This is a genomic window from Deltaproteobacteria bacterium, assembly GCA_005879535.1.
Lineage (GTDB): Bacteria > Myxococcota > Myxococcia > Myxococcales > 40CM-4-68-19 > 40CM-4-68-19.
The window spans coordinates 1-93,447 of record VBKI01000066.1 but is presented as its reverse complement, the minus strand read 5'-3'; the positions used below and the strand labels follow the sequence as shown (position 1 = coordinate 93,447).

The 93,447-nt window shown below is 68.1% G+C and carries 79 protein-coding genes, 1 tRNA gene, 1 other RNA gene and 1 pseudogene (1 of these 82 only partly in view); 42 read left to right on the top strand and 40 right to left on the bottom strand.

What is annotated here, in order from left to right; translation table 11 throughout:
* The 7 genes and pseudogenes from E6J58_13570 to E6J58_13540 form a co-directional block, all read right to left on the bottom strand.
* Positions 1 to 98, bottom strand: a pseudogene (locus tag E6J58_13570) (Fe-S assembly protein IscX); it reaches 88 nt to the left of the window's first position.
* A 9-nt stretch (positions 99 to 107) separates the two neighbouring features.
* Complete coding sequence (locus tag E6J58_13565) at positions 108 to 488, bottom strand: 2Fe-2S iron-sulfur cluster binding domain-containing protein (GenBank protein ID TMB36740.1); 381 nt, start codon at positions 486 to 488, stop codon at positions 108 to 110.
* The gene (gene hscA, locus E6J58_13560; GenBank protein TMB36739.1) at positions 488 to 2,407 is read right to left on the bottom strand and encodes a Fe-S protein assembly chaperone HscA; all 1,920 of its coding nucleotides are present in this window, start codon (positions 2,405 to 2,407) and stop codon (positions 488 to 490) included. The genes E6J58_13565 and hscA overlap by 1 nt, the downstream gene beginning before the upstream one ends.
* Positions 2,407 to 3,000 (bottom strand): Fe-S protein assembly co-chaperone HscB, encoded by a 594-nt coding sequence (gene hscB, locus E6J58_13555; GenBank protein ID TMB36738.1) that lies wholly within the window; start codon positions 2,998 to 3,000, stop codon positions 2,407 to 2,409. The genes hscA and hscB overlap by 1 nt, the downstream gene beginning before the upstream one ends.
* A 6-nt stretch (positions 3,001 to 3,006) precedes the next feature.
* Positions 3,007 to 3,348, bottom strand: a complete 342-nt coding sequence (locus E6J58_13550; GenBank protein ID TMB36737.1) for an iron-sulfur cluster assembly accessory protein — start codon at positions 3,346 to 3,348, stop codon at positions 3,007 to 3,009.
* Positions 3,341 to 3,772, bottom strand: a complete 432-nt coding sequence (iscU, locus tag E6J58_13545; GenBank protein ID TMB36736.1) for a Fe-S cluster assembly scaffold IscU — start codon at positions 3,770 to 3,772, stop codon at positions 3,341 to 3,343. The genes E6J58_13550 and iscU overlap by 8 nt, the downstream gene beginning before the upstream one ends.
* Positions 3,773 to 3,782: 10 nt before the next feature.
* A complete protein-coding gene (locus E6J58_13540) occupies positions 3,783 to 4,994 on the bottom strand; it encodes an IscS subfamily cysteine desulfurase (GenBank protein TMB36813.1) in 1,212 nt (403 codons plus the stop codon).
* 75 nt (positions 4,995 to 5,069) lie between these two features.
* On the opposite strand from E6J58_13540, the gene E6J58_13535 reads away from it, so the two are divergent.
* Entirely contained in the window at positions 5,070 to 6,440 is a 1,371-nt protein-coding gene (locus E6J58_13535) for a DUF255 domain-containing protein (GenBank protein TMB36735.1), read from the top strand.
* A 176-nt stretch (positions 6,441 to 6,616) separates the two neighbouring features.
* On the opposite strand, the gene E6J58_13530 is transcribed toward E6J58_13535, so the two are convergent.
* Both E6J58_13530 and E6J58_13525 read right to left on the bottom strand, forming a co-directional pair.
* Entirely contained in the window at positions 6,617 to 8,884 is a 2,268-nt protein-coding gene (locus E6J58_13530) for a hypothetical protein (GenBank protein TMB36734.1), read from the bottom strand.
* 87 nt (positions 8,885 to 8,971) lie between these two features.
* A complete protein-coding gene (locus E6J58_13525) occupies positions 8,972 to 11,077 on the bottom strand; it encodes a hybrid sensor histidine kinase/response regulator (protein TMB36733.1) in 2,106 nt (701 codons plus the stop codon).
* A gap of 9 nt (positions 11,078 to 11,086) precedes the next feature.
* Between E6J58_13525 and E6J58_13520 the strand changes: the two genes are divergently transcribed.
* The 5 genes from E6J58_13520 to ruvA are packed head-to-tail and all read left to right on the top strand — an operon-like array spanning position 11,087 to position 14,823.
* The gene (locus tag E6J58_13520) at positions 11,087 to 11,368 is read left to right on the top strand and encodes a hypothetical protein (protein TMB36732.1); all 282 of its coding nucleotides are present in this window, start codon (positions 11,087 to 11,089) and stop codon (positions 11,366 to 11,368) included.
* On the top strand, positions 11,365 to 12,885 hold the full coding sequence (locus tag E6J58_13515; GenBank protein TMB36731.1) for a hypothetical protein: 1,521 nt from the start codon (positions 11,365 to 11,367) through the stop codon (positions 12,883 to 12,885). Before E6J58_13520 ends, E6J58_13515 begins: the two co-directional genes overlap by 4 nt.
* A 41-nt stretch (positions 12,886 to 12,926) precedes the next feature.
* Entirely contained in the window at positions 12,927 to 13,682 is a 756-nt protein-coding gene (locus E6J58_13510) for a YebC/PmpR family DNA-binding transcriptional regulator (protein ID TMB36730.1), read from the top strand.
* Complete coding sequence (ruvC, locus tag E6J58_13505; protein ID TMB36729.1) at positions 13,679 to 14,218, top strand: crossover junction endodeoxyribonuclease RuvC; 540 nt, start codon at positions 13,679 to 13,681, stop codon at positions 14,216 to 14,218. Before E6J58_13510 ends, ruvC begins: the two co-directional genes overlap by 4 nt.
* Entirely contained in the window at positions 14,215 to 14,823 is a 609-nt protein-coding gene (gene ruvA, locus E6J58_13500) for a Holliday junction branch migration protein RuvA (protein ID TMB36728.1), read from the top strand. The genes ruvC and ruvA overlap by 4 nt, the downstream gene beginning before the upstream one ends.
* Positions 14,824 to 14,825: 2 nt before the next feature.
* On the opposite strand, the gene E6J58_13495 is transcribed toward ruvA, so the two are convergent.
* Positions 14,826 to 15,575 carry a DUF4142 domain-containing protein gene (locus E6J58_13495; GenBank protein TMB36727.1) on the bottom strand — a complete coding sequence of 250 codons (750 nt, stop codon included), beginning with the start codon at positions 15,573 to 15,575 and terminating at the stop codon, positions 14,826 to 14,828.
* A 107-nt stretch (positions 15,576 to 15,682) separates the two neighbouring features.
* Here E6J58_13495 and ruvB point away from each other — a divergent pair, with 107 nt between their 5' ends.
* From ruvB to E6J58_13475, 4 genes are all read left to right on the top strand, one after another.
* The gene (gene ruvB / locus E6J58_13490; protein ID TMB36726.1) at positions 15,683 to 16,717 is read left to right on the top strand and encodes a Holliday junction branch migration DNA helicase RuvB; all 1,035 of its coding nucleotides are present in this window, start codon (positions 15,683 to 15,685) and stop codon (positions 16,715 to 16,717) included.
* Positions 16,717 to 18,174, top strand: a complete 1,458-nt coding sequence (locus E6J58_13485) for a hypothetical protein (protein TMB36725.1) — start codon at positions 16,717 to 16,719, stop codon at positions 18,172 to 18,174. Before ruvB ends, E6J58_13485 begins: the two co-directional genes overlap by 1 nt.
* A gap of 209 nt (positions 18,175 to 18,383) precedes the next feature.
* On the top strand, positions 18,384 to 19,313 hold the full coding sequence (locus E6J58_13480; protein TMB36724.1) for a UDP-3-O-acyl-N-acetylglucosamine deacetylase: 930 nt from the start codon (positions 18,384 to 18,386) through the stop codon (positions 19,311 to 19,313).
* 6 nt (positions 19,314 to 19,319) lie between these two features.
* Positions 19,320 to 19,514: an EAL domain-containing protein gene (locus E6J58_13475; protein TMB36723.1), complete on the top strand. Its 195-nt coding sequence runs from the start codon at positions 19,320 to 19,322 to the stop codon at positions 19,512 to 19,514.
* Here E6J58_13475 and E6J58_13470 read toward each other — a convergent pair.
* Positions 19,483 to 20,676: a sodium:proton exchanger gene (locus E6J58_13470; GenBank protein ID TMB36722.1), complete on the bottom strand. Its 1,194-nt coding sequence runs from the start codon at positions 20,674 to 20,676 to the stop codon at positions 19,483 to 19,485. The genes E6J58_13475 and E6J58_13470 overlap by 32 nt on opposite strands.
* 3 nt (positions 20,677 to 20,679) lie before the next feature.
* On the bottom strand, positions 20,680 to 21,117 hold the full coding sequence (locus E6J58_13465; GenBank protein TMB36721.1) for a CoA-binding protein: 438 nt from the start codon (positions 21,115 to 21,117) through the stop codon (positions 20,680 to 20,682).
* A 72-nt stretch (positions 21,118 to 21,189) separates the two neighbouring features.
* Here E6J58_13465 and E6J58_13460 point away from each other — a divergent pair, with 72 nt between their 5' ends.
* Genes E6J58_13460 through pyrF form a run of 3 tightly spaced genes read left to right on the top strand, consistent with a single transcriptional unit; the run spans position 21,190 to position 24,675 of the window.
* Positions 21,190 to 22,254 (top strand): thioredoxin, encoded by a 1,065-nt coding sequence (locus E6J58_13460; protein ID TMB36720.1) that lies wholly within the window; start codon positions 21,190 to 21,192, stop codon positions 22,252 to 22,254.
* 7 nt (positions 22,255 to 22,261) lie between these two features.
* Entirely contained in the window at positions 22,262 to 24,004 is a 1,743-nt protein-coding gene (locus E6J58_13455) for a proline--tRNA ligase (protein ID TMB36719.1), read from the top strand.
* A complete protein-coding gene (gene pyrF, locus E6J58_13450; protein ID TMB36718.1) occupies positions 24,001 to 24,675 on the top strand; it encodes an orotidine-5'-phosphate decarboxylase in 675 nt (224 codons plus the stop codon). The genes E6J58_13455 and pyrF overlap by 4 nt, the downstream gene beginning before the upstream one ends.
* Before the next feature lie 2 nt (positions 24,676 to 24,677).
* Here the strand turns inward: pyrF and E6J58_13445 are convergent, their stop codons facing one another.
* The 17 genes from E6J58_13445 to E6J58_13365 all read right to left on the bottom strand — a co-directional run bounded on the left by E6J58_13445 (position 24,678) and on the right by E6J58_13365 (position 47,477).
* On the bottom strand, positions 24,678 to 25,229 hold the full coding sequence (locus tag E6J58_13445; protein TMB36717.1) for a hypothetical protein: 552 nt from the start codon (positions 25,227 to 25,229) through the stop codon (positions 24,678 to 24,680).
* A 47-nt stretch (positions 25,230 to 25,276) separates the two neighbouring features.
* On the bottom strand, positions 25,277 to 25,501 hold the full coding sequence (locus E6J58_13440) for a hypothetical protein (protein TMB36716.1): 225 nt from the start codon (positions 25,499 to 25,501) through the stop codon (positions 25,277 to 25,279).
* A gap of 2 nt (positions 25,502 to 25,503) precedes the next feature.
* The gene (gene gspN / locus E6J58_13435; protein TMB36715.1) at positions 25,504 to 26,421 is read right to left on the bottom strand and encodes a type II secretion system protein GspN; all 918 of its coding nucleotides are present in this window, start codon (positions 26,419 to 26,421) and stop codon (positions 25,504 to 25,506) included.
* Positions 26,421 to 28,481, bottom strand: coding sequence for a type II secretion system protein M (locus E6J58_13430; GenBank protein TMB36812.1), 2,061 nt, complete (start codon positions 28,479 to 28,481; stop codon positions 26,421 to 26,423). The genes gspN and E6J58_13430 overlap by 1 nt, the downstream gene beginning before the upstream one ends.
* On the bottom strand, positions 28,438 to 29,880 hold the full coding sequence (locus E6J58_13425; GenBank protein ID TMB36714.1) for a general secretion pathway protein GspK: 1,443 nt from the start codon (positions 29,878 to 29,880) through the stop codon (positions 28,438 to 28,440). The genes E6J58_13430 and E6J58_13425 overlap by 44 nt, the downstream gene beginning before the upstream one ends.
* Positions 29,744 to 31,111: a prepilin-type N-terminal cleavage/methylation domain-containing protein gene (locus tag E6J58_13420; GenBank protein TMB36811.1), complete on the bottom strand. Its 1,368-nt coding sequence runs from the start codon at positions 31,109 to 31,111 to the stop codon at positions 29,744 to 29,746. The genes E6J58_13425 and E6J58_13420 overlap by 137 nt, the downstream gene beginning before the upstream one ends.
* Positions 31,089 to 31,727 (bottom strand): type II secretion system protein, encoded by a 639-nt coding sequence (locus E6J58_13415; GenBank protein TMB36713.1) that lies wholly within the window; start codon positions 31,725 to 31,727, stop codon positions 31,089 to 31,091. The genes E6J58_13420 and E6J58_13415 overlap by 23 nt, the downstream gene beginning before the upstream one ends.
* Positions 31,728 to 31,735: 8 nt before the next feature.
* Positions 31,736 to 32,152: a prepilin-type N-terminal cleavage/methylation domain-containing protein gene (locus tag E6J58_13410; protein TMB36810.1), complete on the bottom strand. Its 417-nt coding sequence runs from the start codon at positions 32,150 to 32,152 to the stop codon at positions 31,736 to 31,738.
* Positions 32,153 to 32,161: 9 nt separating this feature from the next.
* Positions 32,162 to 33,412: a type II secretion system protein GspF gene (gspF, locus tag E6J58_13405; protein TMB36712.1), complete on the bottom strand. Its 1,251-nt coding sequence runs from the start codon at positions 33,410 to 33,412 to the stop codon at positions 32,162 to 32,164.
* Positions 33,413 to 33,418: 6 nt separating this feature from the next.
* On the bottom strand, positions 33,419 to 35,179 hold the full coding sequence (gspE, locus tag E6J58_13400; protein ID TMB36711.1) for a type II secretion system protein GspE: 1,761 nt from the start codon (positions 35,177 to 35,179) through the stop codon (positions 33,419 to 33,421).
* Between the two features lie 6 nt (positions 35,180 to 35,185).
* Positions 35,186 to 37,891 (bottom strand): type II secretion system protein GspD, encoded by a 2,706-nt coding sequence (gspD, locus tag E6J58_13395; protein ID TMB36710.1) that lies wholly within the window; start codon positions 37,889 to 37,891, stop codon positions 35,186 to 35,188.
* Positions 37,888 to 38,904 (bottom strand): general secretion pathway protein GspC, encoded by a 1,017-nt coding sequence (locus tag E6J58_13390; protein TMB36709.1) that lies wholly within the window; start codon positions 38,902 to 38,904, stop codon positions 37,888 to 37,890. The genes gspD and E6J58_13390 overlap by 4 nt, the downstream gene beginning before the upstream one ends.
* A 38-nt stretch (positions 38,905 to 38,942) precedes the next feature.
* Complete coding sequence (locus E6J58_13385; protein TMB36708.1) at positions 38,943 to 40,319, bottom strand: sigma-54-dependent Fis family transcriptional regulator; 1,377 nt, start codon at positions 40,317 to 40,319, stop codon at positions 38,943 to 38,945.
* A gap of 66 nt (positions 40,320 to 40,385) precedes the next feature.
* The gene (gene ftsY / locus E6J58_13380; protein ID TMB36809.1) at positions 40,386 to 41,792 is read right to left on the bottom strand and encodes a signal recognition particle-docking protein FtsY; all 1,407 of its coding nucleotides are present in this window, start codon (positions 41,790 to 41,792) and stop codon (positions 40,386 to 40,388) included.
* A gap of 84 nt (positions 41,793 to 41,876) precedes the next feature.
* The gene (locus E6J58_13375) at positions 41,877 to 43,094 is read right to left on the bottom strand and encodes a hypothetical protein (GenBank protein TMB36707.1); all 1,218 of its coding nucleotides are present in this window, start codon (positions 43,092 to 43,094) and stop codon (positions 41,877 to 41,879) included.
* A 113-nt stretch (positions 43,095 to 43,207) separates the two neighbouring features.
* A complete protein-coding gene (gene smc / locus E6J58_13370; protein TMB36706.1) occupies positions 43,208 to 46,792 on the bottom strand; it encodes a chromosome segregation protein SMC in 3,585 nt (1,194 codons plus the stop codon).
* Positions 46,793 to 46,898: 106 nt separating this feature from the next.
* On the bottom strand, positions 46,899 to 47,477 hold the full coding sequence (locus E6J58_13365; GenBank protein ID TMB36705.1) for a DNA-3-methyladenine glycosylase: 579 nt from the start codon (positions 47,475 to 47,477) through the stop codon (positions 46,899 to 46,901).
* Between the two features lie 23 nt (positions 47,478 to 47,500).
* On the opposite strand from E6J58_13365, the gene E6J58_13360 reads away from it, so the two are divergent.
* Positions 47,501 to 48,007 carry a PH domain-containing protein gene (locus tag E6J58_13360; protein TMB36704.1) on the top strand — a complete coding sequence of 169 codons (507 nt, stop codon included), beginning with the start codon at positions 47,501 to 47,503 and terminating at the stop codon, positions 48,005 to 48,007.
* Here E6J58_13360 and E6J58_13355 read toward each other — a convergent pair.
* From E6J58_13355 to E6J58_13345, 3 genes are all read right to left on the bottom strand, one after another.
* On the bottom strand, positions 47,871 to 49,295 hold the full coding sequence (locus E6J58_13355; protein ID TMB36703.1) for a hypothetical protein: 1,425 nt from the start codon (positions 49,293 to 49,295) through the stop codon (positions 47,871 to 47,873). The two genes, E6J58_13360 and E6J58_13355, sit on opposite strands and share 137 nt — an antisense overlap.
* Positions 49,296 to 49,435: 140 nt before the next feature.
* On the bottom strand, positions 49,436 to 50,269 hold the full coding sequence (locus E6J58_13350) for a tetratricopeptide repeat protein (protein ID TMB36702.1): 834 nt from the start codon (positions 50,267 to 50,269) through the stop codon (positions 49,436 to 49,438).
* A gap of 87 nt (positions 50,270 to 50,356) precedes the next feature.
* The gene (locus tag E6J58_13345) at positions 50,357 to 50,614 is read right to left on the bottom strand and encodes a hypothetical protein (GenBank protein TMB36701.1); all 258 of its coding nucleotides are present in this window, start codon (positions 50,612 to 50,614) and stop codon (positions 50,357 to 50,359) included.
* Between the two features lie 124 nt (positions 50,615 to 50,738).
* Between E6J58_13345 and E6J58_13340 the strand changes: the two genes are divergently transcribed.
* The 3 genes from E6J58_13340 (at position 50,739) to E6J58_13330 (ending at position 54,028) form a co-directional block, all read left to right on the top strand.
* Positions 50,739 to 51,767 carry a HAMP domain-containing histidine kinase gene (locus tag E6J58_13340; protein TMB36700.1) on the top strand — a complete coding sequence of 343 codons (1,029 nt, stop codon included), beginning with the start codon at positions 50,739 to 50,741 and terminating at the stop codon, positions 51,765 to 51,767.
* A gap of 7 nt (positions 51,768 to 51,774) precedes the next feature.
* Positions 51,775 to 53,139: a sigma-54-dependent Fis family transcriptional regulator gene (locus E6J58_13335; protein ID TMB36699.1), complete on the top strand. Its 1,365-nt coding sequence runs from the start codon at positions 51,775 to 51,777 to the stop codon at positions 53,137 to 53,139.
* Between the two features lie 178 nt (positions 53,140 to 53,317).
* The gene (locus tag E6J58_13330; GenBank protein ID TMB36698.1) at positions 53,318 to 54,028 is read left to right on the top strand and encodes a Crp/Fnr family transcriptional regulator; all 711 of its coding nucleotides are present in this window, start codon (positions 53,318 to 53,320) and stop codon (positions 54,026 to 54,028) included.
* A gap of 349 nt (positions 54,029 to 54,377) precedes the next feature.
* Here E6J58_13330 and rpmE read toward each other — a convergent pair whose 3' ends face one another.
* A complete protein-coding gene (gene rpmE, locus E6J58_13325; GenBank protein ID TMB36697.1) occupies positions 54,378 to 54,686 on the bottom strand; it encodes a 50S ribosomal protein L31 in 309 nt (102 codons plus the stop codon).
* Between the two features lie 96 nt (positions 54,687 to 54,782).
* On the opposite strand from rpmE, the gene E6J58_13320 reads away from it, so the two are divergent.
* Genes E6J58_13320 through E6J58_13310 form a run of 3 tightly spaced genes read left to right on the top strand, consistent with a single transcriptional unit; the run spans position 54,783 to position 57,291 of the window.
* Entirely contained in the window at positions 54,783 to 55,556 is a 774-nt protein-coding gene (locus tag E6J58_13320; protein TMB36696.1) for a glycosyltransferase family 2 protein, read from the top strand.
* Complete coding sequence (locus E6J58_13315; protein ID TMB36695.1) at positions 55,553 to 55,969, top strand: hypothetical protein; 417 nt, start codon at positions 55,553 to 55,555, stop codon at positions 55,967 to 55,969. The genes E6J58_13320 and E6J58_13315 overlap by 4 nt, the downstream gene beginning before the upstream one ends.
* The gene (locus E6J58_13310) at positions 55,966 to 57,291 is read left to right on the top strand and encodes a hypothetical protein (protein ID TMB36694.1); all 1,326 of its coding nucleotides are present in this window, start codon (positions 55,966 to 55,968) and stop codon (positions 57,289 to 57,291) included. The genes E6J58_13315 and E6J58_13310 overlap by 4 nt, the downstream gene beginning before the upstream one ends.
* On the opposite strand, the gene E6J58_13305 is transcribed toward E6J58_13310, so the two are convergent.
* Positions 57,218 to 58,411, bottom strand: coding sequence for a hypothetical protein (locus tag E6J58_13305; GenBank protein TMB36693.1), 1,194 nt, complete (start codon positions 58,409 to 58,411; stop codon positions 57,218 to 57,220). The two genes, E6J58_13310 and E6J58_13305, sit on opposite strands and share 74 nt — an antisense overlap.
* 29 nt (positions 58,412 to 58,440) lie before the next feature.
* Here E6J58_13305 and E6J58_13300 point away from each other — a divergent pair, with 29 nt between their 5' ends.
* Positions 58,441 to 59,562, top strand: a complete 1,122-nt coding sequence (locus E6J58_13300) for a YjgP/YjgQ family permease (protein ID TMB36692.1) — start codon at positions 58,441 to 58,443, stop codon at positions 59,560 to 59,562.
* The gene (locus tag E6J58_13295) at positions 59,559 to 60,260 is read left to right on the top strand and encodes a polysaccharide deacetylase family protein (protein ID TMB36691.1); all 702 of its coding nucleotides are present in this window, start codon (positions 59,559 to 59,561) and stop codon (positions 60,258 to 60,260) included. The genes E6J58_13300 and E6J58_13295 overlap by 4 nt, the downstream gene beginning before the upstream one ends.
* Here E6J58_13295 and E6J58_13290 read toward each other — a convergent pair.
* Both E6J58_13290 and rho read right to left on the bottom strand, forming a co-directional pair.
* Positions 60,232 to 61,554 carry a hypothetical protein gene (locus E6J58_13290; GenBank protein TMB36690.1) on the bottom strand — a complete coding sequence of 441 codons (1,323 nt, stop codon included), beginning with the start codon at positions 61,552 to 61,554 and terminating at the stop codon, positions 60,232 to 60,234. The two genes, E6J58_13295 and E6J58_13290, sit on opposite strands and share 29 nt — an antisense overlap.
* Positions 61,554 to 62,798, bottom strand: a complete 1,245-nt coding sequence (gene rho / locus E6J58_13285; protein TMB36689.1) for a transcription termination factor Rho — start codon at positions 62,796 to 62,798, stop codon at positions 61,554 to 61,556. Before rho ends, E6J58_13290 begins: the two co-directional genes overlap by 1 nt.
* Positions 62,799 to 62,915: 117 nt before the next feature.
* On the opposite strand from rho, the gene ligA reads away from it, so the two are divergent.
* The 5 genes from ligA (at position 62,916) to E6J58_13260 (ending at position 72,408) form a co-directional block, all read left to right on the top strand.
* A complete protein-coding gene (ligA, locus tag E6J58_13280; GenBank protein ID TMB36688.1) occupies positions 62,916 to 64,907 on the top strand; it encodes an NAD-dependent DNA ligase LigA in 1,992 nt (663 codons plus the stop codon).
* Positions 64,904 to 65,176 carry an acylphosphatase gene (locus E6J58_13275; protein TMB36687.1) on the top strand — a complete coding sequence of 91 codons (273 nt, stop codon included), beginning with the start codon at positions 64,904 to 64,906 and terminating at the stop codon, positions 65,174 to 65,176. The genes ligA and E6J58_13275 overlap by 4 nt, the downstream gene beginning before the upstream one ends.
* 92 nt (positions 65,177 to 65,268) lie before the next feature.
* The gene (locus E6J58_13270) at positions 65,269 to 67,488 is read left to right on the top strand and encodes a hypothetical protein (protein ID TMB36686.1); all 2,220 of its coding nucleotides are present in this window, start codon (positions 65,269 to 65,271) and stop codon (positions 67,486 to 67,488) included.
* 12 nt (positions 67,489 to 67,500) lie between these two features.
* On the top strand, positions 67,501 to 69,105 hold the full coding sequence (locus E6J58_13265; GenBank protein ID TMB36685.1) for a peptidoglycan-binding protein: 1,605 nt from the start codon (positions 67,501 to 67,503) through the stop codon (positions 69,103 to 69,105).
* Positions 69,106 to 69,111: 6 nt separating this feature from the next.
* Positions 69,112 to 72,408 carry a hypothetical protein gene (locus E6J58_13260; protein ID TMB36684.1) on the top strand — a complete coding sequence of 1,099 codons (3,297 nt, stop codon included), beginning with the start codon at positions 69,112 to 69,114 and terminating at the stop codon, positions 72,406 to 72,408.
* Between the two features lie 11 nt (positions 72,409 to 72,419).
* Here E6J58_13260 and E6J58_13255 read toward each other — a convergent pair whose 3' ends face one another.
* A complete protein-coding gene (locus tag E6J58_13255; GenBank protein ID TMB36683.1) occupies positions 72,420 to 73,454 on the bottom strand; it encodes a TPM domain-containing protein in 1,035 nt (344 codons plus the stop codon).
* Between the two features lie 71 nt (positions 73,455 to 73,525).
* On the opposite strand from E6J58_13255, the gene E6J58_13250 reads away from it, so the two are divergent.
* The 6 genes from E6J58_13250 (at position 73,526) to E6J58_13225 (ending at position 82,706) form a co-directional block, all read left to right on the top strand.
* Positions 73,526 to 76,096, top strand: a complete 2,571-nt coding sequence (locus E6J58_13250; protein ID TMB36682.1) for a TIGR03960 family B12-binding radical SAM protein — start codon at positions 73,526 to 73,528, stop codon at positions 76,094 to 76,096.
* The gene (locus E6J58_13245) at positions 76,093 to 76,821 is read left to right on the top strand and encodes a CPBP family intramembrane metalloprotease (GenBank protein ID TMB36681.1); all 729 of its coding nucleotides are present in this window, start codon (positions 76,093 to 76,095) and stop codon (positions 76,819 to 76,821) included. The genes E6J58_13250 and E6J58_13245 overlap by 4 nt, the downstream gene beginning before the upstream one ends.
* Before the next feature lie 55 nt (positions 76,822 to 76,876).
* The gene (locus E6J58_13240) at positions 76,877 to 78,250 is read left to right on the top strand and encodes an FHA domain-containing protein (protein TMB36680.1); all 1,374 of its coding nucleotides are present in this window, start codon (positions 76,877 to 76,879) and stop codon (positions 78,248 to 78,250) included.
* 379 nt (positions 78,251 to 78,629) lie between these two features.
* Positions 78,630 to 80,912 carry an Rne/Rng family ribonuclease gene (locus E6J58_13235; GenBank protein TMB36679.1) on the top strand — a complete coding sequence of 761 codons (2,283 nt, stop codon included), beginning with the start codon at positions 78,630 to 78,632 and terminating at the stop codon, positions 80,910 to 80,912.
* Positions 80,913 to 80,971: 59 nt separating this feature from the next.
* Positions 80,972 to 82,276: a YihY/virulence factor BrkB family protein gene (locus tag E6J58_13230; protein TMB36678.1), complete on the top strand. Its 1,305-nt coding sequence runs from the start codon at positions 80,972 to 80,974 to the stop codon at positions 82,274 to 82,276.
* 97 nt (positions 82,277 to 82,373) lie between these two features.
* On the top strand, positions 82,374 to 82,706 hold the full coding sequence (locus E6J58_13225; protein ID TMB36677.1) for an integration host factor subunit beta: 333 nt from the start codon (positions 82,374 to 82,376) through the stop codon (positions 82,704 to 82,706).
* A 3-nt stretch (positions 82,707 to 82,709) separates the two neighbouring features.
* Here the strand turns inward: E6J58_13225 and E6J58_13220 are convergent, their stop codons facing one another.
* Positions 82,710 to 84,425, bottom strand: a complete 1,716-nt coding sequence (locus E6J58_13220; protein ID TMB36676.1) for a HAMP domain-containing histidine kinase — start codon at positions 84,423 to 84,425, stop codon at positions 82,710 to 82,712.
* Between the two features lie 174 nt (positions 84,426 to 84,599).
* Between E6J58_13220 and E6J58_13215 the strand changes: the two genes are divergently transcribed.
* From E6J58_13215 to E6J58_13195, 5 genes are all read left to right on the top strand, one after another.
* Complete coding sequence (locus tag E6J58_13215; GenBank protein TMB36675.1) at positions 84,600 to 84,797, top strand: 30S ribosomal protein S21; 198 nt, start codon at positions 84,600 to 84,602, stop codon at positions 84,795 to 84,797.
* Positions 84,798 to 84,875: 78 nt separating this feature from the next.
* Complete coding sequence (locus E6J58_13210) at positions 84,876 to 85,328, top strand: GatB/YqeY domain-containing protein (protein ID TMB36674.1); 453 nt, start codon at positions 84,876 to 84,878, stop codon at positions 85,326 to 85,328.
* 68 nt (positions 85,329 to 85,396) lie between these two features.
* On the top strand, positions 85,397 to 87,112 hold the full coding sequence (gene dnaG, locus E6J58_13205) for a DNA primase (protein ID TMB36673.1): 1,716 nt from the start codon (positions 85,397 to 85,399) through the stop codon (positions 87,110 to 87,112).
* An 88-nt stretch (positions 87,113 to 87,200) separates the two neighbouring features.
* Positions 87,201 to 89,348, top strand: coding sequence for an RNA polymerase sigma factor RpoD (gene rpoD / locus E6J58_13200; GenBank protein TMB36672.1), 2,148 nt, complete (start codon positions 87,201 to 87,203; stop codon positions 89,346 to 89,348).
* A gap of 155 nt (positions 89,349 to 89,503) precedes the next feature.
* Complete coding sequence (locus E6J58_13195) at positions 89,504 to 89,857, top strand: energy transducer TonB (protein ID TMB36671.1); 354 nt, start codon at positions 89,504 to 89,506, stop codon at positions 89,855 to 89,857.
* Here the strand turns inward: E6J58_13195 and E6J58_13190 are convergent.
* On the bottom strand, positions 89,854 to 90,372 hold the full coding sequence (locus E6J58_13190) for a hypothetical protein (GenBank protein TMB36670.1): 519 nt from the start codon (positions 90,370 to 90,372) through the stop codon (positions 89,854 to 89,856). The two genes, E6J58_13195 and E6J58_13190, sit on opposite strands and share 4 nt — an antisense overlap.
* 63 nt (positions 90,373 to 90,435) lie before the next feature.
* Here E6J58_13190 and E6J58_13185 point away from each other — a divergent pair.
* The 3 genes from E6J58_13185 to E6J58_13175 all read left to right on the top strand — a co-directional run bounded on the left by E6J58_13185 (position 90,436) and on the right by E6J58_13175 (position 91,880).
* Positions 90,436 to 90,508: transfer RNA gene (locus tag E6J58_13185), tRNA-Met, on the top strand.
* A gap of 55 nt (positions 90,509 to 90,563) precedes the next feature.
* Positions 90,564 to 91,295, top strand: coding sequence for a hypothetical protein (locus tag E6J58_13180; GenBank protein TMB36669.1), 732 nt, complete (start codon positions 90,564 to 90,566; stop codon positions 91,293 to 91,295).
* Positions 91,296 to 91,880: a ribonuclease HI family protein gene (locus E6J58_13175; protein TMB36668.1), complete on the top strand. Its 585-nt coding sequence runs from the start codon at positions 91,296 to 91,298 to the stop codon at positions 91,878 to 91,880.
* On the opposite strand, the gene E6J58_13170 is transcribed toward E6J58_13175, so the two are convergent.
* On the bottom strand, positions 91,881 to 92,855 hold the full coding sequence (locus tag E6J58_13170; protein TMB36667.1) for a hypothetical protein: 975 nt from the start codon (positions 92,853 to 92,855) through the stop codon (positions 91,881 to 91,883). It lies immediately after the preceding gene.
* A gap of 50 nt (positions 92,856 to 92,905) precedes the next feature.
* On the opposite strand from E6J58_13170, the gene rnpB reads away from it, so the two are divergent.
* An RNA gene (gene rnpB / locus E6J58_13165) (RNase P RNA component class A) lies at positions 92,906 to 93,274 on the top strand.
* The last annotated feature ends 173 nt before the right edge of the window (positions 93,275 to 93,447 follow it).

The window sequence follows — 93,447 nt, the reverse complement described above, 5'->3', positions numbered from 1 at the left end:
TCGGTGAAGCGGATGGAGAGCGGATCCGTGTCCGGGAACTTCTCGTGCAGCGCGATGCCGATCTCCTGGACGTCGTGCCAGGTCAGCTTCTGGGCCATGTCAGATCGTCACTTGGGGGGCCAGGTTCCAGCGGCCTCCGCCTCGTGGCGCTCCTTGGGGTGCTCGTCGTACCACGTCTTCTCGGACTCTTCGGTGATCTGGTAGACGACGTCCTGGTGGTCGAGCTGCGCCTGGCAGCCGAGCCGCGAGTAGGGCTTCACGTCGTACGCCCGATCGAGCTGGTCGGCCTCGCCGTCCTCCATGTCGGAGAGCGACTCGAATCCCTTCTTCACCCAGACATGGCATGTGGAGCAGGCGCAGACCCCGCCGCAGGCGGAGCCGTGCCTGGCGCCGAGGTTCAGCGAGGCCTGGAGTAGCGACCTCCCTTCGGGGACTTCGCCTTCCGCTTCCAGCTTCCCGCGAGGGTTGTAGATCGTGACCTTCGGCATCAGTCCGTCGTTTCCTCCGCATCCCGCAGCGCGGAGTACGCCTTCTGCGCATGCGGCGAGAGCTCGCCCTGATCGAACTCGCCCACCGAATGCCCCTTCAGAGCGCGCTCGATCCCGCGATCCATCACGCGCTTGGCGAAGTCCGCGCTGACCTGATCGAGCTTCTCGACCTCGGAATGGATGGCGTTGTGATCCGTTCCCAGCGCCGCCTTCTGCACGGCCGCCATCTGCGCCTCGATCTGGCGGCGCTCCTCGGGTGCGAGCAGGTCGCCGTTCGATTCCAGCTGCTTCTCGGTGGCCTTGAGGATCCGCTGCGCCTCGACGCGGTTGTCGATCAAGAGGCGCGCCTGCACGTCCTGCTCGGCATGCTCGATGGAGGCCAGCAGCATCCGCTCGATCTCCTCGTCCGTCAGGCCGTGCGACGGCTTCACGGTGATGGTCTGCGAGACCCCGGTGAGCTGCTCGCGCGCGGTCACGGAGAGGATCCCGTCCGCATCCACCTGGAACGTGACGGCGACGCGGGCAAGGCCGGCGGGCAGGGGAGGAATGCCGGAAAGGGTGAACTTCGCCAGCGATCGGTTGTCCGGCACCAACTCGCGCTCCCCCTGCAGCACGTGGATGTCCATCCCGCTCTGGCCGTCGGCGAAGGTGGTGAATTCCTGCGTCGCGCGCACCGGGATGGTCGTGTTGCGCAGGATCAGCTTCTCCACCAGGCCGCCCATGGTCTCCAGACCGAGGGAGAGCGGAGTGACGTCGAGGAGCAGCACGTCGTGCTGCGGCGACTCCGCCGTCAACAGGTCGGCCTGCACCGCCGCGCCGAGCGCCACCACCTCGTCGGGATCGATGTCCGCCAGCGGCTCCATCCCGAACAGCTCGCGCACGTAGCGGCGCACGGCCGGCACCCGCGTGGATCCACCGACGAGGATGACGCCGTCGAGCCCCTTGCCTTCCGGCACGCCCGCGTCGCGCAATGCCCTGCGGGACGGCCCGCCGGTCTTCTCGATCAGCGGACGGATGGCGGACTCGAGCTGCGATTGGGTCACGCGCTTGCCCATGGCCTCGGTAACCTCGACCCGGGTGAGGTCTTCCTTCGCCTGCTTGGCGGCGTCGATGGCCTCGCGGATCTTGTGCGGAGTGCGCGGTTGATTGCCGAGCAGAATCTCCGCAAGCGCGCGATCGAAGTCGTCGCCGCCCAGCGCGGAATCGCCGCCCACCGCCTTGACCTCGAACACGCCCGCCTGCAGCTGGAGGATGGAGATGTCGAACGTGCCACCGCCGAGATCGTAGACGGCGAACTTTCCTTCGGAACGCTTGTCGAGGCCGTACGCGAGCGCGGCGGCGGTAGGCTCGTTGAGCAGCCGGAGCACTTCCAGCCCGGCGAGCCGCCCCGCCTCCTTCGTTGCCTGCCGCTGCGCGTCGTCGAAGTAGGCCGGAACGGTGATCACCGCCTGGTGGACCTTGATCCCGAGCCGCTCCTCGGCCCGGGTCCGCAGTGCCCGCAGGATCTCGGCGGAGACTTCGACGGGATTCACCACCCGGCCGCCGTCGACCACGAAGCGGACGACGCCGGACTCGCCTTCCGCGAACCGGTACGGGCTCAGGCGCCGCGTCTCCGGATCGGCCGACGATCGCCCCATGAACCGCTTCACGGAGACCACGGTGTCGCGCGGGAACTCCGCAGCCAGCCTCCGTGCAGCACCGCCCACGACCACGGAACCGGGACCGCCTCCCGATCCGTAATGGACCGCCGACGGCAACAGCGTGCTTCCTTCGTCGATGGCGAGCGCGTGCGGCTTCCCGTCGCCGAGCACGATGGCGATGAGGGAGTTGGTGGTGCCGAGATCGATCCCGACGGCGCCGGTGGTGCAGGCTTCCTTGGCGTGGCTTTCTCCCGGCTCGCTGATCTGGAAGAGGGCCATCAGAGCTCCACCGAGCGGCCCTCGACCTCGTCGAGATAGCGGGCGTAGTAGCGCATCCTCGCGAGGAGCTCCGCGGCGCGGGAAAGATCGCCGCCGTTCTCCACCAGCCGGCGGACGTCGAGCAGCGTCCGGTCGCGCTTCTCGCGGACGCCGGCCGCGAGCGCGTCGAGCGGCTCGCCGGACATCTTCGCCTCCAGCAGCTTCTCGCGGTCCTCCATCGTCTGCTCGAGAAACTCCGGGGACATCTTCGGGTCTCCCTGCACTCCCCGCAGAGAGAGCAGATGCTCGGCGCGGCGCACCGGGTCCTTCAGCGTCTTGTACGCTTCGTTCAAACGCGTCGTCTGCTCGAGCGAGTACCGGCGCTCTTGCGGCGTCGCGCGGGCAAACCGGTCGGGATGCAGCTTGCGGGAGAGTGCGCGGAACGTCTCGTCCAGCCCCGCGGGTTCGTCGAACGAGGGCTCGAAGCCGAGCGTCGCGAACCTGTCAGGTTGCGTTCCAGCGGCGGGAGCCGGCTGCACCTTGCCGCAGGCCGGACAAAGAGCATCCGACGCCGCGACCGCCCCGCCGCAGCTCCAGCATGTCCGGGCGCTCATGGGAACCTAGACCGTGAAGGACTCGCCGCACCCGCATTCGGACTTCACCTGCGGGTTCACGAACTTGAAGCCCTTCTGCTGGAAGGTGTCGACGAAGTCGAAAGTGGTGCCGTTCAGATAGACGAGGCTCTTCGGATCGACGTAGATCTTCGCGCCGTCCACCTCGAACAGCTGGTCCTTCGGCCGCGGCTGATCGCAGTACTCGATCACGTAGCTCATGCCCGAGCAGCCGCCGCCCTTTACGCCCAGGCGGACCCCGCTCTTGGGGTTCGTCTGCGTCCGGCGCGCCAGCTGCGCCTTGATCTGCTGAGCTGCGCGAGGCGTGACGTTGACGTGCAGCTCAGCCATCGATCCTCTTCTCCTCGGCCGGCTTCTGCTGCGGCTGCGCGGTCAAGCCCTTCTTCTTCTTCCAGTCGGCGATCGCCGCCTTGATCGCGTCCTCGGCCAGCACCGAGCAGTGGATCTTCACCGGCGGCAGCGCGAGCTCCTTGGCGATCTGCGTGTTCTTGATGGTCATCGCCTCGTCGACGGACTTGCCCTTCACCCACTCGGTGACGAGCGAGGAGGAAGCGATGGCCGAGCCGCAGCCGAAGGTCTTGAACTTGGCGTCCTCGATCTTGCCATCGTCGCTGATCTTCACCTGGAGCCGCATCACGTCGCCGCAGGCGGGCGCGCCGACGAGCCCCGTCCCCACGTTCGGGTCGTTCTTGTCCATCGTCCCGACGTTCCGCGGGTTCTCGTAGTGCTCCAAGACCTTGTCGCCGTATGCCATCAGTCTCTCCTCAGTGGGCGGCCCACTCGATCTTCGAAAGATCGATTCCTTCGTTGGCCATCTCGTAAAGGGGGCTCATCTCGCGGAGCCGCCGGACCTGCTCGACCACGTACTTGCCCACGTAGTCGACCTCGTCTTCCGTGTTGAATCTTCCGATGCCGAAGCGGATGGAAGTGTGCGCCAGATCCTCGCTCACGCCGCAGGCGCGCAGCACATAGCTTGGCTCCAGGCTGGCGCTCGTGCAGGCAGACCCCGACGAGACGGCTACGTTCTTGATCGCCATCATCAGCGCCTCGCCTTCCACGTACGCGAAGCTCACGTTGAGGTTGCCCGGCAGGCGCTCCGTCGGGTGGCCGTTCACCTCCAGGTGGTCCAGGTGGCTGAACAGGTAGTCCTGCAGCTTCTTGCGCAGCTGATAGGTGCGCTTCGTCTCCTCGGGCATGAGCTGCTGGGCGAGCTCTGCCGCCTTGCCGAAGCCGACGATGCCGGGGACGTTCAGCGTCCCGCTCCGCATGCCGCGCTCGTGGCCGCCGCCGTCGATGATCGGAGCGATGCGGACGCGCGGCTTGCGCCGCACCCAGAGCGCGCCGATGCCCTTGGGGCCGTAGATCTTGTGACCCGAGATCGAGGCCATGTCGACCTTCATCTTCTCCACGTCGAACGGCACCTTGCCGATGCCCTGCACTGCGTCGACGTGGAAGAGCACTCCCTTTTCCCTCGTGACCTCGCCGAGCTCGGCGATAGGCTGGACCGTGCCGATCTCGTTGTTCGCCAGCATCACGGAGACCAGGATGGTCTTGTCCGTGATCGCCTCGCGCAGCTGCTGCGCGGAGATCCGGCCGAACTTGTCCGTCGGCAGGTAGTTGACCTCGAAACCCTGCCGCTCGAGCCGCTTGGCGGTGTCCAGCGTCGCCTTGTGCTCGGTGCGGACGGTGATGATGTGATTGCCCTTTTCCTTGTAGAACTCAGCGGCACCCTTGAGGGCCAGGTTGATGCTCTCGGTAGCGCCCGAGGTGAAGACCAACTCCTTCTCGCTGCCGCCGATCAGCGCCGCGATCTGCTCGCGGGCCCGGTCCACCGCCTCTTCGGCCTTCCACCCGAACGAGTGGCTGCGCGAGGCCGCGTTGCCGAACTCGGTCGTGAGGTACGGCATCATCGCCTCCAGCACCCGCGGGTCGAGCGGCGTGGTGGCGTTGTTGTCCATGTAGATGGGGAGCTTGATCATGTGGTTCCTAATGTGGACTAGACTGGTCTATTATAACCCCGATCGCTGCAGGTCAAGGCAGCCACGGTTAGGATGGCGGCGATGCAGAAGTGGGTTCCCAGGCTGATTCTCGCCTTGGCGGTCGGTCTGGCGCTCCCGCTGCTGCCGGCCCTTTTGACGCACAGCGTCGGGCCGGGGGCAGACCTGTCGGGCAGGCTGGGGCTCGCTGGCGGCGTGTCGGCAATGACGTTCGCCGTGCTGTTCGTCGGCGGCGTCCTCACGAGCCTGACGCCGTGCGTCTATCCCTTGATCCCCATCACGGTGAGCATCTTCGGGGCGCGTCAGGCGGAGCACCGCGCTCGATCCGCCGCGCTGTCCGCCGCCTACGTCGCAGGAATCGCCGCGATGTTCTCGGCACTCGGCCTCTTCGCGGCGCTTTCCGGGAAGGCGTTCGGGACCGTGCTCTCTTCCCCCGCGGTGGTCGCGGTGCTGGCGGTTCTCCTGGTGGCGCTGGCGGCGAGCATGTTCGGGGCGTACGACATCGCGCTGCCCTCGGCGTTGCAGCAGAAACTCGCCGGCGTCCGGGGAACCGGCTTCGCGGGCGCCTTCGGAATGGGGCTCGTGGCAGGGATCATCGCTGCCCCGTGCACCGGTCCAGTCCTCGCTGGCGTGCTCGCTTACGTCGCGACGCAGAGAAATGCCCTGCTCGGCTTCTGGATGCTGTTCACCTATGCCATCGGCATGGGCCTGATTTTCTTCGTGCTGGGGGCGACTTCGCTGCGCCTGCCGCGATCGGGCCCTTGGATGGAGACGGTGAAGAGCGTGCTCGGCGTCGCGTTGATTGCGGCGGCGGTAGCGCTCGTGTTGCCGCTGCTACCCCGACCCGGAATGCTCCCCGCCAGCACGCGGTCCATCGCCGCCGTCGCCGGAACGCTGGCGTTCCTGGGCGTGCTCGCGGGGGCGCTCAGCTTGTCGTTTCACGGCGAATCCCGCGAGAAGGCGATGAAGCTCGGCGCGATGGTCGTCCTCCTCGGCGGCATCGGGCTGAGCTTCGGGTGGTTCGGCGAGCCTCGCAGCGAGAAGTCCTTCCGGATCCCTTGGCTGCACGACGAGAAGGTCGCGGTGCAGCAGTCACGCGCCAGCGGCAAGCCACTTCTGATCGACTTTTTCGCCGAGTGGTGCGCAGCCTGCAAGGAGCTCGACGTGCACACCTGGATGGACCCGGTAGTCGCGAAGGAGGTCGCCGAGAGGTTCGTGCCGCTGAAGATCGACGCGACCGAGGAGACCGAAGAGAACGACTCGCTGCAGAAGAAGTACGGCGTCCCGGGGCTGCCCACGGTGCTGATGATGGCATGCCGCGACGAGCGGCCGCCGGAATGTGCGGTCCCGGGAGAGGGGCCGACGCGCGTGACGGGGTTCTTGCCACCTCCCGAGATGCTCGAGCGCCTGAGGCGCGTGCAATGAGGATCGCCCTCGTTGGGCTGCTGTTCGCCGCGGCCTGCGGCCACGGCGATGCGGCGCTGCGGGAAGAGCAGGCGAAGGCGCGCCACTATCGCGACGCCTACGAGACGCAGGCGCAGCAGGTGGAACAGCTCCGCAAGCGCGTCGCCGAGCTGGAGCGGCAGGGCTGCCGCTGACCATCACGGCGGGCGCAGCCGGAAGAGGAAGATCCCCATCTGTTCGCGGACGGCGGGAAGCTCCGCGCCCAGCGCGGCGAACGAGACTCCGCACATCCTCGGCCATCGTTGCTGGACGACCGTCGCGGCATCGGCCCCGGTCTGGTCGCGGATGAGCACCCAGCGGGCGCCGGTGCGCGCGAAGAACGCCGCTCGCACTGCGGGATCCCCGCTGCAGAGGCCATCGTCGAGATCGCGCCAGGAGAGCGGATAACTCGCACCGAGGTAGACGTTGAAGAGATACCGGCGGCCGCCGTACGGAAGCAGCGCCGCCGTCTCGCCGAGCGGCAGGACCCAATGCTCCCATCCGTCGAACGTCGCGTGCTCGGCCGGGATGATCACTCCGTCCGCTTGCGGAATGGCCGCCTCGACGTGGCGCAGCGCGCGAAGGTCCACGAGGCCGATGCGCGTCCAGAAACCGCGATGCTGCAACGGCCGATGCAGGTTCAGCCGGGCGGCGAGCGGCAGCGCGACCCACAGGGCGAGTCCAACCACCGCGCAGGCAGGATGTCGCTGCACGCCTGCGCCGATCGCCTCCGCCGGATCGACAGGCCGCAGTACGGGTTTCGCGAGGATCAGTGCGGAGCTGACGAGGGGCAGCCAGAGGAATCCGATGGTGACGTGCGCGCCGGAGAACGCAAGGTATCCGGCGAGAATGAACGATTCGTGCTGCTGGTCGTTCAACGCCGACGCAAGGTTCGTGGCGAAGGCGAGGCCGATGCCAGCGCCGGCAAGGCCCACGAGCGATGCGATCAGCAGCTTCACCTCCGGGCTCGCGGCACGCCGCCGCAGCGATCGCCAGGCTCCAGCCGCCGCAGCCGTGACAATCCAGACGAAGACCGGCAGGCCGGCGTAGTCGGCGACGAGGGCCGGTTGCACGAGGAAGGCGCTCTTGAAAGCGTTCTTGAAGCTCGCCAGGGTTGGAGACCGGAGAATGCGAATCGCATCGGACACCGCCGCTGCCACGGAATTCCACGGAGCGGCGAGCGCACTCCAGGCGGCTTCGGCTGCCTTTGCCAGCACGCACCGCGCATCGCTGCAAGGCGGGGCCGCGGGCGGGTTGTGAACCGATTTCTCACGGGCCGTGGCGAGGCCCGCCGCGACGGCCTCGTCGAACGTGAGCAGGCCCTCCCGATGCACTAGAGCGCGGCAGGCGGCGATCCTCGGCGCAGCGAGGCTGAGCACCCAGGGATCCTGCACGAGCACGAGCGCGCCCAGCGCGCTGCAGGCGACGAAGACCGTGGGCCGCGCTCGTGAAGCGTGCGGCGGCCCTGGGCGGAACACCACCCAGAACGCGGCGGCGACGGGCGCGGTGGCCGCAAAGAGGAGCACGACGACGATCGGGTTCCAGGTCACCGCCCAGGCGGCGACGAGAGGTGTCGTAGCGAGCGTCGCCGCTGCGGCGCGGGGAGCGTTCCGCGCCCACGCCACGATCAGGAGGACGATCGGCAGCATCAGCAGGCCATCGCTGCTGAAGCGCGGCGTGCCGAACAGATCCTGTGTTGGATAGGCCAGCGGGACGGCGAGAAACGCGTAGGCGAAGAACGCGAGCCCGACGGCAATCTCCCACCTCCATCGGCGAGGGACATCGCGGTCCCCGACCCCGGCAACCAGTTGTTCTGCGATGGCCAGAAGCGGCAGTCCGTTCTGCAAGAACGGCATGACCTTCGCGAAAGGTCCGGCAGGCAACCCGAACCCGGCCGCGTCCCAGAGAGCGGCGACGACGTGGAACGTGCGGGGGTAGTCGCCGAGGATCCGCGTCCCCGGCTCGGCGAGGGGAACGAATCCGCGGGTGACGATCTGCCCGATCCAGGCGATGTGCTCGTGGAGGTCGAGGCCGAACGCAGAGATGTCGCGGGAGTAGATCGAGAAGACGAGGCTCATGCTGCCGAGGCCGAGAAAAAACACCGATGCCTGCACCGGCGGCGACGGAGGTCGGCGCCGGAACTGTACAAGGGCAAGCGCAACGGCAGGCGGGACGATCAGCGCTGCCAGTGGAAGCGAAATCCCCAGCCGGCGCGCGGACAGCCCGTTCAGCGGCATGACGAGGGCCGCTGCTGCGAGCAGACCAAACTGCCCAAGATAGACGGTGGTCCAGGGACCCAGGTTCTCGACGCCGAGCAGCCTTCTTGCGACAACCCTCCCGTAGACGCCGATTACGACGAGCGCCACCCCGAAGCTCGCCGCGTACAGCGCCTGCTGCAGGGACCAGGCGGGCAAGAACAGCGCCACCAACGCGAGCCCGAGTGACGGCGCGCCGCCGCGCGGCGGTTCAGCCGTCGGCGCCGGTGCCGGGCCTTCGAGCACATTGGGCGTTTATCACGGAACGAAGCCCGGACCGGCCGGTGCCTTCCCGTCCGCTCCCGCCGGTGCAATCGTGCGTCGCACCGCGTCGAGCAGCGATTCCGGCGCAAACGGCTTCTCCACGAACGCCTCGCATGCCAGCTCTTGCGCGGCGGCAGCAACTTCGCGGTCGGCGGAGAAGAGCACCACCCGGGGCGCGAGACCTTCCGCGCGCACGGCGACGAGCAGCGCCCTCCCGTCCATGTCGGGCATCCGGAGATCGAGGACGACGACGTCCGGCGGATCCGCCTTGATCTTCGCCAGCGCGGCGCGGCCTCCGCCGGCCCAGTCGGCTTCGAACCCGTGCTCCCCGAGGAACTCCGCCATCATCCGGGCGATGGGCTCGTCGTCGTCCACGACCAGAACGCGCCCTTCGCCCCCTCCGAATCTGCCGGCAGCGCCCGAACGCAGCGGCACCTCGAGCACCAGCGCGTGCGCCTCGGCGTGAAGCGTGCCCCCATGCAGCTCGGCGGCGTGACGGGCAATCATCAGGGCCATTCCCAGGCCCTGACGGTGCGCAGGGGGGGCTTCCCAAAGCGGCTCGAGCGCATGCTGCGGTTCGGGCAACGGATCGCCGTTCCACTGGACGCTGATCCGGGCGTGGCCTGCACGCCTGCGCGCATCGATGCTCACCGGACCGAGGGAACGGGCGCGCACGACCATCGCCGTCAAGGCGCGCTCGATGCGCTCGCGATCCGCAAGGAGCGGAAGGCCCGGCTCGATGTGCGCGTCGACGTCGGCATCGGCGCCGAGTCGGCGGAGCGAACGCCGCGCCGCCTCGACCAGCTCGATCACTTCGCAAGGCTCCTGGTGCAGCACGAAGCGGCCGGTCTCGATGCGAGAGACTTCCAGCATCTCTTCGAGAAGGGCGTGGAGGCGTTCCGCCTGCCGCTCCAGGACCTGGACGTGCCTCGGATCGCAGGGCTCGCCTTTCTCCAGCCGCCGCGCCAGCGAGTAGGAGAAGCCCTTGATGCTGGTGAGCGGCGTCTTCAGCTCATGCGCGGCGAGCGAGAGGAAACGGTCCTTGCGGGACTCGCGCTCGGCGGCGGCGAGCACCGCGGCGGCGCGGGTGAGGAGCGGTTGCAGCGGGCGCAGGTCGCGCAGCCCTCCGTCGAAGATGATGGAGAGGGCGCCGACGACCTGGTCGTGCACGAGCAGCGGCACCGCCGCCGCGCCTTCACCCCATTCGACGTTCCCGCTCTCCAGGCCGCGGCTCGCCAGCTCCGGGGTACAGGGCTCCCCGTCGCAGCCGAGCATCTGCAGCCCGGCGCCGGTTTTCAGGTGGACGGCGACGCCGGCGGCGCCCGAGAGCCGCCGGGCGATGCGCGCGATGCGCCGCGCGAGCTCGCGCGTGTTCTCGCCCTCGAGGGCCGCGTCGGCGAGCTGGGCCGCCGCTCCTGACGAGAGGAACGCGGTCTCGATCCGGCGTTGCAGCGAGAACACCGAGCGCAGGAATCGCAGCGATCGGATGTCCAGTGCCTTGCGCAGCGACCCCCGCACGATGCGCGCTCCGTCGCGGACGAGACCGAGCGCAGTGCCGGTCGGCGCATTGGCGACGCGTGCGCGCAAGCCGGCGCGCTGCGTCGGCCGCCGGAGCCATGCGGACCAGAACGGCTGTTGCTGCGCAGGACGTAGTTCGAGCACGCGCCGCAGGCTCCGGGGTGAGGGGTCCGGTTTTCGCACCCCCGGCGTGCCAATCTGGGCACGGCGGGACGGCCGCGAAACTGGGAAATCCGGCGACTTTCGTCGTGTTTGCTCCGGCACAAGCCCTGCAAAAACGCACGTGGGCGGTCGAGTTTCGGACTGCCGGGAGGGGGAGTGGCGGGACCGCTCGCACTGGCAGTGTGGCTTCTCGCCGCGCCTGCGGGAGAGTCGGAGCCTGGCTTGCTGCAGACGCAGGAAGCGGCCGCGAAGCTTGCCGGAGGGCAGTCTGCGGCGGACGATGGGCGGGTGGCACGAGCGCGCGCAGCGCGCTGGGCGCCACAACTGCGCGCACAGGCCTCCGGGCGCGAGGACGAGAAGACGCGTGCAGGCGAATTCAGGCTCGCGCCACTGCTCGAGCACGACTTCGCAGCTGGACATGCGTGGTTCGTGGCCCTCACCTGGGACTTCTCGCAGCTGGTCTTCGCCCGCGAGGAGACCCAGCTGGCCCTCGCGCACGCGCAACTCGCCCGCGCGCGGCGCGACGCTGCGGAACGGGCGGCGCAGCTCTGGATCGAGCGGCAGAAGGCGCGGGCGCTGTGGACGGCAGCCGGCACGCGGGAATCGTGCTTCGCACTGCTGCGGGCCACCGCGGCGCTGGTTGCCCTCACCGGCTTGTTCCGCGACGCCGTGGCCCGGGAAGAGGCCGCTTGCGCATCGGAGTCGCGATGAAATGGGCGTGCATCGCGATGGCCCTCATCGCTTGCGCGAAGCCGTCTGCCGTCGACGCTCTGCCCGACGCGGGGACGTCCCAGCCCACGGTGCAGGACGTGGAGCCGCATCCTGGACCCGTGCAGGCGGACGCGAGGTTCACGGTGCGCTTCTCGTCTTCGATGGACGAGGGCCAGCTCCTCGCCGCTTCCGGCCGGAGCGAGAGCGTGGTGCTGGCGCTGGAGGCCGACGTCGAGCGGGCGGCGGCGGCCATCGAGCATGCGCCGCTCTCCGCACACGAGCGGACGCTGCTGTTGCCGGCCGCCGCGGAGGTCGCAGCCGATCGACGATCGATCTCGCTCGTGCCGGACCAGGCCCTCGCTCCCGGAGGGTACTTCCTGCTCGTCTCGCCGCGGCTCAAGGACGAGCTCGGGCGCCGCCTGGCGGGAAACGGCGCCCGCTTCGCCTTCCATGCCGTCGCACCGCCGCCGACGGCAACGCTCCAGTTCCCGCCCGCCGGCGGCGAGGCGCCCTGGAACCTCCAGGTGGTCCGCGCCTCGGCGCAGAGCGGCCGGGCCGCGCTTCTCGGCCCGCGCGGCGAGGAGCTTGCGGCCGCCGACGCACACGGCCCGATCGAGTTGAAGCTGCCGGGCCCTCTCGCCGCAGGCGCGGAGTACTCGCTCACGCTCGACGGGTCCGCCGTGGCTGGGCAGACCTTCACCGCCGCGCCCTGCGCGCGCAACGCCGCTCCCGCTCTTCAGGGCGGCGCCGCGGAGCTCGTCGCGCGCGATACCGGAGTCACCGCCAGGCTCGTCCTGGACTGGCCGGCGCAGATCGGCATCACCATAGAAGATGGGCGCGGGGCCGCCGTCGCGGCCGCCAGCCAGATCCTCTGCGCGCCACCTGCGTGCGGCCCGCAGAGCTTTGCTTGCGCGGGATCGCTCCGGATCGACGGGCTCCAACCCGCATCCGACTATACGCTGTCCGTCACTGCGCGCGACGATTTCGGGTTCGTCTTGCGGGCGGCGCCGCAGGCGTTCAGCACCGTTGCCGCTTTGCCCCGCGCACTCGTTTCCGAAGTGATGGCTTCCGGCGTCGAGGGCGAGTACGTGGAGCTCGTCAATCTGGGGCCCGGCGCCGCCGACCTGGAGGCGCTGGCGCTCCAAGGCAGCGACGGGATCCTGAGGTCGCTGCTCGCGAGCCCACCACCTCTTCCGGCGATCCTGGCGCCGGGCTCGCGTGCGCTGGCCGTGGGTGCCTCGTTCGACCCCGCGTTGTACCCGGCGATGCCGGCGGGCACTCCCGTGCTGCGGGCATCGACTCAGCGACTGCTCGGTCGCGGGCTGTCAGACGATGCGCCGCCGCCCTTCCGGCTGGTCACATCCGCCGCAGTTCTTGTGGAGCTGGCGGAATTCCCTGGGTCCGACCGGCATTGTCTCGCCGGAGCCAGCCTGCAGCGCGACGAGGCGCCGCCGCCCGACGCACCGGCCACATGGAGCTGCGGCCGGGTCGGCGGCACTCCAGGGCGTGCGCCCTAGACCACATCCATGCTAGAGCCGCGCGTTGGAGGACCCTCGCGATGTCCGGCCACAACCGGTGGACGAAAATCAAGCGCAAGAAAGAAGCGATGGGCGCCAGCAAGGGGGCCCTGTTCACGAAGCTGATCCGCGAGGTGACGGTCGCTGCCCGCATCGGCGGAGGGGATCCGGACCACAACGCCCGGCTCCGCTCCGCGGTCCTCGCCGCGCGCGAAGCCAACATGCCCGCCGACAACATCACCCGCGCCATCAAGAAAGGCACCGGCGAGCTGGAAGGCGTGAGCTACGAGGAGCTGACGTACGAGGGTTACGGGCCCGGCGGCGTGGCGTTCGTCCTGGAGATCCTCACCGACAACAAGAACCGGACGGCCGGCGACGTGCGCGCCATCTTCACCAAGGGCGGCGGCAGCATGGCGGCCTCCGGCGCCGTCGCCTTCCAATTCGATCGCAAGGGAATCGTCCCCGTCAAGAAGGGGGCCGGCGAGGACCAGGTGATGGAGCTCGCGCTGGACGCCGGCGCCGAGGACGTGCTCCCGGACGGCGAGGGGGGATTCGAGGTCCGCACCGACACGGCGTCGCTCCTGCACGTGCACAAGGCGCTGGAGGGCAAGATCCCGGTGGGCGCGCCGAAGATGGCGTACCTGCCGAAGTCCACGGTGCAGGTCTCCGGAGAGACGGCGGAGAAGGTACTGCGGCTGGTCGAGAACCTCGAGGAGAACGACGACGTGCAGCACGTCTACGCAAACTTCGAGATTCCCGACGAGGAGATGGCCGCGATAGAGTCCCGGGTACAGTGAAGGTCTTCGGGATCGATCCCGGTTCGAGGTACTGCGGCTTCGGCGTCGTCGAGGACGCCGGCGGCACCAGCGTGCGCCACCTGGCGCACGGCGTCCTCGAGGTGGGCGCGGGCGGCGCGATCGAGGATCGGTTGTGCGCGCTCCATGAAGGCCTCTCGCGCGAATTGCTCCTTCACCGTCCGCAGATCGTTGCGCTCGAGGACGTCTTCCACGCGAAGAACGCGCGTTCCGCGCTGGTCCTCGGCCAGGCGCGAGGCGTTGCCATCCTCGCCGCCGCCCAGGCGCGCGTCCCGGTGCGCAGCTTCGCTCCCAGCGTCATCAAGCAGGCCGTGACCGGGACGGGGCGCGCGGAGAAGGAGCAGGTGGGCAGGATGGTCGCCATGGTGCTCGGAATCCCGATCCCCGCCCGATTCGACGCCAGCGATGCGCTCGCGGCAGCCATCTGCGGCGTGCTGCGCGCACGCGACCCGGAAGCGTCTGCACCGCGGCCGCGGACCGACTGGCGGTCGGCGCTTGCGCGGAGGTTCGCGAAGTGATCGCGCGGCTCTCCGGGACGGTGCTGGAGAAGCGCGGCGACGCCGCGATCCTCGACGTGCAGGGCGTGGGATATCTGGTCCATCTCTCGCTGCAGTCCATGGCCGGGCTGCCGCCCGAAGGCACACGCGCGCAGCTCCGCTGCTACACGCATGTTCGCGAGGACGCCCTGCAGCTCTTCGGTTTTCTCACGATGGAGGAAGAGGAGCTCTTCCACCTCTTGATCTCCGTCTCCGGCGTGGGACCGAAGCTCGGAATCAACATCCTCTCCGGAATGCCGGCGACGGAGCTCGCCTCCGCGATCCTTCACGGAGAGCTCGCTCGCCTGACGAAGATCCCGGGCGTCGGAAAGAAGACGGCGGAGCGTCTCGTGCTCGAGCTGAAAGACCGCCTCCGCACCAGCGGTCTCGTCAACGGCGCCCGCCCCTCGCGCCCGCCGCCGTCGACGTCTTCCGACGAGGTGCTCCTTTCGGCGCTGGTCAACCTCGGCTATCGGCCCGCGGCCGCCGAGCGCACGGCGGAGACGGTACGCCGGAACCTCGGCGCCGCCGCGCCACTCGAGGATCAGCTCCGGGAAGCGCTGCGCCTGATCGCCGGCGCGTCCTAGCGTTACTTCGACAGCGAGTCGACCAGCGCCTGCGCGTGATCGCGGTGCTCGGCGACCACCGAGCGCACGCTCTCCAGCAGCGACTTGAGGTCGGCGTTCTGTGCGTCGGAAATCAGTTTCTCGTCGAGCGTCGCGAGGACCTGTCGGTGGAAGGCGAGCTCGTGCTCGGCATACGCCTTCTCGAAATCCTTGCCCTTGAGAGGCTGCAGATTCGCGAGATCGTCGCCGGCGCGCCGCGTCAGCGAACGCGATGTCTCGTTCTCCTCCGGCATGAGCCCGAGCCTCTTCACCAGCGCCGCCGCCTGCTTGTCGGCTGCCGTGTGGTCGCGGATCATGTCGCTCGCGAATCGCTTGACCTGGGCATTCTTCGCCTTCTTCCTCGCCGCTTGCGCGGCATCGATCTCCACCTTGTTCGCCGCCGCGGCCACGGCAGCGATCTGCGCGTCGCTCAGGCGTCCGGTGGCGCCGCCGTCCATCGCCGACGAGGCGCCCGAGCTCGCGCCGCTGGCAGCCTCTCGCGCGGCCTCGGCTGCGGTGGATGCGGCGCCTGAAACCGCGCCGGCCGCGGCAGCGCCAGCGTCGGCGATGCCTTGCCCCGCGGACCGGACGCCCGATGCGACGTTACCGGCTGCGGTGCCTGCCCCTTCGCCGATGTCTTGCGCGATGCTTCCGCCGTCGTCTGCTGCGGCCACCGCCAACGAGACCGCGCAGATCGAGACCGCCAACCTCCCGAGAGACGCCGTGGAGCGCATGTGCGTGTTCCTCGCCAGGGATCGAGCTCCCGCGGCGCCCTCTAGAACGCTTCTCGCAGCATGTACAGCGTAAATCGTAGACGTCGGCTGTGGTACCTTGATTGGAGATGCGAGAGGAACCGCTCGAGGACCGCACGACCGCATCGGCCGCTGCCGGTGACGACGCGCGGTTCGACCTGACGCTGCGCCCGCGCGACTTTTCCGAAGTGGTCGGACAGCGCGCCCTGATCGAGAACCTGAAGGTATTCGTCAAGGCGGCCGCCGCTCGCAAGGAACCGCTCGATCACGTGCTGTTTTGCGGGCCTCCGGGGCTGGGGAAGACCTCGTTCGCGCACGTGATCGCCCACGAGCTCGGCTCGCAGATCCACGTCACCTCCGGCCCGGCGCTGGAGCGCAAGGGCGACCTGGCGGGAATCTTGACGAATCTGGCCGAGAATGACGTCCTGTTCATCGACGAGATCCACAGGATGAACCCGGCGATCGAGGAGAACCTCTACCCGGCGATGGAGAGCTTCACGTTCGACATCGTGATCGGGGATGGGGCGGGCGCCCGCGCACTGAAGCTGCCGCTGAAGAGATTCACGCTGATCGGCGCGACCACGCGCACGGGGTTGCTCACGGGCCCGCTGCGCGATCGGTTCGGCATCGTCAGCCGACTCGATTACTACCCGCCGGAGGACCTCCAGGAGATCGTCCGACGCTCGGCGCTCAAGCTCACCGTGCGCCTCGACGACGGCGGCGCGCGGGAAATTGCCCGGCGGGCACGTGGGACACCCAGGATCGCCAATCGGCTGCTGCGGAGGGTGCGCGATTTCGCCGAGGTCGAAGGAGACGGCGCCGTCAACCGGCCGGTCGCGGATCGGGCCCTGCAGCGGCTGGAGGTGGACGCCGCGGGGCTCGACGCCATGGATCGAAAGATCCTCGTATCGCTGATCGACAAGTTCGGCGGCGGTCCGGTGGGCTTGGAGACCCTGGCCACCGCCACCGGCGAACGATCCGACACGCTGGAGGACGTGTACGAGCCCTATCTGCTGATGGAGGGCTACCTGGCACGGACGCCGCGCGGACGCGTCGCCACCCAACGCGCCTTCGAGCACCTGGGCAAGAAAGCTCCGGCGGGGCCGCAGGGTTCGCTCCTCTGATGCCCGCAGCCTCGGAAAAGCGCGCCTTCGCGCAAGACTTCTTCTTCGAGCTGATGCGCGACTCGCAGCGAGTCCGCGCCGTCTACCTGGCGGAGCGCGAACGGTGGATCCGCAGCCTCGAGGTGAGCGGCCGCGAGGAGATCCTCTTCGAGCTGGAAGTGCTGCTGTCCGGCATCGACCGGTTCTTCAACCTCCGCAACCTCTTCGGCGAGGCGCAGCCTCCGCAGGAGCGCGACTGGAAGGAGGAGCTGAAGGCCACCCGCGACGCCGTGCACCGCAGCGTCCACCTCTCCCGAAAGCTCATCGAACAGCGCCAGGAACAGGCGCTGCTGTTTCGCAACTTCGTGGAAGGGTCCCTCGGAGACGACCGCGCGCGGGCGCGCCTCGGCTCGGAGCTGCGTGAGCAACGGACGCCGGAGGAATCGTTGTTCCTCCTCCGCAGCGGCCTCGTGGCGCACCAGGGCATCCTCGATCAGCTGCTGCGTCTCGACGGCGCGCCACAGTCCCTCTTCCTCGACGTCGGGCAGGCGCTGCAACACGAGCTGTTCGTCTCGCGTTACTTCTGTCCGCCGGCCGCGCTGGAGTTCCGCGCCGAGTACGACCGCATCGGCTCGGTTCTCCTGCTCGAGGCCCTCCGCCTGCTCGAGGACGAGAAGAAGCGCCGCGCGTTCGCGTTGGCCCTGCTCGCCTCGTTCCGCGCGCTCCGCTCGCTCCGCTACGTCCCCTCACCGCCGGTCCCCCACACCCGCCGGGTCCTGGTGATCCTCGCGCTCGTCCGCAGCGAGCTGCACGCGCTGGTGGGTTATCTGGAGGGTGATCTGCCGCGGCTCTCGCCCGCGGCTGGACTGGTGGCTGCGGCGGGCAAGGCCGCGGCGGAGAAGATCAGACAGGTGCTCGCCGCGATTCCGCCGCTGCTCGCGCAGCCCCTCACCGATCGCGCGCAGCTCGATCTGCAGCGTGACAAGCTCGCGGAGGCGACCAAGCTGTGCGTCGGCATTCTTGCCAACGCGCTGGATCCCGCCATGGGACACTACGCGCTCTTCGAAGACGACGCCGCGCGCACCGACCAGAGTGAGCGGCTGCGCATGGATCTCTGGATCTTCCGCGAGATGTGCCGGTACACGGCTCACGCATTGGAGCAGCCGGCAGCGACGCCGGAAGCGGCGGAGCCACTGCGGCGCTACGCCACCGAGTTCCGCGACGTCGGTTACCAGCTGTTGCGCCACTCCGATCGCGAGCTGTTCGACCGGTTCCTCGATCTGCTCGAGGGTTGGTCGGGCCGCCGGGGTGAAAGCACGCAAATCCGCATGCAGCGATTGCGCGACGATTGTCATCGGTTTGCCGAGATCCTCGAGCGCGCCCTCGACCTGGTCTCGAAGCGGTCAGAATTGCAGAAGATTCCCATCGACGAGTCGAGCTATCGGGAAGCGCTTGCCAAAGTGCAGAAGGGGCGATAAGGGAGGCGCCCCTTATCCAACACCGTGACAGCGGTGTCAGCATTTGGGCAGGCAGTGAACGGACGCCCGCAGCCTGCAGGGCACGAGTGCGGCGCGCCAACTCCGCATCGTCACTAGATTTCGTCACTCCGGGGCGTTCCCCGGCACAGTTGTTGCTGACTCGCCGCATTTGCTGCTGCCGCACCAACCCCGGAGGAGACGCACCAGGCATGGATCTCCATCCCTTTCGCCAGAGGACGTTGAAGCAGCGCGCAGCACTGTCAGGCGTCGGGCTTCACTCTGGCGCCAGCGTCGCCCTGACGCTGGCCCCGGCGCCGGTGGACAGCGGAATCGTGTTCGTCCGCGACGGTGTGGAAATCCCGGCGCTCTCCGAGTTCGTGGTCGATACCACGCTGAATACGTCGCTGGGACGCGGCAGGGTCCGCATCGGTACGGTGGAGCACGTACTCGCTGCGCTGGCCGGTTGCGGAATCGACAACGCCCGCGTCGAGGTGGAAGGCCCGGAGGTTCCCATCGCCGACGGCAGTGCGGATCCGTTCGTGGCGCTGTTACGCGAAGCGGGCGTCCACGAGCAGCGCGCCGCCCGCCGCTATCTGCTCGTGCGCAGAGGGGTGGCGGTGAGCGAAGGCGACAAGGCGGCGCGCCTCTCGCCGGCGCGCGGCCGACTGGTGGTCGACTACACCATCGACTTCTGCCACCCGCTCATCTCCGATCAGTGCTTCCGCCTCGAGGTGAACGAGAAGTCGTTCCAGAAGGAGATCGCCCGCGCCCGCACGTTCGGGTTCAAGCGCGACGTCGAACGGCTGCACACCGCCGGGCTCGCCCGCGGCGGCTCGCTGGAGAACGCCGTCGTGGTCGACGATTTCAACATCCTCAACCCCGAAGGGCTGCGCTATCCGGACGAGTTCGTCCGCCACAAGATTCTCGACGCGATGGGGGATCTCTCGCTGCTCGGCATGCCCGTCCTCGGGCGATTCACAGCGCTGAAGTCGGGGCACGCGCTGAACCAGCAGCTCGTGCGCAAGATCCTCGCCGAGCACGACGCCTGCGAGGTGGTTCAGCCGCGCGCGGCCGACGAGTTGCACGCGCTTCAGGAAAGCCTGCTTCCGGTGCTGGCGCTGGAAGAGCAGGTCGCATAGCCGGCCTTGGGCAAGAACCTCGGAGTCGACGTGATCGCCGAGGGAGTGGAAACGGCGCAGCAGGCGCAAGTGCTGAACCGCCTCGGCTGCAGCTACGTCCAGGGGCATCTTTTCAGCGAGGCGTTGGATGCAGATGCCGCCGGGCGACTGGTCGCCAGCGACGCTCCCTTCACGCCGGAGGCGGCGAGGGTGCCGGTGTGAGGGTGGCGCGCACGATGCGGGGGAGCTCGCGGCGGCGTTGGATGAGCAGGACGGCCGCGATCACCGCGTAAGCGGCCGCGAGCCCGACGCGGACGGTGGGCTGAGGAAACGGGAACTGCAGCGCGAAGAGGGCGAGCAAGGCGAGCGCCTCCCAGAGGTGAAGCTGGAGATCGGCAAGGACCGCGAATCCAAGCACGGTCTGCGCCGCGGTGAGGATGAACTCCTCGGTCTGACGCGTGTCCAGCCCGATGCCTTCGGCTCCGCCGCCTCCGATGGCGTAGGCGATGGGGAGGCTCCCCACGAGCAGCGTCCATTGATTCACCTTGGCGGAGAGCAGCATGCCCAGGGCCGGATCCTGCTCGCCTCGCAGGGCAAGGACCGCCGCTACCAGCAGCTCCGGCGACTCGGACGAGATCGGCGCGAGCCACTGCACCAGCAGGAACTCGTCGATCCCGAGCCGGCGTCCGCCTTCCACCAGCGCCGCGGCGAACGGCCCGGCGGCGATTGTGACGAACGCGGTGGCCCCGAGCATCAGGCCGATGACCGTCGCGCGGCGCGCGGGCGGAAGGAGGTCGCCGATCCGTTTCGCCACGCCGACGAGCCGCGGTTCGGCATGCTCTCCACCCGCTGCCCGCCACAGGTAGACGAAGAAGATGGCGAGCAGCACCACGGAGTCGTACCAGGCGATCCGGCGCGTGAACGGGACGACCAGCGAATACAAGCTGGCGGCAGCGAGAAAACCAAGCTCTACGCGGCGGTTGTTGCGCAGGGCGATCCCGCTCGGCCGCCGCCCGCCTTGCCGCCCGCCGAGGACGAAGAGGAGGACGACGAACGGCCATCCGAGGCCGAGCAAAAGCCGGTTGCTGCCCGTCATGTTCGCCGCGGCATAGTGCGCGTTTTGGGGGATGTGTCCGGCGCTCCAGGCGAAGTACAGGTCCACGGCGTACTCGGGGAGGACGGCGATCACCGCGAGGATTGCCGTGGCGAGGCTGCCGGAGATGTCGCGCTGCGCAGCCTCCGCTGCCCACACGAGGAGGAAGGCGGACGCCACGACGGCGGAACCGAAGACCGCGATCGCCGCCGGCGGCGGAAGGTGGACGCCGCTCAGCCGCAGCACGAGCGCGGGCAGCGCCACGGCGAGAGCGACCGCGATCCTGCGCATGGATCAGGCCGGCGGCGGTTTGGAGGAGAGACCGGCCTTGCGGTGCTCCTTCAGCATGCAGCGATCCATGACGACCACGAGCCCGGCAGCGCGCGCGCGAAGCGCTGCCTCCTCGTCGATGACGCCTTCCTGCATCCAGACGGCCGGCACGCGAAGCCGGATGGCCTCGTCGAGGTGCGCGCCCACTTCCGAGCTGCGGCGGAAGTGGTCGACGATATCGACGGCGAAGGGAACGTCCGAGAGCCGCTCGTACACCTTCTCGCCCAGGATTTCTCCACCACCCGGTCGCACCGGAACGATGCGGTAGCCGTTCCCCTGCAAGTACATCGACACGCTGTAGGAGGGGCGGTCCGGGTCCGGCGAGAGGCCCACCACGGCCACCGTCTTGACGCGCTGGAGCAGCGCCTTGATTTCGCCCGGGCTTGGGTTCTGGAACGACAAATGCCTCCCGATTGTTGACGTAGGCGCCGCGCCCGCCTAGGGTGCGCGGTTCGCCGCGTCTGGGAGAGTGTCATGAAGAGCCGTACTTTGCACGCCTTGGCGGTCGCTTGCGCCGCGTCCTTCGTCGCCTGCAGGACAGGAGGGGGAAAGAGCGCGTCCGGTGGCATCGCCGGAATGGACCCGACGACGAAGGTGGCGGAAGTCGACGGGCAGCCCGTCACGTACGGCGACCTCCAGAACGATCACGAGGTGGGCGCCAAGCTGCGGCAGGCCGAGGTGAAGGCGCTCACCGATCTGTACGACCAGCGCCGGGGCCTGCTCGACGAGATGATCAGCCGCCGGCTGCTCGAAGAAGAGGCGAAGGCGAAGGGCAAGACCGTCGAGCAGTGGTACCAGACGGAATACGTGACCTCGGTGCCCGAGCCGTCGGACGCTGAAGCGAAGGCGTTCTACGAGGAGCACAAGGCGCAGGTGCCCCAGGGTCAAACCTTCGACGACTTGAAGGACCGGATCAAGCAGGCGGTCCGGCAGCAGAAGCTCCGCGAAGGGATGGGGAAGGTGCTGGACGATCTCAAGTCCAGGCATCACGTGCAGGTCTCGCTCCAGGCGCCGGATCTGCCGCGGATCGACGTGGAGGCGAAGGGCCCGTCGCGCGGTCCGACCAACGCGCCCGTGACCATCGTGGAGTTCAGCGACTTCCAGTGCCCCTACTGCGGGCGCGAGTACCCGGTGATCGAGAGGCTGATGAAGGAGTACGACGGCAAGTTGCGGCTGGTGTTCCGCCACTATCCCCTCGACTTCCATCCCTTCGCGCAGAAGGCGGCGGAGGCGGGCGCGTGCGCGCAGGACCAGGGGAAGTTCTGGGAGCTGCACGACAAGATGTTCACCAACCAGGGCAAGCTCGCGGTTGCGGATCTCAAGGGATACGCCAAGTTGCTGGGGATGGACGCGCCGAAGTTCGACAAGTGCCTCGACAGCGGGGAAAAGAAGGCGCTGGTCGACGACGACCTGAAGGCGGGATCGGCCGCGGGCGTGAATGGAACGCCGGCGTTCTTCATCAACGGCATCTTCGTCAACGGCGCGCAGCCCTACGAGCACATGAAGCAGGCCGTCGATCGGGAGCTGAGGAAGGGATAGACGCGGCATGAGGATGAGCAAATCGTTCACGCCGACGCTCAAGGAGGTGCCGGCGGACGCGATCGTCGCCTCGCACCAGCTCCTCGTTCGCGCGGGCTACATCCGCCAGCTCGCCGCCGGCATCTACTCCATCCTCCCGCTCGGGCAACGCTCGATCCTCCGGATCACCGCCATCGTGCGCGAGGAGATGAATGCCATCGGGGCGCAGGAGTTCTACTTGCCCGCCTTGAACCCGCGCGAGGTCTGGGAGGAGTCGGGCCGCTGGGCGGTGATGGGCGAGAACATGTTCCGCCTGAAGGACCGGAAGGGCGCGGATCTCTGCCTGGCCATGACGCACGAGGAGATCTTCACCGTGCTGGCGCGGGCGGAGCTGCGCAGCTACCGGCAGCTGCCGCAGGGCTGGTACCAGATCCAGACCAAGTTCCGCGACGAGCCGCGGCCGAAGAGCGGGCTGTTGCGGGTGCGGCAGTTCACCATGAAGGACAGCTACTCGTTCGACCTCGATCCCGCCGGCCTGGACAAGTCGTTCGAGGACCACCGCGAGGCGTACGTCCGCATCTTCGGGCGCTGCGGCCTGAAGACCATCCAGGTGGAGGCCCATTCGGGCGCCATGGGTGGCTCGGGCTCGACCGAATTCATGGTGCCGACGGACGCGGGAGAGGATCTGATCGCCTCCTGCGAGAAATGCGGATACGCCGCGAACACCGAGAAGGCCGAGTCGCGGGTGGAGACGCCGGATCGGTACAAGGCGGCCGGCGCGTCGCCCGGGCTCGAGGAGTTTGCCACCCCTGGCGTGCTGACCATCGAGGCTCTCTCCGGAAGACCGTACAACGTGGCAGCGGACCAGCAGCTCAAGACGCTGATCTACGTCGCCGACGAGAAGCCCGTGGCCGCCATCGTGCGCGGCGACGACCAGCTGAACGAGGCCAAGCTGCAGACCGCAACCGGAGCGTCGGTATTGCGGCCGGCGCATCCCGAGGAAATCCAGCGGTGGATGGGCGCCAGGCCGGGCTCGCTCGGCGGCCTCGGTCTCGCGGAGAAGAGCTTGCGCGTCTTCATCGACCAGCGCCTCGTCGGCCTCAGCGGTCTCGTCACCGGAGCGAACAAGGACGGCTTCCACCTGCGCAACGTGTCGGTGCCCCGCGACCTCGCGCACGCGACGCCCGTGGACCTGCGAACGGTGAGCGCCGGCGAGGGTTGTCCCCGCTGCGGAAGTCCACTCACCGTCGGCAAGGCGCTGGAGGTCGGTCACATCTTCAAGCTGGGCACGCGCTACTCGGAGTCGATGGGGGCGCGGGTCCTCGACGAGAGCGGCAAGGAAGTTCCGATCATCATGGGCAGCTACGGAATCGGCATCGAACGGATCCTGGCCGGCGCCGTGGAGCTGCACCACGACGCCGACGGCATCCGCATGCCGATGAGCATCGCGCCGTTCCACGTCTCGCTGCTGCCGTTGCAGATGCAGGACGCCGCCGTCCGCGACGCGGCGGAGAAGCTGTACCGCGAGCTGACGGACGCGGGAGTGGACGTCCTCCTCGACGATCGGGACGAGCGCGCCGGCGTGAAGTTCAAGGATGCTGACCTGATCGGGCTGCCGCTACGCATCGCCGTGGGAAAGAAGGGGCTCGCCGACGGGAGGGTGGAGTGGAAAGCGCGAGGAGCAAAGGATCTGGAGCTGGTCGCGTTGCAGGAAGTCGTCGAGCGCACCCGGGCGGCGGTGCGCGACGGCGGAGGGAAACTCTCGCCGTGAACCGGATCTGCGCCGCCCTCGACGTCGGCGATCCGGGCGCTGCGGAGCGGCTCGCTTCCCGGCTGCTGGGTCACGTCGGCTTGTTCAAGGTTGGCCTCGAGCTGTTCGTCGCGCATGGACGAGCCGCGGTCGAAGCGGTTCGCCGATTCGGCCAGCCGATCTTCCTCGATCTGAAGCTGCACGATATCCCGCAGACCGTCGAGGGCGCCGCCCGCGGCGCCGCATCGCTCAGCGTCGACTACGTCACCGTACATGCCAGCGGCGGTGTGGAGATGATCCGCGCGGCGCGGCGGGCGCTGCCGCGCACGAAGCTGTTGGCCGTGACGGCGCTGACTTCCCTCGGCCCCGACGACCTGGACGCGGTAGGTCTGTCCCGCGACGCGGTTCCCCGGCTCGCGAAGTTGGCAATGGGCGCCGGCGCGGACGGAATCGTCTGCTCGCCGCAGGAAGTGGCGGCGCTGCGTGCGGCACTGGGTCCTGGACCCCTCCTGGTCGTGCCTGGAATCCGGCCGGCGGGTACGGGCAGCGGTGACCAGCGTCGGACGGGCACTCCCGCGGAGGCGGTTCGCGCCGGAGCGAACATCCTCGTGATCGGACGGGCCCTTCGCGATGCGCCGGATCCCGCGGCAGCCGCGGACGCGATCGCGCGGGAGATCGCCTCGCTGCCCTGAAGTCAACGCCTGTCGCGGTACTTCTGGTCGAGCCTCCGCCGCTGCGCCTCCGCCTGTTCGGCGCCGTCGCCGGCCTTGCGCGACAGCTCCGCGAGGAGTTTCTGTGCGGACGCGTCGGCGCCGGAAGCTTCGACGCGACCCTTCGCACGCCCAAGCTGGATGTCCCAGGCCACCTGGTAGCGCTGCGCCCATTCCTTCAGCTGCTGGACCGTGAACAGCGCGTCGGCGTAGGCCATCAACGCGTCATCCTTCGGATCGACCTCGCGGAACTTGCCCGGCTCCGTCTCGTACTCGCCGAGGTAGAGACGCGCCTCGCCGAAGAGGAACTTGTCGTTTCCATCGCCGAGCGGCCCGTCGACTGCGTGCACGTGGTTGGGCTCGCTCCACGCAGGCCTGCGGCGGGCATCGCCCACGGCCTCCGCCGCGATGTGGCGCGCGGCCGCATCGGTTACCTTGCTGCGGCTGCGGTACGCCAGCGCCTGAGGGTCGTCATGCAGCGCGGGCGGCCGCGAGGTGCAAGCTGCGACCGCGAGCAGAAGGACGGCGCTGCGCATGCGACAAGGCTCGCACGGGCGCCGCGTCCGGATCAAACGACCCTCCCTCATCGATGCTCGACGCGGGCGCCGCGGAGCGGAGGAAATGGCGCGTCGATGTTCCGCAGATGCTTGTCCCAGAACCACAGCGTGCAAGCCTCGACGTACCCGAGCCTGGAGCCGCCGACGCCGTGCGAGAAGACGATGACGGGAAGTGGTCCTCCCTCGGCGGGGTAGTGGACGCGGACGAGAAGCCCGTCGAGATCGCGATCCGCGACGCGCGGGCTCGCCATGGTCACCTGCCCGGCCGCGCCTGCAGCCGGGAGAGAGGACCCGTGAACGTGAAGACGTAGCTGCCGTCGCCCTGCCGCGCGTTCTGGATCAGGCCCATCATCCCTTTGATGGCCGCGTTCTCATTCAGCCAGCGATCGCCGGGGCGGAAGCGGAGATGAAGGTCGGCTTGCGAGAGCGAGAGCAGGGGCCGCAGGTTGACGTTGCCGTCCATGTCTGCCTCGACGTCGCCGCCCCGCGTCCCGGTCTTTTCGACGCGGGCGATGCCCTTTTCCACCGAGACCGAGCCGTCCAGCCGGCCGACGGCGGTCCGCGGGATCGCGAACCCCATCACGGCGCCGCCGGTCACCGTGCCATCGTCGAGCGAGAGAGTCAGCGCGCCGCGCGCCACTTCCACCGGCAGCAATGCGGGTAGATCTGCCTTCATCCGCAGCTTGCCGCTCGCGCTCACTCCCGCCATCTCGCGGAGCGGCAACGCCGCCAGATCGACGTCGGAAGCATCGAGCCGGAACGACGAGACGCCGGGCACGCGCGGGTCATTGCTGAGGGCGACGTGGCCCCGGGCGGTCCCTCCGTATCCCTGGACCGAGAAGCCGAACGACGTCCGGCGCAGGAGCATCGCGAAGAGATCGGGGCTGACCACGGCCCGATCGAATCGGAGCTCGGGCCAGGGCGCGGACCCGGCCGGCAGGATCCGCACCCGCACGTCGCGCGCCCGCACCGAGGCGAGACCGCCGGCGCCGACGCTGCCGAGAGTCAGCTCGGCGCCTGCCCGCTGCGCCTCGATCTCGATCCGACGCGCGAGGACGTCGTAGGGAAAGGTGAAGACGAGGAACAAGAGGAAGGCGAGGAATCCTCCGGCGGGCAGGAGCAGGCGGCGCAGCACCGGATAGCGCGCGAAGATCGCCAGCTCCGATGCCATCAGGACCCCTGCCAGGCGCTCACGCTCAGGGATACATCCAGCAGATCCTTGTTCTCGTACGCCTTTCGCATGCGCAAGCGGCGGACGCGCACGACGCCGGGGCTGTGCTCGATGTCGGTGATCAGCTTTACCAGCTTGTCCAGCGAGACCTTGCCGAGATTGACCTCGACCGACGTCTCGCGGGGCCTTCCGTTCTGGCCGCCGGAGATGACGCCACGGTCGCTCATCCCCCCGACCTCGACGCCGGCGTTGCGCGCGGTCGCGTCCACGAAGGTCATCAGCGCCGGCGGGCTCTGCCGCAGGCGCGCTTCCAGCAGCTGGCGCTCCTGTTCCTGGGCGCCGTAGCCGCCAGCGAGGCGGGAGATCTTCTCGAAGTCGGCGCGCTTGTCGTCCAGCGCAAACTCGGCGCGGCGGATGGCGGCGCTGAAGCTCGCCCAGGCAATCAGCACCACGAAGAGCAGGACGCCTCCGGCCGCCATCAGCACCAACCGGCGCTCCCGCGGAGAGGCAGCGGCGATCCAGGCCTGAGCGTCGGCCCACAGGGCGCGGATGCGGTCGAGCACGCGATGCATCACGCGCCTCCCGAGGTTTCGCCTGAGCACGTGTACGGGAAGTCCATCGCGAACGTCACCCTGTTCCCGCCAGGCGCCTTGTCTGTCTTGGGCGGCTTGATCTCCCCGAAGCAGCGATTCTTGCGCAGCGCCGCGGTGATCTCCTCGACCTTGCCAAAAGTCTCCGCCGTGCCCCTCAGCCGCACCGACGCCGTGGTCACCTCGACGTCCTCGAGCAGCGGCAACGATCCCTCGGGCATGTGCGCGACCAGCTCGGCGAGCACGTCGGCGGCGGACACGCGCGGAATTCCGGCTGCGCGCGAGCGGCCTCCGGAGAGCTGGGCCAGGGCCTGCCGATAATCCGTCAGGCATGTTCCGAGGATACGGCGGGTCGCGGTGCAGACGGCGTCGTCGTACTCGGCCATCTGCCCGTGCAGCGAGGTGACGCGGGCGATGCCGAGGACGAGGCCGAGCACGAGCAGCACCGCCGCGGCGATCCCGATCCGGACCAGCCTGCCGCGGACGTGGGACAGATCCTTCGTGAAGGCGAACTCGCCCTTTCGGAAGTTGACCCGTCCGCGCGGAAACTGCGCCCGCAGGGCGAGGCCCAGAGCCAATGCATCCCCGGGATCGCCCGCCGGGAGAGTGAGCGGCTCGGCCGGCACATGGGTCTCCGCGGAGAGTCGCTCGGTCGCTTCCGGCAGCGAGGCGACGGCGCCCGCCAACAGCAACCTCTGCGGCGCGGCGTTCCGTGAGCGCAGCGAGATCTTGAGGTCCCTGGCCAACAGCGAAAGGAGCCGCTCGCGGGCCGCGGGATCGGTGATGGCTGCCGTCCACGCCGCGGCGTTCGAGGCGGCCAGGGCGCGGGCGAGGACCGGCCGGCCCGCATCGAGCACCACCAGATCGGCCCGCTCCGGGCCGGCGTAGAGCAGCGCCGCCGTCAAGGGGGCCTCGCCCTCGGGGACGAGGACGGGACGCTCGCCGAGAGCGGCGAGCGCCAGCGGCGCCAACGTGATGACGCGAGGGTCGAGGCCTGCGGCGGCGAGAGCATCGAGGTGCTCGCGCAGGGCCGCCTTCTTGACCACGCCGACGAGCACTTCCGCCTTCCCGCCGACGAGTCCGAGCACCGCCGCGTCCCAGACCACCTCGGACAGGTCGAACGGGATCGCGCCCTCGACCTCGGCGGGAAGCACCTGCTCGATCCGCCTCGGGTCCGAGAAGGGCAGCGTGATCAGGTGCGTCGCGGCCAGCGAGCCGGGAAGGGCTACCGCCAGGGAGTCGTCCGGGCCGAGAGGTGGTGTCAGATCGAGCGCGGCGAGTCCCGCTCGCAGGCGCTCCGCCGGAGTGCCGTCGGCCAGCAGGAGCGCCGATCGCACGTCCTGCACGGCGAAGCCGCGGAAGCCGCTCTGCAGCGTCGCCACGCGCAGCGAGTCCTGCGCCCAATCGAGGCCCACGTTCCGGTGCATCAGTCTTCCTTCCAGTACAGCATCTTTCCCATTCCGTCGTCATATCGGACGACGGCGGTGAGCTGCTTCTCGATGCGGCCCACCCGCCCGGTCGCGCTGATGCGGAACGTGTCGCTCGTCGACCCGAACAGGTTGTTGGCGTTGCCGCGCTGCGCCGGGTCGATTTCCGGCCGCAGCCGGATGGCGTTCGCCTGCAGGATGGAAACGAAGTCCTGCGCGGAGAGCCCGAAGAAGGAGAACATCTTCCGGAGCTGGATCTCCTGCAGGATGGTCTGCAACAGCCGGGGATCGCGCAGCTTCGGATCGTTGGCGTTGGCCGCGGCGATCAGGATGTTGGTGAGCATCTGCTGCGGGTCGTCGGTGTTGACGTTGAGCTTGGAGTTGATGTCCGGCCAGATGGTGAGCCGATCCCCGAATGCCGCCATGAACCGGTCGTTGACGCCGCGGACCATGTACAGCTCCTCCAGGCTGTCGAACCTCCCGTTCTTCGCCTTGTACCGCGGCTCGTACCGGGAGTAGGCGGCGTTCTCGTCGCTGAACCCGTTGGCGAACGGGCGTTGCGGGTTCGCGGGATCGAGCGCGGTGGCGGTCTCGTCGATGTCGATCCAGTCCTTCAACGCCAGGATCACGTCGTCTCGGCGGACGCGGTCGCGGTTCGCATCCTCCTCGTCGAAGATGAAGTCGTATTTCGGATCGGCCATCATCGCGCGCAGCTGCGTCAGCACCGCCAGCGGCGTGTTGCCCAGGGCGTCGAGCGCCTGCACGTTGATCCGGCTGTTCTCGTCCACGATCTTCGCGTGGAAGCTGCCGTCGAAGGCACCGAAGGTGTGGCTCACCGCCCGCGTCTCTCGTGGAGGCGGAGGAAGCGTGCGCGCGTCGCTGCCTGGCGGCTGCTGGAGCCCGACGATGTTGCCGGACAGCAGCGCGCTGAACGCGTTGGAGTCGATGGGCACGACCTGCCAGAGCCGGATGCCGAGATTGTTCGTGCCGGCGGCAGCCGGAGTGCGCGGCTGTCCGGTAGTGGTCCCCCCGGCCGCTCCGCCGAGAATGGATCCGGCGATTCCGCCGGCGACCTGGCCGCCGAGCTGATCGACCTGCTTCTGGAAGTGGAGAAGCAGGCGGGAGAGGTTCACGGCCGACTTCGCCAGATACTCGGCTCGCGTCTCGTCGCGCAGGTTCTCCGCCAGCTTCAGCGAGACGCGCGAGCTGTAGCTGAAGTCCACCCCGATGGCCGCGAGGATGGCGATGGTGGTGAGGACCAGGATCAGCGCGATGCCGCGGTGCTGGACGGGAGCGGAGCGCATCTCAGAAGTCCAGCGGCGTGGAGAGAGGAATGCGGGCCTGCGTCGACCAGGTCCGCTCCTTTCCCTGCTCGTCGAGCACGGTGATGGCGATGCGCACGCGAGACGGCAGCACCGCGCCACCGGTGCGCGGGGGCGCATTCGATTGCCACTCGTCGCGCCATTCCCGGGCGGTTGCGTCCCAGGCCTGGACAGTGAAGCGGAGCACGTCCTCGGCCAGGACGGCCCTCTCACCGCCGCGGTCGGGCTCCTCGTCGATCTGCGACTTCACACGGCGAAAGAGCGACCTCTTCCCGTTGGAATCGCGATCGAGGCGGTAGTCGAACACCGCCTGGTCGGACTCTTTGGCGTCGACGTGCAGCCGCTGGTGGGCGAACGAGGTCAGCGTGAGGATGGCCTCGCTACGGCCGTCCTTGAGGGTGAAGAACGTGGGCCGCTCGCGGAAGCGCTTGCGATCGTAGTGCTCGGAGAGGAACGTCATCGAGACTTCCCGGGCGATCCGGTCGAGGGCTCCGCGCACGGTCTGATCCCGCTCCTCCGCGCTCTCGACCCGGCGCTTCAGATCGTATGCGCCGTCGAAGCTCTTCCAGGTCAGACCGCCGATGAGCGCCATCACGGCCACGGCGATCATCACCTCCAGCAAGGTGAACCCGCGCCTGTTCATGGCTGCGTACTCCGCGGCGTCACCTGCTGCCCACCCTGTGGCGAGACGGTGTTCTGAAGCGCCGGATTCGGGACCGCCCCCTGCGGCAGGATGACGACGATCTGCGACGCGGACACCGAGCGGCGATCCTTCCCGTCGCTCCAGCTCACCGTCAGCCGGATCTCGCGGACGCTCTTCTTCAGGGTCTCGATGAACGTGGTCGCCTGCCCCTGCAGGATGCCGCCGATGGGCCCGCTCAACAGCGCCGCTGCTCCGCCACCGGAAGGGACGGGTGCGCTCCCCGATCCGCCCAGCAGCGAGCCGGCCAGAGCCGACGCGGCGCTGGCAAGACTGCCGGTCCGCGAGGTTCCTCCCTGTCCTTGCGTTCCCCCGCCGATCAGGCTGAGGAGCTGCGCGGGGTCGAGCCGGACGTCGGGGCGGAGGATCTCCGCGCTCCAGGCGTAAGGGGGGGCGCCGTCGTCGGTGAAATCGCCGTGCTTCTCGTCGTCGAAGTCGGAAAAGCCGTTCTTCTGCAGGTCGTCCTCGACGTCCAGCATCTTGCCGCGCAGCAGGAGCGTCGCCTCCGTGGCCCGTCGCCCGTAGGCGTGCATCGTCACGGCACCGCCGTTGAGTCCCGAGATGGCAACCAGCGCGATGGCCAGGATGGCCAGCGAGATCATCACTTCCAGCAACGTGAAACCGCGCCTCATCGGGTCTGCCCCGTTGCATCGACGCGGTCGGCCACCACCCGGACACGGCCAGTGAGGGGCGAGACGAGCAGGGAGTAGACGTCGTCGGCCTGGGCGACGTGGATCGACGCCTCCTCCGTCAGACCGCTCGACCAGAAATAGAGAAACGACTGGCCGGTGGTGTACCGCTCGGTCTGGTGTTGCACCCAGACGTCGGTGAACTTCACCGATCCCCCGAGCTCGGTCCTGGGAATGTCCGGCGAAGCGGAGAAGGCGCTCTTCCGCGCGAGCTCGAGCCGTTCCCGGTCCTCGTCGGACAACGTCGCCCGCGTCTGCAGCGACTCGTCCGCGCCCGGGATCCGCGCTCCGCTCCGGGATTGCTCGCCCTCCCGCGCGAGCCGCACGTTGGTCTTCGCGCACTCCGACCAGTAGGCGTTCGCATCGAGATCCAGCACCAGACGGCAGGTATGCCCGCCGATGGCGGTGCTGCCGTACAGGGAGCGGACAGCCCCGGCGAGCTGTCCGCTCTTCTGCCGCAGCTGTGCGCGCGTGACGGAGGAGAGGGCCGGGACGGCGACGGCGAGCATGAGCGCCACCACCGCGAGAGTAACGCCGACCTCGATCAGCGTCATGCCCCTGTCCCGGCGCGCGCGCATCCGGATGGCTATTTCCCGGCGGTGGAAGGACCCGCGCTGTCGCCGCCATGGACGAGGATGTCGTCGCCGCCCCCCTGCGCCTTGTCCGGGCCGTAGGAGTAGACGTCGTATCCCTCGCCGGTGCGCAGGTACGCATAGTCCTTGCCCCAGGGATCCCTGCGGATCTCGCGCACGTACTTGGGAAGGAGCTGCTGCAGCGTGTCCGGCCACTGGCCTGTGTCCACGTGGTAGAGATCGATGCTGTTCGAAAGCGCCTGCAGGTCGAGCTTGGCGGTCTTGACCTGCGCGTCCTTCAGCGACTGGAACACGTTGTAGCCGATGGCTCCGGCGATCAGCCCGAGGATCACCAGCACCACCATGATCTCGATCAGCGTCATGCCGCGGGCGGCGGCCTTGCCGGCCTTTCTCAGATGTTTTGCAAACATGTGTGCCTCTTACTTGGGAACGAAGGTGTTGAGCTGCATGATCGGCATGAGGATGGAGAAGACGATGAACGCCACGCCGCCACCCATGGCGACGATCATCACCGGCTCGAGCAGCGAGGTGAGCGCGCCGACCCGCATCTCCACCTGGGCCTCGTAGCTCTTGGCGACGTTCTGCAGCATCTCCTCCAACTGCCCGCTGCGCTCGCCGATCGCGATCATGTGATAGACGAGCGGCGGGAACTGGCCCGACCGCTTCAGCGGCGCGGCGATTGACTCGCCCTCGCGGATCGCGTCGCGCGCCTTGTCGATCACATCCGCCAGGAGCGTGTTGCTGACGATGTTCTTGACGATGTCCATCGCAGTGAGCAGCGGAACCCCGCTCGCCAGCAGCGTGGCCAGCGTCTTGGCGAAACGCGACAGCGCCAACATCCGGATCAGCTCTCCGAAGATCGGTGCCCGCAGCTTCGCGCGATCCCAGAACGCGCGGCCGCGCGGGCTGCGCACGTACCGCCGCACGCCGAAGACGAGCGCCGGCAACAGGACCACCACCAGGTACCAGTAGTCGCGCGCGAACGAGGAGACGACGATGAGGATGCGCGTCGTCCAGGGCAGCGTGACGTTCATGTCCTCGAAGATCTTGGTGACCTTCGGGATGACGACCACGAAGAGGATGCTGACGATGGCGATGCCGACCACCACCATGATCGCCGGATAGAGCATGGCGCCGAGAATCTTGTTGCGCAGTTGGGCCTGCGATTCGGTGAAGTCCGCGAGGCGCACCAGCACCACGTCGAGGGCGCCGGAGCTCTCGCCGGCGCGGATCATGTTCACGTACAGGTCGGAGAACACCTTCGGATGCTCGCGCAGGGCGTCGGCCAGCGACAAGCCCTCGTTCACCTTCTGCTTCACCACCCCCATGATCCGCTTCAGGCGAGGCTGCTCGATCTGATCGACGAGCGCGGTGAGAGCGTCGACCAGCGGGATGCCGGCAGCGATCAAGGTGGCGAGCTGGCGGGTGGCGATGGCGAGGTCCTGCGTGGACACGCCCGTGAATCCGAGCATGGCGCCGAGGTCGACCTCGCGCGAGAGGCCGGTTTTCTGCTCGCCGGCCACCGCGCCCGCTTCGGCCGCCCGCGCGTCGGTGAGATAGACGCCGTCCTTGCGGAGGATCTGGCGCAGGACCCTGCTGCTCTCCGCGTCCCGGATGCCGCGGACGTTCTTGCCGGCCTCGGTGAGGCCCGTGTACTCGAAAACGGGCATGGTGGCCTAGGCCATGTCCTCCTGCGTCACGCTGAGGACTTCCGCCACGCTGGTGATCCCGCGCATCACCTTCTGCGCGCCGTCGTCCATCAGCGTGCGCATGCCCTTGCTCACGGCCTGCCGCTTGATGGTCCCGCTGTCCACGTTCTTGAGCGTGAGCTGGCGCAATTCGTCGTCCATCAGCATCATCTCGTAGATGCCGGAGCGCCCCCGGTACCCCGTGTTGTTGCACTGCTCGCAGGCGCCTGGCTTGTAGAGCATCCCGCCGCTGGTCTCGCGCACGTCGTCCGGAGTGAGCCCGATCTCCTTCAGCTCCTCGGGCGTGGGGAAATAGGGAACCCGGCACTCCTTGCAGACCACGCGGACGAGGCGCTGGGCGAGGATGCCCATCAGGGAGGAGGCGACGAGGAACGGCTCCACCCCCATGTCCACCAGGCGGGTGACGGCGCCGGCGGCGTCGTTGGTGTGGACGGTGGAGAAGACCAGGTGGCCGGTGAGCGAAGCCTGAATGGCGATCTCGGCCGTCTCCAGGTCACGGATCTCTCCGACCATGATTACGTCCGGGTCCTGGCGGAGGAAGCTGCGCAGCCCGTTCGCGAACGTGAGCTCGATCTTCGGGTTCACCGCCGTTTGCGAGATGCCCTGGAGCTGGTACTCGACCGGGTCCTCGATGGTCATGATGTTCAGGTCGGGGCGGTTGATGCGGCTCAGCGCCGCGTACAGCGTGGTGGTCTTTCCCGAGCCGGTGGGTCCGGTGACGAGAATGATGCCGTGCGAGCGGTGGATGAGCGACTCCATGATCCGGAGCTGCTCCTTGTCCATCCCGATCTCCACCAGGTCGAGGAGCACCGTGCTCTTGTCGAGAAGGCGCATCACCACCCGCTCGCCGAAGACCGTGGGGGTGGTGGAGAGGCGGATGTCGATATCGCGCCCGGCGAGCTTGACGCGGATGCGACCGTCCTGCGGCAGCCGCTTCTCGGCGATGTTCAGCCCGCCCATGATCTTCACGCGCGAGCTGATCGAGTTCTGGAACCGCTTGGGCGGGCGGATCACCTCCTGCAGAACGCCGTCCACCCGGAAGCGCACGCAGATGTCCTTCTCCTGCGGCTCGATGTGGATGTCGCTCGCGCGTTCCTTCGCGGCGCGGAAGAGGAGCGAGTTGACGAGCCGGATGATGGGCGCCTCGTCGCTCGAGTCGAGCAGGTCCTGAGGCTCCTCCAACTCGTGTGCGACGGTGTCGAGGTCGCCCGCTTCCAGATCGCCGACGAGCTGCTCCGCCTCGTTCCGGGCGCGGTCGTAGACCGAGTTGATGCAGTCGAGGATGGACTGGGTGGGGACGATCAACGTCGACACCGAGGCGCCGAGCAGCAGGCGCAGGCTGTCCACGGCGCCGGTGTCCATCGGATCGGCCATGGCGACGACCACGCGGTCTCCGTCCATCCGCAGGGGAAGGAGCCGCGCCTGCTTGGCGAAGTTGATGGGCACCTTGGAGATCAGGTCCTGCGAGACTTCCTCGGTTCCCACCCGCATCTGGTAGGGAAGCTCGAGCTGCGCCGCGAGCGCCTTCAGCACCTGCTCCTCGGAGCACGCCTTGAGCGAGACGAGCACCTCGCCGAGTCGACCGCCGCGCTCGGTTTGCGCCGCCAGCGCTTCGTCGACGCGCTCGCGCGTGACGGCGCCGTGCGCGAGCAGGATCTCGCCGAGCCGCAGCCCGGTCAGGTTGCGCGGGGCGGGCTTGCGCGCGGGCGCGTCTGCGATGCCTTCCATCCTGCGTCAACCCTCCTGATCGGGCTTCTCTTCCGACGGCGCCGGCTCTGGCGGCGGCTGTTCGGGGGGCGCCTGCGTGCCCGGCGCAGGCTCCTGCTTCGGCTCGGCGGGAAGGGGAGCAGGCGATGGAATCCGGATCGCCGGGTTGACTCCGCCCTTGTCCAGCTCCGGCGGAGCATAACGCTGGCCGGGGCGAATGACCCGCTGATCGGCGCCGCCGGGGCCCCCGTTCTCGTAGCGGTTCAGCTCTTGCTGCACACCTCGTCGCACCCGGGCGAGCGGTCCCGGCTTGCGGTCGTAGTCGACGGCGGCCTCGTAGCGGCCCTCGTCGCCGTAGAAGCGCTTCACGAACTCCGCGCGCTCGGACATCTTGCGCTCGAAGATGCGCCGGTAATCGGATTGGTCGCGGATGATGTAGGGAGTGAGGAACAACAATAGATTCGTCCTGGTCTTCTTCGTCGACTCGTTGCGGAAAAGCCAGCCGAGCAGCGGCAGCGATCCCAGCACCGGGACCTTCTGCACGCTGCGGGTGCTGCGCTCCTGGATCAGTCCGCCGATCACCACCGTCTCCTGGTCCTTGGCCACCACCGTGGTCTTCGCGCTGCGCTTGGAGGTGGTGGGACCGAGCTGCTTGTCGACGCTGGCGATCTCTTCGGTCTGCTCGTCGACGTCGAGGCGGACGTAGTCGCTCTCGTTGATCTGTGGCTTGATCCGCAGGCGCAGCTCGACGTTCTGCCGCTGGATGGGCGCGTAGAGGGACCCGAGGCCGCCGAGGCCGAGCAACGAGGTGGCGGCGGTATTCGTCGTGCCGGTGGTGGTCCCCGAGGTGCCGGAGACGAGAGAGGTCAGCGCCGAGCTGGTCGGCGAATAGGCCGCCTGGAAGGGGACGTTCTGGCCGACGGTGATCTCTCCCTCGGTGTTGTCGGTCATGATCACGTGGGGAGTGCTGATCACGTTCACGTCGCTCGAGCTCTGCAATGCGTTGAGCAGGATGGCAAAGGAGGGCAGTGAGACGTTCAGGCCGGGCACCGTGATGGGGGGGCCCTGCAGTCCCGCGAGGAAGCCTCCCAGCGATCCCAGCGAGGTCACGCCGCCGAGGGAGCTGAGGCCGCCGAGCTCGCTGCCGACGACCAAGGGAGCGTCGCCCTTTGCTCCGCGGAAGCTGACGTCGTTGAGGATGGTACCGCCGTGCGCGGAGACGCCGACCTCGAGGTCGTTCTCGAGATTCACTTCCATGATCACCGCTTCGACGAATACCTGGCGGCGGCGGATGTCGAGACGCTCCACGACCTTGACCAGGTTCCGGTAGTCGGCCTGCGAGGCGATCACCACCAGCGAGTTGGTGTTCTTGTCGGCGGTAATCTTCACCTCGCCGGCGAAGAGATCGGCGGAGACCGGTCCCGCAGGGGCTGCGGCCCCGGCCGGCGTCGCCTGCGGCGGACCCGGGGGGCGCGCCCCGGCGGCACCCGTGGGTCCGGTGGTGTGTCGCGCAGCGGCTCCCTGCGCCAGCGCCTGCAGCGTGGCGGCGACGTCCTCGGCCTTGGCGTTCTCCAGGTAATAGACGTGGACACCGCCCTCGCCGGCGGGGACGTCGAGCTGGCGGATCAGCTGCATCACCCGGTTGAAAGAACGGGCGCCGGCGATGACGATGAGCTTGTTCGTCCGCTCCTCCGGGATGATCTTGCCGATCTGCACCGGGCCGCCGGTGCCGGCAGGGGCCTGTCCGGGTTGAGGGACGGGGAGCGGTTGTCCGGGCTGGACGACCGGCTCGGCGACGCCGAGCTGGCGGGCGACGCCGCCCCGCTGGGCCGGCGCCTGCGCCTGGAAGATCTCGGTCAGCTTCTGCGCGAGCTCCTGCGCTCCCGCGTACTGCACGGGGACGATGTGGATCTCCTCGGAGCCGCCCGGCTGGTCCAGCTGCGCGACCAGCTTCTCCAGCCTGCGCATGTTCAGGCCGAGGTCGCTGATCACCAGCGTGTCCGGCGGGAAGATCTGGAAATCGGAGTCGCGCGACGTGAACTGGTTCAGCACGTTGCGCATCTGGTCCGCTTCGACATAGCGGAGCTTGAACAGCCTGGTGACCATCTGCTCGGTGGGCGGCGCCTCCTGCCCGCGGTCGAGATAGATGGGGATGTTCGCGCGGGAGGACTGCTTCTTCTCCACGAGCTTCCAGTACTTGCCGACCGGATAGACGGACCAGTTGTTGGCGTCGAGTGCGGCGACGAAGACGTTCCACACGTCGTCGGCGGGGATCGGCGAGTTGGAGAGGATGGTGATCTTCCCGGCGACGCGCTCCGGCAAGATGAAGTTGCGCTGGGTGAACTGGCTGACGAACTGGATCACTTCGGTGAGGTCCCGCTTGTCGAAGGACATCACCACCGTGCGCGCCTGGTTGTGGATCTCCTTCTTGTCGACGGGCGCGCTCGGTGGCGGCTGGGTGGCGCGCGTCGCCCCGGGCTGCGCAGGAGCGGGCTGATTTGCCGGCGGCGTTCGCGGCGGGACGATCGGGACGGGTCGCCGCGGTGGAGGCGTCTGCGGCGGGGGCGGCGGCTGTTGCTGCTGCGGCGGCTGTTGCTGCGGCGGCGGCAGTTCCGGCGGCGGCTGCGGCGGCGGCTGCTGTTGCGCGCGCGACGGTGGCGCGGCGACGAGGGTCGCCGCGAGCGGGAGCAAGAAAGCCCAGCGCAGGGGATGCACGAAGTTCTCCCGGGTCATTCGATGGAGTACGTCTTGCGCAAGGTCTCGCCGCGGCGCTCGAGCTCGATCTCGATGCGGTTCGCGTCGCGCAGCTTCTGGTAGATCTCCAGCGCCTTGTCCGGGCTGTTCATCTCGTAGCCGTTGATGCGCCGGATCACGTCGCCGTTCTGCACGCCGATCTTGGCGTAGAGCGAATCGGGCACGATGGAGAACAGCTTGAACCCGTTCGCCACCCCGTTCTTGAACGAGGGGACGATCCTCGCCTTGGTGGCGAGGTCGGAGAGGTTGGTGAGCGCGTTGTTGATCTCGCTCCGCGCCACCACGTACTGGTTCTCGGAGAGCTGCCGGACGCCCTCGCCGCCGCCGGCCTGCGCCTGTCCCAGGGCGCCCGGCTGGACGATCGGGATCACTCCCAGGTTGGGCGGCGCGGCGAGGCTGTTGTCGATGTACTCGTTGACGCCGGCATTGTCGATCAGCACGCGCTCCTTCTCGATCGCGTAGATCCGCGCGTCCTGGTACTTCTCGCCGATGGCATAGACCTGCGTCTCGTTCACGTCCGGGTTGGTGATCTGGCAAAGCGAGTACTTCGCGGGATCGGCGATGGCGGTTCCGATCAGAGTGCCGTGCAGCGACGAGCGGACGGGCACGGGGTTCCAGCCGGCGCGCTGCGTCTGCGTCGTCTCGGCGCCGGGCGCTGGCGGCTTCGGCAGCGGGACGTCGAACAGCTTCGCCACCTTGTCGGCGTCGAGCTCCACACGCTGCGGCTGGGCGGCGGACTGCGGCGTGGCTCCAGCCTGCTGCACCAGGGCGGGCTTCGGCGCGATGGCGGCGGCGGCGATCGTGTTCACGGTGCGCGCGGCGAGATACGCGCCGAGCAACACTGCGACGGCGTCGAACGCCCACGAGTATCGCTGGAGGACGAGCTCCATACCGAGCGGAGCAGCAAGCGCCATGCCAGCGGAGCCGCTCAGGAATCCGTCGCTCGGGACGGTTGGAGGGCGGCCGGGCGACAAGGTGACAACGGCGAGCATTGCCGGCGTGACAATTTGTCACCGGCCGCCAACGCTGCTTAGTCCTTCTCCCGATCGAGCTTGCGATAGATGGTGCGCGCGGCGATGCCGAGCAGCTGCGCGGCGAGGTTCTTGTCTCCCTTCGTCTGACGCAGCGTCTCGCGGATGACGCGCAGCTCGATCTCTTCCATCGTCGTCCCGAGCGGCACCGCGAGGGTACGACCCTCGAGGGCGCCGGCCACGCCGGCATTGCGCGCGGCGCCCCCGGCGCGAACGGACTCCGGCAGATCGTCCACGTCGATCTCTTCGCCGCGCGAGAGCACCACAGCGCGCTCGATGGCGTGCTCCAGCTCTCGGACGTTGCCGGGCCAAGGGTAGGCCTCCAGTGCGGCGAGCGCCGCGCGCGTGAGGCCGCGGATCGATTTCCCGTTCTTGGCCGCGTACCGCGCGATGAAGTGGTCGGCGAGGAGAGGAACGTCCTCCACGCGATCGCGCAGCGGCGGCAGCACCACCTGGATGACGTTCAGCCGGTAGTAGAGGTCCTCGCGGAACTTTCCTTCGCGGACGCGCGCGGAGAGATCCTGGTTGGTGGCGGCCACCACACGGCAGTCCACCTTGATGGTGCCGGTTCCGCCCAGGCGCTCGATCTCCCCATCCTGCAGGAAGCGGAGCAGCTTCACCTGGACCGACGGCGTCAGCTCGCCGACCTCGTCGAGGAAAAGGCTGCCGCCCTGGGCCCGCTCGATGCGGCCTTCCTTGCGCTGCACCGCGCCGGTGAATGCGCCGCGTTCGTACCCGAAGAGCTCAGCTTCGAGGATCGTCTCGGGGATCGCGGCGCAGTTGATGGGCACGAAAGGCCCCGATGCGCGGGCCGAGTGCTCGTGGAGAGCGCGCGCGAAGAGCTCCTTGCCGGTGCCGCTCTCACCGAGCAGCAGCACCGTCGCCGAGGAGGGCGCCGCCTGCCGGATGATGTCGAGCGTCGCGCGCAGCGACGGGCTCTGGCCGACGATGGGCTGCTCGGCCCCGGCGAGGCGGGCGCGAAGCTGCTTGTTCTCCTGCACGAGCCGGCGCTTCTCGATGGCCTGCTGGACGCTCTTCAGCACCGCATGACGCTTCAGCGGCTTGGTGAGGAAGTCGTAGGCGCCGTCCTTCATCGCCGCCACCGCGGCGTCCACGGTCCCGTAGGCGGTCATCAGGACCACTTCCGCGTCGGGCGCGACGGCCCGCACCGCTCGGAGCAATTCCTGCCCGCTCATCGCCGGCATCATGAGGTCGGTCAGCACGACGTCCACCGGCTCGGCGCGCAGCGTCTCCACCGCCGCCTGACCGTTGCGTGCGAGCAGGATGCGATACCCCTCGCGCGCGAAGATCCGCTCGAGCGAGTCCAGGTTCGCCTGCTCGTCGTCGACCACCAGGATGGTGCCGCGCGTGGACATGTCCGCTAAAGCATACTGTACAGGCCAAAGCATAGGCGCACACCCGGGCCTCCGGCGCGGGAGCGCCTACTCCGCAAACAGCGCCTCGACGAACTCGTGGGCGTCGAACTCCTTCAGGTCGCTCACCTTCTCGCCGATGCCGACGTAGCGCACGGGGATTTTCAGCGTGTCGCAGATGCCGATGATGACGCCGCCTTTCGCGGTGCCGTCGAGCTTGGTAAGGACGAATCCGGTCACGCCCAGCGAGTCGTGGAACTGGCGGGCCTGCTGGATGGCGTTCTGGCCGGTGGTGGCGTCGACGACCAGCAGCACCTCGTGGGGGGCGCCTTCCTGGGCCTTGGACAGCGTCCGCTTCAGCCGCTTCAGCTCTTCCATCAGATTGGGCTTCGTGTGCAGGCGGCCGGCGGTGTCGCAGAGCACCACGTCGAGTTTCTCGCCGCGGGCGCGCGTCACCGCGTCGAAGAGCACCGCGCCGGGGTCGGTGCCGTCCTTGCCGCGGACGATCGGGACCTGCGCGCGATCGGCCCACACGTCGAGCTGTTCGCCGGCGGCGGCGCGGAAGGTATCGCCGGCGCCGAGGATGACGGACTTGCCGGCGGCTTTCATCTTTGCCGCGAGCTTGCCGATGGTGGTCGTCTTTCCCGTGCCGTTCACGCCGACGACCATCACCACTTGCGGCGGCGGCGCGTCGGGCAGGCCGCCGTGAGGGCCGGATGCCTGGGAGAGGATGCGTTCGATCTCCTCGCGCAAGGCGGCCTTCACCCTGGCCAGATCCGAGAGCTCACGGCGTTTGAGCCGTTCGCGCACGCTCTCCAGAAGCGCGGTCGCCGTGTGGACGCCCACGTCCGCGGAGAAGAGAATCTCCTCCAGCTCCGCGAGCGCGGCGTCGTCCAGGTCCTTGCTGGCGCCGACGAACGCATTGAGGCGGGCGATGAAACCACTCCGGGTCTTCGCCAAGCCCTCGGCGAGAGTCCGGCCTGCTTCCTGTTGCGCCAGCCTTCGCCGCGTTTCTTCCAGCGTCCGGCGCTCGGCCTCGACGCGCGCCTGCTCTTCCGCGCGTGCCCGCGCTGCCGACTCTTCGCGGGCGGCAGCCTCCGCCTGCCGGCGTGCCTTTTCCAGCGCCTCCTCGGTCTTGCGGTGCTCGTAGTCCGCGCGGCGCCGCAGGTCCGCGACTTCTCGTTCGTAGCGGTCGACCTCCGCACGGGCGGCGGAGGACTGCGGCTCGCGGCGGGCGGCCTCGTGCGCCACCTCGAGCCGCTGCTCCGATTCGGCGAGCTCTTCCCGCGCGCGCTTCTCGCGGGCAACGCGCTCCGCTGGCGGCGCCGCCTCTGAGATGGAGACCTTCGCGGGCTCGATGGTCTCGCGTTCTGGCGCCGCGGGCAGCTCGCCGGGAGGACGCGCCCTGCGGGAGACGAAGGCGCGGGCGAGCAGCGCGATGATCAGCGCCGCGGCGATCAGCAGGGCGACCGCGATGGCGATCTGCGTGGTTTCGAGCGCGAGCAGCACGGGAGCGCGCAGATCGCTCAGCCGCGGGCAAAAAGCAAGGCCTGGACCGGATTACTCCGGAAGCGTGGGAGGAGCCTTGGTGCTCACCGCGTCGAGCGGCAGCGGCCTGGAAGCGCCCGCCTGTGCGGCGATGGCGGTCGCGTGCCACTTGCGCTTGCTGCCGGTGTCGATGCCGCACTTGGTGGCGGCGGCGTCGCAGGCGACGATCTGGAAGAAGATCGCTCCCTCGTCCTGCGGCGGCAACTCGGCCTTGTACCCGCCCCACCCGCCGGTCTCGTCGCGCACCATGTCGGTGAGCTGATCCTGCGCGTCGTTGCCGCGCCAGAGGATGGCGACCCGGTCGGGCATCTCGCCCTTGTCCGTCGGCGGCACCACTTGCGCGCGCAGCACGAACGGACGCCCAGGCGGGATCCGCACCGGCGGATTGTCGGTGAAGATGAAGGGGCCCGTCGCTTGCGGCGGAGCGGTCGTCGCCGGGGCGGCCTGCGGCGTGGCAGTGACTACGGCCTTCTTGAATGCGATCACGTAGGGAGCGCGGGAGCCGCCCTCTCCCTGGCGGGTCGCCTGCCCGGCCTCGTTCCTGGCGGTGATGAAGTACTCCACATTGCCGTGCGCCATCGCCGCGGGGATCTGCGCCTCCCAGGTCTCGCCCTCGGTGCGCGTCAGCGGCATGTTGGTGAAGGTGGTGTTGCCCTGCGGGCGCACCTGGAGGACGGCGAGCGCGACCGGAGATTCGCTCCTGATCTTCGTGCGCACCAGGAAGTCGCGTCCCTCGGGAGGCGAGGTTCCGGGTCGGCTGTGCTCGACGGAGGGCGGCGGCGCGGCCTTGGCCGTGACCCGTTCGCGCGGCGGTCTCGGCTCCGCCTGCTTTCGCGGAGGCGGCTGCGCGCGAGGCGTTTTCTCCGCCGGCGCCGCGGAGCCCACGGCGAACGCCTTCGCCGACGACCCATAGGTCGCGGGCCCGTTTCCGAGGAGATCGCTGGCTTCGATCCAGTACTCGGTGTCCAGCCCGCCCGGGAAGCTGGCGCGAAACACGTCGTCGTAGTCGTTCCTCATCATCGGCGAATCCTCGGCCCTGCCTCCGGCGCCGCGGTGATGGCAGATGGCGGAGAGCACGCCGGTCTCGTCGGTGATGCGGGCCTCGATCTGGACCTGCCCGCCTTTCAGGCTCGCCCGCACTTCCGAGATCTGTGGCGGCTTGGTGTCATCCGCGCGCGCCCTCACCGCAACGAACACCGTGGCAATTACCGCGACTGTCGAGATGCGCATGTGTCGACATTACCGCACGTGACACTCGGGAGCATCTCGATCATGTCTCGCTTGCGTGACGCCGGCGGCGCGCAGGCGTCGGATCGATCGATACAGGAATGCGTGGAGAGTCGCTACGCGGCGGCGGTAGCGGCTTGTGGGGAGAGCTTGACCGAGACGATCTTCGAGATGCCCGGCTCCTCCATGGTCACGCCGTAGAGCGAGTCCGCCACTTCCATCGTGCGCTTGTTGTGCGTGATCACGATGAACTGCGAGCTGCGGCTCATCTCGCGGACCATCTCGTTGTACCGGCCGACGTTCGCCTCGTCGAGCGGGGCGTCCACTTCGTCGAGGAGGCAGAACGGAGTCGGTTTGATCAGGAAGATGGCGAAGATGAGCGAGACCGCGGTCAAGGCCTTCTCTCCGCCGGAGAGGAGGTTCACCGACGCGAGCTTCTTGCCCGGAGGTTGCGCCACGATCTCCACGCCCGGCTCCGCCGACGGGTTCGCCGGATCCTCGACGAGCTGCAGCTCCGCCTTGCCGCCGCGGAAGAGGCGGGGGAACACCTGCTGGAAGCGGTCGTTGACGAGCTGAAAGGTCTCGCGGAAGCGCTCCTTCGATGCCCGATCGATCCGCGCGATCGCCGACCGCAGCTTGGCGATGGCCTCCTCCAGATCCGCCTTCTGGGAGGAGAGGAAGGCGAAGCGCTCGCCGACTTCCCGTGCCTCGTCGATGGCGGTGAGCGACACCTCGCCGAGCGCGTCGATCTTCTCGCGCAGCGAGTGCATCTGCTCTTCGGCGACGGTCACGTCCAACTGCAGCGCGGCATCTTTCTTCGCCGCGGCGACGTCGGTCAGCTCCATCAGGTGCCGTTCGCGGACCTGCTGCTCGAGGTGGTTGATCTCGAGCCGCGTACCCTGCAGCGCCAGCTCCGACTTGCCGCGGCGCTCGCCGACCGCTCGCGCCTCCTCGCGCGCCGTGCGCACCTCCTCGTCTCCGCCGCGGAGCCGCTCCTGCGCCTGCTCGTACCGGGCCCGCGCCCGCCCGAGCTCGTCGCGGAGGCGCTCCGACTCGGCGAGAAGGCGGCGCAGCTCCTCTTGCGCGACCTGTCCCTTCGCCTGCAGCGCGGCGTCGCGCTCCTTGCCCTGGTCGATCTCGGTTCGGAGCTTCTCGCGGCGCGACTCGACTTCCGAGCGGGAGTCGAGGAGACGCTGCAGCGACCGGCCCACGCCTTCGCGCCGCTCCGCGATGGCGGCGTTGCTCACCTTGGCCTTGGTCACCTCGGCCTGGACGGACTCCGCGCGCTCCCGCGCCCGGGACAGATCGGCCTGCAGCGCGCGCAGCCGCGCCTCTCGCTCGCTCTGCTCGCCCTCGCCGGCGGCGACGGCCTCGCGCGAAGCCTGCTCCTCGCGGGCCACCTCGCCCATCGCCGACTCGAGGTGCTCGGTCTCGTGCCGGAGCACCTGGTCGCGTTGGGCGATGCGGCCGAGGTCCTCCTGCAGCCGCGCGACGTCCCGCTCGAGGCGAAGGTGGGAGAGTTCCTCTTCGCGCTCCTCGTGAAGCAGCCGCTTGACCTGCGTGTCGGTGGCCTGGACGCGCGCACCGAGCTGCTGCACTCGCTCGGTCGCCAGTTGCAGCCGCGCCTCGAGCTCTTGCACCGTGTCCGCCAGCTCCTGCACTTCGCGCCGCTTGTGCAGCAGTCCATCCCCGACGCCCTCGAGCGCGCCGCCGGAAACGACGCCCTCCTTGTCGACCACCTCGCCGTCGGTGGAGACGAAGGTCCGCTCACCCGGGTTCCGCGCCCACAGCGCGAGGGCCGCCGCCAGCGTCTCGCAGAGGAAGACGTCCGCGAGCAGGTAGTTGCGCACCCGCTCGTGCTCCGGGGCGCAGGCCACCACGTCGACAGCGCGCACCGTATCTTCCGGCGCCGGCAACGCGGCGGCCTCCGGAACCAGCGGGAGCTGCTCCATCTCGGTGAGCGGAACGAAGGAAGCGCGCCCCTGTGCGGCCTTGCGCAGATAGTCCACCGCCTTGAGGCCGGCGGCGTGGCTCTCGACCAGCACGAGCTGCAGCCGCTCTCCCAACACCGCCTCGATGGCGCGCTCGTAGCGCCGCTCCACCCGCAGGACGTCGGCGACGAGCCCGTAGACGCCGTCCCGGCGCCGCTCCTCCTCCGCGCGCAGCATGATCGCCTTCACGCCGCGCCCGTATCCCTCGAAGTTCTTCTGCAGCTCGAGCAGCGAGGTGAGGCGGCTGCGCCGGTCGGCCAGCTCCTCGCGGAGCTTGATGAGCTGCGTCTCGCTCTCGCGCTGCTCGGCGCGTCCAGCGGCGAGATCCGCCTCGGTGGCGACCTTGTGCTCGTGCAGCTCGCGGCGCTTCGCCTGCGCCTCCGCCAGCTTCTGCGCCAGCTCGTCGCGCTGGCGCGCGAGCTCCTGCGCGCGCGCCTCCAGCTGCTCCTTCTCCGCCGACGTCTTCTGCAGTCGCCCGCCGAGCTCGGTGCGGCGCTTCTCCAGGTTGACGAGATTCGTGCGGTGATTGGCCAGTCGCGTGAGGACGCTCACCGCCTCGTGCCGTTCGCCTTCCACCGTGTGCTGCGCGTCGTGGATTTCCTTGAGCGCCGACTGCAGAGACTCCTCGGCTTGCTTCTGGCGCGTCTCGTCCTCGGCGGAGGCATCGGCCAGCTTCTGCCCCTCCAGGCGCAGCCCCTCCTCTTCGCGCCCGAGCAACTCGAGGCGCACTCCGAGGAGCGAGACCTCCTCCTCGTGCTGCGCCTGGCGGGTAGCGATGGTCTCCCGCTCCCGCTTGGCGAACTCCATCTCCTGCTCGGAGAGGCGGAGCTGCTTGTCGATGGCGTGGGACTGATCGGCCAGCTGTTGCACCTTCTTCTCGTCCTCGACCGCGGAGAGGCCCGCCTCGAGGCGCGCGGCATGCGCGAGCGCGACGTTCTCGGCTTCACCCGCCTCGCTCAGCTCCCGGGCCTGCCCGCTTTCCGTGTCCCGGAACGCCAGGTACTGGCGGCAGGAGGCGAGCAGCTCCAGCTCGCGCAGCTCCGCCCGGAGCTCGCGGAACCTCGTAGCCTTCTTTGCCGACCGCTCCAGGGACTGCAGCCTCTTGCTGACTTCGCCGACCACGTCGGAGAGGCGGAGAAGGTTCTGATCGGTAGCCTCCAGCTTCCGCTCGGCCTGCTTGCGGCGCGCCTTGTACTTGGTGACGCCCGCCGCTTCCTCGATGAAGGCGCGGCGGTCTTCCGGCTTGGCGCTGACGATCAGGCCGATCCGGCCTTGCTCGATGATCGAGTACGCGCGCGTGCCGACGCCGGTGCCGAGGAACAGCTCGGTGATGTCCATCAGGCGGCAGGCGGCCTTGTTGATCTCGTACTCGCTGTCTCCGTTGCGGAAGAGCCGGCGCGTGACGGTGATCTCGCCGAAGCCCGCATATTGCGGCGGCACCAGCCGGCCGTCGTTCTGGAAGGTGAGCGAGACCTCCGCCATGCCCGTCGCGGCACGCGATTCCGACCCCGAAAAGATCACGTCCTCCATGGCGCGGCCGCGCAGGTGCTTCGCGCTCTGCTCGCCCATTGCCCAGCGGACGGCGTCCACGACGTTGCTCTTGCCGCACCCGTTCGGGCCCACCACTCCGGTGATGCCCTCATCGAAGGAAAAGACGACTCGATCCGCGAACGACTTGAAGCCGGAGATCTCCAGACGGCGGATTTTCATCGGACCGCAGGTCACCACGATCCCCGCCGATTCTCAAGCTTGATTCTAGGGCCGCAGATGTGCTCACCGGGATGGCCGCCGCCGCACCGCAAGTGCGGCGTTGCGGCTACTTCTGAGACTGGGCAGGTCTCGAGACATGGGGGCTGTCCGCGTCGCAGAAGCGCAGGGGCTCCGCCGCCCATTTCCCGGCGTAGTCGACGCCGACCCGGGGCCCGCGCGCGATCCGCGGGCGTCCCCGCCGGGGCAGCACGATCAGCTCGCCCTGCGGATCGCACAGGTCGGCGCGGTTGTGCGACGCCTTCACTCCGAACGCCTTGCAGACGTTGCCGGGCCCACGCGCGGTGGAATGGAGCCAGGGCAGCGAATCGGGTACCGGCTCGACGGAGCGGATCAAGACTGCATTCGCGTCGCTGCCCGGCCCGCAGACGCAGTTCAGCATCTGGTGGATTCCGTAGATCAGGTACACGTAAGCGTGGCCTGGCTCGCCGTACATCACCTCCGTCCGGGCGGTGCGGCCCGCGCGGGCGTGGCAGGCCAGGTCGTGCTCGCCGACGTAGGCCTCCGTCTCCACGATGCGCCCGAGGACGTACGCGCCGCGCACACGTCGGGCGAGGATGCACCCGAGCAGCGCCGGCGCCACCTTCACCGCGTTGCGATCGTAGAAGCTGCGCGGGAGCGGTTCCACGCCCCAATGGTAGACTCGGCGCCATGGCCCCGCAGCTTCGCCTGGTGGGCGACGAGCCCCCGCCTCTCTTCTCCGTTCGCGCCGACGCCCGCCTCCGTCTGTGGGGCGCCGGCCTCTGCGCCTGCGGCGCACTCGGAATGACCGCGGTCGGGTACCGGCGCTCCCTGCCGCCGGTGATCGCCGGCCCGGTCGCTGCAGCGTTCCTCCTCTGGGCGCTCTATCTGCTCGCGACGTTCGCCGGGCGGCGGTCGGTGCGGTACACCCTCACGCCGCAGCGGCTGGAGATCGAGCGCGGCATCCTCGGCAAGCGTTACGAGAGCATCGATCTCTGGCGCGTCCGCGACGTGGCGCTGGAGCAGACATTGCTCGAGCGGGTCCGTGGCGTGGGGCGCATCACCGTGATCTCGAGCGATCAATTGGAGCCGATGCTGCTGGTCGGTCCGGTCGCCTCGGCGAAGCGGCTGTACGACCAACTCCGCGACGCCGTAGCGCACGCCCGCAAGGAAGCCCGAGTCCTCCCCCTCGGCTGACGCGGGTTACTCCATCGCCTGCCTCAGATCGGCGATCAGATCGTCGGGATCCTCGAGGCCCACGCTCATGCGCACCATGCCCTCGTCGACGCCGGCGCGGCGCAGCTCCTCCGCGCTGTAGCCGGTGTGGCTGAAGAGGATGGGAAGGCTGGTGAGCGTCTCCGGACCGCCGAGGCTGGCGGCACGCGCGACCTACCGAGAACGTCACCATGCCGCCGAATCCGTTCATCTGCCGGCGCGCCAGGTCGTGATCGGGATGGCTGGGAAGTCCCGGGTACCAGACTCTCTTCACCGAGCCCTGCGACTCCAGCCAACGCGCGACCGAAAGCGCGCTCGCGCACTGCCGCTCGATCCGGACGGCAAACGTCTTCAGCCCGCGGAGCAGATCGTATGCGACCTGCGCATCGAGCGCGGCGCCAAGGCGGCTGGCGACGCTGCGGACCTTGTCCACCAGGTCGCGCCGCCCGGCGATGACGCCGCACAGGTGATCGCTGTGGCCGTTGAGGAACTTGGTGGCCGAATGCATCACCAGATCCACGCCGAGGGCGAGGGGGCGCTGCACCAGGGCCGGCGCGAACGTCGAGTCGATCAAGGAAACGGCTCCCGCCGACTTCGCCGAGCGCGCCACCGCAGCGACGTCGAGGACGCGCAGGGTCGGGTTGGTGGGCGATTCGAAGAGGCAGAGCTTCGCGCCGCCCCGGGCGCAGGCGTCCACCAGAGCTTCCGGCTCGGCCATGCGGGTCTTCACGCCGAACCGGCTGAGGACGTCGCGCAAGAGCTTGTAGGTGCCGCCATACAATGCCGTTGCGGCCACGACCTCTTCACCGCCGGACACGAGCGCCATCACGGCGGCGGTCATGGCGCCCATGCCGCTGCCGAACAGCACACAGGAGTCCGCACCCTCCAGCGCCGCCAGCGCCGCCTCGGCTGCGCGCACGGTGGGATTCTCGTCGCGGCTGTACATGTAAAGGCCGCTTTCGCCGCGCGCGTACCGTTGCACCGCCTCGGCGCTCTCGAACCGGAAGGTGGTCGACTGGACGATGGGGGTGGTGATCGGCGCGTTCGGTCCTTCGGGCGCGCCGGCGTGCACCGACAGGGTGGCGAGCTTCATGCGGCGCGGTCTATCGCCGGCCACGATGCAGTTCAAGCGGCGCGTGGCGAAGAAAAAGCCCCCGGAGCCAATATCCGGGGGCTGCGAAAATTGAAGCGCGCGGTGCCGGGGTGGCGGGGGACACCATTCCCCCGGCGGCGAACGCTTCCCCCAGGAGTAGAGCAGCATCCATGCCACGGAGGACTCTGTTGAAATCAGGTGCGAATTACACCCGCGCACACTCGCGCCGGATTGCAGATTTGCAATCCGGGCATTGCAAACGTGCGGGATGCGTTCAGACGGCCGAACTGAGTCCGGCGCGCCTTCGGCGACGGTACTCAGTTCAGCGCCAGCAGCTGCTCGAATTCGGGTGCGCCCTTGAGCCCGTCGAACATCGGATCCGCCGCGAGCCAGCTCCGGACCTTCGACGGCTCCTTCTCGAGCGCCTTGCGCAAAGCGGAAAGCGCGTCCGCCCTGCGGTCCCACAGCGAATACAGCGCCGCGACGTTGTAGTTCAGAAGGACGTCCTCCGAATTCAGCTCGCGCGCCTTCGCGTAGCACCGCTCCGCTTCCTGGTAGAAGCCCTTCTGCGCGTACGAGATGCCCAGATCGAGCCAGCCCTCGTAGTTCTCCGGCTCCAGGCGCACCACCTCGTTGAGCAGTCCAATGGCGCCCCGATAATCGCCCTCGTCCATCAGCATGGCAGCGAGCTCGTGGCGGGCGAGAGGATCGTGCGGATCCAGCTCGATGGCCGCCTTGAACTCTGCCTTCGCTTCGTCGCGCTGATCCAGATCGGCGTACGTCATCCCGAGGTTCAGGTGCGCGTCCGGATATTCCGGGTCGAGCTCGATGGCGTCCTTGTACTGCTCGATTGCCATGTCGTGCGCGTGGGTCGCCAGGAAACAGGCGAGGTTGTAGTGGGCCGTCGCGCTGTCCGGCTCCAGCTTCAGCGCCGTCAGGTACTCCTCCAGCGCCTGGGCGAAGAGCTTCTTCTCCGAATAGACCGTGGCGAGGTTGTCGTGGGCGTGCGCGGAGGCCGGATCGAGCTCGATCGCCTTCTTGAACTCTTTGATCGCCTCGTCCAGCCACCCCCGGTCGGCGAGCTCGATCCCCCGGGAGTTGTGCTCGTCGGACCGGACGGTCTTGTCCTGTCCTTTGGTGTCGCGAGCCATGGTCCTCAGATAACACGAAAGGGGGGTCCCGGCCTTCGACTGTACAGGCCTCAGAAGCAGTCGCTAAGGCGCCTTCGGCGGCCGCGACTAGTCTCCGGAAGACGCGTTGTACTTCCCGAAAGTCTTCAGGTTTTTGCTCGCCTTCACGGTGGCTTTGCGGGCCGTATTCGTCGCCTGGTTGCCCGCCAGGCTGTCGGTGGTGCCGCTGAACAGCTCGCGGATGTCGCGGCCGAAAACCGTCACGACGCCGATGGCGGCGACGGCGACCAAGGCGACGATGATCAGGTATTCGCTGAGCCCCTGACCGGACTCGGAACGGAGAAGACGGCGGACGAATCGGCGCATGGCGACCCCTTGAACGTCGGACAGCGTACTTCCGAACGGTCGCCCGGCACATCGGTCGGAGATCGGACGCTCGAGCGCACAAGTGGCGGCGGCGGCGCAGGGGCGGATAATCAAGACCGTGCGTATGAGGAAGCTCGAACAGATCTGCGAGGAACTGACGCGTACCGTCGGGGCTGCGGCGGACTCCTGCGTCGTCGCCTGGGATGAGAGCGCTTCGCCTCGCATCGTCTTCGCCACCGGGCACACCAAAGAAGTCCTGTCCGCGAAAGCGGGCGACCTCGTCGGCCAGCCCGCGGGGTCGCTGTTCTCCGGCGGCGAGCGCGCGGCGAAGGACCTCGCCTTGCTGTGCACGAACGTTCCGGCGGCGGAGCAGCGGCCGATGCTCCGCGGCGGCCAGCCCTTTGCCGCACAGCTCCTGCTTCGCGGCGTCAACGGCGGCGCGGTGGCGCTGATCCGCGATCTCACCGCCAGCCACGTGCAGGCGGATGCAGCGCTCCGCGCCGAGGACCTGGCGCGGTTCGCCTCCCTGGTCGCGCACGAGATCCGCAATCCGCTGAGCGCGGTGAAAATTGCCCTGCAGACGCTGGAGCGGCACGGCACATTGGCGCAGAACGATCTGCGCCGGACGTCCATCGCGCTGCGGGAAGTGCTGAACATCGAGCTGCTCCTCAACGAAGTGCTCGAGTACGCGAGGCCGCCCTCGCTGTCCCTGGTTCCCGCCGATCCGCGCCCCGCGGTGGAGGAGGCCGTCGCCGGCGTCGAAGCGGAGTGGTCTTCGCGGGGCGTGACGTTTTCCCGGAAGCTTCCCGACCGCATGGGACCCAAGGCGCTCGACCCTGTCCGCGTGCGGACGGCGGTGAAGATCCTCTGCCGCCAGGCGGCCGTCGCCACCGAGGAGACCGGAGGGGGCGCCGTGGAGATCGCTGCGCGGGAAATCGGCGAAGGATGGGAGCTTTCCGTCTGCGATCCCGGGCGCACCCTTTCTCCGGAAGTCCGCGAGAAGGCCTTCGTGGCGTTCACGCCGCAGCGGGCGCGCGGCAGCGGACTTGGGCTCGCCGTGGTGGCGCGAATCGCCCGCGAGCACCGCGGCGACGTCCGCATCGATGAGCGCCCTGGCGGCGGAAATGTTATTTCTGTGACTTTCTCCGCCTGACCGCCCAATGGACCGCATCCTGATCGTCGACGACGACCGGTCGATCCGGGAGCTCCTCTCCATGCACCTCGAGGAGCGCGGGTTCGGCGTGATGTCGGCCTCCACCGGCGCCGAGGGCTTCCGCCTGGCGTCGGAATCGACGCCGTCGGCCATCGTGCTCGACATGCGCTTGCCGGATGCGTCCGGCATCGATCTCATCCCTGAGCTGAAGAAGCGCGCCGCCGAAGCGCCGGTGTTGATGATCACCGCCCATCACGACATGGCGACGACCATCCTCGCCATGAAGGCCGGGGCCTTCGACTACATCCACAAACCCATCGACATCCAGGCCTTCGACGTCGCTCTCGACCGGGCCCTGGAGGTCCGTCGCCTGTCGAGGGGCACCGACTATCTCTCGGTCGAAGGTGGCCGGTCGTTCGACATGGACGACATCGTCGGGACCTCTCCGCCGATGCAGCAGCTCTTCAAGGACGTGGGCCGGGTGGCGAACTCCCGCGCGACCGTGCTGATCCAGGGAGAGAGCGGCACCGGCAAGGAGCTGATCGCCCGCGTCATCCATAGCTACTCCGCGCCGCAGAAGCCGTTCATCGGGATCAACTGCTCCGCCATCGTCGACACGCTGCTCGAGTCCGAGCTGTTCGGCCACGAGAAGGGCGCGTTCACCGGAGCGGTACAGGCCAAGCCGGGCAAGTTCGAGCTGGCAGAGGACGGCAGCATCTTCCTCGACGAGATCGGAGAGCTTTCGCAGAACCTGCAGGCCAAGCTGCTTCGCGTCCTGCAGGAGCGCGAGGTGGAGAGGGTGGGCGGCGTGCGGCGCATCGCGATCCGAGCCCGCATCCTCGCCGCCACGAATCGCGACCTTGGCGGCGAAGTGCGCGCGGGGCGGTTCCGCGAGGACCTCTATCAGCGGCTGAAAGTGGTCACGCTCCGGCTGCCGTCGCTCCGCGAGCGGTTGGAGGACGTTCCTCTGCTGGTCGAGCACCTGTTGGTCAAGATCAACCAGCGGCTGCACAAGAACCTGCGGCGGGTGCCGAGGGAAGTGATCGAGAAGCTGCAGCGGCGCCCCTGGCCCGGGAACGTGCGGGAGCTGGAGAACGTGCTCACCCGCGCCGCCGTCCTCTCCCAAGGCGACATGCTGCTCGAGGAGCACCTGGTCGATCCCGGGATCACGGCGCGGCAGGACGGTCCCGTGCTTCCGCCCGCGGTCAACGACCGGATCGCAACGCTCGACGAGGTGGAACGCGACCACATCGTGCGCGTCTGGGCGCTGACGAAGGGTCACAAGGGGAAGACGTGTCAGATGCTGGGCATCTCCCGGCCGACGTTGGAACGAAAGCTCAAGAAGTACGCGATCGCGGGCGGCGTCGATTGAACGAAACGTTCAGTCAATTCTACGTTCCGGCGTGAACGATCCGTTCAAGCGCCCCCTCGATCGGAGTGTGAACTAGCGTTCACTAGATTGATTTCACGTCATTTTCGACACTGTACACCGGTTGGCATGGCTGGTGCTCCGACAGCCAGGCGACACCCCTCTCGCCCGGAGCCACAGCATGCGCCCCCTCACGACGGATCCCCGCTATCAACCGCAGTTCCAGCCTCTCGCCTCCCCCAGCCTGCCGCCGGCCGACGTGGTCGACTTTCGCGGGTACTTCAAGGTGGAGACGTTCGGGCACGGGGCGGTGATCTATCGACCGGGGTTGCCTGCCGACAAGGTCTACCTGTTGCGCTCCGGACGGGTCCGCCTGTTGCGGCAGGGCAAGGGAAAGAGCCGCTCCGTCCTCTCCATCCTGAAACCGGGAGATCTCTTCGGCGAAGTGCTTCGCCCGGAGGGCTCGTTGATGGAGGAGCTGGCCGTCTCCTCCGGCAAGTGCGAGGTCTGGAGCATCGAGGGCCGCGACTTCCGCGCGCTGCTCGAGGCGCGTCCGGCGCTCGCGGTCGACGTCATCCGCGCGCTCAACGAGCGCGTCCGTCAGCTCCGCCAGCGCGTGCTCGGCCTGACGCGTAAGGACGTACCCGCCCGCCTCGCCGAGATGCTGATCGCGCTGGCGCAGGCGCACGGCGAGCGCATCGCTCCCGGAAACGAGCTTTGCCTGCATGGGATCACGCAGCAGGACCTGGCGGACCTGGTGGGCGCGTCGCGTTCCTTCGTCTCGACGCTGATCAACAAGATGAAGCGGGACGGCCTGCTCGCGAACCAGGGTCGGCTCCTGGTGCTCCGCGACGAGGAGGGCTTGAATCGTGTAGCTGCCCGCGAGAAGTGATCGGGCGGGCGGTGGCGGCCGCCGTCGGTCGAGATTCCCCCCCTCGCCCGCGCCGACCGCCGCCGCCGTTTTCTCTCCGGGGTTCCCGAACTCCCCCCTCGGGCCCCGTGAAAGGAGAAGGGCCGCAGGGTTCCCCGCCCAGCGGCCCTTCGTTTTTTCGAGGCGACTAAGAGCACATCTCATTACCCCGGACCGAGCCAGGCAGCCGAGACGCAAGCCGCGCAAGGAGAGACGACGACGGCGTGGACGACCACGCCTAGGAGGAACGACGCAGCCCGGCGCCGCGGATCGGCTGAGCGTTGCGGATGCAAACGCGTCCGCGGCGAAGGGAGGGGTTATGAGATGCGCTCTAAGCCTTGGCGGCTTCCTTCTTGGCCTTCTTGGGCTTGGCGGCGGCTTCCTTCTTCGCGGCGGCGGCTTCCTTCTTTGCCGCGGCCTTCTTCTTCGGAGGCGTGGCCGGAGCGTTGGCGTACTTCTTCTTGAAGCGGTCGATGCGCCCCTGCGTGTCGATCAGCTTCTGCTTCCCGGTGAAGAACGGGTGGCAATTGCTGCAGATGTCGAGGTGCAGGTCGCCGTGCGTCGACCGCGTCTCCCAGGTCGCGCCGCACGCGCAGTGCACCTTGGCGGTCGGGTAGGCAGGGTGGATGTTCTCGCGCATGTGCTCTCTCGAAAAGGGTGCGAGTGAATAGCGGATCGATCGGGCGAAATCAACCCGTTGACACCGCCCCGCCCTCCGGACGAGCGTACCGCTGCCGTGAAGCTGTCGATCGTCATTCCCGTCTACAACGAGGAAGGTCACGTCCTCGACGTCCTCCGCCGCGTCGCCGCCGTGCCGGTCGACAAGGAGCTGGTGATCGTCAACGACGCCAGCCGCGACGGGACCAGGCACCTCCTGGACGAGGTCGAGCGGGATCCCCGCACCGTTCTCGCCGGGGCGCGCGGCCGCACCGACATCAGGATCTTCCACCAGCCGGTGAACCGCGGAAAGGGCGCCGCGTTGCACCGCGGCTTCGCCGAGGCGAGCGGCGACGTGGTGGTGGTCCAGGACGCCGATCTCGAATACGACCCGATGGAGCTGCCGGGGCTGATCGAACCCATCCGGCAGGGCGAGGCAGACGTGGTGTACGGGTCGCGCTTCCTGCGCGGCCGGACGGGATTTCCCTTCTGGCACACGCTCGCCAACCGGCTGCTCACCGCCGCGAGCAACCTCGTGACCGGGTTCCGGCTCACGGACATGGAGACCTGCTACAAGGTCATCCGCGCCGACGTGATCAAGAAACTTCCCCTGCGCGAGGAGCGATTCGGGTTCGAGCCGGAGGTGACCGCGCTTCTCGCCCATCACAGGCGGCGCGCTGCGCTCCGCCTCGTCGAACGGCCCATCTCCTACCGGCCGCGGTCGGTGAAAGAGGGGAAGAAGATCGGCCTCAAGGACGCCTTCCGCGCCGTGTACTGCATCTTGCGATACGGCCTCGTCGCTCCTTCCGAGCGCAAGGCCGCCCTTCGCGAGCGCGCGTCCGCGGAGCCGTGACGCGCGAACGGATCACCGCCGTCGTGGCGGTCCTGGCGGTGGTGGGCCTGCTGCGGTCGGCATGGTTCCACTTCGTCTCCGAGCCGCTCCATGACGTCCGCCGCGAGCGCATCGACGCGCGCTACGCTCCCGTCAAGGCGCTCCTGCCGCCCACCGGGGAAGTGGGCTACGTCTGCGACCTGCCCATGCTCCCCTGGCCGGCGGGGTTCGACGATTCGCCGGTCGGGAACGGCATGTTCGAGCGGGCGCAGTACGCGCTCGCGCCCCTGATCCTGAGATACGACGACGATCGGGCGCCTTTCATCGTCGCGAACCTGGCGGATCCGGCGAACCTGCCGGAGCTGCTTCGCCGCAAGCGGCTGGTCCTCGTCGCCGAACCGCGGCCAGGCACGGCGGTGTTGCGGCCGCCATGATCCTCTTGGCGCTGCTTGCGATCGCGCTCCCGGGAGCGGGGCTCGTCGCGTGGGGATTTCCCGAACGCGCGGCGACGAGCGCCGATCGGGCCTTGCGGATCTCCATCGGGGCGGCCCTGGGCCTCGGAACCTGGTCCGCCGCGTATGCCGCCGCCCGCATGACTGGCGTCTCGTTCGCGGCCAAGGACGTGTTTCTCGTCGCCGTCGGGGCGGCGCTGCTCTTCGCCTCGCGGGGACGGCCCCGAGCGACCGAGGCGCCCGGTGAACCTGCTCCGCCCTGGCTGTGGGCGCTCTTCCTCGCCGCGTGCGCCATCTCCATCGGCGCGTTCATCGAGCACGACTGGCGCTTCCCCGACGGCGGATGGGACGCCTGGATGATCTGGAACCTGCGGGCGCGCTTCCTGGTGCGCGACCCCGACCTGCGGGCTGCGTTCTCGCCCAATCTCCTCCTCGGGGCGCACGCGGATTATCCCTGGCTCATCCCCGGCGCAGTGGCCCAGGGATTCTCGCTGGCGGGGACCGAGACGAAGATCGTTCCGCTGGGCATCGCCGTGGCTTTCGGGGTCGCCGCTGTTTCCGTGATTTCCCTCACGGTGACGAGGCTCCATGGCGCGCGCTGGGGGCTTCTCGCGGCCTTGGCCATCCTCACGGTGCCGGCTTTTCCCATCTTCGTTTCCAACCAGCAGTCCGACATTCCACTCGGCGTCTACCTGGGCTGTGCAAGCGCTCTGATCGTGCTCGCCTGCGCGCGCGCCGAGCGGCCGCCGCCGCGCATGCTGCTGCTGGCTGGCTTCGCCGCCGGTCTCGGCGCCTGGACGAAGAACGAGGGAGCTCTGTACACCGCCTGCCTCGGATTCGGTGTTCTGGCGCGCACGCGGGATCCCCGCGGCACGCTCGCATTCATCGCCGGCGCCGTCCCCGCCGGCCTCCTCCTCCTCGGCTTCAAACTTTTCTACGCGCCTGCAAACGATCTGGCCAGGCTCTCCACTTCCGCCGGTCTGATCGCGCACGCGCTCGACCCGCTGCGTTGGGGAGAGCTCCTGTTGTACTCGCTCCGCCGCGTCGTCTTTTTCCAGGCGTTCGCGCTGTTCCTGGTGGCCGAGGTGATCGTGCTCGCCATCTGGGTACGGCGGCTTCCGGCGACGCCGCTCGGCACCGCGATGTTCCTGGCCGTCGCCGCTTTCGCGGCGGTCTATCTCCTGCAGCCGCATCCGCTGAAGTGGATTTTCCGCATGTCGGTAGATCGGCTCATCCTGCAGCTCTGGCCGGCGGCGGTTCTTGCGACGTTGCTGCCGCTAGCGAGAACCACAGCGCGTACATGACCTTGGTGTCGTAGAGCACGTCGTGGACCTGGGCGATGGTGAACCAGGCGGCCAGCGCCGCCAGCGCGCCCAGCGCGAACGGGCTCTTGCTCCGCAGCGCCATGCGGGCGGCGGCAATCAGCAGCCAGAAAAGCGCGGCGAGTCCCAGCGGACCCATTTCCGCGAGCGTGGACAGCTCGAGGTTGTGTGCCCAGGTCCGCATGAAGAATTGCGGATCGACACGGTCGTAATAGGGTCCGAGGACGAGCGGGTAGTTCGCGAATCCGACGCCGTGGAGCGGATGATCGCGGATGACGTCCAGGGCGCGCGACCAGATGAAGAGACGGTCCGGGTTCGCTGACGCGGAGAAGGCGGTCGAAAGGCGCCCGCGGACTGCCGGATGTAGCGCACCGAGGGCCGCGGCCGCGGCGAGCGCAACCGCCAGCCGACGACGCCCACCGCGGACGATGAGCACCGCCACGGCGACGACGACGCCGAGGTATGCGGCACGGTCGAACGTGACGGCCACCGCCGCGAGCCCCAGGGCACAGGTCGCCCCGAGCGCGATCCGAAATCCGGCCGGAACCGCTCCGCTGACGAGCGCGCCTGCGAGCGTCGCGAGCACGAGGGTCACGTTGTGTCCGAACGTCAGCCGCGAGGTGAAGAAGCCCATCGCGCCGTACCGGCCTTCCACTCCGGGGGCCTGCACCAGCGCCGGCGCGGACCGAAGGCCGAGCGCATGCACCAGGTCGAAGCCGGTCCGGTATTGCAGGAGACCGACGACCGAGGCGCAGAGAAGCCCCACGCTCAGGCAGACGAGCAATCGCCAAGGCGTTCGTGGAGGCGCGATGCGCAGGGCGTGTGCCACCACGATGAACCCGAGCACGGCCCTCCAGAGCGTGGCGGCCGCGAAGGCTGGCGGTCCGGAAGGAGCGAGCAGATCGGAGAGGATCGCAATGCCGACGAAGACCAGCGCCGGAACGTCGAGCGGCGTGCGCAGCGGGCGCGGTGGCGAAAGCAGCACTCCGGCGGCGGCGACCGCGAGGCCGATCTGCATACCGGCGATGGAGAGGGGAAGGAAGAACGCGTGTCCCGCGAGCCCGGCAAGCGCCAGCGCAGCGGCGGTTTTCGGACGATCCAAGGCTCGCTTACATACTACAGTGCGCGGCGATGCCGCTCTTGGACCGCCTCCTGCTCCGGGAGATCGCCATCCCTCTCGGCGTCGGGCTGCTCGCCATCCTCCAGCTGCTGGTCATCCTCCAGCTCCTGCAGCTCAACGAGGTGGTCTTCACCAGCGCCGTGACCGTCGAGGATCTGCTCCGCGTCACCGCCGCGCTCGCTCCGCACTTCCTCGTTGCCGCGGTTCCGCTCGCGTTCATGCTCGGCGTGCAGCTCGGTCTCGGCCGGCTGGCCGCCGATCAGGAAGTCCTCGCGCTGAGCGCGGCCGGAACGCACCCGCTGCGCCTCTACCGCGTGCCGCTCGCCATCGGCGGCGGGCTCGCCCTGGTCGTCGCCGCGCTCACGCATTGGGCGGAGCCCTGGGGGCTGCAACAGCTCAACCGGGTGCTCAACGACGTGATCAAGCGCAATCTGGAGTCCGGACTCGAGCCCGGCATCTTCAACGACGGTCTCCCGCGGTTCATGATCTACGTGACCAGCGAGGACCCTGCGCAAAACGGGCAATACGCGACGTGGCACGGGGTGCTGATCGAGGACGATGTCGGCGACGGCGCCCCGCTGCTGGCCCTCGCGGAGGTCGGCCGGATCGAGGATGCCGGAGGAGAGGCGCTGGCGCTGCGGTTGTCCCGCGGCGAGCTTCACCGGATCGAGCCCAACGGCGAGACGGTGGCCCGTTTCCAGGAGGGTCGCTTCCTCATCGGCGTGCAGGACTCGGTGGCGCACAAGAACCGGTTCGCTCGCAACGAGGCGGCGCTGAGCCGCCGGATGATCCGCGAGCGGCTCGTCGACCTCGACCGGCGCGGCGACTTGCGGCAGGCGGGGCGCCTGCGGGTGGAGCTCGTGCGCCGCTGGGCGCTTCCGTTCGTCTGCGTCGCGTTCGCGTTTCTCGGGGTTCCCCTCGCCGTCGCGACCCGAGGCGGCCGGGGGAGCGCGTACGTCGTGACCCTTGCGGTCTTCATCGCCTTCTATGCGCTCTCGCGCTTCGGCGTCGCGCTCGCGGAGAACGGTCTCAACCCCTGGGTCGCCGGGCTGATGCCCGATACCGTGGTGTTTGCGCTCGGGCTCGCGCAGACCCGGCAACTCGTCCATACGGGAGTCGGGAAGCGCCCATGAAGCGCCTCTGTCTGGTGCTGATGGTGCTCGGCTGCGCGCGCAGCCAGCCCGAGGTGCCCATCCTCAATTACCATTCGGCCGGCGGCGACGTCGCCGACGACTACAATGTCCCGGTGACGGCGTTCGAGCAGCAGCTCGACTGGCTCGCCAAGAAAGGGTTCCACACCGTCTCCCTGCACGACCTGATCGAGTCGCGCCGGACGCGGACGCCGCTTCCCGAGGGCGCGGTCATCCTGACGTTCGACGACGGCAGGTCCGATGCGCTGCAGGTCGTTCTGCCTTCTCTGCGAAAGCGGGGGATGCACGCGACGTTCTTCATCATCACGGGCCTCGTGGGACAACCCGGCTACCTGAGTTGGGACGGCGTGCGCGAGCTGGCAGCTGCGGGGATGGAGATCGGTTCGCATACCGCGACGCACCCGCGTCTGGCCGACCTTGCCGACGCGCGCGTGGACGACGAATTGCGGGCGTCCAGGCTCCGCCTGGAAGAGGAGCTCCGCCGACCCGTCGAGGCGCTTGCGTATCCATACAACTCCGTGCGGGGGCGGATCGCACGAGCAGCGCGGGCGACCGGATACCGCGTCGCCGTGGCGGGATCCAGACATGGAAGCGCAGATCTGTTCAGGCTGCGGCGGGTCCCGGTGAACGGCAGGACCTCGATGGAACAATTCATGGCCGGCGTGACTCTGGAGCGCTGAACGTCCGTTCGGCGAGCACCCATCCGCTACCCTCTGCGACCGCCCGCCACGCCGACGGTACCTCGATGCCGTGCCGCACGACCGCGACCGCCAGATCCGGTCGTGTCGCCAGGCTGGATTCCAGAAACGGAGACAGGTCGCGCTCCGCGGCGAGGATGGCCAGCGCGCCGAGATCGCGGTCGCCGGAAACGACCGCGATCGGTGTACCGGCAGGGATCTTCGCGAGGGGCCCGGCCAGCGCCGTCGAGAACGGGCACGGTGGGCGCAGGACCCTCGCTCCGAGTCCGGACACCGACACGACGCAAGCGACCGCCGCGAGCGTCGCCGTTGCCGCGGCGAGGATCTTTTCACGCACCCCTTCAATCAAGCTCGCTGCCGCGACTCCTGCGATGGCTCCGAGGAAAGGGAACGCAACGTAAGTGTGGTTGCCCCATTTGCGCTCGGGCAGGCAGAGCGCGGCGATCATCAGTGCGCAGGTCCAAAGCAGCGGGCGAAGGGCGACCTTGCGGCGCGCTTGCCAGACGGCGAGCGCGACGAAGGGAAACCCGGGCCAGAAACGCCCGCCGACGACCGCCAGCGGGAACCACCACGCGCCGGCTCCTGCTCCCCGCGCTCCCGTCGCCGAGGCGAAGAGCTGGCCGTGCAGATACCCGCTTCGCCACCCCCCGCCGGGATCGACGGCGAGAAAGAGCGCCAGCGGCAGGACCGCTGCCATCACGGCCAGCGCGCCCCGTCGGTCGCGCCATCGGGCGATCGCCACGCAAAGGAGCGGCAGCAGACCGAACGGCCCCTTGATCAACGTCGCCACCGCCGCCAACACTGCCGCCGCTCTCCAGCGATCCGCCAGCGCCGTTCCAACCGCCGCGGTCGCAAAGAGAAAGAGCGGCGCGTCCAGCAAGAGGCGACCTCCGTATTGCCAGATCGATTCGCAGGTCCCGAGCAGCATCATCGCGGCGGCCGCGGCCCAGGCCCCGCCGATCCGGCGCGCGATCGCTCCCGAGAGGGCGATCGCGCCGAGCGTCATCAGCGCGTAGAGCGGATCGATCGCCCCTTCGCCCGCGACGCGGATCGCCGCCGCCGCGGGCCAGAACCCGAACGGCAGGTGATCGCGAAAAACAGGCTCGTATCCGGGAAGGTATCGGAGGTTGAACCAGGAATGGTCGCGCACCAGGTTCCTGGCGATCACGGTGTGGATCTGCGCGTCGAAGTCGTCGACGTGCCCGCGCCACGGCGCCGCCAGCAGCGCGGCGCTGGCGATCAGCGCCGATGCCGAGGCGATGCGCTCCGGGCGCATCAGCGGCTCATCGAGTCGAGGAACTCCTTGTTCGTCTTCGTCCCGCGCATCTTCGAGAGCAGGAACTCCATGGAGTCGATGGTGTTCAAGGGATGCAGCAACTGGCGCAGGATCCACACCCGGTTGAGCTGCTTCTCGTCCATCAGCAGCTCCTCCTTGCGCGTTCCCGATCGGTTGATGTCGAGGCAGGGGAAGATGCGCTTCTCCATCAGCTTCCGATCGAGCACGATCTCACTGTTGCCGGTGCCCTTGAACTCCTCGAAGATCACCTCGTCCATGCGCGAGCCGGTGTCCACCAGCGCGGTTCCGATGATGGTGAGCGAGCCACCCTCCTCGGCGTTGCGGGCCGCGCCGAAGAACCGCTTCGGCTTGTGCAGCGCGTTGGAGTCCACGCCGCCGGAGAGGATCTTCCCGGAAGGCGGGACCGTCGCGTTGTAGGCGCGGGCGAGGCGGGTGATCGAGTCGAGCAGGATCACCACGTCGCGGCCGCCTTCCACCAGCCGCTTGGCCTGCTCGATGACCATCTCGGCGACCTGGACGTGGCGGGTGGCGGGCTCGTCGAACGTGCTCGACACCACCTGCCCACGCACGGTCCGGAGCATGTCCGTCACTTCCTCCGGCCGCTCGTCGATCAAGAGGACGATGAGGAACGCGTCGGGATGGTTGGCGGTGACTGCATGCGCGATGTCCTGCAGGAGCACGGTCTTGCCGGCCCGCGGCGGAGCGACGATCAGGCAGCGCTGCCCGAGGCCGATCGGATTGAGCAGGTCGATGATGCGCGTGCTCATGTCCGTGCTCTTGTGCTCCAGATTGATCCGCCGGGTCGGGTAGAGCGCGGTGACGTTGTCGAAGAGCAGGAGCTGCTTGCCCTCGACCGGTTCCAGGAAGTTGATGTGGTCGACCTTGAGCAGGGCGAAGTAGCGCTCGCTGTCCTTCGGCTGGCGGATCTGGCCCTTGATCATGTCGCCGGTGCGCAGGTTGAACCGGCGGATCTGCGAGGGCGAGACATAGATGTCGTCGGGCCCGGGCATGAACGAGAAGTCGGGGCTGCGGAGGAAGCCGAAGCCGTCGGGCAGGACCTCCAGCACGCCCTCGGCGTTGATCGGCGTGTCGCTCTTCTGTGCTTGCAGGATGTGGAAGATCAGCTCCTGCTTGCGCAGCGCGCCCGGGGCCTCGATGCTCAGCTCCTTCGCCAGCTTGGCGAGGGCCAGGATCTTCATTTCCTTCAGCTCGGACAGGTTCATCTGGGTCGGGAGCGCTGCTCGCCCGGCCGGGCGGCGCGCGCATGGGGAACTGACTGGAAGCGGCGCGCACTCTAGCGGCCCGTGGGGCGAGCGTCAATGCGTTATTCTCCGCGGGGCATGGAAAACCCCGCCGCGCGCGCGGAGGAGCTCCGGGGCCAGCTCCGCGACGCGAGCCACCGCTACTACGTCCTCGACGCTCCCACCCTCAGCGACGCCGAGTACGACCGCCTCTTCCGCGAGCTGGAGCAGCTCGAGGCGGACCACCCGGATCTGATCACGCCCGACTCGCCCACCCGGCGCGTCGGGGCGGCGCCGAGCGAAAAGTTCGCCAAGGTGACGCACCGGCGGCAGATGATGTCGCTGGCCAACGCGATGACCGAGGAGGAGTTCCTCGAGTTCGACGCCCGGGTGCACCGGCTGCTCGTCGGGGATCCGGTCCGCTACGTGGTGGAGCCGAAGCTGGACGGGCTGGCGGTGACGCTGACGTACGAGAAGGGCCGGTTCACCCAGGGAGCGACGCGCGGCGACGGCCTGACCGGGGAGGATGTCACCGCCAATCTCAAGACCATCAAGATGCTCCCCCTGCAGCTGGGGGGAAGGCCGCCCGCCCTGTTCGAGGTTCGCGGCGAGGTGTTCATCAACAAGCGCGACTTCGTCCGCATGAACGAGGAGCGGGAGAAAGCCGGCGAGCCGACGTTCGTCAACCCGCGCAATTGCGCCGCCGGATCGCTCAGGCAGCTAGATCCCCGCATCACCGCCCAGCGCCCTCTCAGCATCTTCTTCTACGAAGTGGGCGACACGCCGGGGGTGACGTTCGCGACGCACTGGGAGAAGCTGGCGCTGCTGCGCGAGCTGGGCCTGCGAACGAATCCGCACAACGAGCTCTGCGAGACGCTCGAGGGGGTGAAGGACAAGTACCGGCGGATGCTCGCGATGCGCCACGAGTTGCCGTACGAGATCGACGGCAGCGTCATCAAGGTCGACTCGGAGGACCAGCGGCGCCGCCTGGGAGCGGTCTCGCGCACGCCCCGCTGGGCCATCGCGTACAAGTTCCCCGCCGAGGAAGAAGCCACCACCATCGAGGACATCTTCGTCAGCGTGGGGCGGACGGGTGCGCTGACGCCGGTCGCCGCGTTGAAGCCCGTCCACGTGGGCGGGGTGACGGTCAGCCGCGCCACGCTGCACAACGAGGACGAGTTGCGCCGCAAGGACGTGCGCGTTGGAGATCGCGTGTTCCTGCGCCGGGCCGGCGACGTGATCCCCGAGATCGTCCGGGTGATCGTCGAGTCGCGCCCGCCGGACAGCCGCCCCTGGGAGATGCCGAAGCAGTGTCCTGCGTGCGGCACCGCCGTGGTCCGCGAGGAGGGCGAGGCGATCACCCGCTGTCCGAACCCCGTCTGCCCGGCGAAGACCGTCTCGCGCCTGCGCCATTTCGCCTCCCGGCTGGCGATGGACATCGAAGGGCTGGGGGTGGAGACCAGCACGCAGCTCACCGAGGCCGGGCTCGTGAAGACCCCGGCAGATCTCTACTCGCTGACCTACGAGCAGCTCGTCGGGCTGGATCGATTCGCCGATCTCTCGGCGCGGAACCTGCTCGCCGCCATCGAGGCGTCCAAGCGGCGCCCGCTGCGACATGTCATCTACGCGCTCGGCATCCGCATGGTCGGCGAGGCCACCGCCGTGGCGCTGGCGCGCCGCTTCGGCTCGCTCGAGGCGCTGATGGATGCGTCCGTCGAGGATCTGCAGTCCGTGCGCGACGTCGGGCCGGAAGTCGCGCGGCACATCCACGACTTTCTTGCGCTGCCCGACCAGCGCGAGGTGATTCGCCAGCTCCTCGGGGCGGGCGTGCGCCCGGAACCGGAGCAGGTGGTCGCCACCGCCGGGCCGTTCGCCGGCAAGACCGTGGTGCTCACCGGCACGCTGACGCAGTATTCTCGGGAGCAGGCGAAGGCGGAGATCGAGCGGCGCGGCGGCCGCGTCTCGGGATCGGTGAGTCGGAAGACCGATCTGGTGGTCGCCGGAGGAGACGCCGGCAGCAAGCTGAAGAGAGCGCAGGAGCTGGGCGTGCGCGTCGTCGACGAGAACGGTTTCCGGGAGCTGCTCGAGTGAACCGGGCGGATCTGCTGATCAGCGGCCGTGTGCAGGGCGTGTTCTACCGCGCCAGCGCGCAGGAGGAGGCGATGCGCCTCGGGCTGTGCGGAGAGATCCGCAATCTGCCCGACGGCCGCGTCGAGGCCATCGTGGAAGGACCCAAGGAGCGCATCGACGAGTTCATCGCCTGGTGCAAGCGCGGACCACCGTCGTCCGAGGTAGAGGACGTCGGGGTCCACTGGTCCCCTGCCCGTGGAGATTTCCGCACCTTCGTGATCACCCATTGAATTTCCGCTCGCTCGGCCGTCCCTCTTCCGGCCGGGCGTAGGAAAAGGTAAGGTGCGGTCACCGTAGGTGTGCGCTGCGAGGTTCCGCGCCGGTGGCCGATTTCAAGACGGACTTCGCCATACATCTGGACGGCAACAAGCTCCAGGGCGAGGAGGCCGGCGCGGTCCTCGGCATCCGGGTCTTCCAGACGCGATCGGGCGCCAGCGCCTTCGAGGTCGTCGTCTCCGACCCCGATCTGAAGTGGCAGGGAAAGCCGACCTTCACCGACTGCAAGGAAGTGAAGATCGAGCTCGGCGAAGCGGGAAAGCTCAAGCAGGTCTTCGACGGCGAGGTCACCGCCTGGCGGACGGAGCTCGAGCGCTCCGGGCCCACGGTGCTGGTGCTGCGCGGGCTCGACCGCTCGCACCGGATGATGCGCGCGAAGAAGACAAAGACCTACGCGAACGCATCGCCGATCGATTGCGCGAAGCAGATCGCCGCGGACTACGGCCTGACCCCGAAGACCCGCGCCGGCGCTCCGTCGCCGGTGAAGATGTTTCGCTTCCAGGCCAACCAGACGGACTTCGAGTTCCTGCGGCAGATGGCCGACCTCGAAGGGTACATGTTCTTCATCGAGGGGAGCGAGCTGCACTTCGAGCGGCCGCAGATCCCGAGCAACGACGACGCCGAGTTCACCTTCGGCGAGCAGGTGAAGACGTTCCTGCCGGTGGCGAACTTCCGCAAGCCTTCCGCTTCCGTCGAGGTGGGCGCGTGGGACGTCTCCGGCAAAGGCCAGCTGAACGGAACGGCGCAGACGGGCGACGAGCTGTGGGCGGTGCCCGGCGTGAAGCCGGGGGCCGAGCTCGCGAAGTTCACCTCCAGCAAGCCGGAGGTCTCGCTGGTCGAGTCGCAGGTGGGGACGCAGGAGCACGCCGATACGGTGGCCAAGGCCGCGCTGACGAAGCGCGCGATGCAGTTCATCACCGCCGAGGTGGAGGTTCAGGGAAACCCGGTGGTGAGGCCCGGCGCGCTGGTCAACATCAAGAAGGTCGGCGCCTATTCGGGGCACTACCTGGTGACGGAAGCGAACCACTTCTACGACGCGGCCGGGTACAACTGCATCTTCTACGTCGCGCGCGACAAGTGGGGGAACTCGTCGCAGCCGCCGCAGGCAGCGCAGCCGCAGCAGCAAGCCGCAGCGCAGCAGCAAGCGACGCCGGCGGTGATCAAGGACGGAATCCATCGCCGGCTGGTCGACGAGGAAACCGGCGACCCGCTCGCGAACGTGGACTACGAGATTACGCTTCACGGCGGCGAGACGCGCACCGGGAAGACGGACGCCAGCGGCTTCCTCGAGGAAAACGACGTTCCGGTGGGAAACTTCATCGTCCGGGTGCTCTTCGATGACGCCGAGGTCTTCGAACCGCCTCCGGTGACGCTGCGCTTGGACGACTCGGACGAGCGGCCGGCGCAGGCGGACGAGCCCTCTTCGCTCGAGGTCGCCGCGCGGGCGGTCGTTCACATCGGGGTCGTTTCCGTCGAGCCTGGGCGGGCGTTCCAGGGAGAGACAGTCAAGCTCAGCGCGGAGGTGATCGGCGCGGCGGACGGTACGGCGTTGATGTTCCGCATCTTCCCGCTCGAAGGAGGTGCGGCGGTCGCGGAGGTCGAAGCGCAGGTCGCGTCGGAGAGGGCAGAGGCGTCGTGGAAGTTGTCAGCGGTCGAGGCGACGGGAAAGCAGAACGGCTTCGATTATGCGGACCTCGACGTCGAGGCCGACTGTGCAGGCTTGGTGCGGCGCGCGGCGGAGGTGCCGGCGCTCCGCGCCTTCTGCGGTCCGGCGTGCTTCCTCAGCACGGTGATCCGGTCCGTCGGCGGGACGCCACTGATGAACCAGCTCGTCGAGGTGATCGATCCGGATACAGGGGAAACCGTGGGTCCGCCCGTCACCACCGATGCCGAAGGGCACATCGCGGTGAAGGTGCCGGAGAACAAGAAGTACGCCATCCGCATCCTCGACGACGATCCCGGCGACGACGCCCCACCGCCGGAGGCGCTGGATCCCTACGATGCCGCGCAGGACGACCCACCCCGGATCTTCATCCGGCTGCTCGACGGGAACGGCAAGCCGCTGGCGGGAGTCGACTACGAAGTGACCGGCAAGGGCGGCGTCTCGCACAAGGGGAAGACCGATGCGGACGGCGACGTCGAGATGGAAGGAGTGCCCGCCGGCGGCTACGAGCTGAAGGTCCAGGGGAAGAAGTTCCAGATTCCGACCATCGTCTCCTCGGTGCTGCGAGAGGATCCCACGCCGTACACGCTGATCGTGAAGTAGGGGGGCAGTCCAATGGGCTTCAGGGACTACAGCGAGTCGTTCAAGACACCTCTGCCGGCGTTTTCCAGGACGGAGGTCAGCCTCGACAAGTTGATCGCCGCCTGGGAGAAGCTGCGCGAGCTGGACATCGCCGGGTACCGGACCAGCCAGGGAAACGGGAACAGCGCCTTTTTGGTCAAGATTGCCTGCGCGGACGGCACGCTCGGGCCGAGCGCAGGAAACGGTGTCTCCTGCTCGCCGTTCACCGGCACCGCCCTGATGATGGCGCTGAGCGACGGCGGACCGCCCTACCAGCCGAAGCTCTCCGACGGCAGCGTCCTCACCAAGCTGTTCAATAGCTGCGTCAACGGCAACCTCAGCGCGAGCCACAAGGGCGTCAAGCAGTACGGCTTGAACCCGAAACGGGACAACGGCTGGGTACGCGCCTGCATCGCGTTCAACCTGGCGGAGGCCATCCACCCCGGCGAAATGCGCCGCGGTGACGCTGTCGGGATCGATTGGGATCCGAAAGGCGGCCACGCCGTCTACTGCTGGGACGTGCACACCGATCGCGACGGAAAGGTGGACGCGTTCCTCTACATTTCCTCGAACGGCAAGATCAACACCGACCCGCTCGGCGGCGCCGGATTCGGCGTCAGCATCGGCGGCTGCACGCAACATCTCAAGAAGGTGAAGGACGACGCGAAGACGGGCCAGCCCCGCTACGAGGTCCTGAAGACGCCCTGCTTCGAAGACGAAGAGGACAACGTCAGGCGGGGCGCGTGGGTGACCTGGCTTAGCGAGGCCGAGGCGAAGAAGATCGATCTCCAGGACGGCCGATGCCGGGTGCCGCCGAAGCAGAAGTACCCCTCCGCGAGGATCAAGGCCATCGAGGTCGCGCGCTTCCACGGAATGAACCGCCCGGAGCCCTACGCCATGGGCGCCGCCGCCGGCAAACCGCCGGTGCACATTCCGGAGGTGGAGACGACGGAGATCCCCGCGGGCGAAGAGGCCACTCCGGAAAAGGTGAAAGCGAAAGCCAAGCCGGTGGAGCAGAAGAAGGAGGAGCCAACGCTCTCGCAGCTGATGGTGGAGCAGCGCCTGAAGGCCCTCTACGTCCTCGGCATCATCGACAAGGACAATGGCGAGCCCGACGCGGTCAACGACTCGCAGAGCCAGGAGGCCGTGAAGGCCTTCCAGCAGAAGTACGGTCTGAAGGTCGACGGCATCGCCGGTCCGAAGACGAAGGCGAAGATGAGGGAGGTCTGGGTCGAGGTCTCCCGTTCACCGGAAGGCCAGCACTACCTGGCCACTGGAGAGAAGTCTGCACCGCCCGGGGAAGCCGCGAAGTTCCTGCTCGGGTTCTTCTGGCGCCACGGCAGCGCAAAGCCGGGCGAGAAGGTGAAGCTGCACGTCGTCGCCACCGGCTACGACGGGCAGAGCTTCCCGATCAAGGTGAAGGACTCGGTTTCCGGCAAGACCGCGGACCCCGGCGTCATCCTCAAGATTGATGACGGAAGCGGCGTCGCGGAGGTGGCCATCCCCGATACCGGATGGGGGTTCGGCTCGTCGGCGTCGATCTTCGCCACCGCCGATGGGCTTGGACAGTCGTTCGCGCCGCTGTACCTGCGAGCGTAGCCGGTCATGGCCTCCACGCAGACGCAGGGCGGCCCGAAGAAGGCGAAGGCCAGCTCCGGACAGGAGAAGACAGGCAAGACCAAGGCGGACGCGAAGCTTCCCGATCCCTTCTGGAAGAAGCTGGTCAAACACGGCTCGGACGCGCTCGGTGTCAGCCAGGAGATGCTCCAGAAGGACCTCGACGAAGAGCGCAAGAACATCAACGACCCGAAAGAGTTCAAGCCGTTCGTCCTCTACGTCGACGAGGCGTTCAAGCACCTCTACGCGGCCTTCAACTACAAGCCCGATCACAAGCCAGAGGAGCCGTTCGAGTTCGACTTCCATCCCTTCGAGCTGATCGAGGCGGTGGCGATCCTCGCCGAGGGCCTCTCGAAGAAGGACTTCAAGTTCATCGACGAGGTCTTCACGAAGCTGCAGCAGCGCTGCGACAAGCTCTTCGGCGTCGACGAAAAGGGCATGGACGCGGAGGAAAAGAAGAAGCGAATCAAGGCGTACACCACGCTCTTCATCTGCTTCCTCAAGCTGTGGGTCGTCGGCGACAAGGTCGTGCGCGCGTTCCACGATCCGGGCACCGATCCGGATCCGCCGAAGACCGACCCGGAAAAAAAGGCGGTCAAGGACGTCAGCGAGAAAATCGAGAAGGGAGAGGCGGCCAAGCTCGCCATCGAGTGGGTCGCGGACGTGGTCGAGGCGCTCACCACCTTGATGTGGAATCCCAAGGACCGGAAGAAGCTCGTCGAGTTGGGCGACGAGCTGAAGAAGGATCGGAAGAGTCTGGACCAGTCCAGGGACGATCTGGACAAGTCCTGGAAGCAGCTCGGGCTGCCGGCGAAGGTGAAGACTCCGTCCAACAAGCCGCCGGAACCGGGAGTGAAGGAAGCGCGAATCGGGGAATGGGTCGAGCGGTTGAAGGCGCTTGCCGAGCTCGTGAAGCAATCGCTCAACGTCTACGAAGCCTGGAACGCGATGCACCCCGAGGACATCCCGGGGACCTGGAAGGTCGAGACGTTCCCGGATGCGAACGTGAACTGGTCCCTGGAGATAGAACAGAATTCGAAGAATACTTTCGAGGGAACGCTGAAGGGCCACGGCAAGGCCCATCCGGAGGATCGCCGCGTCCGGCAGACCGACTGGTTCGACGAAGACAAGGCAACGGCGGAGATCTCGAGGCAGCCGCAAGGGACCACTCTCGCGTTCAAGTGGAAGCCCTCGGAGAAGAAACAGCGCCGGTTCTCCGCCGCGGGCGATTGGTTCTTTTACGGCACGGGCGAGATCGAGGACGAATTCGAGATCAAGGACGCCGGCACCGAGATCGACGGCGCTTCAGTGGCCATCGGGCAGAAGCCGGGTGCGAAAGCGGCGATCAAGCTCACCAGATCGCCGCAGGATCTGTCGCACGTCTTCCGCTTCGCCGTGGCCATCCTTCAGCTCGCGGGCGCGATCTGGGGCGTGCTGCCGGAGAAGTGGCGCAACAAGATCCTGAAGAAGGTGCTGGACGTTCTCGCGCCGAAGCTGGAGCCGATCATCGACGCCATCGAACGGCGGGTTCCCTCGCTTCTCCGCCAGGTCAAGCTGTTCATCGAGGGAGAGGGCGACGGCAATGCCCGCAAGTGGCTGATCAACCTCGAGATCAACGGGTGGCAGAAGAAGCTGACCCTCAGCGCGGGCTGGGAGATCGAGAAACTCCTGGCGGCGGCGCTGGACACTCTCAATTCCCAGCCGCAGAAATCGAAGGAAGAGCGATCCGCGCTCGTCCCGTGCAAGGGCAGCATCAAGGTGAAGGTGCGCCAGGCCTGCGAGTTGACCCTGTCGGTCGCTCCCTGGGACGGAGCGACGAAGGAGCCTACGGCGGGCAAGAACGTGGATCGGATCGTCGAGCTGTTCGGCGGGCTCGACACGCTTCAGTCCTGGAACTCGCTGACCAGGAAGAAGGGCGTGACGCTCGACGTGGCGATGCCACGCGTCCGGACGGGAAAATTGAGCTCCTCCGATTCGCTCGACGACGTCCTTCCGGCGGTCGAGTTGCCCATCACGTTCTACGTCGACGACCTGTTCGACCTCGGCCAGCAGGCCCCGCCGGTCGGCGGCGAGGTGCCCGTGAAGCTGACCCTGGTCGTGGGCCTGACGGCCGCGCAGGTCGCGTCGATGATCCCGCAGGTCCGGGCGGTACTGATCGCCTGGGACATCGGCTGGACCATCGGAAGCTTCATCAACGAGATCCCTGCGGTCCAGCAAGCGATGAACAGCTGGACGGACGCCGCGGCGCGCTGGCTGAACTACGAAGGCGTCGACGACCGCAGCGCCGACCTGGTCAAGATGGCGAGCGGCCTCGCCCAGCAGGGGAAGATCGCGGGCATCGAGGTTTCGGTCGTGGGCGCGAAGTCGTTGCTGTTCGCCGCCGACGAGTGGGCGGCGCAGCACGGGTTCCAGAAGATGTTCCGCGAGGGACGCCATCCGTCCTTCGATTCGGTGAACATCTACAAGGCCCGCATCGAGGCCGACGCGCAGAACTACGTGAAATCGAAGAAGGCGCCCAGCCACGCCTGGTGGACCCCGGGCCACGCGATGACGATGGCATGGCTCATGGGGAGCAGCGCCTTCACCCGCAAGGAAATCGACGACCAGCTCGACGCCGACTTCAACTCAGGCCACTTGCACGCGATGCAACGCGACCTCATCCGCTTCTATCTGCTGCCCTTCGACGAGAAGCAGTTCGATGGGGCATACAAGGACCTGGCCGACCGGTTCCAGTCGACCTACAAGGCGGCAGGAGACGACGCGCGCAAGCGCATCGCGGACGCGGAGAGCAAGAAGCAGGGCACGCCGGCCGATGCGTTGGTGATCAGGTCGTGGCTGGAAATGGTCGCGAGCAAGGATCACAAAGACCTGGTCGCCTGCATGATCTTCCAGCCCGCGAATCCCACGAAGAAGGACGCGATCAACGTCCTCGTGGGCCCGAAGGGATACCAGTGGGAGATCTGGCGGGCGCGCGAGATCGAGAGGATCCGCGTCGACTTCCTCGTCACCAGCCGGTACCTGACGCAGCAGCAGCTGCAGTTCGACGGACGGCGCGAGGGCGTCATCGCGAACTGCCGCTTCTATCACCTGAGCGGAGAGCTCTCGGCGTTTGCCGCAGAGCTTCTGCCGGAACGGCGGCCAGAACAGATCGCGGGCGCCCAACGGACCGGCGTCCGCTTCACCGTCCATGTCGCGGGAGGCGAACAGAGCGAGGCGCCACAGCAGCGAACGTGGTTCCTGGAGCTCGACGCGAGCGGCACCGTCCTCGGGGCGTTCGACGTCTGATCGGGAGCCGATCAGTACTGCCGATCCGCTCCCCCTCCGCCGGACTCGCCGCCGCCTCCTCCTTTCCAGCCTTCGGCGGTGGTCGCCGACGTCCGGTGGGTCGAGGCAGCCCGGCCCGAACCGGGCGCGAAGGAGAACTCCGTCCGATAGCCGCAAGCGCAACTCTTCTCGACCAGGAGCGAGCTCCAGAGGATCCGGCGGCGAAGCCAGCGACCGTCGCGCGGGCACTGGCTTTCCTGCAGCTCCAGGTAGAGCGCGACGTCGACGACGGCGAGCGCGATGGTGAGAAACAGCGCCCAGATCAACCAGTGCGCATTCGCCGCCACCAGGCCGACGAATCCCGGCAGGCACGTCAGCACCGACACCACCACCAGTACGTTTGCTTCCTTTCCCGGAATCCGCTTGCGTGCGTAGGCCAGTACGAATGCGAGGAACAGGGCAAAAATCGCGGCAACAGGCAGGAGCGCCAGGGCTATCGCGGTGCCGGGGGCGAGCCAGCTTTTGGCCCGTGCACTTCGCCCGCGGTCCTGCAGGGACCCTCCGGCGCCCGCTGCTTGCTCCACCGTCCGCGCCAGCGCCGAGGCGAGCGCGACGGCGGCCCCGCCGAACTCGCCCTTTCTGAGGTGCGGACCGGCGGCTTCGTCCATCAGCGCCCCGACCTTGCCGTCCGGAAGCGTGTCCTCCAGACCGTAACCGACCTCCACCTTGAGCCCGCGTTTTCCCGGAGGGCCGGTCACGAACAGGAGCAGCAAGCCGTCGGAGCCTTGTTTCGAGTGCCCAAGCTTCCATCGACGGAAGAGCTCGACCGCATACTCTGCGCGCGACAAATCGCCGAGATCCTCCGAACGGACGACGGCGACCGCGAGCTGCGCCAGCCCTTCGCGGTCGAGTTGGCTCGCGATCTGTCGGAGTGTCCCCTGCTCGCCTGCAGTCAGGACCTGCGCTGCATCGACGACGCAACCTGTCGAATCGGGATACTTCGGCGCGCCTCTTGCGGCAAAAAACGGCAGGCAGGCGAACGTCAGCGCGATGGCGGACCAGCGCATCGGCTGACAGTAGCAGACGAGGGCGGTCCTCGCTTGACGCGACCCGCACCGCCCCCTACACCCGACGAGGCATGCAGCTGCCCGTCCTCGACCGCCTCATCCTCTCCGCCCAGAGGCCCTCGCGCTACGCCGGCGGAGAGCTGAACGCGGTGCGCAAGGACCTCGCCGCGGCTCGGGTGAAGTGGGCGCTCGCGTTTCCCGACACCTATGAGGTGGGGATGAGCAACGTCGGGTTTCGCTTGCTGTACCACGCGCTGAACGAGCGTCCCGACGTCGCCTGCGAGCGCGTCTTCATGCCGTGGCCCGACATGGAGCGTGCCCTGAAGGCGGAGCGGCAACCGCTGTTCTCCATCGAAAGCCGCGCGCCGCTCGGCGCCTTCGACGTGGTCGGGTTCACCCTGCAGTTCGAGCTCTGCTACACCACGGTGCTCGCGATGCTCGAACTGGGCGGCATCGCGCTGCACGCGAGGGATCGGGAGCGGGAGGACCCGCTGATCCTGGGCGGCGGCCCGTGCACCTACAATCCGGAGCCCGTCGCGGACTTCTTCGACGCCTTCGTGATTGGGGAAGGCGAAGAGGTGGTGCATGAGATCAGCGACGCGATGGCCGACTGGAAGCGCGGGCGCGGTTCCCGCGAAGACCTGCTCTGGCTGCTCGCCGAAATCTCCGGCGTCTACGTTCCCTCGCTGTTTCGTCCCCACTACAACGGCGACGGCACGTTACGCGCGTACGAGCCGCTGAAGCCCGGATACGACAACATCGTCCGCCGCGTCATCCCGGATCTGAACCTCGTCCCGCAGGCGGAAAAGCCGATCGTGCCCTTCATGCAGACGGTGCACGACCGGCTGCCGCTGGAGATCCAGCGCGGCTGCACGCGGGGCTGCCGCTTCTGCCAGGTGGGAATGATCACGCGGCCGACGCGGCAGCGCGACCCGAACGACGTCCGCCGCATCGCCGAGCAGGGCCTGGAAGCGACGGGATACGAAGAGGTCGGGTTCCTCTCGCTCAGCGCGGGAGACTACTCCTGCATCGACGGCGTGCTGGAGGATTTCTTCGACGAGCTGGGGCCAGAGAACATCGGCATCTCGCTCCCCAGCCTCCGTACCGAGACGATGTCCGAGAAGCTCGCCTCGCAGATCAAGCGCGTGCGCAAGAGCGGATTCACGGTTGCACCCGAGGCGGCCACCGAGCGGATGCGGCGGGTGATCAACAAGGGCAACGCGGAGAAGGACCTGCTCCACGCGGTGGACACGGTGTTCGGCGCGGGCTGGGACCTGGTGAAGTTCTACTTCATGATCGGGCTGCCGGCGGAGCGCGACGAGGACGTGCGCGCGATCGTGAAGCTGTCGGCCGACGCGCTTCGCCGGGGAAAGAAGTCGAACCCGCGGGCGGAGATCAACGTCGGCGTCTCCACCTTCTGTCCCAAGCCGTTCACGCCGTTCCAGTGGGATCCGATGATCCCGCTGGAGGAGACGCAGCGGAAGCACGCGCTCTTGCGCGAGGAGCTGCGGCGGCTCGGGCGCGGCTACCGCGACCTGCACGTGAAGCCGCACGATGCGAGGCAGAGCGCTCTGGAAGGCGCTCTGGCGCTGGGCGATCGGCGGCTCGCGACCGCGGTGTTGCACGCGTACCGACGCGGACAGCGCCTCGACGGCTGGACCGAGCACTTCAATCTCGACGTCTGGCAGGAAGCGTTTGCCGAGACGGAGCGCCGTCATGGAGTCGGGCTGCGCTTCTTCGCCCACCGCGAGAAGGGCGAGCGCGAGACGCTGCCCTTCGATCACATCGACTGCGAGGTGACCAAGCCGTACCTGTGGAAGGCGCGGGTGGGGGCATTGCGCGAGGCGCAGGTACCCGACTGCGCGTACGGCGAGGAAATCTGCACCGCCTGCGGCGCCTGCGACTACGAGGTGGTGGATACCATCGTGTATCACCCGGGTGATTACCGGCGGCAGCCCGCGAGCGCGCCGGAAGCGCTCCCGGCGGAGCGGACGTTCCTGCGCTTGCGCTACGGGAAGGAGGGCGTGGCGGTCGCCCTCAGTCATCTGGAGACGATGACGGCGCTCTTGCGCACGTTCCGGCGCGCGAAGCTGTCGATCCCGCATTCGCAAGGGTTCCACCCGAAACCGAAGGTCAGTTTCGGGCCGGCGTGTCCCGTGGGGACGGAAAGCCGTGCCGAGTACCTCGATCTGGAGCTGTTCGGCATGCAGGAGCCGGCGGACGTCGCCCGGCGCGTCCGCCAGAACCTGCCCGAAGGATTCCGGATCCTCGAATGCGAGGCGCTGCGGCCCGGGGGGGAATCCCTCTCGCGCACCATCCGCGGGCTCGAGTATCGGGTCGAGCTTCCCGAAGGCTTGCCGGACGCGGCGGCGCGGCTGGCGGAGTTCGCCGTTGCGGGAGAGGCCCTGGTGCTTCGCGAACGCGAGGGCAAGGAGCCGGTGCGCGTCGATCTGAAGAAGTCCCTGGACTCTCTGGTGGCTGCGGGTACGCGCGAGATCCGGTTCACGCTGCGCGCCGGCGAGAACGAGGCGGTGGCGCGTCCTTCGGAGCTCCTCTCCGCGCTCTTCGGCGCCGAGCTGACCCGGCCCGGCGTGGCGCGCATCGTTCGCGAGAACGCGATCTTCGGGACGCCGGCCGCGTGAACCGCACCTGGGCGCTCCTCGTCGCGCTCTGCGCCGCCGGCATCGCTCTGGCCTCGCCGTTCTTGCTCGCCGAAATCCGCGCAGTACACCCGCCCATGTCTCCGGCCGCGCTGCTGGCGCTCCAAGGTGTACAGGCGCTCGTGCTCTGCGCGCTGGCCGCATACGCGGGCGTGCGCTTTGCGCCGCGCGCGGGTCTCGATGCTCCCTGGCTGCGCGCCTTCGCCGAGCGCCGCCAGCGTCCGTCCGCTTTCAGCAGCGTGGCCATCGAGGCGGCTGCTGTGGGCAGCGTCACCGCGATCGCCGTCACCGCGATTGCGCTGATGCTGCGCTCCTCCGTGCCGGAGGGACTGTCGCACCCCGTGCCCGCGGGTTTCTGGACCCGCGCGAGCAGCGCGTTCTACGGCGGAATCGTCGAGGAGACGCTGCTGCGGTGGGGCGTGCTCACCGCGCTCTTTGCATTGGCGCGACGCATCGGCGTGCGCGCGCCCTTCTGGCCAAGCAACGTGACCGCGGCGTTGCTCTTTGGCGCGCTCCATCTGCCTTCGGTTGCGTTCGCGCGGATTCCGATCACCGGCGCCGTGATCGCCCACGTGCTGCTCGGCAACGGGATCGCCGGCGTCGTGTTCGGCTGGATGTTCAAGCGACGCGGGCTGGAGGGCGCGATGGTCGCGCACGGCGCTGCGGACGTGTGGCTCCAGGCCGCTCTGCCGGCGCTGCTTGCCTGACGGCGTGCACCGCCGGCGGCAAGCTGTTCGCCGCTGATTCTGGCAGACTGGCGCCGTGGATCGCACGCGCCCCGGGACCCAGACCGGAAACCACGTCGCCAAACCGCGGCGAGGCGACGCTCCCTACTTGTTCGTCGCGCTGCGGTGCGACCGCCCGCTCGAGGGCGCCGCGCGGATCTGCCTCGGCCGCGCCGACGAAGTGACGGTCGGCCGTGGGTCGGCGCTCGCGGTCCGCGCCGAGCAGTCCGCCCTCCGGGTCGACGTCCCCGACGTACGCGTCTCCGGCCAGCATCTGCGCATCTCGCGCGTGCTGGGCGAGTGGGTGCTCGAAGATCTCAAGTCCCGCAACGGGACCTTGCTGGATGGTTCGCGCGTCGATCGGATCGGAATCGCGGATGGCGCACTGATCGAGGCGGGGCAGACCTTTTTCATCTTCCGCACCGCATTGCCGCAGGCCGGAAACGTGCTCGAGGCGACGGCACTGGAAACGCCGACCCCAGGCCTGGAAAGCCTTGTCCCCTCGTTCGCCAACGAGCTCGAGCGCGTCCGCACCGTCGCGAAGTCTCGCCTCCCGGTGCTCCTGCAGGGGGAAACCGGTACCGGCAAGGAGGTCATCGCGTCGGCGATCCACCAACTCTCCGGCCGCTCCGGTCCGTTCCTTCCAGTGAACTGCGGCGCCCTGCCAGCGACGCTCGTGGAATCGGAGATGTTCGGCTACCGCAAGGGCGCCTTCTCCGGCGCCATGGAAGACCGCCCGGGACTGATCCGCAGCGCGGAGGGCGGGACGCTGCTGCTCGATGAGATCGGCGACCTTCCGCTGCCGGCGCAAGCGACGCTCCTGCGCGTACTGCAGGAGGAAGAGGTGATGCCGGTCGGTGGAACCCGGCCCACCAAGGTGGACGTGCGTGTCATCGCCGCGACGCATCGCGACCTGCCGGGCCTGGTCGCGCAGGAAAAGTTCCGCAACGATCTGTTGATGCGGTTGTGCGGGTTCACCGTGAACCTCTCGCCGCTGCGCGAGCGGCGAGAGGACTTCGGCCTGCTGCTTTCCCGGCTGCTGCGGCGCATCGATGCCGGCAAGCTCACGTTCACGCCCGAAGCGGGTCGCGCGATGCTGCGTCATTCCTGGCCCGGCAACATCCGCGAGCTGGAGAAGTGTCTCTCCCGAGCCTCGGTCCTCGCGGAGGATGGAGTGGTCGAGCTCGAACATCTTCCGCCATCCGTGACCGCGGCGCCCGCCGCGCCTGTCCGCCCGTCGGAAGCTCAGCTTTCTGCCGACGACCGGGCACGTCGCGAGCAGATCGTCTCCTTGCTCCGTGAGCACGGCGGCAACGTCACCTCGGTCGCCAAGGCGATGGGCAAGGCGCGCACCCAGGTTCAACGCTGGCTGCGCCGCTACGATCTCGATCCCCTGACGTACAGGCGCTGAACCGTGGCGCCACTGGGGAACGTCAACTCCCCGTAACGACCCTTCTTTGGGGGGTGGGCGGCGCGCTAGGACAGGGCGCCGCCCCGCTGTTTTTCCGTGGCAAATCCCGCCCTGCACGCGCTCGGTTCTTGCGACTCGGGAAACCGGATGCTACCCTGTGCCTTGTCTGCTTCGGTGGTAGTTTTTACAGCCGCCGAAGCCTCAATGCGCCTTCGGCGGCGGGGGCGGCGCGCAGCCGCGCACCTCCGACGCTTCCGGCGCCATGAGCGAGGCTGGGTGGCCCTGCCAGGTTCACTCTCCGGTTTCACGAAGCGGCGCCCCACGGGCGCCCCGCCGCCGTCGCGCGATATCCGCGCGACCGCGCCAGAAGGATCTTTCGATGTCCAACATCCTCGTGATCAACGCCTCGGGTCAGGAGACCCGGGTGGCGCTGATCGAGCAAGGGACGATCTCTGAGTACTACCTGGAGCGGAAGAACGAGAAAGGAATAGTCGGGAACATCTATAAAGGAAGGGTAGTCCGGGTGCTCCCCGGCATGCAGGCCGCGTTCGTCGACATCGGCCTCGACAAGGCAGCCTTCCTCTACGTCGGCGACATCGTTTCCGACCCCACCTTCCCCGGCTTCTCCGAGGAAATGGACATCAAGGCAGGCGCCGTCGAGGGCGATCCCCTCGAGGCCGACGACCTGCCCGAGCCGTCCGACGAGCCGCTTCCGCAAGCGGCCGAGAGCCCGCCGTCCGTCGCCGAAGTGGCCGCGGTCCCCGAGCCGGCGCAGGAGGCGCCTGCACCGGCGACGCAGGAGCCAGCCGAGGTCGCCACGCCCTCGCCGGAGCCTGTTCCCGCGGAAGCCGCGGCCGGTGCGCAGACGGCGGAGCCCGCCGACATCGTCGACCTGCATCCCGACGACGCACTCGACGACGAAGAAGAGGACGACGACGAGGAGCTGGACGAGGCCGACGCCGCACACGCTGCCGCGGAGGAGGTGCTGGCGGCGGAGCAGGCCAAGGCCTCCGAACCGCCGCCTGGCGGCGAGCCTGCTGCGGAGGCCGCGCAGCAACAGGCGGCGACTCCGCCACCGGAAGCGGGAGCCCGTGGGCTTCCTGCGGAACAGCGTCCAGCCGCGCGCGAAGGCAGACGGGGGCGGCGCCGCGGAGGCCGCGGTCGGCGCAGAGGGGGCGAGAGCGCGCGTCCCGAGCAGCCAAAAGGCGAGCGCCGGCAGGAAAATGGCAAGCCCTGGCAGAGCCAGGAACGCCGAGGCGGCAACGGCGACAAGCGCAACGGCAACGGCAAGCACCGCGCGCAGATCCAGGACCTGCTCAAGGAAGGCGACGAGGTCCTCGTCCAGGTGGTGAAGGACCCCATCGGCACCAAGGGCGCCCGCATCACCTGCCACATCTCGCTTCCGGGCCGGCACCTGGTCTTCATGCCGACAGTCGATCACGTCGGCATCTCCCGCCGCATCGAGAACGAGAAGGAGCGGCGGCGACTGCGCGAGCTGGTCGATCGCTACCGGCCGCCGGGCACCGGATTCATCGTCCGCACCGTCGCCGAGAACGAGCCGAGCGAAAAGCTGACGGCGGACATCAAGTTCCTCCTCGGGCTCTGGAACGAGGTGGGCAAGAAGCGCGAGTCGATGAAGGCTCCCGCCTGCGTGCACCCCGACCTCGACCTGATCCTGCGCAGCATCCGCGACCTCTTCTCCGACGAGGTGGAGAAGCTGGTGATCGACGACCGTTCCGAGTTCGAGCGGGTGCGGGCCTTCGTCGAGCAGGCGGCTCCCGAGCTGAAGGAGCGCATCGAGCTGTACGGCGGCGAGGAGCCCATCTTCGACGAGTTCGGCATCGAGCAGGAGCTGGTCCGCGCGCAGAACCGCAAGGTCTGGCTGAAGAGCGGAGGCTACATCATCATCGACCAGACGGAGGCGCTGGTCGCCATCGACGTGAACTCGGGACGCTATGTCGGCAAGAAGGGCGCCGGCGCGTCGCTCGAGGACACCATCACCAAGATCAACTGCGAGGCGGCCAAGGAGATCGTGTACCAGCTCCGCCTGCGCAACATCGGCGGCATCATCATCATCGACTTCATCGACATGGACAAAGGCGCCAACCGGGAGAAGGTGTTCAAGACCCTCCAGGAAGCGCTGGCCGTCGACCGTGCGAAGACGAACGTCCTCAAGATCAGCGACATCGGCCTGGTGGAGATGACGCGCAAGCGCGTCCGCGAGAGCATCACCCGGCTGACGACCGAGATCTGCCCCACCTGCGACGGCCGCGGCCACGTCCGCAGCAAGACGACGATGGCGTACGACATCATGCGCGAGGTCCAGCGCGCCGCCGGCAAGCACCGCGAGGACCAGTTGGTGGTCTCCTGCCACCCCGATGTGGCGAAGCTGCTGCAGGGGCCGGAGCGCGAAGCGATGCGCCTGTTGATGATGAAGCTCAACAAGAGCATCACCGTCCGCCCGCAGCCGCAGTACCACCTCGAGCAGTACGATCTGCACGCGAAGTGGAGCCGCCCCGATCTGCAGCAGGCCCAGCGCGGCCAGGGACGGCGCGACGGCGGCCGGCGTGAGGGTAATCGCGGCTCGCAGACGCGTCCGGATCAACCGGCGGCGGCAGAAGCCCGTTCGCAGGAGCCGCCGGCGGTGAAGGTGGGCGACTGACCCGCCCCCTCACAGCCCGTTTCCTGGCGTTTCGTGAACGGGCGCACTCGTTCCCGGCGGTGCGGCGGCTCGTCCGCGCGCTGGTGCTCGTCGGCCGCGGGTTCCGGGGCGAGGTCATCTCGCTGCGCGCGGCGGCGCTCACCTATCTGACCCTGTTTGCCTTGGTGCCGCTCCTCGCCGTGCTCTACAGCGTCGTCGACCTCTTCACGGGCGAGGCGCAGATCCACGACCGGGTGCAGGGCTACGTCAATTCGCAGCTCGGCATCGGTGCCGGCGCCGCCATTGCCGGCGCGCTGACCACCTTCACCAGCAAGGCCACGGTGAAAACGCTGGGCGCCATCGGCTTTGCGGTGCTGCTCGTCTCGGTCCTCTCGCTGCTCTGGAACATCGAGAGCGCGTTCAACCACATCTACGCGGTAAGGAAGCCGCGCTCTCCCGTCCAGCGATTGCTCAAGTACTGGTCCTTCCTCACGCTCGGGCCGATCTTCCTCACGCTCTCCATCTACGTGACCTGGACCATCTCCCGGATGCAGGAGACGCACGGCGCGCACAACCACCCGAACCACAGCGAGGTGTTGCACGTGCTGGCGGCGCTTTCCTCGATCGCCATCACGTACGCGGCGCTTGCGTTTCTCTACAAGGTGATCCCCAACGCCCGCGTCCGCCTGCGCTCGGCGCTGCTCGCCGCGTTCGTCGCCGGCAGCGCCTGGGAGGTGGCGAAGTTCCTCTTCGCCTGGGCGTCGGGTCGGATGGTACAGGTCCACCGCATCTACGGTTCGGTGGCCGTCCTTCCCATCACGCTGACCTGGATCTACATCTCCTGGTTCATCGCGCTGATCGGGTGCCGCCTCTGCTATGCGCTCGATGCCTCGCGCAAGCCGGAGCCACATCCCGCGCTGCAGGCGGCGCTGGCCCGGGAGGCGTTCGTCATGCGCTCGATCGTCGCGCTCGCGCAGCTCCATCGCGAGCGGGGCGCGCCCGTCCGGGTGCAGGCGCTCGTTCGCGAGCTCGGAGCGTCGTCGCGCCTCGTACGGGAGGGGCTGGCGGCGCTGGCTGACGCAGGGCTCGCCGTGGAGGCGAAGCAGGGCGGATGGCTGCTGTCGCGCGATCCCTCGCGCATCACGCTCGCCGAAGTGCGCGCTGCCGGCCGCGCCTCCTTGCGGTTCCCCGCCCAGAACATCGAGGATGAAGTCGGCCTCGCCATCCAACGATCTTTGACGCGTGCGGACGGAGCCGCGGCTGCCGCCTTGGGCGAATCGCTCGAATCGCTCGTGCGGCTCTTCGAGGCGGCGCCTGTCGAGGGCGTCTCGACGCCGGAGCCTCGCCCGCTTGGGGTGGGGCAAAGTGCGCACAAGCCTGCCTGATTTTCCTGCGTTCCGGCGCTTGCCCGCGCCCGCCCCGTTCATGTAACGTTCCCATCCGTCGAACGTTTTCGACCGCCGGACCTCGCGGAGTGCATGCATGCTGAAGAGCGATCTGATCGCCATTCTGGTGGCAAAGCGCCAGCTCACGCAAAAGCAGGCTGAGCTCACCATCGAGACGATCTTCGAGTCGATGAAAGCGGCCCTCTGCAAGGGCGATAACATCGAAATTCGCGGTCTTGGCGCATTCCACGTCAAGAACTACCAGGGGTACAACGGGCGTAACCCCAAGACGGGAGAAGTGATCCCCGTCAAGCCGAAGCGGGGCATCCTCTTCCGCACCGGCAAGGAGCTGCGCGACCGGGTGAACCGGGCGCACGCGCCGCAGAAGCAGCCTTCGGCGCCGCCGAAGTCCGAGACCGGCACGGCGTAGGCTCTACGATCGGGGCGCGGAGGTCACCGCGCTCGGCGGCAGCGGGAACGAAAGGCGGAACAGCGCTCCCCGAGCTCCGGGCAGCGCGGCCAGCTCCCCGCCGTGCATGCGCGCGATCTCCGAGGAGATCCAGAGCCCCAACCCGTTCCCGCTCTCTCCCTTCGTGCTGAAGAACGGCTCGAAGATCCGCGTCCTCAGCTCCGCGGGAATCCCGGGACCGGAGTCCTCGACCTCGACGAACGCGAAAGCGCCGTCCGCCCGGACCCGCACGATCAGGCGCGCGTGCTGCTGCTGGTGCATGGCATCGAGCGCGTTGATCAAGAGATTGACCAGCACCTGCCCGAGGAGCGTGGGCTGGCAGGAGACGAGCGGGACATCCGGCGCGTACTGGCGCTCGAGCGCCACGCCGGCGGCGCGCATGCGCTGGGCGACGAGGGTGAGCGCCAGATCGATCTCGTGGCAGAGCATCACCTCGCGCAGCTCGCCGCCTGCGAATCGCGCGCCCTGCCGCATCGCGATGAGCACTTCCCGCATGCGCGCGGTCCCTGCCCGCGCCGCGAGCACCTTCTCGCGCACGGATGCGGCCAGCGGGTCCATCTCAAGGCTTTCCAGCTCGACGCTGACCCAGGTCAGCGGCGTGGACAGCTCGTGCGCCAGGCCTCCCGCGAGCGTTCCCAGGTTGATGAGGCCGATCTGGCGCGCAACTTCGACACGGGCCCGGTGCTCTCTTCGCCGGAGCGCGTCCTGCAGGTGCGCGCCGGCGATCGCGACCAGGGCGACGGTGACGAGATAGGAAGCGGCCGTGAGCAGGGGAAGCGCGTCGCCGGGCTGCATGCCGAAGAGCAGCGGCACGATGGCGATGCCAAGACCGACGAGCTGCACGATCGCCGCCTGCGGCGCGGTGAGGGGCATCAGGATGCCCACGCCGGCGAGCACGGCGATGTTCGACGTCAGGTAAGGGCTCTGCGCGCCGCCCGTCGCGAACACACCGGCCTCGATGGTCGCGCAGATCACCGCGACGGAGACCACTGCCAGCGGGAACGAGGAGGGAAGCCTGTGTGCGAAGCGGGCGACGAGCCCGAGCAGGGCGGCTGCGGCCGTCCGCGCCGCGAGCAGCGGAATCCACAGCAGCGGGGCCGTTGCGCGGTCGAGCAGGGTGAAGAGGACGAGGATCGGCGCGGCAAGCAAGGCCGCGGAGCGCATCGCCGTCCGCTGGTTCGCGGCGAGCTCCGTCTCGTATTCCGGCAGCGTCACCGACACGCGCGCTTCGGTCATGCGTTGGTTGGACAGTATGCGGCGGTCACAGAGCCGCTGTAAATGCACCAGATCGACGGCGGGTGGGGGGTTGCGCCTCTCGCGCGCACATCCCCACATCGACTGCGTTGCTGCGCCTGGACCGCGATTTTTATAGTCGAACGGCAATTCTGGAGAGAGGCTTCCGCTTTCGCACGCGCATCGGCTGGTACTCGCCGTCATCGGGCTACTTCCGCTCCTGGTGCTCGGCTGGCTCTCCTTTTCCCTGAACCGCGACGAGCTGGAAAGGACCGTCGGCGGCGCCCAGTGGCGCTTCTCGGCGCGTTGCTCAGTCCGGATCGCCCTCGTCAACGTTCGCCTGGTAGTCGAGCGGGAACGGCTGCTCGAGCAGCTGCGCAAGTTCGAGTCCGAGTTGGAGAAGCGCGATGCACAGCTCCACGAGAAGCGCACGGAGATCGAGATCATGTCGCGCTTCTGCGCGACAGGGAGAGCGGAACGACGCCCCGGCGCGATTGAGCGCTCCGGACCTTGTCGGGCAGCGGTTTGACAGTCCCCTGCCTGCGCATATACTGCCCCGCTTTCGCGCGGGTCCCTCCGCGTCGATCGAGGCCTTCGGGCCAGAAGGTGGTGATTCGGAGAATGCCGGGCGTGCGCGTCAAGGAAGGGGAGTCGTTCGAGAACGCGATGAAGCGCTTCAAGAAACAGTGCGAGAAAGCTGGCATCCTGAGCGAGATCAGGAAGCGCGAGCACTACGAGAAGCCGTCCGTCAAGCGCAAGAAGAAGGCGCTGGCGGCGAAGAAGCGCGCCCTGAAGAAGGCACGAAAAGGCATGATGTAGCCCTGTCGCCTCTGGATCACACCCGCCGTACCGGGCCCTGCGCGACGCGTTCGCGCGGGGCTTTTGATCGAGAAGGACATGCTGGCCGATCGAATTGACGCGGACATGAAGACCGCCGCCCGCGCGAAGGACGCGCGCAGGCTGGGCACGCTGCGCATGCTCAAGAGCCAGATGAAGTATCGCGAGATCGAGAAGGGTCAGCCCCTCGAAGACGGGGACGTGGTCGGGGTGATCGGCTCGATGATCAAGCAGCGCAAGGACTCGGCCGCGCAGTACATTGCCGGCCGCCGGCCCGAGCTGGCCGAGAACGAGAATGCGGAAATCACCATCCTCGAGGGGTACCTGCCGCGCCAGCTGACCGATGCGGAGCTCGCCGAGCTGGTGCAAGAATCGGTGGCGGCATCGGGCGCCAAGGGTCCCCGGGACATGGGAGCGGTGATGAAGGCGCTGATGCCGAAGATCGCCGGACGCGCCGAGGGCAAGCGCGTCAGCGATGCGGTGAAGAACGCCTTGTCCAAGCTCGGCGCGTAGCCTTTGCGGCTATGTTTGGGCGCGATCGTTGCCCGGTTCGGGCTGTAGAGTGCGATTCCACGCGGTAGATGATCCTGGCGGCGAGACAGTTGGCGAGCATTTCCGACGAGAAGCTTCAGGAGCTGCGGGACCGGGTGGACCTGGTCGCCGTCGTGCAGCGGCGCGTGCCGCTGAAGAAGAGCGGGCGCGACTGGAAGGGCCTCTGCCCCTTTCACGGGGAGAAGACCTCCAGCTTCTATGTCGTCCCCGACAAGAAGATGTTCCACTGCTTCGGCTGCGGCGTCTCGGGAGACGCGATCAAGTTCGTGATGCAGATGGAAGGACGGAGCTTCCGCGACGCCGTCGAGCAGCTCGCAGGCGAGGCCGGCGTCGACCTGACTCCACCCGATCCGGAGGAAGCGCGCCGCTCGGCACGGCGCGCAGCGCTCGGCGAGGTGAACGAGAAAGCGTGCACCTTCTACGAGCGGGTCCTTTGGGAGCATCCCAAGGGCGAAGTCGCGCGCGAGCACCTGCGCAAGCGCGGCATCACCGAGGACACGGCCAAGGCGTGGCGCCTGGGCTACGCGCCTAACCTCTGGGACTCACTTATGAAGTCCCACGCGCTCAAGGGAGTCGACCCTGCGCTCGTCGAGGAGGCCGGCCTCGGCGTGCCGCGCAAGAAGGGTCCAGGCCTTTACGATCGCTTCCGCGGACGCCTGCTGATCCCCATCCGCGAGAGCGGCCGCATCGTCGGGTTCGGCGGCCGCCTCCTGGAGGGTCAGAGCGAGGCGAAATACCTCAACTCCCCCGACACGCCGCTGTACCAGAAGGGACAGTCGCTGTTCGCGCTGGACCGCGCGCGGGAGGCCATCCGCCGCGAGGAGGTGGCCGTCTTCGTCGAGGGTTACTTCGACGCCATCGGTTTGCACCAGGCAGGTGTGCTCACCGCCATTGCCACCTGTGGAACCGCCCTCACCGAGAAGCACCTGGAGCTGGTCAAGAAGGCGGGCGCGAAGGAGCTGGTCTTCGTCTTCGACGGCGACGCGGCAGGCCTGCGCGCGGCACAGCGCGCTTCCGAGATCGCGGCAGCCCAGGCCGTTGCTGCCCGGGTACTCGTGCCGCCGGGCGGCGAGGATCCCGACGAGACGGTCCTGCGCGTGGGCATCCAGGGCTTCCGGGACCTGCTCGCCGCCGCTCAACCCTCGCTCGAGTTCCTGCTCGACCGGGCACTGGGGCGGCTGCCGAAAGGTGCGCCTGTGGAGTCGCGTGTGCGCGCCGTCGATGCAGTCCGGGGGATCGTGCAGGCGGCGCCCAGCTCGCTCGCCCGCGACCTCTACGTCGAGAAAGTCGCGGAGATGGTCGGCGCTCCACCCGACTCCATCCGCCGTGCGCTCGCGGGAAAGGCGCCGCTGTCGCCGACGAAAGCGGCCCCGGCCCGCGCTGCCGAATCGGCGAAGCCGCTTCCGCTCTCGGTGCTGAAAGCGGAGCTCGTCATCCTCGCGGCGCTGGTGCGCAACCCCACGCTGGCGCCCGAGCTGGCTCACTCCGGCGGCGTGGGCGACTTCGTGCATCCCTCGCTGCGCGAGGCCGCGGACGCAGTCTGTTCGGGGCATGATGCCCAGACTGCGATCCGCGCCGTCGAGCCCGATTCGCTGAGGCAGCGGGTCCTCGATGCCTTGGCAGAGATGGAGCAGGCAGGCGACCACACTGACGCAAAGCGTCTATCCAGCCTTTTAAAAAAACATGCGCAAACCGTGGCGCTGGAGCGGAAGCAGCGCGCTTCGCCACGGGTTCCAAGGGCTTGAAACGATCCGAAAAAAAAGGGCGGTAAGGCATACCGTCCATTACTCTCCACCGACCCCCGACCGCCGAAGCACACTGGAGTTGACCGAGATGGCCGACAAGAAGTCCGCAGCCGCCCGCCGGAAGCACGGCGCCCCCAAAGCCGAGGCGAAGAGGGGCAAGCGCGAGAAGAAGGCTGCGCCGGAGCCGAAGAAGCACCTGAAGGCCGTGGGCAAGGCGGAATCGCCTGCCGCGAAGGTGAAGCGGGGAGAGAAGGACAAGGCGCCTAAGCAGGCGAAGAAGGCGTCGAAGGGCGACGACGAGGCGGAAGGGGAAGAGGTCGCGGAGGGCGAAGAGCCGGAGATCGAAGCCGCCGCCATTCCCGACGTAGGCGACGACGACGAGGTCGCGGCGGACATCGAAGAGGACGACGACGAGGATCTCGCGCCGGCCAAGAAGGGCAGCAAGGCCACCGAGCGCAAGGAAGTGAAGGACCTGCTCGCACTCGGGCGCGACAAGGGCTTCCTCACCTACGACGAGGTCAACGACGCGCTGCCGTCGGACATCGTCTCCTCCGACCAGATCGACGACGTGATGTCGATGTTCGGCGACAACGACATCGCCATCGTCGACGAGGCCAACAAGGTCAAGCTTCCCGAGACGAAGCCGCCCGAGCCGGAACCGGTAGTGGTGAAGGAGGAAGATCAAGCGACCCCGCAGGAAAAGGCGGAGCAGGAGGAGGAGGACGCATACTCCAAATCCAACGATCCGGTGCGCATGTACCTGCGCAAGATGGGCTCGGTCTCCTTGCTCACCCGCGAGGGCGAGGTGGAGATCGCCAAGCGCATCGAGGACGGCGAGAAGGAAGTGCTCGACGCCGTGCTCCACTCCAGCATCGCGATCAAGGAGATCATCCAGATCGGCGAGCGGCTGAAGAAGGGCAAGATGCGCGTGCGCGAAGTGATCCGCGACGCGCCGGACGAGGACGACGAGACCTTCGACGAGCAGGGTCGCACCGACCAGGTGGTGAAGCTGATCGACAAGATCCGCCGCCTGGACCGCGAGAACGAGCACTTCGCCGAGCTGATGACCTCCAAGACCCGCAAGGTCTCCGAGGGCAAGCGCAAGGAGTACCGCGACGCCATCGCCCGCAACGAGGCGTCGATGGCGGAGACTCTCGCCGAGGTGAAGCTGAACAAGCGCCAGATCGAGCGCATCATCGAGAACCTCAAGAAGCTGATCGAGCGCGTCGACCAGGTCGAGCGCGAGATGCGGCACATCGAGCAGCGCCTGGGCGTCGGCCTCCGGGAGCTCAAGGGGCTGCTGCGCGATTCCGAGGACGAGGGCAAGGGCGGCCTGGCTGCGCGCAAGAAATTGAAGATCCTGGGCCTCTCCGAGGAGGAAGTGGGAGAGGTGGCCCGCGCCATCGCGGCGGCCCCGCGGAAGGTGAAGCGCGTCGAGGAAGAGGCGCTGCTGCCGGTCGACGAGCTGAAGCGGAGCTACGGCGCCATCATCGCCGGAGAGCGCAAGGCGGAGAAGGCCAAGGCCGAGCTGGTCGAGGCCAACCTGCGCCTGGTGGTGTCGATCGCGAAGAAGTACACGAACCGCGGGCTGCAGTTCCTCGACCTGATCCAGGAGGGCAACATCGGCCTGATGAAGGCGGTCGACAAGTTCGAGTACAAGCGCGGCTACAAGTTCTCCACCTACGCCACCTGGTGGATCCGGCAAGCCATCACCCGCGCCATCGCCGATCAGGCCCGCACCATCCGCATCCCGGTGCACATGATCGAGACGATCAACAAGCTGATCCGCACCTCGCGCTACCTGGTGCAGGAGATCGGCCGCGAGCCCACTCCGGAGGAAATTGCGGAGAAGATGGAGCTCCCGCTCGACAAGGTGCGCAAGGTCCTGAAGATCGCCAAGGAGCCCATCTCGCTGGAGACTCCCATCGGCGAGGAGGAGGACAGCCACCTCGGCGACTTCATCGAGGACAAGGCCATCACCTCGCCCTCCGACGCGGTGATCAACATGAACCTCGCGGAGCAGACGCGGAAGGTGCTGGCGACGCTCACGCCGCGCGAGGAGAAGGTGCTCCGCATGCGCTTCGGCATCGGGGAGAAGTCCGACCACACCCTCGAGGAAGTGGGACAGGACTTCGAGGTGACGCGCGAGCGCATCCGGCAGATCGAGGCCAAGGCGCTGCGGAAATTGCGGCACCCGAGCCGCTCCAAGCGGCTGCGCAGCTTCGTCGAGAATTAGGCGCTGCCGCGCAGGCGCCTTTGCGGCGCTTGAGCGCAGTCATATCGGTCACGGCGTGAAGATGTGTTCCCGAGGCGCCCTTCCTCTCTGTTATTGGTTTCTCCTCGCGTCGATGGCGTGCGCGGGCATCCGTCCACCCCCCGAACCTGCGGGTGGTGGAATTGCTGGAACGGTCGTCGATGCCGTCAGCGACAAGCCCTTGCGAAGCGTGCTCGTACGCGTCCGAGGGGCAGACGGCATCTTTCGCGGCGCTCTCACGGACCGTGACGCGCTCGGATCCTTGCTATTCCGCGGACGCGTTGAATGCCGGGGTCGAGGGATGGATGGTCGTCCGATGTACCCTCACCACCGAAGGACGGGTGACCAGGTGCGCGATCATTCGCGACCTGCCTTACATGGGGGCTAATGTCATTCAAGCGCTCGAACAACGCCGCTATGCGCCGGCGATGCGCAACGGTGAGCCCATCGAAGTGAACTATACGTTCAAGCTGCATCTGACGATGCCCTAGAATCCGAGTCCGAGTCCGCCGTGCACCGACCAGTGCGGGGAGAGGCTCGTGCTGGTGAAGATGATGTCGCCGGCCACGTTGATGCTGAACAGGCTGGTGCGCTGCTCGAACCCGAAACCGAGACCGGTCCAGAGGCTGCTGGTCGCGGCTGCCGCTTGGGCGTTGACCTGGGCAGATCCCTGCTCGAGGCCGCGGTTGACTCGCGTGTTGCCCGCCAGGAACAGCTCCGCGACGGGCCGCAGCTCGCCTTCGCCGAAGAGGCGCCGCACGGCGAATCCGAGCTGCAGGCCGGGAAAGCCACCGCCGCCGCCGAGCTCCAGCTCGTCGTTGGGATCGAGCAGGTAGCTTACGCATCCGCCGAGGTACCCGTACGGCGCAAACTCGTTTCCGGCTTCGGCGCGGACGATCACTTTGGCGGGCTCGCCGCGGTCGCGGCGGCTTCCGCGGGAGAGATCGATTTCGTCGGCGAACGCGAGCGAAGGGACGAGGGCGACCAGCAAGGCGAGCGTCCGCACCTGCGCAGTATCGCCTTCATGGTGGGCGCACGCCACAGCCCGGGATACTCTGTGTGCACTCGCGGGCCCGTAGCTCAACGGTCAGAGCATCCGGCTCATAACCGGTCGCATGCAGGTTCGACTCCTGCCGGGCCCACATTGACATCTCGCGGCGCAGGGGCGAAAAAGCAAGCCCGCTTGGGAGGCAAACGTTGTCGCGAGAGAAGCTGAAGGCACTCGAAGAACTGCAGCAGGTCGATCTCAAGATCCGTGAGCTCTCCGCCGAAGCCGAAAAGCACCCGGCCCGCCTCAGGCAGATCGAGTCGGAGCGCAACCAGGCCAGGGCCCATCTCGACACCACGAGGGGACGCCTCGCCGACAACGAGCGCGCCCGCCGGCAAAACGAGCAGCTCCTCCAGCTGGAGAAGGAGAAGGTGCGCAAGTGGGAGTCGCGTCTGAACGAGCTGAAGACGCCGCGCGAATATGCGGCCCTGGCGCGCGAGCTCGACATCGCCAAGAAGACGAACCAGACCGCCGACGAGGAGATCAAGCGGCTGGCCTTGGAGCACGCAGACCTCAAGAAGCAGGTCGATGCCGCGGAGCAGGCGGTGGGGGAGAAGGAAAGCGTGGTGACGCGCGAAGGCGCCGAGATCAAGAGCGTGCTCGATGGCCTGCAGGGACGGATGTCGGAGCTCGAGGCCGAGCGGCAAAGACTCGTCGAGCTGTGCGATCGCTCGCTGGTGAGCAAGTACGAGCGCATTCGCAAGCAGCGCGGCGGGCTCGCCGTCGTGCCCGTCGTCGCGGGCACCTGCAAGGGCTGTCAGCGGAACATCCCGCCGCAGATGGCAAACAACCTGATCCTGGGCGACGAGATCCTCACCTGCCCCAACTGCCACCGGTTCATCTACGCCGCGGAGGAGCCGCAGGCGGCGGCCAACGTATAAGTGGTCTACACGCCCGCGCAGCTCCTGCTCGCGATCGCCGAGCACGAGACGCTGGAGAGGACCTGCGCGGCGCTGCGCGGCCTGACGCTGGAAGCCGCACGGAAACTGCTGCGCGGAGCGGCGCGCCAGCTCCAGCAGGAGAAGCTGCCATTGCCGGAAGCGAAAGTCCGTGGGGCAGGACGCGCGATTCGCGTCCATTCGGACGGAGCGGCGCGCGGCAACCCGGGTCCGGCCGGCGCGGGGGCCGTCCTGACGGATTCCGCGGGCAACGTGATCGCGCGCCTCGGGCGCTACCTGGGCAGGCAGACAAACAATGTCGCCGAGTATGAAGGGCTCCTCCTCGGCCTGAATCACGCTCGCGAGCTGGGTTACCGCGAGGTGGAGGTCCGCGCCGATTCGCAGCTCTTGATCCGTCAGCTCAAAGGCGAGTACGCCGTCCGCCATGCGGGGCTGAAGCCGCTGCATGCCGAAGCGCTGCGCGTGCTCCGCAGCTTCGATCGATTCGATCTGCAGCACGTTCCGCGCGAGGAGAATGCGCTGGCGGACGAGATGTCGAACCGCGCCATCGACGAGGAGATGGCGTGATCACCTTGCTGGCGCGACCAGGTCCGCTCGTCCGGTAACGCCGTTCGGGAGCTGCCCGCTGAGAATCATCTTCGCCCCCGGGCTCGACGGGAGGATCGCGACCTCCGCCTCGTTCGTTTCCAGCTCGTCCACCGGACGGTCGAAATGGCCGAGCTGGACGAGAGAGCCCTCCCCGCGCAGCCACAGCCTCACCGGAGCGCCGACGACTTCGCCGACCTCGTCCCAGGCGCGGACGGCGATTCGAATCGGTTCCATTTGCGTCGGGTGCGGCTCGAGCTCGAGGCGGACGATCGCGGCTGCCGGCACGATCTCGACCGGCAGCGACAGGTGCCGCGCCCCGAGCACGAGATCGAGGAACGACCATCCGGGTCCTCCGGCGCCGCGGACCTCGCGCTGCTTCGCCATGTCCCATTGCGTACCGGTCGCGATCCCGAGCGCCGGCGCGGACACGGCGAGCTTGCCGCCCGCGCACAGCGGCGATCGCGATTCGTCGACGGGGTACAGCCACACCGACGTGCTTCCGCCTTCCGCGATGCGCAGAGCGCGCAGCTCGGGGAAGGCGATTGCGAACGAGCTCACCCGCGCCATCAGCGCGACAGGCAGGGCGGCATGGAGCGCAAGCGGCGGGAATTGCTTCTTGCGCGCGCGCACGGCGACCTCGCCGGCCCCCGCCGTCCGTGCCTTGATCTGGATGTCCGTGCCGCGCACCGAAGCGACGGTCAGCCCGCCTGCCGCCGTCACCCGGAGAGGCGCCGCCGAGCAGGGAACCCGGTTGCCGTGGCCGCCGCACAGCCGGGAGAAGCGAAAGGTGGTGGAGAGGCGCGCCGAGGCCCCGACGGCGAGCGTCGAACGCAGCGCGGTGGCACCCGGCGGGACCTGCTCGAAGCAACGGCCTGCCTGGAGCGAATATCCGACGGCGCTCGGCGACGGCCGAAGCGAGATGGCGATCAGGACCGCGGCCACGACTGCGCTCATCCGTCGAGCGTAGCCGAGACCCTCTCCTTGCGTTAGAATTCGTCCTGGTCAGAGCCGCCCGGGCGGACGCCGGCGCTTTCAAAACGCGCGGGAGGAAAGTCCGGGCTCCACAGGGCAGGGTGCTGGCCAACGGCCAGCCGAGGCAACTCGCGGGACAGCGCCACAGAGAACAGACCGCCGGCGAAAGCCGGCAAGGGTGAAACGGTGCGGTAAGAGCGCACCGCGCCCGTGGTGACACGGGCGGCACGGCAAGCCCCACCCGGAGCAAGGGCACATAGGGGAGCAATGCGGTTGCCCGCCGCGCTCCCGGGTAGCCCGCTGGAGGCCGGCGGCAACGTCGGTCGTAGAGGAATGTTCGCCGCCGCCGGGAAGGCAACGACCCGGCGGAACAGAACCCGGCTTACAGGGCGGCTCTGACCATTTTTTTTCGCGACGCCGGTGACCGCGCGATTTTGGACGCGGTCTGCTGTGTGACGGATGCCGACGGCAGCCACCATCGATCGGCCGCCTCGGAGGTTCCATGACCCCGGTCGGCTGGGATCTCTCGCTGTCGGACGACTCGACATTGCATCTTTCGCCGCTGCAGCTCGGG

Bases quoted from the DNA above. Each gene is read 5' to 3' on its own strand.
- E6J58_13515 (TMB36731.1), top strand. From the start codon at position 11,365: ATGAAATGGGCGTGCATCGCGATGGCCCTCATCGCTTGCGCGAAGCCG.
- rho (TMB36689.1), bottom strand. From the start codon at position 62,798: ATGAACCTGTCCGAGCTGAAGGAAATGAAGATCCTGGCCCTCGCCAAG.
- E6J58_13535 (TMB36735.1), top strand. From the start codon at position 5,070: ATGGCGGCGATGCAGAAGTGGGTTCCCAGGCTGATTCTCGCCTTGGCG.
- hscB (TMB36738.1), bottom strand. From the start codon at position 3,000: ATGAGCGCCCGGACATGCTGGAGCTGCGGCGGGGCGGTCGCGGCGTCG.
- E6J58_13425 (TMB36714.1), bottom strand. From the start codon at position 29,880: ATGCGCCCCCGCGCACCGGTGGCGCGGTGCTGCCGTCTCGCGTGCGCA.
- E6J58_13510 (TMB36730.1), top strand. From the start codon at position 12,927: ATGTCCGGCCACAACCGGTGGACGAAAATCAAGCGCAAGAAAGAAGCG.
- rpmE (TMB36697.1), bottom strand. From the start codon at position 54,686: ATGCGCGAGAACATCCACCCTGCCTACCCGACCGCCAAGGTGCACTGC.
- E6J58_13250 (TMB36682.1), top strand. From the start codon at position 73,526: ATGCAGCTGCCCGTCCTCGACCGCCTCATCCTCTCCGCCCAGAGGCCC.
- E6J58_13330 (TMB36698.1), top strand. From the start codon at position 53,318: ATGCGCCCCCTCACGACGGATCCCCGCTATCAACCGCAGTTCCAGCCT.
- E6J58_13565 (TMB36740.1), bottom strand. From the start codon at position 488: ATGCCGAAGGTCACGATCTACAACCCTCGCGGGAAGCTGGAAGCGGAA.
- rpoD (TMB36672.1), top strand. From the start codon at position 87,201: ATGGCCGACAAGAAGTCCGCAGCCGCCCGCCGGAAGCACGGCGCCCCC.
- gspF (TMB36712.1), bottom strand. From the start codon at position 33,412: ATGCCCGTTTTCGAGTACACGGGCCTCACCGAGGCCGGCAAGAACGTC.
- E6J58_13295 (TMB36691.1), top strand. From the start codon at position 59,559: ATGAAGCGCCTCTGTCTGGTGCTGATGGTGCTCGGCTGCGCGCGCAGC.
- E6J58_13390 (TMB36709.1), bottom strand. From the start codon at position 38,904: ATGCTCGCCGTTGTCACCTTGTCGCCCGGCCGCCCTCCAACCGTCCCG.
- gspD (TMB36710.1), bottom strand. From the start codon at position 37,891: ATGACCCGGGAGAACTTCGTGCATCCCCTGCGCTGGGCTTTCTTGCTC.
- E6J58_13310 (TMB36694.1), top strand. From the start codon at position 55,966: ATGATCCTCTTGGCGCTGCTTGCGATCGCGCTCCCGGGAGCGGGGCTC.
- hscA (TMB36739.1), bottom strand. From the start codon at position 2,407: ATGGCCCTCTTCCAGATCAGCGAGCCGGGAGAAAGCCACGCCAAGGAA.
- E6J58_13255 (TMB36683.1), bottom strand. From the start codon at position 73,454: ATGCGCTGGTCCGCCATCGCGCTGACGTTCGCCTGCCTGCCGTTTTTT.
- E6J58_13210 (TMB36674.1), top strand. From the start codon at position 84,876: ATGCTGGCCGATCGAATTGACGCGGACATGAAGACCGCCGCCCGCGCG.
- E6J58_13485 (TMB36725.1), top strand. From the start codon at position 16,717: ATGCCCGCAGCCTCGGAAAAGCGCGCCTTCGCGCAAGACTTCTTCTTC.
- E6J58_13375 (TMB36707.1), bottom strand. From the start codon at position 43,094: ATGCGCATCTCGACAGTCGCGGTAATTGCCACGGTGTTCGTTGCGGTG.
- E6J58_13420 (TMB36811.1), bottom strand. From the start codon at position 31,111: ATGCAACGGGGCAGACCCGATGAGGCGCGGTTTCACGTTGCTGGAAGT.
- E6J58_13430 (TMB36812.1), bottom strand. From the start codon at position 28,481: ATGACGACGGAATGGGAAAGATGCTGTACTGGAAGGAAGACTGATGCA.
- E6J58_13340 (TMB36700.1), top strand. From the start codon at position 50,739: ATGAGGAAGCTCGAACAGATCTGCGAGGAACTGACGCGTACCGTCGGG.
- E6J58_13410 (TMB36810.1), bottom strand. From the start codon at position 32,152: ATGTTTGCAAAACATCTGAGAAAGGCCGGCAAGGCCGCCGCCCGCGGC.
- smc (TMB36706.1), bottom strand. From the start codon at position 46,792: ATGAAAATCCGCCGTCTGGAGATCTCCGGCTTCAAGTCGTTCGCGGAT.
- E6J58_13460 (TMB36720.1), top strand. From the start codon at position 21,190: ATGAAGAGCCGTACTTTGCACGCCTTGGCGGTCGCTTGCGCCGCGTCC.
- E6J58_13300 (TMB36692.1), top strand. From the start codon at position 58,441: ATGCCGCTCTTGGACCGCCTCCTGCTCCGGGAGATCGCCATCCCTCTC.
- E6J58_13360 (TMB36704.1), top strand. From the start codon at position 47,501: ATGGCCCCGCAGCTTCGCCTGGTGGGCGACGAGCCCCCGCCTCTCTTC.
- gspN (TMB36715.1), bottom strand. From the start codon at position 26,421: ATGGCATCGGAGCTGGCGATCTTCGCGCGCTATCCGGTGCTGCGCCGC.
- E6J58_13495 (TMB36727.1), bottom strand. From the start codon at position 15,575: ATGCGCTCCACGGCGTCTCTCGGGAGGTTGGCGGTCTCGATCTGCGCG.
- E6J58_13415 (TMB36713.1), bottom strand. From the start codon at position 31,727: ATGCGCGCGCGCCGGGACAGGGGCATGACGCTGATCGAGGTCGGCGTT.
- E6J58_13220 (TMB36676.1), bottom strand. From the start codon at position 84,425: ATGATCTCGATCTCCGTGCGCTTCTCGTGGAGCTGTGCATCGCGCTTC.
- E6J58_13260 (TMB36684.1), top strand. From the start codon at position 69,112: ATGGCCTCCACGCAGACGCAGGGCGGCCCGAAGAAGGCGAAGGCCAGC.
- E6J58_13290 (TMB36690.1), bottom strand. From the start codon at position 61,554: ATGCGCCCGGAGCGCATCGCCTCGGCATCGGCGCTGATCGCCAGCGCC.
- E6J58_13170 (TMB36667.1), bottom strand. From the start codon at position 92,855: ATGAGCGCAGTCGTGGCCGCGGTCCTGATCGCCATCTCGCTTCGGCCG.
- E6J58_13350 (TMB36702.1), bottom strand. From the start codon at position 50,269: ATGGCTCGCGACACCAAAGGACAGGACAAGACCGTCCGGTCCGACGAG.
- E6J58_13385 (TMB36708.1), bottom strand. From the start codon at position 40,319: ATGTCCACGCGCGGCACCATCCTGGTGGTCGACGACGAGCAGGCGAAC.
- E6J58_13550 (TMB36737.1), bottom strand. From the start codon at position 3,348: ATGGCTGAGCTGCACGTCAACGTCACGCCTCGCGCAGCTCAGCAGATC.
- E6J58_13235 (TMB36679.1), top strand. From the start codon at position 78,630: ATGTCCAACATCCTCGTGATCAACGCCTCGGGTCAGGAGACCCGGGTG.
- E6J58_13440 (TMB36716.1), bottom strand. From the start codon at position 25,501: ATGGCGAGCCCGCGCGTCGCGGATCGCGATCTCGACGGGCTTCTCGTC.
- ruvB (TMB36726.1), top strand. From the start codon at position 15,683: ATGCGAGAGGAACCGCTCGAGGACCGCACGACCGCATCGGCCGCTGCC.
- gspE (TMB36711.1), bottom strand. From the start codon at position 35,179: ATGGAAGGCATCGCAGACGCGCCCGCGCGCAAGCCCGCCCCGCGCAAC.
- E6J58_13215 (TMB36675.1), top strand. From the start codon at position 84,600: ATGCCGGGCGTGCGCGTCAAGGAAGGGGAGTCGTTCGAGAACGCGATG.
- E6J58_13265 (TMB36685.1), top strand. From the start codon at position 67,501: ATGGGCTTCAGGGACTACAGCGAGTCGTTCAAGACACCTCTGCCGGCG.
- E6J58_13345 (TMB36701.1), bottom strand. From the start codon at position 50,614: ATGCGCCGATTCGTCCGCCGTCTTCTCCGTTCCGAGTCCGGTCAGGGG.
- E6J58_13445 (TMB36717.1), bottom strand. From the start codon at position 25,229: ATGCGCAGCGCCGTCCTTCTGCTCGCGGTCGCAGCTTGCACCTCGCGG.
- ligA (TMB36688.1), top strand. From the start codon at position 62,916: ATGGAAAACCCCGCCGCGCGCGCGGAGGAGCTCCGGGGCCAGCTCCGC.
- E6J58_13470 (TMB36722.1), bottom strand. From the start codon at position 20,676: ATGCGCAGGATCGCGGTCGCTCTCGCCGTGGCGCTGCCCGCGCTCGTG.
- dnaG (TMB36673.1), top strand. From the start codon at position 85,397: ATGATCCTGGCGGCGAGACAGTTGGCGAGCATTTCCGACGAGAAGCTT.
- E6J58_13335 (TMB36699.1), top strand. From the start codon at position 51,775: ATGGACCGCATCCTGATCGTCGACGACGACCGGTCGATCCGGGAGCTC.
- E6J58_13480 (TMB36724.1), top strand. From the start codon at position 18,384: ATGGATCTCCATCCCTTTCGCCAGAGGACGTTGAAGCAGCGCGCAGCA.
- iscU (TMB36736.1), bottom strand. From the start codon at position 3,772: ATGGCATACGGCGACAAGGTCTTGGAGCACTACGAGAACCCGCGGAAC.
- E6J58_13525 (TMB36733.1), bottom strand. From the start codon at position 11,077: ATGTCCAGCTGCGAAGTCGTGCTCGAGCAGTGGCGCGAGCCTGAATTC.
- E6J58_13455 (TMB36719.1), top strand. From the start codon at position 22,262: ATGAGGATGAGCAAATCGTTCACGCCGACGCTCAAGGAGGTGCCGGCG.
- E6J58_13225 (TMB36677.1), top strand. From the start codon at position 82,374: ATGCTGAAGAGCGATCTGATCGCCATTCTGGTGGCAAAGCGCCAGCTC.